Here is a 115,343-nt window from a genome sequence, read left to right on the forward strand (position 1 = left end):
CGTTCTCATCGGTGATGATGATGCCCGCCGGCACGTCCCGGACCAGCGCGTCCGTGATGGCCTCCTTGCGGGAGGAGGCCTGCAGCTCCGCGGCCAGAAGGCGGGCCCGCTCAATGCTGGTGCGGATGGTGTACTCACCATCGTAGATGAGGATGCACGGCAGCCCCAGCCGCTCGGCCACCTCCACCGTCAGGGACGCTCCAATGACGCAATCACAACTGGTGTGCTCCAGCAGGTAGGTCAGCTCCGGCTCGCTCTCAAAATAAATGGGCTCAATGGGGATGCCGGCCAGCTCCTGTAAAGCCTCAAAATTCATCTGGCGGCTCTTGCGGTAGATGGTCACACCCACCCGCCTGGCCCCCATATCCCGGGCGCGGCAGAGGCAGTACACATAGTCCGACATATCAATGTGCAGCTCCACAAGGTGCTCGGAAAAGCGCTGCTTGAATTCTTCGGCATTGGCGGAGCCTGCCACGAACACTTGGCAGCCCTCGCTGTCCGCCTCGTTGACCACCTGCTCCAGTGTTTCGATGGCGCACTCTTTCATGACCACGGTGGTGTCCTGATAATTCAGCTTATCAATGACCTGCTGCGCCATCTCCCGTAATTTTCGATAACCAAGAAAGCAGATTTTGTAACTGTTGCCCAAAATGTTTCCTCCCTTGATGTTGCGAAAAAGCATCTTTTTTCTCTCTTTTTGTTCCACGCGTCCTAAATATACACGAAATTGGAACAGAATGGAACACTTTTCGGCCATTTTGTCAAACAATTGACCATATCACGGTTCATGAATAAAATAAAACATCGGCAGTTCACTCTACAACTGTATTTTCGGTTTTGGTTAATTCTTGCAGGAGGTGTACAGGAAATGGAAGGTTTGCTGGATGGTATCGTTGTTTTGGATCTGGGCCGCGTGCTCGCGTGCCCTTATGCAGCAACGATGATGGCCGATATGGGTGCTACGGTGATCAAGATTGAGAACCCCAAGGGCGGCGACGATACTCGTAAGATGGGCCCCTTTGTCAACGGCAACAGTGTTTACTACGCAAACTTCAACCGCGGCAAGGTCGGCGTGACCCTGAACCTGAAAGAGCCGGAAGGCAAAGAGATCTTTAAAGAGATGGTCAAAAAGGCCGATGTCGTGCTGGAGAACTACCGCCCCGGTACGATGGAGAAACTGGGCCTGGGCTATGATGTGCTGAAAGAGGTCAACCCCGGCATCATCTACGGCTCGATCTCCGGTTTCGGCCACACGGGCCCGCTGAGCAAGCGCGCCGGTTATGACATCGTTGGTCAGGCCATGGGCGGCCTGATGAGCACCACCGGCTGGCCCGATGGCCCCGCCACCCGCACCGGCACCCCGATGGGCGACGTGCTGGGCGCGCTGAACATGACCGTTGGTGTGCTGGCTGCTCTGGTCAACAAGCAGCGGACCGGCAAGGGCGAGAAAGTGGATGTGGCTCTGGTGGATTCCGTGGCAGCCGCCATGGAGAACATTACCATGATCTATCAGTCCACGGGCCGCATTCCCCAGCGCATCGGCAACCGTTACGAATCCACTTACCCGTATGACACGTTCCCCGCAAAGGACGGCGACGTGGTCATCGCAGCCGGCAACAACAAGCTCTACGCCATCCTGTGCGATGTGATGGGCAAGCCTGAGCTGAAGACCGACCCCCGCTTTGCAGAGGTCAAGGACCGCGTTGCAAACCATGTGGCCATGCGCGAGATCATCGTGCCCTGGACCAAGCAGCACACCATTGATGAAGTGGACAAGCTGCTGAACGACGCCGGCTGCCCGTCCTGCCCTGTGAACACCCTCGACCGTCTGGTCGTGGATCCGCAGATCGCGGGGGCTCGCGGTATGTTCCCCACCATCGATCAGCCGGGCATCGGCGAGCTGCAGATCACTGCCATCCCGGCACATACCACCCGCACCAGCACCGCTCCCCGCAAAGCTGCCCCGCTGCTGGGCGAGAACAATGCCGATGTGTATGGCAAGCTGCTGGGCCTGGACGAGGCCAAGCTGGCTGACCTGAAAGCTAAGGGCGTTATCTGACACGATACAGAGAAAGAAAGCTGGATGATTATGAGTAAGCAAATCGAAGTCATCGAAGTTGGTCCCCGCGATGGTTTCCAGAGCGTGAAGTGCACGCCTCCCATCCCCACGGAGATCAAGCTGGACGTCATCGACCGTCTGGTCGCCGCCGGTGTGAAGCACATCGAATATACTTCGTTCGTCAGCCCTAAGGCCATCCCGCAGCTGGCAGACGCCAAGGCTGTGACCGAGGTGGTACTGAAGAAGTACCCCGATCTGGACCTGTTTGCTCTGGTGCCCAACCTGCGCGGCGCGCAGAACGCCTATGAGCTGGGCCTGCGCAAGGTTTGCTACGTTGTCTCGCTGAGCACCAGCCACAACAAGGCCAACATCAACCGCACCCACGAGCAGTCGCTGGAAGCTTACAAGGAGATCCGCGCCGCTTACCCCGATATGAACATCGTGGTAGACCTGGCCACCACCTTTGGCTGCCCCTTTGAGGGCAAGTACAACGACCCGCAGGCCGTTGTCACGTTCCTGAAAGATTATGTGGATGCCGGTATGACCACCTGCTGCCTGTGCGACACCGTTGGTCTGGCAGACCCCGAACAGGTCAAGGCCGTGATCGGTGCCCTGAAAGCCGCTTACCCGGCCCTGACGCTGCAGGTTCACTTCCACGATACCCGCGGACTGGGCATGGTGAACACCATGGCAGCCATTGAGAGCGGCGTGGATGAAGTGCAGTCCGCTCTGGGCGGCCTGGGCGGATGCCCGTTTGCACCCGGCGCTTCCGGCAACCTGTCCACCGAGGATATGGTCTGGATGCTCAACGAGTCCGGCTATGAGACCGGCGTAAACTTCTCCAAGATCCTGGAGGCTGCCAAGTATCAGGTGGGCGTCGTGCCCGGCAACTACAGCGGCCACCACATCCACATTGAGAAAGAGACGCCTTGCAAAGCCTAAACTACGGATCCATGCGGGAGATGTGTTCTATGCATCGGCACATGTTCTGCTTTAAGCGAAGAGATGCAATCACACGGAAAGGTATGGTTATTATGAAAAAGATCAATCGTCGCAATTTCCTGAAAGTTATGGGTCTGGCTTCCGCTTCTCTGACCCTTGCTGCCTGTGGCGGCTCTTCCAGCACCGCAACGAGCACTGCCGCAAGCACTGCTACCAGCACCGCGGCAAGCGCTGCAGCCGGTGATGCCGCTGCCGCCGCTTCCGATCCCGCTGTTTCGTTCAGCGTCACCAACACCCACTCCGGTGAGGGCGTTCAGGACAAGAGCATGGACAAGCTGATCGAGCTGGCCGACAAGTACTCCGGCGGCTCCATCAAGGGCACCAAGATCGCCGGTGGTTCTCTGGGCGGCGAGCGTGAGGAGACCGAGATGCTGCAGCTGGGCACTCTGGAGTGCGCATTCGTTGCTGATATGGGCGTTGACTCTGCCATCGGTGGTCTGGGCTGGGCCTGGCTGCCGTTCATGCTGACCGACTACGATCAGGTCGATGAGTACTACATCAACGGCTGGATCAACGACGAGCTGACCAAGCAGTATGCCGACAACGGCCTGATTCGCGTGGCACCCACTGAGAACTGCTTCCGTGAGTGCGGCAACGTCAAGCGCCCCATCAACTCCATGGCTGATATGACCGGCCTGAAGATCCGCGTGCCTGAGACTCAGGCCTGCCAGGACTTCTACACTGCTCTGGGTGCAATTCCTGCTGCTATCGCAACTTCCGAGACTCTGGCTGCTCTGGAGCAGGGCACCGTGGATGGCGTCGATAACTCCATCTACAACATGAAGTCCATGGGTGTTCTGGAGAAGATCAAGTACATCACCATGCTGAACTACATGTACTCCGGCGCTTCCATCACCTGCTCTGAGGAGTTCTGGAACAGCATGACCGCAAACCAGCAGGCCGCTTTCAAGCAGGCTGCTGACGAGGCCGGCGCTTTCTTCCGTGAGAACATGCGTGCCGACGAGCAGACCATCCTGGATCAGGGCAGCTTCGAGGTTGAGGAGATCGATCCTTCTTCCGACTTCTACAAGCAGATGAAAGAGAAAGCTGTCGAGCTGTGGGCTGGCTACGCAAGCGAGTATCCTTCCGACATCATGGACCGCATCAATCAGGACTTCTCCGTCTGATCGCTGCTGAAACCGTAACATTTCCAGAAATCCATTCTTTCCAGGTTGCCCGCAGAGCAGCGAAGACATTTCCTGCCTCCGTTGTCCCTCCGGGCAACCGGATTTTATGGAAAACAATTGGCTATAAACTGATAAATTGAGGTTTGTATATGAAAAAAGAAAGGAATTCGGTCATTGCCAGCCGCAAAATCGAACATGGAGTCGTCAAAGTAGAAGACGGTCTTCTGGCTGCGTTCATGCTGGTTCTGACTTTCTCGATCATTTTCCAGGTCGTCTGCCGCTATGTTCTGAAAGTCAGTTCTCCCTGGTGTGAGGAGCTGGCGCGTTACCTGTTCATTGCCATGACCTACATCGGCTCTGGCCGCGCGTTCATCAACAATGGCCACATCGGCATCGACCTGATGGACACCATCGTGGATAAGAGATCCAAAGATCCTGAGAAGTTCATGAAGATCTTCAACCGCTTCTCCGAGATCATCACCCTGGCCTTCATCGTCCTGTTCGGCGTCTTCTACTTCCAGTATCTGATGAAGATGGCTCAGCGCCCGCAGGAGTCCGCAAGTATGCACATCAACATGCTGATCCCTATGAGCACCATTCTGATCGGCGTGGTCCTGATGGTTTATCACTCTGTCTGCCGCCTGTTCTACAGCTATGAAACACCCGCGGCGGCAGCTGAAGAATAAGGAGGAGGTACTGTTATGAATCCTATCGCGTTGTTAGGCATCTTCCTGCTGTTCTTCATTGGTCTGGCGATGTTCTGCAAAGTTCCTGTCGCTTACTCCATCGGTTCCGCTACGCTGGCTGTCGTCGTGGCCGCCGGCATGAAGTCCTCCACCATCTGCACCGTCGCGTTCTCCGGTCTGGACAGCTTCCCGCTGCTGGCCGTGCCTCTGTTCATCTTCGCCGGTGCCATCATGCAGCACAGCGGCATTGCCCATGCTCTGGTTGACCTGATCCAGTCCATCGTGGGCCGTCTGCGCGGCTCTCTGGGCGCTGTCACCATCCTGACCTCCGCTGCATTCGGCATCCTGACTGGTTCCTGCATGGCTACCATCAGCTGCATCGGCGGTATCATGATCCCCGAGATGAAGAAGAAAGGTTACTCGGACGCTTACTGCTCCGCACTGGCCGCCGCTTCCAGCTTCCTGGGCATCCTGATCCCCCCGTCTGTCCCCGGCATCATGTATGGCCTGTGCGCAGGCGTCAGCATCTCCGCTGTCTGGCTGAGCACCGTTGGCCCGGCTATCTGCTGCATCATCCTTTTCATGCTCATCAACTACTTCCGTCAGGGCCGCCGTGAGGAGAAAGAGACCACCCCGTTCGTTCTCTCCACCTACGCTGGCAATATCGGTAAGACCTTTATCCGCGCGATCCCCGCACTGATCATGCCCGTCATCATCTTCGGCGGCATCTACGGTGGTATCTTTACCGCTACCGAGGCTGGTGCGGCCGCCGTGCTGTACGGCATCATCTTCTACTTTGTCAAGCGCGTGATGAACAAGAACAACGTGGATGAGACGTTCATGAATATGACTGTCCACGCTGCTGTCAGCACCGCTACCATCTGCATCCTGATCGGCTTCTCCAACTGCTCCGGCCGTGTCATTTCCATGATCGGCATTGCTGAGGCCATCAAGGCTTTCGTCACCACCCACATCTCCAGCACGTTCGGCTTCCTGATCTTCGCCAACATCCTGTTCCTGATCTGCGGCATGCTGATCGACATCAACGCCGCAATCCTGCTGATCGTGCCCCTGCTGCTGCCCACCGCTGTTGCAATGGGCGTTGATACCATCCACTTCGGTGCCATCATCCTGGTCAACCTGAGCGTTGGTTTCATCACTCCTCCTTTCTGCAGCTCCGTGTTCATGGCTCAGAAGCTTTCCGGTGCCCGCTACGTGGATATCATCAAGGAAGTCATGCCGTTCGTTATTGCAAGTCTGATCGTCGTGATCCTGACCACTTACTGCCCGGCTCTGTCTACCTTTATCCCCAACATGGTTGCCGGCGCGGCAGCCTGATCCGCTCATAATTACCTCCTTTTTCGTTACGAGCAGCCTGTCCCGGAGGGCGCAAACTCCTGGGACAGGCTGTTCCATTTTCAAAGGGATCCAGTTCCCGCAGTTTCAGCCACTTTCACACAACTTCTGTTGTGGACCCATACCCTTTCCCATCTCCTCCTTTTTGTGCAGGCCGGTGCCCATTCTCCCGCAAAGCCCACCACTTTGCACCGCCGGCCTGAACGCCCAATCTCGGAAAAGCTCCTCGTCTGATTTTTAGCGATGGATCAGGCGGGGAGCTTTTCGTGTTTTTGCTATTTTGGGGCAGGGCAAACAGAACAGGCCCATCGGATGCCGGATCCATACGGACGTTGGCATCCGCGGCGACGGCGAAGCCGGCATGGCCTACGGCGTTGGTGGTTCCGGCGCGTTTGGCATGAAAAATGGCCCGGTGTCCGCTACCAACGAAACCACCGAGCCAAACCCCACAGGGTCAAGCCCATTATACAGGACCTGATCCCGCAAAGTAAAGCGAGGGCAGTATGAAGAAGTACAATCTCTCCAAGATCATGCACAAGGCATGCACGAATCACCTAATCGGACATGGATAATTTCTTGACTTGCGATCGAAATGAAGTCCGCTAAAAAACAACCTCCTTTCTGACACTGTGATCGTCGGAAGGGAGGTTGCCTTTTAAGGAGAATGGTATAATGAAGAAAAAAGAAGAAAGAAAATAGCAAGTAGATTTTAGTGGCAGATTATCCCATCAGTGCAGTCCATGCGCTTGAGATCAGGAAAATCAGGATAAGCGCAGGCAGCAGGTTCAGAACCTTCAGATCTTTTTTGATACCGGCCAGGCTGAGACCGGCACAAAGGGTAATGATACCGCCCGTTGCGGAAAAGTCTGCAATGATATCTGGCGTAATAAAGGATTGCACTGCACCGGATCCCAAAAACAGCGCGCCGTAGATGATGGCCTGCGGAATGCAGAGCATCGGAACGATTTTGCCAAGGATAGAGCCGAAGATGCAGGCCGTGACAAAATCCAGAATGGATTTCGTGATGAGGATGCTTCCATCACCGGTCAGACCCTCATTCAATGCACCGTACCAGCCTGTGCCGCCGCAGCAGAACAGGATCACAACTGCACTGACCTGAGCAAGAAACCGCTCATCTGCGGCTGCGCCGTTCATCAGCTTATGCACTACTCCAGTCACAAGCTTTCGGATGCGGTCATCCAGCATCACCAGCTCGCCCAGAATACTGCCGATCACCAATGTCAGAACAACAGCCGAAAGGTTCTTTACTTTCAAGATCAGAACGATGCCCATTGCAATGGCTGCGATTCCAAGGGTATTGTTCAGAGCCTTTTTCAGAGAATCCGGCAGACGAGTTCCAAGTACAACACCCAGAACTGCGCCAAGACAGGTAATCAAAACATCCGTTGTAATTCCTATGGGCATAGTTACTGTAATGTGCCTCCTTTTTTATGTATCAGAGCGGATAGATCGTCATGACCCAGAGGATATTTGCAGCGGACAGCAGAATTGCAGGCAGGATAGACTGCTTCATGTTGCTCTTCATATCATAGCCGCCGATGCCCATAACCATAGGAACGGTAGGCGTTGCCATCGGGGTCATGAAAGCGGTGCAGCAGGCAGAGGCGACCAGCAGCAGCGGGCCGGTGCAGTCTGCGCCCATGCTCTTGCAGGCCAGAATCGCGATGGGAGCAAAAATCGCCATAACGGTACGGTTCTGCATGATCTGGGTCAGGAAGAAGGGGATCAGATAGAACAGTGCGCCGATGAGGTAGGGATTGCCAAGGCTGGATGCCGTACTTGCGATAGCGTTGCCGATCAGGTCACCTGCACCGGTGTTTGCCAGCGCAGAGCCCATGCACAGACCGCCAGCGACCATCAGGGTCAGGTCGATCGGCATGGAAGCGCAAGCTTCCTTAGAAGACAGAACACCGGTGGCAACGGTTGCAACGGCACCGATAAAGGAAATTTCCCAAGCAGCCAGATTCGGACCGCCGATCGCAGCCAGCACATTGTTCAGCGGAGTATTGAAGATCAGGCAGAGAGAAACGAGGCAGAAAATTGCGATCGCAGAGATCTCCTGCGGCTGTTTCAGCGGCTCGTGATGTGCAACGCGCTTGGAAAGTTCAGAGCTGTCCTTGCTTGCAACGATGGGCTTCTCAGGGGCAAAACGGAAACCAACAAAAGTGGTGTAAAGAATCAGGACCAGCAGGCTCATGCCACGGCCTTTGAACAGATCCATTGCCTCCATGGTGTACTGCTCGTAACCATTCGCTGCAATGTAGCCGTTCAGCTCAGCCAGCATTGCCAGAGAGCCGCCGACCGGGATAATTGCACAGGCTGCGATACTGACAAGGCCGACGCTGAAGATGGTCTTGCTGATGCTGATGTTCATTTCTTCACAGGTTGCGGTAACGATCGGAGCCACAATGCAGAACGCTGCAACTGCGCTGCCGGTAAAGGTAGCCGCCATAACAGTCGCCAGTGTAAAGCCCAGCATGACCATGACCATGCTGCCCTTGGAGATTTTTTTGACGGTGCTTGCCACCAGATGGATGGCCTTCGTGCGCTTGAAACCTTCTGAGATGACAAACATACTGGTGATCATCACGAGGTTTGCGTTGCCGATATTGCCCAGAATATCTTTCGGGCCAATGCAGCCGGTCAGCAGGAAGAGAACGATGCCGATACAACCCACCGTACCGACGGAGAGCTTATTCCAGATATAACCTGCAATCACAACAGCACTGATTGCAAAGCAAATGATCATTTGAGTCGTCATTTGTGATTCCTCCACTCGAATGTCTTAAACGTCTGATTCATTGACGGGACGGCCACGGTAATACAGCGTACCGTCTTCGCTGCGATGAAACTGGCTGAGGAACTGGTCATAGCTGATCCAGCTCTCTTCCGGGTAATTTGCGTGGACCATGTTGTCCACACGTCCAATCACGACCATCGGCACGCCCTGTTTGTCCGGGAAAGCATACCATGTGATCGGCTCTGTTTTCCAAGTCTCCACATTGGCCGGGTCCAGATGATACGTTTCCAGCTTCTCCATCAGAGTTGCACGCAGCTCATCCGAGAGGCAGAAGGGCAGCACCGGGTCTTCCCCATGACCAGCGGTGAGGAAGTCCTGATCGCCGTAGATCATCATTGTAGGAACGTGCTGCTCGCAGGCAGGCCACTCACGATACATCTTGCTGGGGCAGCGCAGTGCAGACCACGGAGCAACCGCAGCGAAAATGTCGCCAGCGGTATAAGCCAGCAGGTCGCTCATCATGCCGCCGCTGGATTGACCCATTGCATAGACACGGCTCTTATCCACCGAATGACGGCTCTCTACATCTGCCACCAGTTCCCGGATAAACTTCACATCGTCCACCGGAGTATCCTGATAAATGCCGCACCACAGGAGGACATTGCGCAGACCGTTCGGCTTCTGCTGATAGACGCCAGCTTCGGGAACGACCGCAATAAAGTGACGTTCCTCTGCAACGGTGGAAACACAGCTCAGATCAAAGAACGTCTCTGCTGTGCCTCCGCGACCGTGGAACACAACGACCAGCGGCCATTTCTGATCCGGAGTGCAGCTCTTCGGCACATACTCGTACCAAGTGCGTGTCATGCCGTCCACTTCCATGGTCTTCTTTTCCGCGCCACAAGCGATCGGCTCTTTGAAATAGCGCAGCTGCTTCTTGCCGGGGCCTCTGTGGCGGCGTGCAAGGCCGATATAGCTCCATGCCGCTTCCATCTGTTCTTTCGTAAAAGGATCTTCACGAACGGCCAGACGAACCTGTGCGATCTGCTCCTCATTGACTTCGCTCAGAACGCGCACCGGAGTCGGCATCCAGATCTCATCTGCGCCTTCTCCGGACAGCGGTGCACCGACAACATGGTTCTGCTCTTTCCAGAAGTCAACAGCAGCGGTGTTGTCTGCGTTTTTTGCGGTCATGCTCATCCAGACGGGGAGCTGTGCAGCCATACCCATGACTTTCAGCTCTACTTCACCCTGATCGGACTCGCCGCGCAGAGCGGTATGTTCTGTGTTCAGATCGCCGTTCAGGTCGCCGAACGTCATCAGTCCGCTCCACTCGCTTGCCATCCGGCGTGCAGCCTGATGTGCGGCAAAGCTGCCATCACCGATGCCGCAGAGATAGATGTTATCCTGCATCGTAATATAGAAATCGCGTGCCTGAATCGCAACGTAAATGGCGTTCAGATAATCGGCATCACTGCCGTCCGCGTTCCATGCAGTCTCCGACGTTGCCAGATGCAGGAACAGCTTTTTGTCCTCTGCGAAAGCTTTCAGACCGGAAGCTTCCAGATACTCTTCCGGCTTCTCACCGGAAGGGATCGCAGCGACCAGACAGGGCTGGCAGTAATCCAGACCCTCCGGAATATAGGTCAAAAATTTGCGAGGCTGTCCGCCGACCTTTGCAGTCTCCTGAAAGAGACCGGAAATCAGCGTGCGCTTGGGATTGGAAAAGTCGATAGGAAGGTCTCCCATCTTTTCCGGGAATCGTTTGATATCCATTTGTGATCCTCCCGCAGTTGACACAATTACACGAAGCGGCAGACATGATCGACTGCAATATCCGAGAAGCCGAATGCTTCCGCCTTGGTCATCTTACCGTTGCAGATATCCTGAATGTTGTTCAGCATCTCTGCGCCCATCTCCTGATAGGTCTTTTCGCCGCGCACGATGGGGCTGAGGTCCACGTCCATGTTGTCCTCCATGTGCTGATAAGTACGAGCATTTGCCGTGACCTTCAGGACGGGGACGATGGCGTTGCCGGTGCAGGTGCCGCGGCCCGTGGTGAAGATGACTGCGTTGCAGCCTGCAGCGACCATCGAGGTGACAGAGGAAATATCATAGCCGGCGGTGTCCATAACGACTGCGCCGCGCTTCGTGGGAGGAACAGCCTGTTCCAGAACCTCGACGATGGGACGGGTGCCGCCCTTGCGGATGCAGCCAAGGCTCTTCTCGTCCAGAGTGGACAGGCCGCCTGCCTTGTTGCCGGGGGTGGGCTGACCGGCGCGGCAGTCCTGACCAGCGGATTTCAGATGGGCTTCGTAGTCCTTGCAGACCTGAATGATCTGGTTGTGGATGGCCGGGGCAGCCGCACGCTTTGCCAGCAGATGCTCGCCGCCGATCCATTCGATGGACTCGCTCATCATGGTAGTTGCGCCCAGATCGACCAGCAGATCGCTCAGTTCGCCGACTGCCGGGTTGCTGGCAATGCCGGAAGTGGCGTCCGAACCGCCGCACTCGATGCCCAGCATCAGCTCGGAGATGTCGCACAGCTCTTTCGGCTGCATGGCAGCTTCCGCTGCCATCTTGCTGGCGGCGCGAACCGCTTTCTCAATGGTCTTGAGGGTACCGCCCTCTTCCTGAATGCCAAAGGAAACGACCGGCTTGCTGGTCATGGCCTGGATCTTCTCACGCAGCTTTGCGTGGGGAACGGTCTCACAGCCCAGACCGATGATAACGACGCCGTAAACGTTCGGGTTGCAGGCAAAGCCCGTCAGGACTTTCTGCGACATTGCGGTGTTGGCAGCAACATCGGAGCAGCCGGTGTTGAACACGATGTTGACCGCACCGCGCACCTGACTTGCCACGATCCGGCAGCTCTCACTGCCGCAGGCGCAGGTGGGAAGGATCAGGACATGGTTTCGGATACCTGCACGGCCTTCTTTGCGTTTATAACCCCAGAATTGCATCTCCGATTCCTCCTTATTCCTGTACCATTTCGCTGTCGTAGTCACGTGGCACGCTGACCAGATTGTTGTGGGAGACCCAGTGGCCCTTTGCAGCGTCCTCGGTCATCACACCAAGGCTCTCGCCGTACTTGATGACCTCGTCGCCCTTCTTCAGATCGACCAATGCGACCTTGTGGCAATAAGGGATGTTCTCCTCTGCTTTCACGGTGCAGAACTCCTGCCCCTTGCGGTAGACAACATCCTGTCCGGCGGCAACTTCTGTCACGCAAGTCACAACATTGTCTTTTTCGTCCATGAGCAATGCGTTGATTTCCATGTTCATTCTCCTTTCGACATGGTTACTCTCTTTGTGACTTTACAATACCACCAATGTGCAGTATAATCAATTTTATAGATTTTATAAAGCTATAAGTATTTTTTATGATACAGTAGGGTGAACGTTATGAAGCAGGAGATGCAGTATATCTACCAAGTCTATCAATCCGGGAGCTTTTCCAAAGCAGCGCAGGCTCTCTATTTAACGCAGCCCGCTCTGAGCATCGCCATCCAGAAAGTCGAAGCGGAGATTGGGATGCCGCTGTTCATTCGGGATAAAAAGCCGTTGGAATTGACCGATGCCGGAAAAGTCTACATCGAAAAGGTCAAGCAGATCATGCACCTTGAATCGGAGCTGTCCAAAGAGCTGAGTGATCTTTCCAGCCTGAACATCGGCAGTCTCGTTTTGGGCGGAACCCATTATCTGAACTCCTATATCCTGCCGCCTGTGCTGACGACTTTTCAAAAACAATATCCGGGCGTCCATCTGGAGTTGGTGGAAGCCAGTTCCAACGAGCTTATCGAAATGCTGCGCGAAAATAAAATCGACCTGACCTTTAACTGCATCCCAAACCCGAAGGACAATTTCCGGCGAACACCCATTTTCAAGGACAATGTTCTAGTCGCCGTCCCGACCTCTTATCCCATCAACAACACTCTGAAAAATTACGCATTGACCGCAAGAGACATTATGTTCCGCCGCAATCTCATGCCGGATTGTCCGGCGATTCCCTCGCTTGCTCCCTTTGCGGATGTGCCGTTTATCCTATTGACCAAGGGCAACAACCTGTACAGCCGCTCTGTTGCGTTGTTTGAGGATGCCAAGATCGACCCCATCGTCCGGCTTCAGGTGTCACAGCTTGTGACGGCGTATCATCTGGTCTGTTCCGGCCTTGGTGCGGCGTTCATCAGCGATTGGATGGTACTCTACGACCACGACGATATGCGCTACTATAAAATAGCTCATCCGCTGGCCGTTCGTCAATTTGATGTAGTATCTTCCAGTCGGAATTATCTTTCCAAACCGCAGAAGGCGTTTATTGAATCAATCAGCAGCTATTATCATCCATATCTCTAATCAATTCCAGTGCTACCTATCAGTTGATGATCTCCGGCGGCGACATCAAGGCGGTGCAGGGGACCACAGGACACGCCAGTGCGGATATGCTGGTGAACACCTACGCCCATATCCAGCAGTCCTCCCGTGTGGAGCTGGGCAAGAAGTTTGAAAGCGGCTTCTATGCCAAGCCCGACACCCCCAGCCCGCAGGCTGTACCCGCCGCAGGCGAACCCGCCATCTCCATGACGGCTCTTTTGGAATTGCTCAAGGATGCCGACCCGGAAATGAAGGCAAAGCTTCGCCTGGCACTGCTCACCTGATGCAAAAAAGGGCACTGATTGCAATGCAATACAGCGCCCTACATCATCGGACATGGATAACACCGACCGTGCAGAAACCGTGCAGCCATGGCTTACAAAACCAAAAAGCCATGAAATCTTTCGATTTACAGCTTCCACAGTAGACATTCCTACGCGTTGGAACCCGCGGGCTAAGCAACAGCAACGGGTTGCGTTAGCTGATTTTTCCGCAGCCCCTTGGCAGGGCTTTGAAAAATCAGAACGCGGCCCCAACAACTCCTCCCTGTTTCAGCCGCAGGCTGCGGTCGTCGTTGTTGCACTGGGCTGATTGCTTGCGGTGCTATGCGCCGCCGCCCTGTTCGAGCCCCTTCCATCGCGCAAACAAAAAAGAAAAACCAGTACACAATGTGTACTGGTTTTTCTTGGTGCAGTAAAGCAATCCAAATCCGAACCATTTTCTTTTGATGCGGCTTGAGCCGCTTCCTCAAACGTGATGGTCTGTGTACCTTCTTTATAGTTAAAGGTTATCAAAACCTTATCATCGTACAGATAAATCGAATTGATGAACGTATCCACCAACGCCTGCCGCTGGTCTTTCAGGCTCATGTCCAGCTTACGGAACCTCATCAACCAGAAACGGATAAATTCCTCTTTGATCTTGGGCTTTGCCAGCTTTTCTTCTGCAATGCGGGCTTCAAGCTCACGCTTGGTTTCTTCGAGCTGCTCCAGCCGTTCCTTGGTGGAACTGGTGAGGATTCCGGCCTGAATCGCGTTGAGCATATTCTGGATACCTGATTCCGCATCCCTGAGCTGCTTCTCATAGAGGGGAAGGTTGGTGTTCTCCCGGTCTTGCAGTTCCATGACTTTGGCGATGATGGATTCCATGGCGGCATCGTCCCGGACAAGCTGCATGGTCTGGTTGACCACCAGATCTTCCAGCCACTGTTTGCGGACGGTTTTCTTCTTGCAGCCCTTCTTCTTTTTGGCAGTGGCACATTTATAGTAGCGGTGGACTTCTCCCGTCCGGCTCGTACCGCTTTCGCCAAACATCAGCGCACCGCAGCAGCCACAGTGCAGCTTGGTTGTCAGCAGGTAATCGTCCTCTGCCTTTCTCCGGGCAGGGGCTTTCTTGTTTTTGGCAATCTTTTCCTGCACATCATCGAACAGTTCCAGCGGCACGATGGGCGGAATCGCATCCGGCACGACCACATCCCGGAATTTCAGTTCTCCGATATAACGCCGGTTTTTGAGCATGTGCTCCACGCTGTTGTAAGTAAATTCGCCTCCGACCGGGTTCTTGATGCCGTTTTCATTCAACCAGTCCCGAATCTCTTTCATCGTAAGGCCATCCCGATACTTCGTGAACGATTCCAGCACGAAAGGGGAGGCAAGCGGGTCGATGTGAAATTTCCGCTCGGAATCCAGCGTATATCCAAACGTTCCACGACCACCGTTGCAGCGGCCTTTCAGGATGTTCTCTGTCTGTCCACGGACAACCTTTTCGGCAAGGTCGGCAGAGTAGTATTCTGCATAGCCCTCCAGAACCGATTCCAGAATGATACCCTCTGGCCCCTCGGAGATGATCTCCGTAGCTGACATGAGCTTGACACCGTTCTTCTTCAGCTGGGTTTTATACCGGGCACTATCGTAGCGATTCCGGGCAAAACGGTCAAGTTTCCAGACCAGTACAATATCAAACAGCTTCTTGTCGCTGTCCTTGATCATCTGCTGAAACTGCGGGCGGTTGTCCGTCTTAGCAGAGATGGCACGGTCAATGTAGTGCTTGACGATAGTGATGCCATTTTTCTCGGCATACGCCGTACATTCACGAATCTGACCCTCAATGGATTCTTCGCGCTGGTTATCACTGGAATAGCGGGCGTAAATCACGGCGGTCATGGCGGACACCTCTCATTCTACATCATTGAACGGTGGAGCGTTCTTTCAAAGCATTGTTTCGTATAATGTATATACCATTTTTTCATAGAGAAATCAAGACATTTAGAATTTTTTCCTTTCCGTCTTACAACAATTAAAAAGTTCGCCGGACATCTTAAAATATATCCGGCGAACTTCTTTAAGTGATTCTGAAGCTGTTAACAAGCAAATTCTTGAAAAAATCAGTACAGCTCTGTAGTGATCTGATTGCCAGAAATCGAGGCTCTCACGCCTCCACTTTTCGTCCAAAGCGTAACAACCGGATTGTCAAAATATGTGAATTTTGCATATCCCTCAACAACAGCAGGAAGAACAGGCGATTCCATCTGCCTAACAACGTTAATCTTGGCATCTTCATACGATGTCATAATTCCAGTTATCGCAAGCCCCCATGTCCGCTTAATTTTTGTGTAAAGGCCAGCTTTTTCCAATTCAATCCAATATTCCATTGTTGCCAACCCATTTGTTCCTGTAATCTTCCACACTCCAGATAGTGCTCGACCCGTATTGATGGGTTCGGCAGTGATCTTTGCAATCGAACCATCTGGCAATCTCACAGTTTTTTCGTGCTTGACGCGATTGTCAAGATCAAAGGACATCGAAACAGTGGGCTGTTCTGCTACTGCCTCTTGTGCGGCCGAAGCACAAACAGCCGAAAGTGAAAATACCAATACCATTACCATGCAAAGCGAAATCAACCTTTTTCTCAACGTCATTTTAAGTCATCTCCTTTTATTTTAATATAGAATTTGACAGCATAGCGGATAAGGTATTTTGCAAGTGCAAGAAAAGCGATTATCACGACTGCTGTTGTTAATATAATCATTAAGATTTCCGGTACGCTAAATTTCATAAATGCACCTCAACTAATGATCAACTTGTTTTCAAAGAAATTGTCTGCATCGGAATCGCCCCCACCTCAATTTTCATTTTTAGAAGTTTGAAATAAGCCAATTGCATTTTTTCAAAGTACAATAGCTCCAATAGTATAATACTTTTTGAAACAAATTATTTTCGATTAAGTAATTCTGGAACATCCGGCTGATATGCTGTAAAACAACAGGTGCTATTCACACTTAAGACTGCGAGTGCCATTGCAAAAGCACATGTAATTTTACTCAAGGAAAAAAGTAGTTTTTTGTGATTTCGTTTCATATTATCCTCCACATTACATAGAATACGTTACATCGACTTCATTGTTTGTTCCACGAGGAGTTCCCTTCAGCCAGCAAGTATGAGAAGCAATACCATTATAAGCGTTACTGGTAAAGGTGAGTTTTGCCGAACTGGAGTTATACGTCAAACTTGCATCACTATATGTGGAACCCAAAGTTGTAATCGAATAGTCCCATGCATTTGTGACTTTGTTATTCGTCACTGTCATATAAAAATATGCATGAATCACCACTCCCTTATACGAAACCTTCCAAGAATTCGACGATTTCGCTACACGAGAAATTGAATTGTCCACTGACTCGATAGTAATAGTTGCTGGATCACCATTACTGTCAACTACCGCAATTGCGAGCTTCTCGTTTGCCTTCAGTTGATCGAGATTGCTAAAAGTAACAACATTGTTCTTAACGGTAGCTTTCGGTGAATTCGATTCAGCGAAGGCAGACTGAACGCCAAACGACATTACAACCGCAATAAAAAGCAGACTCGCCGTAAGTTTTTTGATGAATTTTCTTGTACTCATGATCACATTTTCCTTTCCTTATTTTGATTTGATTGCTTTTACGACTAAATAAATGACCAGTATGCCGATGCAGAGAGAAATAATTGTCAATGCCTCTGCCGTTGCATTAAGGCAAGCACCAATAAAATAAACCAATACCAAAAATGCAACAAAAGCGATAAGAAGCAGCACCCATTTGTTTTTTTTCATGTTATCACCTCCCTATCTACAAAAGTTGGCATTAAATTTTTGTTGAACCAAAGGAATTGTTGAGAATACAATCAATACCCATTTGGAGAGATAGTAGCAAACTACATGACGTGTATACGGAAGCACATTAAAAATGGCAAGCAGGAAATCTATTGACGAAAGAACAGATGCGACCATCTTGTAACTTGACCGCTTCTTTTCACTTAAAGGCTTATTCTTTGCTTCGATAGGTGAGAGAAAGATAGAGATGCCCAAAAGAGCTACTGTTGTCAGGATACGGAAAAGGTGATTTGCTGCGATTGCCTTACTTAGCAAAATGCAGATAAGTGCCAGTCCGGAGAATGCCAAATAGCATCTGGTGTGCGATGTTGCATGGTATCCGCCAATGTAGATTCGCTGTGGGATAAACCCAATCAAAAATGAAAGTGCGTACCGCACATCACCACACACAACAGCGATTAAAACAACAAGCAGAACGCTCACAACAGATGATATGAGCAACTCGTACCCATAGACATACGCATCCGCCTTTGCTTCATCTATCACTTTTTGCTCGCAGAAAAGACGGACTGATTTTTGAGACAGCGTGCGTTCCCACATTGCAGTTGCGCCACCTTATCTTCTGATTTTTGCTTCACTGTATCATAAATTTCAGCAAAATCAAGAGGTTTGGCAAAACTGGTCGTTCTGGTGACAAAAGTGGTAGGTCAGGCTACTTGTAAGGAGCCTTTGCACAGTCTATAATAGTAGCAGGACATTATTTTGTGGAGGTTGTCGAAATGCTGAAGTACCACGTTGCAGTCTGCGATGATGAGAAGTCAGACCTTGATGGCATTGTTCAAAGCGTCCAGCAGTACGATGTGCAAGGCTGCTTTGACATTGAGACTTACATGGATGGGAATGAACTTCTGAGCGAATTGCAAATGCAGAAAAAATCCTTCGATTTGCTGCTGCTCGATATCGAGATGCCATCCAACGGTTTTCAGTTGGCGCAGTCTTTGATCCAAATGGAGAAGCATCCTTTGGTGGTATTTGTCACGAAGCGGCATGAGTACGCTGTGCAGGGATATGGCGTTGCATTCCGCTACCTTGTCAAACCTTTGGATCAGACACTGTTCGCTGCGGCAATGGATGCCGTCCTTCAGGAACTGAACTCCAAACATTTTACGATCGAATACGATGGTATTACCATGTCCTTGGAAACATCGGACATTTACTTTCTGGAAAGCCACGGACATAAAGTTCTGATTCACTGCAAGGAGCAAGACCTTACATTGCGAATGAGCATTCCTGAAGCCTTGGAGCAGCTTCCAAAACGGTGCTTTGTGTCACCACACAAAAGTTATCTCGTCAACATGGAACACATTGTTTACGCTACGGGAACCGCTGTTTTTCTTTCCAGCGGACATCAGCTGCCGATCAGCAGGAGGAAGCGTCAGGAGTTCAATCAGAACTTCAACGCTTATTTGGGAAGATGATGCTTTATTATTTCGTTGAGTTTGCAGGGAGCTTTGCCAACATTGCCCTGTTGCTGCTTTTTATCGGTCGGCTGTTTTCCAAAAAGGAACCCGTCTCAAGGTGGTTCTATGCGTCATATGTTGCACTCTTGATCGCTGGGCAGTGCGCTTTGAGTTTATTCCCGGATTGGGTAACGCAGCGCACGATTTATCTTTTAGTTGGCGGATTTCTCCTTGCATTGCTGTTCTATGAGGTGCGACCGTGGCAGGCGGTTTTCGCAAGCGGAGCCTTCTTTACACTGGCTGCTTTGGTGGAAGTGCTTGCAATGCTCCTGATTGGTCTGCGTATCCCGGATACCGACATTCTGATGCAGGCTGGGGCAGCACGGTTGGTCTATATTGTTTTTTCAAACCTGATTCAAATTCCACTCGTAGTTCTGATTTCACATTTTTTCAGCCGAAAGGGAAATGCTCTGCGCATCCTATGGCTGTTGCCGATCATTGCGATTCAAATCGCAAGTATCGCGGTCTGTTATGTGGCACAGTATCATGCTGCGGATGATTATTTCCCTGATTATATGGTCGGCCTTATGGCTGTACTTCTCCTTATAAACATCCTGATCGTGTTCTATGTGGAAGCTCTCCGGGAAAATGAGCTAGAAAAATTCAAAGTCAAGTTCAATGAGCAGCAGTACAACCTTCAAATGGAATACTACCAGCAGCTCAAAGAACGTCAGGAAGAAGTCCGTTCTCTACAGCATGATGTGAAGAAATACATTCTGGCGATGCAGGCAGTTGCAGAACACGGTGATACCGAAGAACTTCACAAGATCGCACAGGCCGCCACGAATGTTTTCGAGCGTTCCACAAATATTTCTGCTGTCGGAAATCCTGTTGTTGATGCTCTTTTGAATTATTACTTACGAATTGTGGAAAGGAATAACATCAAAGTCAAACTGGATGTGACGATTCCTGAAGTTCTGACGATCTCATCGTTGTCTTTGAGCATCATCATCGGAAACACATTTGACAATGCCATTGAAGCCTGCTGCGACTTGCCAGCAGAACAGCGAATCATTCATCTACAGCTGCGCAAGCAGTATCGCAGTCTCTTTTACCGGCTTGAGAATCCATACAGCGATACCGTTCGCAGCATCCGCATCGGAGAGTATCACGGTTACGGACTAAAGAACATAAATCGTATCGTTCAAGAGAACCATGGCGACTTCTACACAAAGAAGAAGGACGGTGTGTTTACCGTCCAAGTCCGCCTGAACTGCGAAAATTAAAACATTCTTCTAAAACGCAGCCTTGCTTTCGCTTGTACTTTGTGTGTTTCGTTCATCTGATGTATTCATTATCCTGAAGTGTTGACACGCATTCGTACTTATGTTATCATTCCCAACAAATCCACAGAGATTTCTGTAAAGAAACGATTCTGTGCGGTTTTATTTCCTGCGAAGATTTACCGCCCCGCAACACACCCGATCATTTTGCCGTCTGTTTCACCCGACAAAATCCTTCGCCTGTACTGCGTGGGCGGTATTTTTCTTTTCCGGGGAAGATTGCACCTTGAAAATTTCATGAGCCGACCGAACGTGATACCGGCTCTCTAGTCAACGCCGCTGCAAAACAGGGGCAGGAACTTCGTTCGGGGCAAACGGCGATTCACATATATGAGCAGTGGAACTCTCTACTTATTTTTGCGTCTTAACAATTCGGAAACAACTTTCGGAAATACGTTTTGAGCGCAGCAGTGGAGAGCAAGAACCGTCCCGTGGCCACAAATTTTCAATTCTTGAAAATGTTGTGCTCCATCGGGACTTCACTTCTTCAATGCACCTGCATTTCCGAAGTGATCTTGTTGGGGCGTGCCTGCCCCAAACCCTGCTCATGGTTCGCACCTGACGGTGCGAACAGCAACGGCGTGTCGTGCTTACATAACTTCACCGAGGAGTTATCGAACAGACAGGAGGTACAATGACCAAAACGAATGTTCAACCGATTCCTAGCAATTCCCAGCACCACGACACGCCGAACAACAAAACGCACGTCATCAAGTTCCGAGTAACGGAAACTGAAAAGATGGAACTCGAACAAACCGCAAAACTCCTTCATCTCTCCCTGTCCACCCTCATCCGCCGTGCGCTGCACAGTGCGAAGATCGAGCGCACTGTTGTCGTTGCCGGCGGCGGAGAAGAAACCCTGACCGCTGTTTCCACCCTGCTTGCCCAGTGCAGCAGGGTGGGCGGCAACCTGAACCAACTCGCACGACACTTTAACTCTGGCGGAGCAGACACCGAACAGCTCCGGGCGAAACTTCTTGACGAACTTGCAGACCTGACTGCATTCCGGCTCCACGCCGAGAAAGTTCTGGGTGAACTGTATGGCAACGCTCAAGCATATCGCCTCTAAAAATTCGGACTACACCGCCATCGAAGCGTACCTCGTTTACCAGCACGATGAATTTTCCGGCAAGAAGATTCTGGACGAACAGGGCAGACCCAAGCTGCGGGAATCGTACATTCTGGATACCCTTGAATGCGGCGAAGCCTCGTTTGCAACGGCCTGTCTGCTGGCAAATCGGAAGTACGACAAGAACAACAACCCGGATGATATCAAGAGCCACCAGTATATCATCAGCTTCGACCCACGGGATGCAGTCGAAAATGGACTGACGATGGAAAAGGCACAGGCCCTCGGCCTGAACTTCTGTAAAGAGAACTTTCCCGGCCATCCTGCTATCGTCTGCACCCACCCGGACGGACACAACCATTCGGGAAATATCCATGTCCACATCGTGATCGGTAGCGTCCGGACACAAGAAGTGGAGCGCAAGCCCTATATGCAGAAGCCCCGTGACTGGCGTGAGGGCATGAAGCATTCCAGCACAGCCCAGACCATGCGGCACTTGCGTGTCGCGGTCATGGAAATGTGTCAGGATGCCAAGCTGTACCAGATCGACCTGCTCAGCTCGAAAAAGCGTGTGAGTGAGCGCGAGTACTGGATGAAACGGCGCGGTCAGATGAAACTCGACCGTGAAAACGCAGCCCTGCTTGCCGCCGGACAGCAGCCCACACAAACGGAGTTTGAAACCGCAAAGGAGACTTTGCGGAAACAGATCTCGGATGTGCTGGACAATGCAGTGAGCTTTGAAGATTTCTCGGACAGGCTCTTGCAGCGGTACGGCATCACGGTCAAGGAAAGCCGTGGGCGGCTCAGCTACCTGCCAGCCGGAAGAAAGAAGTTTATCCGGGCACACAGCCTCGGTGACAAGTTTGAGAAAGAACTCGTGCTTGCCACCTTGAAAGAAAATGCCAAGAGCCAGCCCATTATCCTCCACAGCAATCTTGAGGAAGAACCCGACCGAATCAAGAAGCTGGTGGACATTCAGGCGAAGCTGAAGCAGGGCAAGGGCATCGGCTATGAGCGTTGGGCGAAGAAGCACAACCTCAAAGCCATGGCACAGACCTTGATTCTTTTAGAAGAAAAGGGCTTGACCGATGAGGACGCACTCAACCAGAGAATCGCAGAGCTTGACACCAAGTTCCATGAATCGCTGGCCGTAGTGAAAGACCTCGAAACCCGCATGGCAGACAATCAGAAGCTGCGCAGCCACGCTGCTGACTACAAGCAGTACCGACCGCTTGCACAGAAGCTGAAAACTGTCAAACACCCAGCAGTCTTTGAAGAACAGCATCGTGCAGAGCTGACAGCATACCGGGCGGCAGCAGCCTATCTCAAGGCAAACAACATCACCAGCCTGTCCAGTCCGAACAAGCTGGAAGCGGAATACTGCGCTCTTGCTTCTGAAAAGGCCCAGTTCTATGAGCAGTACAGGGAAGCCAAGTCTGAACTGCTCAAGCTGAAAGATGCAAAACAGAATGTTGCCCTGTTCTTCCGGGAGGAAAAGCAGACGCAACATCATGAGAGAGAAGGAGTGTGCGTATGATCAATCTGAAAATCGACCCGGAGTTCCAGAATCAGATCCCACCGCTGACGGACGATGAGTACAAGCAGCTTGAAGAAAATATCCTCAAGGAAGGCAAGCTTCTCTCTCCTTTGATCGTTTGGAACAACACCCTTGTTGACGGACACAACCGTTATGCCATCCTCCAGAAGCACCCGGAGATTTGCTTTTCCACCATGCCGCTCCGATTTGAAAGCAGAGAAGAAGTCCTCGCATGGATCTGCAAGAATCAGTTGGGGCGGCGTAACCTCACCCCGGAGCAGAAGCTGTTCCTCATCGGGAAGCAATATGAAGCGGAAAAATCCTCTCATGGCGAAGCCCGCAAAGAATCGCATGATGAAAATGGCCGATTTCACCGGAGTTCTCAAACTGATAACTCCGGTGAAGCCATGAAAACCTGCGAACGAATCGCAGAGGAAAATGGTGTAAGCAAGGCAACTGTACTTCGCGCATCGAAGTACATGAAAGGTGTTGAAATTGCTGAATCCCTGATTCCCGGTATGCGGGAGAAGATTCTGAACAAACAGGTAAAAGTCAGCAAGTCTGATATGCACCGCCTTGCACGAGCCAACTATGATGCCCGCGCACAGACCTTGCAGGAAATCCTGCACCCGGAACTGAAAGTTGAACCGAAACCGGATGCCGATGGCATCATCCGGGAACCGGGAAAGGCACCTGTAATGCCGTTTCAGAAAATCGAATCGGTCTATGACAGCGATGCTTACCCGGAAGAAGTGCGGCATGATTATGTCGCACTGGAACACGTTACAACACGTTTCCGCACAGAGTTTGACTATCTTCTGAGAACTATGCCAGACACAGCACAGCGAGAAGTCATTCTCGAAATCATCCACAAGCACAAGGAGTACCTTGCTTCTCTGGAATCTGCGCTCGCAGAGGATGAGCAGACAGCATAACAACAGGCACATTGTATGCTGTCAACAGAAGTCCAAAGGAGTGTGCGTTTGAACAAAAAGAAAAAGTCCACAAATATTTCCCCTTACCCCGATGAAGCCATCGAACGTCTGGCACGGGCATTTTACCCGGCGATCCTTGCCTGCTGGAACAGCGAGGAAGGTCAACGGGAGTTTGCCGCATGGCAGGCGGAGCAGGCTCATATTGCAACCAAAGAAAAACAGGAAGTTCCCACTGGGGAACTCCCTGCCTTACTTATCGTGTGTGGATTTTTGCAGGGTGCGTCCGGCAGGGCGCACCCTGTTTTTGCGTTCAATCCTCTAATCCGTGACTACCTGTTACATTCCTCAGATACTCGTCCGGCTCACCGTTCAAGATCAGTTCGGCATACGCCAGCGGGTCATTGTAGATGAGATAGTCCAATTCAGTCCGCTGTGCCATGGTAACATCCAGTGCATCTTCGACACCGGTGCAGTTGATGGAAATTTTGCGCCCATCCCGGAGCAGCAGCTCCACACAGCCGGTGCCCATGTTAAACTGACAGGCTCTTGCATCGTACTTCATAATCTTGCGTCCCTTCTGCCTTACGGCACTCTTACTGTTGTGACCTTCGTGATACGGTCTTTCTTCTGATAAGGTTTTGGACACACAGCCGTAAGGGAAGAGCCATTGTTCTCGTTTCCGAAGAAAACAAAAAATCCGAGCCCTTCTCCTATCGAGAAAAGGTTCGGATTTTCATGGTTTGGTGCGATGGAAGGGACTCGAACCCCCGGCCTACTGATTCGTAGGAACCGAATGGCACATTTTGTCCATTTCATCATTTGACGCTAAAACGTCATTCTAATCGAATCACCGTTATTTTGCCGTTGTTATTCTGTTGCATCCTTTGCATTGCTTGCACGCCTTTGCACCTGTTATCCATCCTTGCGATGTGCAGAAAATGTGCAAAAGTGTGCAGAGTCAAAATCAGCCCGGCAAAACAGGCTGTTTCGCACAGCCCCAAAAGCTGGATTTCAACGGTATTTATTGTGCAAAATCTTCCAGTTTTATCCAAACAACAATCTTACATGACACACCGGTTCTATGGCAGGGTTTAGGACATCCGAACAGACACCGTTTGATATAGAAATGAGGTTCGCCATGAATAAACTGCTTTCCTGCCGCTACAACATGGACACCAACCGGGTGGAAGCCCGGTTTAAGGATGGCACTACCCTTGCCATCGACTGCATCGCCGTCGAGGATGAGTACGGCAACACCCCGGCACAGCGGGCGGAGCTGGACTGGCTGCTGTATAATAAGCCATTGGAGTATGCCCAGATGGTGCTGAGAGGGGAGATGAAGCAGTATCTCTCCCTTGGCTGTGACCACGGCAGACTGGAAGATTAAGCCCTTATAAAGAACACGATGCCCACCGACCTATGGTTTTCGCCATAAGCTGGTGGGCATCTGTTGTTCCGGTTTATAATTCACTGATGGTTGCAGTAATGGGCTGCATGAGGATTCGCCTGACCGGGTTATATACTGCCAGCACCACAGCCGCCAGCACGACTACGACAATCACGGCAAGACAGCCCCACGGCACCTGCCACGCTGCACCGAAATAATGGGTGATGAGCAGGATATACAGCTTCCGATTCAGCACAAGACCCAGCGCAATGCCCACCACAAGACCGGACACCGCATAGGTGCCAGCTTCGGCAGAGATCATGCGTTTCAGCTGTGCATCATCCATCCCGATGGCACGCAGGATGCCATACTGCTTCATTCGTGCCGACACGCTCATGGAAATGCTGTTGATGATGTTCAGAATGGTGATTCCTGCAATCACGATGAGAAACGCATAGACCACCAGATGGAACGCCCAGTAGGTGCTTTGTATCATCCGATTTCCTTCGATTCGGTTGGAAAAAACAACCTGCTTGTTTAACGTGTCGCTCAGCAGGGTGTGTATTTGTGCAATGGCTGCGTCTGCTGTGGTATCTTTTAGTTGAATATCGATTACCGCATAGCGGTTTTGCCCGGTCAGCTGATGGAAGGTTTCTTCGGTGCAGATAACAATCGGGGAATCGGTACTACTGAACGGGCTGTCGTTCAATACACCCACGACTGTGAGCTTTGCATCCTCCAGCTGAATGGTATCACCCACGGTCAGGGAGTTGCTTTTGTCGAATACCGTCAGCACAGGGTATGTGCCATCCTCCGGCTCCTGCGGAAGGGTTCCGCCAATCAGGTCTTTTTTCGCCCAGCCAAACTGTATAGTATCGTATGAAATCAGGTCGATGGACCCCTGTTTTCCCTGATATTCCGCCGGGAGCGGGCAAAACATCCGCCCGAATGCGTGTTTGACTTCCGGCAGAGCTTCCAACTGCTCCACCAGCACCGGGTCAAGGACATTTTGCCCGGATGTTTCAGCCACCGATAAGTCCGGTGCGTAGGACTGCAACGGATTCAGCGCAAATCCAACCCATCGAAGCAAAACCGAAAAGCTCAAAAACAGGAGAATGCTTAACGCAAAGGAGCCTGTCATCAGAAGCAAGTTCTTTTTGGACGAGGTTGCATGGCTCACGCCCAAAGAAAGCTCTGCACGACTTCCAAACAACCGAGCATGACACGGAGAAGCCGCTGCATTTTCCACCGCATTCCCAGTTGCTGCTGTGATCGGAGAAGCTTTTGCCGCCCGCCGTGCCGGAGAAGATGCCGCGAACCAAACTGTGATAAGTCCCAGCGCGGAACCACAGATAATACCGACCGGGCTGACGCCAAGTACTGGTAAAGAGCTGAACTCCTCGCCGATAAATCCACGCAGAAAGGAACACAATCCCCATGTGGAAACGATTCCCAGCACACATCCTGCTGGAACAGCAGTTTTACACCAGAAAAGAGCTTCCAGCCGGACAAGCATCCGAACCTGATTTTTTCCTGCCCCAAGACAACGCAGCATTCCATAATAGCTGGTACGCTGCGCTACATTGCTGTTGATGCTGCCTGTGATCATAAAAATTCCGGCAAGGACGACCATGCCAGCCAACACAGCCGCTACCGCATATAAGCCTACAATATAATCGTTGTTGCTGCTTGCGTTCAACGCCATCAGGTAAGTATTTTCGGAGATTTTTTCTTCTGAAATTCCGTACTTGTTTTCGATGTTCACAATGGACTGCCGCAAATTGGTACGTGGCTTGAACTGGATGAAATACTGTGTTTCAAAGGATTCTTCTACCTGTGCGGCAATCTGAGAAAATGTACTGCGGTTCATCACCAGCACAACAGCATCATACTGGTTCGCATCGGAGGTATCCTCATTGAAACCTGCGACAGTAAGTGAAATGGTCTGTCCATCCGGGAGCGTCAGCGGAATCGCTGTACCGACCGTAACATCCAGCCAATCCCGGATGTTTGCTGTCACGAGCACTTCGCCATCCGCCGGGGCAGTGCTGCACTGCATTCCCGGAAAGATTTGAAGGATTGCATCATCTGCTCCTACCAGTGCGGCACGTTTATCTCCGGCAAAGTAGTTTTCCGTAAGGGAAGCGTTGATGTCGCTATACGCCGAAAATGCAGCAACATCCTCCTGTGCGGCAAGCTCTGCGGCTGTTTCAGGGGAGATGTCCTTTACCATGATATGCCAGTTTCCGTTTTTGTTCAGCTGGTTTGAGGTTTCCATCCGAATCGCCATATCTGCCATACTGAACACCGCCGTGACCAGAAACACCGCAAGGACGATGCACAAAATCGTCATGCGGTTCTGCCGTCTGCGTACCTTGGCAGAAAGCGGGATCAGGCTCAGATAGCTTTTCATTTCTGTGTTGCTCATTCCCGGCACCTCCCAAAATCGGTCAGGCAGCCGTCCGATACCTGCAACACCCGGTCTGCCGTCTGCGCAATGCTGCGGTTGTGGGTGATCATCAGGATGGTCTGCTCGTATTTCCGGGATGTTTCTTTTAGCAGGGCAATGACCTCGCTGGTGTTCTGGGTGTCCAGATTGCCGGTCGGCTCATCCGCCAAAATCAGTGAAGGGCGGGTCATCAGGGCACGGCCAATGGCTACCCGTTGCTGCTGCCCACCGGAAAGCTGGCTTGGCAGATGCTTTCGACGGTCTTTCAGATTCAGCACGGTCAGCAGTTCTTCCAGATATGCCCTGTCCGGCTTTTGGTAGTCCAGCAGCACCGGGAACAGGATGTTCTGTTCTACGGTCAGTTCCGGGATGAGGTTGAATGCCTGAAAGATAAAACCGATATTGCGGCGGCGGAAGATCGTCAGCTCCCGGTCTTTCATGGCAAAAACATCCTTGCCATCAATCAGCACCTTACCGGAAGTCGGCGTATCCAGTCCGCCAATCAGGTTGAGCAGGGTGCTTTTGCCGGAGCCGGATTCGCCAACGACCGCCACATATTCGCCTTTCGGCACTGAAAAGCTAACATCTTTCAGCGCATGGACAGCAGTTTCTCCGCTGCCGTAGGTCTTGCAGAGATGGTTGACTTCTAATAGTTCCATAGTGTATCCCTCACTTTGCAGATTCCTTCGATTCAGACGGATTATTTCTGTCTGTGCAGAAAAGGATAACACGTCAACCTTACTGCAAGCCTACACTCAGCCTACAATTTTGTAGGAATCGGAAAATTCAGAGTAAAGGTCGTGCCCTTTCCCAGCTCGCTGTCTACTTCAATGGTGCCGTGATGGGCTTCCACAACGGCTTTTGCCAGCGGAAGACCCAGCCCGATGCCCTGTGTATCCTGTGAAAAGCGGCTGCGATAAAACCGTTTGAAGATATGGTACAAATCTTCCGGGTGGATGCCACTGCCGTTGTCGCGCACTTTGATCTGAACCATGGACGGCAGTGCATTCCACTCTACCTGAATCGTATCTCCGCTCTTTGTGTGGTCAAGGGCATTCTTTACAAGATTGTCCACAGCTTCCTGCATCCAGTCACGGTCGCACCAAAGTGTAACCGCCTCTGAGCCAGACAGAACGAGCTTTTTCTGTTCCTGCTCTGCACGATAGTTATACTGCCGCGCGATGTCCTGCACCATTTCAGCAACATTTTCGTTTTTCTTCTCCAAGACGACCGAACCGGCATCCAGCCGGGTGATTTTGAGCAGATTCTGCACCAGCGTTTCGATGCGGTCCAACTCCTGTTCGGACAGGTCTGCAAACTCTTTGACCTCCGACGGCGAAACAACTTCGTCCTGAAGCAGACCGTTGTAGATATTCAACGCCGCCAGCGGTGTTTTGAGCTGGTGCGAAATATCTGCAATGGTATTTTTCAAAAAACGCTTCTCCCGCTGCTCGTTGTCTGCGTGTGCGCTCAGAACTGCCGCCAATGCATTAACGGAGTGAAACAGACGGTAAAGTTCTCCCTCCCGGTCGCAGTCCAGTCGTGCATCCGGGTTACCATCCAGACAGCTTTGGATTTGCTGGACTGCCTGTTCCAGAAGCGCGCTCTGCCTTTGGAAATAGCGAAAAAGCACGCCCCAGAGACAGCCGCCCAGCAGCAGAAAAACCAACAGTAACCCGAAAGAAAATACATGCGTTGTATGCCATACGATGCCCTGCGTGAGAGCCAATGCCACCGCCCAGACCGACAGCACTGTCCGGAACAAAATCCGGATTTCCCGGTTTGCGAATACTTTCATACGGCACCTTTACCCATTCCATTTATAGCCCATGCCGCGGACAGTCAGCAGCATCTGCGGTTTGCCGGGGTCGTCCTCAATCTTCATCCGCAGCCGCCGGATGTACACTGTTAAGGCACTGCTGTCAATGTAATCCCCATCGCAGTCCCACAGTGCATCCAGAATTTGTTCCTTGGATAGCACGGCATTCGGATGCTGCATAAAGAAGCAGAGCAGCTTGTACTCTGCGCCGGTCAGTTCCAGCAATACTCCGTTTTTGTATGCCTGCCCCTGCAACAGCCGGACGGTGATGCTGCCCGATTCCAGTACGGGTTCTCCTGCGCTGGACGCATTTGCACGGCGAAGCAGTGCATTGACCCGTGACAACAGGACACCCAGCTTGAACGGCTTGGTCAGGTAATCATCCCCGCCCAGTTCCAGCCCCATGATGATATTCATTTCCTCATCCGAAGCAGTCAGGAACAGAATCGGCACGTTGGATGTGCGCCGCACCTTCTGGCAGAAATCGAAGCCAGAGCCATCCGGCAGGGAAACATCCAGCACCAGCAGGTCATATTTTCTGTCTGACCACAGCACCTCGGCTTCTGCCAGCGTCCGGGCTGTATCCAGTGCAAAACCCTGTTTCTTGAATGCAAAGGTCAGCCCACTGATCAGGCTCAGATCATCTTCCAAAAGGAACAGTTTTCTCATGATTCCCTCTCTTTTCTGCATTTTGTGTGTCCTACAGGTTCAAAAGCATTATAAGTTTTTTCTGCGAACATTACAATGTGCGAAACGGAAATTGTTTCTTGCCGTGTGTTAAATATAAGTCCTACTATCACCGCTTTACTGCAATAAAATTTGCAAAACCATCTTGACGCGCTCCGCAATCCATGATACCCTTTATCGCAAATCCCACCAATTTTGTAGAAAAGTACAGAACGGCGAGGATTTATTCCCCATGAAGATTTTTACCGCCCCGCAACACACCCGATCTATTTTGCCGCCGTTTCACCCGACAAAATCATCGCTGCGCTGCGTGGGCGGTATTTTTCTTTTTCACAAATAAAATCTTATGTAGTTGTTCAATCTTCCAAAATTTATTTTTGGTTGTTGACCGCACAACCGCAAAGTGTTATTCTTGTGCTTGAAAGAAGCAGGTTGTAGTGTCCACACTGCGTCCGGCTTTCTTCATACTGTACCTTGAATCTTACATAAGCCGTCTGAACGAGATACTGCGCCATGACCTCACACTTTCTGTGGGCGAGCCGGACAACGCCGCTGCAAAACAGGGGCAGGAACTGCGTTCGGTGTGAACGGTGACCATGAGCAGAGGCTTTGCCTTTTCACACGTTTTGCTCTGCAAAATTTTCAACGTGCATTGCGGTTCGACTTCTGAAATTTTCAGTGTTGCACGGAAAGGGCGAAAGCAAGTATCGACCTGTGGCCACAAATTTTCAATGCTTGAAAAATTGCTGTCCACTCAGTCATCCTTGTTGGGGAGTGCCTTCCCCAAACCCTGCTCCAGCTTCGCACCGTTGGTGCGAATGCGGCGTGTCGCATTACATAGCCCTCTCCATCCCGGAGCGGGCATTTATCATTTTCACAGGAGGTCGAATATGGCTGAAATGAAAAGTCCGAACGCACACGCACGAGAGAACCGCAATGACACGCCGCGAAAACGAAAGACACACATCATCAAAGTCAGGGTGACCGCAGAAGAAAAACTGCGGATCGCATACGCCTGCAAAGAACTCCACCTCACCCAGTCCGAACTCGTCCGCCGTGTCCTGTACGGCGTGAACGTCAAGCACACCGTTGTGGTAGCGCAGGGCGGCGAGGATGCACTGGCGGCGCTTGCCGCCTTGTCTGCCCAGTGCAGCAAGGTGGGCAGCAACCTCAACCAGCTTGCACGGCACTTCAACTCCGGCGGCAAAGACACCGAGCAGCTCCGGGCGCAAATTCTGGAGGAACTGTCCGCACTCACGAACTTTCGGCTGAAAGCCGAAGAAACGGTTGGTGAACTGTATGGCAACCATCAAGCATTTAAGCTCGAAGAACTCTAACTATGCCGCCGCCGAAAGCTATCTCACCTTTCAGCACAACGAGTACACCGGTCTGCCCATTCTGGACGAGAAGGGCAGACCCAAGCTGCGGGATTCGTACCTGCTCGACACCCTTGAGTGCGGCGAATCTTCGTTTGCTATGGCCTGCCTGATTGCCAACCGCAAGTACGGCAAGAATGGCAGGCGGGAGGACGTGAAGACCCACCATTATATTATCAGCTTCGACCCGAAGGACGCAGTAGAGAACGGCCTGACCATGGAACGGGCGCAAGCCCTCGGCTTGCAGTTCTGCAAGGACAACTTCCCCGGTCATCCCGCCATCGTCTGCACCCACCCGGACGGTCACAACAGTGCAGGGAACATCCACGTCCACATCGTCATCGGCAGCTTGCGTGTCCGCACCGTGGAACGGCAGCCTTTCATGGACAAGCCGTGCGACTGGGAAGCGGGCAAGAAGCACCGCTGCACTTCTGCCATGCTCCGGCACCTTCGTGTCGCTGTCATGGAGATGTGCGAGCAAGCCGACCTGAACCAGATCAATCTGCTGGAAGCCCAAGGCGACCATGTTTCGGAGCGCGAGTATTGGGCGCAGCGGCGCGGACAACGCCGTCTAGACCATGCCAACGCCAAACTTGCCGCCGAAGGGCAGCAGCCCACCCAGACCGTCTACCAGACCGAGCTGGACAAGCTGCGAAAGCAGATCTACGCTGTGCTGAACAAGACCACCACCTTCGAGGAATTTTCTGCATTGCTCATGCAGGAACACGGCATCGCCGTGAAGGAGAGCCGAGGCCGGTTGAGTTACTGCCCACCCGGTCGGACAAAGTTCATCACCGCCAAGAAACTGAGCAAGAAGCTGGAAAAGGAGCAGGTGCTGACCGCCCTCTCCCAGAACATCCAGCTTGCAACCGCCATCCAGCCCAGCAGCGAGAAGAAGCCGGATAAGATCAGGAAACTGGTTGACATTCAGGCGAACGTTGCTGCGGGCAAGGGCATCGGCTATGAGCGTTGGGCGAAAAAGTTCAACCTTAAACGCTGGTCGCAGACCTTGTGTCTCCTGCAGGAGAAGAAGCTGCTCAGCGAAGATGCCCTGCACCAGCGCATTGCCGAACTGCAAACCCAGCACGACGATGCACTGGCGGTGGTCAAAGACATGGATGCCCGCATGGTCTCCCTCAAGGAGCTGCGCGGGCATCTTGTGGTCTATCGGCAGTACAAGCCTCTTGCACAGAAGCTCCAGACTGTGCGGAACCCCGCCAAGTTCAAGGAGCAGCATCGTGCAGAGTTTGCTGTGTACGAGGCCGCTTGCGCCTATTTCAAGGCCAACGGGCTTCGGACGCTGCCGGACCTTAAAAAGCTGGATGCCGAATATCAGACCCTTTCCTCGGAGAAAAACGGGTTCTATACCCGCTACAAGAAAGCGCAGATCGAACTGCGTGAACTCCGCACCGCACAACAGAACGTGGAAGCCTTCTTCCGCAAGGAAGAGCGCAACCACGCCGTACCGCAGCAGGAGGTCAAATGAACAACACTCTGACGGATCGATGTGTGAATAAACCCAACCTCACCCACGCCCCTCACCGGGCTTCGTCCTTTCGCCTGCACCCCACCCATTGGGACGGAGGGTAGCACCTCTGTCTTTTCGGACGTAAAAAACGCCATCTCGACCCGGCAGGCAGCGGAGCTGTACGGCTTCGCCGTAAACCGGAACGGCATGATGTGCTGTCCCTTCCACGGGGATAAACACCCCAGCATGAAAGTGGACAGCCGTTTCCACTGTTTCGCCTGTCAGGCAGATGGCGATGTGATCGATTTTGTCGGCAGACTTTTTCAACTTTCTCCCTATAAGGCTGTGGAAAAGTTGAAGGAGGACTTCGGCATGGCACTTGCCGACGGCAAGGTGCGGCTTGCTCCCCGCAGACCGCCCACCGTCCGGCAGCAGCTGCTGGACTATTACCGCTGTCTGCAGCGTTGGCGGGTCCGATATGCACCGCAGTCACCCACAGAAGAACTTCACCCCTGCTTTCTTGAAGCGATAAAGAACCTTGACATCGTTGAATATTATCTGGACTGTTCGGTGCTCCCAGACCCGCAGACCGAAAACGAGCTACGGAAGTATTGGGAGGGATTGCATGAGCGACTGGAAAAAGAGGAACGAAGATTGGCGTGATGAGGACGAACTGGAAGAAGAGGAAGAATGCGAATGCCCTTGGGTAGACAGTAAGGGCAAAGTGCGTGAAACCGCTTACTGCCAGTACCTTTTAGAGAAGCACCCCATGATGTGCCTGAAACAGAAGCTGTTCGACCAGAACGGCGAGGTAGACGAGGACGCACTGCTCTACGAAGTCCACAGCGACCTCCGTGACTTTGTGCCCGACAACCTTGCCAAGAAGGAAAAGCAGGTTCTGGACGCACTCCGTATCGAAACCTATACCCCTGAATGGAAACCCCAGCTTGACCGCATCCATCTCCAGAACGGAACCTACTTTCTGGACGAGCGGGGATTTGTGCCGGAAAAGGAACTCTGCCTGAACCGGCTCCCCGTGGAATACCAGCCCGATGCCCCTGCACCGACCAAGTGGCTGGAATTTCTGGACGGTCTGCTGATCCCGGAGGACATTCTGACCTTGCAGGAATACCTTGGCTATCTCCTGATCCCGTCTACCAAGGCGCAGAAGATGCTGGTCATGACCGGCAAGGGCGGCGAGGGAAAATCCCGCATCGGCTTGCTGCTGAAGAAGCTGTTCGGGGAAGCCTCTCACTCCGAATCCATCCTCCGCATCGAAACGAACCGCTTTGCCAGTGCAAATCTGGAGTACAAGCTGGTCATGGTCGATGACGACCTGAACATGGTGGCTTTGCCCGAAACACGGAATATCAAGTCCATCGTCACCGCTGAAGACCGTTTGTGCATCGAGCGGAAAAACAAGCAGGCTGTCCAAGGCCTGCTGTACGTTCGTTTCATCTGCTTCGGCAATGGCAACCTTGTGGCTGCTCACGATGACAGCGACGGCTTCTGGCGCAGACAGATCCTCATCACGGTGAAAGACCGTGACCCTGCCCGGGTGGATAACCCGTTCCTTATCGAAGAGCTGTCCGAGGAGCGTCCCGGCATCCTGCTGTGGATGCTGGAAGGGTTGCACCGTCTGCTGGCGAACCGCTATCAGTTTACCATCAGCGAGCGCTCCATCCAGAACCTCGAAGCAGCCATGGCGGACAGCGACAACCTGACCCAGTTCATGCAGGCAACGGCGTATGTCCGCTTCAAGCCCGACACCGAGGAACGCTCCACCTATCTCTACCGCGCCTACACCAAGTGGTGCGAGGATAATCTGGAATCGCCTGTTCCGCAAAAGAAGTTCAGCCAGTTCCTGCTGAAAAATGCAGGGAAGTATGGCCTGACCTTCTCCAAGCACATCGAGGGAAAGTACCGCGGCTTCCGGGGCGTATGCGTCCACCCCGCCTTTGCTGCGGCATAAAACACGCGAAAAGTGAGATTCTCGCGCCCTACGCGCCCCAAATCAGTAGTTTTTACTTGTTATCGCTGTTTTCTCCGGGCGCGTATCTACCCTTTCCGGGCGGATGTGGGGCGGCAACACGCCCTTCGGGGCGGGAGAGAAGGCAAGATGCGCCCCAAAAGGGCGCATACAATTCAGCCATGCGCCCTGTAAAATCAGCACAGGAAGGTACTTTTGTGCGGTTTGGGGCGCGTGGGGCGCGTAAATTCAAGTTCTCGCACTTTTTTGGGCTGCTGCTTCGGGTCAGGAGTGGCAGGCCCTTACATATTTACCGGCCCACAGGGTGCAGCTCAACCGGAGCTGCGCCGGGTCTGGAGAAGTGCAAAGGAGACATGCCTATGACGAATGTCCGCAAAAATTCCGCCAAACTGACCCGTGAGGACTTGAAAATCGCGCCCGAATCCCCTACAATGAAATTGTCCGAAACCCCTGCCGTAGAACCTTCTGACCAGACCAGCAAAACTGTCCGACACGCCCCGCTCGTTTACCGGGTGGAGGAGATCGCCCAACTGTTGGCGATCTCCAACCGTGCTGCGTACAATCTGTGCAACACCACGAAAGATTTCAAGGTGATTCGCCTCGGTACCAGCATCCGGGTAAGCAAGCAGAGCTTTGACGATTGGTTTGCTGCGGTCTGAGGGAGGGAATATCTATGGCATCTATTATGAAACGTGGCAACACGTATTCTGTCCGATACAACTACAAAGACCACAATGGCAAGCCCTGCAAGGGCTGGGAGACCTTCAAGACCAAGGCCGAAGCGCAGGAGCGCAAGATCACGGTCGAAAAGGAACTGCTGGATGGTACATTCCTCGTGCCGGATGCAATGACGGTGGAGGAGATGCTCTACAAGTGGATTCCCATTCAGTCCAGCAAACACAAGTGGTCTCCCAAGACCTACACCCAATCTGTGGCGATGGTGCAGAACCTCATCGTGCCGTATATCGGAAAGCGGAAGGTGCAAGACCTCCGCACCTACGACATTGAGCAGTTCTACGCCACCCTGAGCCAGACCCCCTGCGGCCAGTACGTTCACGGCGAGAAGCAGGAGCTGACGGAAAATCAGAAGAAGCGGCTGTTATCCAGCACGTCCATTCACGAAGTCCACACGCTCTTGAAAACCGCCTTTTCGTATGCCGTTGACTGGGATCTGATTCACAAATCGCCTACTCCCCGTGAAGCCCCCAAGATTAACACCGAAGAACGCACCATCTGGGATGAGCGCACCATGCTGGCGGCGTTGCAGACCATTGAGAACCCCGCCCTCCATCTGGCGGTGCATCTGAGCATGATTCTCTCCCTGCGAGAGGGTGAGATCCTCGGCTTACAGCCGGGAGACCTCGCCTTCGATGCCGCCGATGGTCGTGGAGCTATCACGGTGAACAAGGCAATGCAGCGTGCCAACAAAGAAGCCTTGTCCAAGATCGACCCCAGCCAGATCTACCACACCTTCCCGGACAGACGGGAGGGGAGCAAGTCCTCGCTGATTCTGAAAAAGACCAAAACCAAGAAGTCCAACCGTGTCCTGTATATGACGAAACCGCTGAAAGAGGAACTTCTGGCATGGCTCGACAAGATGAAGCAGGACGAACAGAACGCCCCGGAGAAGTACAGCAACTGCGGTCAGCTGTTCCGCTTACCAGACGGCTTACCCATTGCCCCGGACGTTCTGACCAAGTGGTATCGGCAGTGGCGAGCAGAGCACCCGGAGTTTGAGAAGATCGTGTTTCATGGTCTGCGACACTCCAGTGCCACCTATCAGCTGTTGCAGTCTGGCGGTGACTTCAAATCGGTGCAGGGCAACACAGGTCATGCAACTGCTACCGTCCTGATGGACACCTACGCTCACACGCAGGACAGGCCCCGGTTGGAGCTGGCAAAGAAGATCGAAGCCGACTTCTACCGGCAGGACACAGCAGGAGCAGGGCCGCAGGCGTCCCCGGAAAGCAAAATGCCGGCGGCAACAAAAATCACAGGCAAAATGATCCTTGAAGCCATCCGGCAGATGGACGCAGAAGAACGCCGCGAGCTGACGCGGGTGCTCTTCGCATAAAAATTTCTTTTTTGTGCAGCGAAATGCACGCTGTGCGAGCAATGCAAAGATAACATGGCTTTTTTGTAAAGTGTGCAGAAAGTGTGCAAGTGTGTGCGACCTCTGCCAGAAAAACAAAAAAGCCATGAAATCTTTCGATTTCACGGCATTTTCTGGTGCGATGGAAGGGACTCGAACCCCCGGCCTACTGATTCGTAGTCAGTCACTCTATCCAGCTGAGCTACCAACGCATACGTTCCGTCCGGAACAAGATGTATTTTATCACTCGTAAAGGGTTTTGTCAACAATTTTTTGAAATATTTTTGATTTTTTAGAAAAAAAGCGTCTTTTCGTCATTTCGATTTCAGGTATACCGGTACACCGCCTTGATCACGGCTCCCCGGCGAGGCGCCGGGCGATTTTCACGCCCGTAGAGCCAGCAGGAGCAGGACTACCGGCAAAATGACGTTTGCAGCACTTTTTCTTCTTTTTATTATACCGCTTTTGCCCTACTTGTGCTATAATAACTTTACTAATGTTTGAAAACGCTCCTTTTGGGGCAGCACGGAGGGTAGAACCTATGAAACTGGTAAGCGTGGAAACTCCCGAAAAGAGTGTCTGCAAAATGACGTTCAGCGCTTCTGCTGAGGAACTGGAGGCCGCATCCAACGCCGTGTACGAGCGCACCCGCGCCTCTTACACCATCAAGGGCTTTGCAAAGGGTGAGGCGGACCGCGCTCAGATCGAGGCGGACCGCGGAGAGCACACGTTCTGGTATGATGCCATCAATGACCTGATGGACAAGGATGTGCCGGCTCTGTATGACGCCGCCATGAAAGAGCACGGCTTCCGCGCCGTGGACGAGCCCACCTATGATCTGGTCAGCGTGAAGAAAGACGAGGGCTTTGTGGCCACCGCCACCACCGCCCTGCAGCCCGAGCTGAAGCTGGCCCAGACCTCCGGCTTCAAGGTCGAGTGCGTCACCCCGGCTGTCACGGACAAAGAGATCGACAATGTGCTGGAGCACCGCCGTCAGGCCTCTGCCGAGCTGGTGCCCCACAAGGGCCCGGCCGTCAAGGGCAATATCGTCCACATTGACTATGAGGGCCAGATGGACGGCCAGCCGTTCAAGGGCGGCTCCGCCAAGAACCAGACCCTGCAGCTGGGCAGCAGCCGGATGATCCCCGGATTTGAGGAGGGCATCCTGGGCCACAAGGGCGGCGAGGAGTTCGACATCTTTGTCACGTTCCCCACCCGCTACCATGTGAAAGACCTGGCCGGCAAGCCCGCCGTCTTCAAGATCAAGCTGATCGACGTCTGTGTCCGCCAGCTGCCCGCACTGAACAGTGATTTTGCCAAGAAAGCGGGCAAGGTGGACACCATGGAAGAGTTCCGTGAGCAGATCCGCCAGCAGATCCACGATGGCAAGCACGCCAGCGCCCTGAACCGCGCCAAGGATCAGGTCCTGACCCAGCTGGCCAACGCCGCGGAGGGCGAGATCCCCAGCGTCCTGGTGGAGAGCACCTACCAGCGCGAGATGGAGAACATTCAGCAGCAGCTCCAGATGCAGCGCGTCAGCCTGGACCACTACCTGTCCCAGGTGCACCAGACCCGCGAGACCTTTACCGCAAACGTCCACAAGGCTGCGGAGAACAACACCCGCGCCCGGATGGCTCTGCTGCAGGTGGCACAGCAGGAGAACCTCGTCCCCACCGATGAGGAGATGACCGCCAAGATGCAGGAGCGTGCCGACAAGCTCAAGAAGCCTCTGGAAGAGATCATGGCCAAGTCCAACGTGGAGAGCATTCGCCGCAACGAGGCTATCCGCCGCGCTGCTGACTGGGTGATCGAGCACTCCACCATCGAGGAGAAATAAGCAGTTTTCCAAGCCCGTGCCCTGCACGGGCTTTTTTGTTGTATTTCTTGACTTTTTCTTTGTTTTGCGTTATTTTTATAGTAGAATCTGTAATAAAATTTGGGCACGCCTGTCCAAGTCTCAGATTGGAGGTTTTGAACCATGAAAAAGCTATTCTGCACACTGTTGTCTGCGGCGGCAGCGGTGGCTCTGCTCTGTGGTTTTACCCCCTCTCCGCAGGAAAACAGCGCGGGAGCGGGGCTCATTACCAAAACCTATGAAACGGCAGAGGCCATCAGCAGCCTATCCGTCAGCGACAAATACGCCGATGTGACGGTAAAAGCCGATGATGTGGACCATGTGGTGGTGGAGTACAGCTACAACAGCTCCTACAACGATGCCTTTGGCACGGGCGGAGAGCTGTACAGCTTTACCATTGCGGGCCCGAGCCTGAACATTCAGGGCCTCAAGGGCGACGCTTCCATGAGCGTGAACAACAGCAAGTGCATCTGCACCATGACCGTCAAGCTGCCCCGCAGGGCGTTTGCAGGCCTCACGGTGGATACCAGCAACGGCAATATCACCATCCAGGATATGACGTCTCAGTCCAATACCCTGACCACCACCAACGGCAACGTTTCCATTACCGGCGGCAGTCTGGATAACCTGAACGCCACGGCCAACAACGGCAAAGTGGAGGTAAACAACCTGCTCACCCAGACCTTTGCCGCTTCCACCCGGAACGGCCGCATCAGCCTGGCCAACACCTCGGCTTTGAGCATTACCGCACAGGCCCAGAACGGTGACGTCAAGCTGGACCACACCGCGTCGCCCTATTTCTACTGCACCGCCACCAACGCCAGCGTGGTGGGCACTGTGACGGGCCGCGGCGCGGAGTATGGCCTGAACCTGACCGCAGGCAGTGGTCGCGTGACCCTTACCGACGCCAACGACGATAGCTTCGCCATCCGCAGCAGCGCCCCTGTCCAGCAGAATCTTGGCGCTGCCCAGAGCTTTACGGCCAATGCCAGCAACGGCAACGTGAACCTGGAATTTGTGCAGTGAGGCACCTTTAAAACGACAAACACTCCTCTGTAAAGCCAACAGGAGCCTGTGCCGGGAAGCGATTCCCACGCACAGGCTCCTGTTGGTTTTTGTGATTTTACTTTGTCAGCAGGTTGAAGCCCATGACCACGATGCCCAGCACCACCAGCACGATACCGGTCGCGCGGTTGAGGGTCTTGGCGTCCGCCTTATTGGCAAAGACCGCCGCAATACGGGCCCAGAGCAGGGTAAAGAGGACGCAGAGGGCAAACACGGGCCAGTCCGGGGCCCCGCCGATGGCAAAGTGGGAGACAGCACCCGTCAGGGCCGTGAACGTCATGATGAAGACGCTGGTGCCCACGGCGGTCTTGAGCTCATAGCCCAGCACGCTGGTGAGGATGAGGAGCATCATCATGCCGCCGCCGGCCCCCACAAAGCCGCAGATCAGGCCGATGATGACACCGCAGACGATGGACTGGATCGCACGCTTTTTCGCGGAGATCCCCTGCATAGCCTCTTTGGTGGTCATGACCGGCTTGACAATGAACTTGATTCCCAGCAGGAACGTCATAAACACCGAGAAGCCGCCCATCGTCCGAGAGGGGACAAGGCTTGCCAGCCAGCTGCCCACCACCGTGAATCCCAGCACGCTGGCCATCATGATGAGGCCGTTTTTCACGTCCAGATTCTGATTCTTGTGGTAGGTGTAAGCGGACACCGCACTGGCCAGAACGTCCGACGAAAGGGCGATGCCCACGGCCATGTAGGGGTCCATGCCCAGAAACGTGATGAGCATGGGGCTGATGACCGCCGCCGCACTCATCCCGGCAAAGCCGGTGCCAAGGCCGGCACCCATGCCGGCAAAAAATGTAACCAGAAGAACATATAAAATATGCATCTTAATCTTCCCCCTCAATGATGGCATCCAGATTTTTGCTCATGGTCTCCAGCGTGGCAAAAAACGCCGCCCGCTGGGCTTGGTCCGTGTGGTCCAGCAGCCGCTCCAGAAAACGGTTCTGCACCTCCCGGCCCCGCTCTACCACGGAGCGGGCCTTTTCCGTCCCGATGAGCAGGGTCTTGCGGCGGTCACCTGCCACGGCCTCCCGCCGGAGGTAGCCCTCCTGCACGAGGCGGTCCACATTGACCGAGACAAGGTTCGCTTTTAGCTTTCGCACCTCCACGATGTCGCTGGCCGTCTTGTATTCGGGGTTATTGACGAGGAACAGCAGGATATCCAGCGCCGTCTGCGGCAGCTTGAGCTCTTGACACAGGGGCTTGCAGGCGGCGTTGTAGCCCACCACAAACTTCTGTGAGAATTCCAGGCTGGGGTTCATGCAGCTTCACTTCTTTCAATTTTAGATTGTTCAAATTTGAAGTGATTATAGCACAGGCCGTTTTCTCTGTCAAGGATGAAAAAAGCTCTGCCGGAACCCGACAGAGCCTTTTTCCTATTTTGCCGTTAAATCGCCAGCAGGATCAGCCGCATTACCAGCGCGCAAAGCCACGCGGTGACGCACTGGTTTACCACCATGATGGCCGCCCACTTACCGCCAAGCTCACGCTTGACAGAGGCCACTGCAGCAATGCAGGGGGTATACAGCAGACAGAAGACCAGCAGCGGGGCCGCCTGGGCCGGGGTAAGGGCAGCTGCAAAGGCTGCCGAGGAGCCGAACAGGATGGTCAGGGTGGAAACAACGCTCTCCTTTGCCATAAAGCCGGTGATGAGGGCCGTGGAGACACGCCAGTCGCCAAAGCCCAGCGGTGCGAACAGCGGTGCGATCCCGCCCGCCAGCAGGGCCAGAATGCTGGTCTGCGGGTCAGATGTCAGGCGGAGCCGGAGGTCAAAGTTCTGCAGGAACCAAATGACGATGGTGGCGATAAAGATGACCGTAAACGCCCGCTCGAGGAAATCCCGGGCCTTTTCCCAGAGCAGCTGGGCCACATTTTTCAGGCCCGGCAGGCGATAGTTGGGCAGCTCCATCACAAAGGGCACGGCCTCGCCCTTGAAGATCGTTCCCTTGAGGAGAATGGCCATTCCTACGCCCACGAGGATGCCCAGGAAATACAATCCCACCATGACCAACGCGGCCTGACGCGGGAAAAATGCCGCTGCAAACAAGCTGTAAATGGGCAGCTTGGCCGAGCAGCTCATAAACGGAGTGAGCAGGATAGTCATTTTTCGGTCACGCTCCGAGGGGAGGGTGCGGCTGGCCATCACGCCGGGCACGGTACAGCCAAAGCCGATGAGCATAGGCACGATGCTGCGGCCCGAAAGACCGATGCGGCGGAGCAGTTTGTCCATGACGAACGCCACACGGGCCATGTAGCCGGTATCTTCCAGCAGGGAGAGGAAGAAGAACAGGGTCACAATGATGGGCAGAAAGCTCAGCACGCTGCCCACGCCTGTAAAGATGCCGTCGATGACCAGTGAGTGCACCGCCGGGTTGACTTCCCATGCCGTAAGGGCGTTATCCGTCAAGGTGGTCAGCCGGTCAATTCCCGCTGCCAGCAGGTCCTGCAGGCCGGAACCGATGACGCCGAACGTCAGATAGAACACCAGCGCCATGATGCCCACAAAGGCCGGGATGGCCGTATATTTGCCGGTGAGGATCCGGTCAATGCGATTGCTGCGGAGCTGCTCCTTGCTCTGATGGGGCTTGACAACGGTCTGAGCCACCAGCTGGTGGATAAAGTGGAACCGCATATCCGCAATGGCAGCGGCCCGGTCCAGCCCGCGCTCCTGCTCCATCTGGAGGATGATGTGCTCGATCATTTCTTTTTCGTTCTGATCCAGCTGCAGGGCTTCCTCAATGCGGTGGTCGCCCTCCACCAGCTTCGTGGCGGCAAAACGCACCGGGATGCCAGCTGTCTTGGCGTGGTCCTCAATGAGATGGATGATGCCATGGATGCAGCGGTGGACCGCACCGCCGTGGTCGTCCTCGCCACAGAAATCCAGCCGGCCTGGGCGTTCCTGATACTTTGCCACATGGATGGCATGGTCTACCAGCTCATCCACACCCTCGTTCTTGGCCGCGGAGATGGGCACCACCGGGATGCCCAGCATGGCCTCCATCTGGTTGATGCGGATGGTACCGCCATTTCCGCGCACCTCATCCATCATATTCAGCGCCAGCACCATGGGGGTATCCAGCTCCATGAGCTGCATCGTTAAGTACAGATTCCGTTCAATGTTGGTGGCATCCACGATGTTGATGATGCCGGTGGGTTTCTCATTGATGAGGAACTGCCGGGTGACGATTTCCTCGCTGGAATAGGGCGACATGGAGTAAATGCCGGGCAGATCGGTCACTTCGGTCTCCGGGTGGCCCTTAATCGCACCGCTCTTGCGGTCCACAGTCACGCCCGGGAAATTGCCTACATGCTGGTTGGAGCCGGTAAGCTGGTTGAACAGAGTGGTCTTTCCGCAGTTCTGGTTGCCCGCCAGTGCAAAGGTGAGGGTCGTGCCGTCCGGCAGCGGATTCTCTCCCTTTTTGGTGTGGTAGCGGCCGCCCTCGCCCAGGCCGGGGTGCTCTACCACTTTCTGTTCCGGGCAGGCAGCGGGCACCACCCGGACGGTTTTTGCCGGGGAAACGTTGATCTGGGCCGCGTCATCCAACCGGAGGGTCAGGGCGTAGCCGTGGATCTGCAGCTCCATCGGGTCCCCCATGGGTGCAAACTTGACAAGGGTGACCTTTTCCCCAGGGATCAGGCCCATATCCAGAAAATGCTGGCGGAGGGCGCCCTGTCCGCCAACCGTCTCAATGACAGCGCTTTCGCCGATGTTCAGTTCTTTCAGTGTCATGGTTGTCCGCCTTTCTTCGACCATTTGTTAGTCTGTATTAACAATGGTACTATAGGCTAACTTTTATCCTTTGTCAAGGGATGCCAACGACAAATTTCGTCGCGGACCGCATTTCATAAAATGTTCTATCGTGAAATGACCTCCGCGATGCAAAAACACCCCTGTCTGCCGCGGCAGACGGGGGTGTTTTCAACATTATGGACAATCGCAGTGGAAAATCCTTTTATTTTGCAGTGTGGTAGCCGTCGGGGTTCTTCTTCTGCCAGTTCCAGCTGTCGGCGCACATCTCCTCGATGCCGTACTCAGCCACCCAGCCCAGCTCACGCTTGGCCTTGGAGGGGTCGGCGTAGCACTCGGCGATATCGCCGGGGCGGCGGGCCTCGATGACGTAGGGGAGCTTCTTGCCGCAGGCTTTCTCAAAGGCATGGATGACATCCAGCACGCTGTAGCCCTTGCCGGTGCCCAGGTTGCAGATGAAGAGGCCGCAATTGGTCTCCAGCTTGCGGATGGCGCAGACATGGCCGCGGGCCAGATCCACCACGTGGATGTAATCGCGGACGCCGGTGCCGTCCGGGGTGGGGTAATCGTTGCCGAAGACGTGCACTTTTTCCAGCTTGCCCACAGCGACTTTTGCAATGTAGGGCATCAGATTGTTGGGGATCCCGTTGGGGTCCTCACCAATGAGGCCGGACTTGTGGGCACCGATGGGGTTGAAGTAGCGGAGCAGGGCCACGTTCAGGGTGGGGTCCGCCTTGCAGACATCGGTCAGGATGCGCTCGGTCATGGCCTTGGTGGTGCCGTAGGGGTTGGTGGTGGCACCCACGGGGAAGTCCTCGGTGATGGGCACACTGGCGGGGTCGCCGTAAACGGTGGCCGAGGAGCTGAAGACAAAGTTCTTGCAGCCGTGGCGGCGCATCACATCCAGGATGACCAGGGTGCAGTTGAGGTTGTTATAGTAGTATTCAATGGGCTTGGAGACACTCTCGCCCACAGCCTTGTAGGCTGCAAACTGGATGACCGCGGTGATGTCCGGGCACTCGGTGAAGATCTTCTCCACATCCTCATGCTTGGTCATATCGGCCTGATAGAAGCGGAAGTCCTTGCCCGTGATCTGCTTGACCCGCTCCAGCACCACCGGAGAAGCGTTATAGTAGTTATCGGCCACCACCACATCGTAGCCAGCGTTCAACAGTTCAATGCAGGTGTGGCTGCCAATGTAGCCAGCGCCGCCGGAAACCAGAATTGCCATTGCAAAAACCTCTCTCTCGTCACCATTGTTGCATTCTTTGTAAGGGCCTTGCCCCTGCTGCCTAAAGAATACCGCTTTTTGCACACGGAATCAAGTACCGCCCATTTTATGCAGCTGGATTCTTGTTGCATCTTTTTCTGCACGATGATGAAACCACAAATTTTTTTACACCCTGCCCATGGAGGGAAGACGCTTTTTGTGCAAATGAGAGAAAGATCCCCCGAAACACAAAAATGACCGCCCGACCGGGCGGCCATTTCATTCTCTCTTTTCAAAGGCGTCCGCACTGGCGTCCGGTAAAGAAACGCAGCGTGGTGTTGGCGCGGAAGACCTTGCCCGCGCGGAGGATGGTGGTGGGAAACTCCGGGTGCGAGGGACTGCAGGGGAAGTGCTGGGTCTCCAGCGCAAAGCCGCTGTATTTCTGCAGCGGCACGCCGCCCTTGCCCGGGGTGGGGCAATCCTGCAAAAAATTGCCCGTGTAAAGCTGGATGCCCGGCTGGGTGGTGTACATCTTCATGCTGATGCCGCTTTTCTCGCTGGTAGCCCAGGCGCACAGGCTCTGGCTGGAACCGCGGTCCCGGTCAATGACAAAGCAGTGGTCAAAGCCGCCGCCCACCATGGTGGTCTGGGAAAAGCCCGTGTCGATGTCCCGGCCCAGCGGTTTGCCGGAAGTAAAATCCATCGGCGTGCCCGCCACGGGCAGGATGCGCCCGGTGGGGCAGGTCTCGTTGTTGCCCTCCAGATACCGGGACGCGTAGAGCTTGAGCTTCTGGTTCAGCACATCGCCCTCACCATCCAGATTAAAATAGGTATGGTTGGTGAGGTTCAGCACGGTGTCCGCGTCGGAGGACACCCGGTAGTCCATCCGCAGGGCATTGTCCTCCGTGAGGATATACCGCACCGAAATTTTCAGATTGCCGGGGAACCCGTCTTCTCCATCCGGGCTCTCCGCCTCCAGTAACAGGGTATCGCCAAAGGATTTCACCTCGTAGATCTTGCGCGGGAATGTGCCATGCAGATGGTTTTTGCCATTGTTGGCTTCCAGATGGTAGGCCCTGCCGCCTACACTGAACACCGCGTTCTCGATCCGGTTGGCGTACCGCCCCACAAACGCGCCGCAGCAGGTGCTGCTTTGGGAGTTGAAGTCGTTTTCGTAGTCGGCCAGGGTGTCATGCCCTATGACCACGTCCACCGGGCCCTTTTTTGTGGGGACAAGGATATTTTTGATCACACAGCCATAGTTCAGCACATGCACTTCCAGTCCGCCGGGGTTGGAGATGATGTACTCGTTGACCTTTTCGCCGCTTTTTGTCACGCCAAAAGGCTTGGAACGAAACTGTGCCATTGCGCTCGCCTCCTCATCATTTGGTTCACACCCAGCAGGCGCACTCCTGAGTGTATCTTTCATAATTATGATTATATCATAGTTTCATACGCTTGTGGGCAGAACTTTTTAGAATTAACAGCCAATATTTTGGGAGATTTTTTGGTGGTTTTGCAAAAAGAAAATCCTCATGGAGCGCTCCATGAGGATTTTTTTGTTTGCAGGGGAATTTATGCTTGCGCGTTGGCCTGCGCCAGGAACTCGGCCGCGTCGTCCGGGATGTCGTCCAGGTCTTCCTCGCTGCCGATATCCACGTTGAGCGGCGGCTTCTTGAAGAGGATGTCGTACATCAGCGGGACGATGTACAGGGTCATCAGGGTGGCGTAGCTCAGGCCGCAGATGATGACGACGCACATACCGCGCATCAGCTGTCCGGCCATATCGTTGCTCAGGGCCGTCTGGAGCATGGCCAGCACCGTGGTCAGGGTGGTCATGAGGATGGGGCGCATACGGGTCTTGCCGGTGGCGATGAGGGCCGCGCGGCGCTCCATGCCGCCCAGACGGAGCTGGTTGGTGTAGTCCACAAAGACGATGCCGTTGTTGACGACGGTACCCATCAGGACGATGAAGCCCATCAGAGAGATCATGGTCAACTGCTGGCCCGTGAGCAGCATTCCCAGCAGGCCGCCGGTAAAGGCCAGCGGGATGGTAAACAGCACGATGAACGGGGACAGCAAGCTCTGGAACTGTGCCACCATGACCAGATAGACGAACGGCAGGGCCAGTGCCAGCCACTGCACCATCTCATTGGTCATCTTGTTGACGTTGCCGGACTCGCCGCCCACGTCAAAGGAGCAGCCCTCCGGCATCTCATCGGTCAGGGTGTAGGCGTCCAGCGCCTTCTTGACCTGACGGGCCTGCACGGTGGTATTGTAGCCGGGCAGAGTGTCCGCCGTGACGGTGACGAACTGGGTCTGGTTCTCGCTGGTCAGGGAGTCGGGGGCCGTGCCCACGGTCCAGGTGGCAATATCGCTGAGCTGACAGGTGCCCGTGGTGGTGGTGCCATCCGCAGACATGGTGGTGGTCTCAAAGGAAATGCCCATCATGTTTTCCTTGGTGACGGGGTCCAGGTTATCGGTGATCTGGACCGTCATGGAAGTGCCGTCCACCACAACGGGGGTCTTGGCGGTGGTGGTGGTGGTCAGGTCCGCCGCGATCTGCTGATACACCTGCGCGACGGTCAGGCCATAAGCACGGACCTTATCACGGTCGATCTGCAGCTCAATGGTGGCGTCGCCGTTGCCCAGGCCGGTGGTGGCGTTGGTAAAGCCCTCGGTGTTGTTGACCATCTCCACGACCTTGTCGGCCAGCTGGGTGATGGTGGCCGTGTCGGGGCCGTAGACCTTGACGCTGAGGCCGTTGGCCATCATGCTGGTGAGCTCCTGCATTCCGCTGATCTCCACGGTGCCGGTGCAGTTTTCCACGCTGCCCAGGGCGTCTTCCAGCGCCTGACGGGCGGTTTCGATCTGGGTGGAGGAGAGGCTCTCATCCAGTTTGACATTGATCTTATAGCTGCCGTAGCTGTTGGCCGCGTTCAGCAGGTCGGTAATGGCCTTGGGAAGGCCCAGCTGGCCAACGTCGATGCCGGCCACGCTGGTATCGGTGGTGATGCCCACCTCTTCCACATGGTCCACCGCCATCAGGGCTTCCACCACCTGCCCGGCCACATCGTAAGAATCCTCTTTGCTCATATCCGCCGTGGTCGAGATCTCCACAATGGCCTCGTTGCTGGTGATCTCCGGCAGCAGGGTGATGCCCATGGAGAAGACCCGCCAGCCGCAGAAAGCCAGCAGAACGATGGCAGCCCCCAGCGGGATGGCGCGGTGCTGGAAGCACCACTCCAGGCTCTTGCCGTACTTGTCCTGCACTTTCTCAAACCAGGCCAGCTTCTTGGGCGCGGCCTTTTTCAGCACGGTGGAGGACGCCGCCGGGACAACGGTAATGGCCACGATGAGGGAGGCCATGAGGCAGTAGCCGATGCAGAGAGACATGGGCTGCATCAGGTTGCGCACCGTCTCGGAGGTGAAGATGACGGGTACGAAGACGCAGACTGAGGTGAGGGTAGAGGCCACAATGGACATGCCCACCTGCTTTGCGCCCTGCACGGCCGCGCGGGGTGCAGGGACGCCACGGCCCCGCAGACGGTAGATGTTCTCAATGACGACGACCGAGTTATCCACCAGCATACCAATGCCGAGGGAGAGGCCCGCCAGTGTCATGACGTTGAGGTCCAGCCCGGTGAAGTACATCAGCACGATGGCGAACAGAACGGACAGCGGGATGCTGATGCCGACCACGAGGGTGGGCTTGATATCTTTCAGGAAGATGGCCAGCACGATGATGGCCAGGGCGGCACCCACGATCATGCTGGTGAGGATGCTCTTGACAATAACGGTAATGTAGTTGCCCTGGTTGGACAGAACGACCACTTTCAAGCCGTCGTACTGGGCTTTCAGCTCCTCGAACGCTTCCAGACAGTTATCCGAAACCGTGCTGGCGCTGGCCGTGGAGCTCTTGAAAATTTTGAGCACGGCGGCCCGCTCGCCATTCAGACGGGTATAGCTGGCCTCGGCGTTATCAATGACTTCCACATCCGCCACATCGGAGAGGCGGACGTCGCCAAAGCCATCCACATGGAGCAGCAGCGCGCCCTCGATATCGGCCACGCTGTCGTACTCCTCGCCAACTTTCAGCAGCCAGGATTTTCCGCTGGAGTCCTTGACGTAGCCGGCGGGCATGGAGAAGTTCTGGGCGTAGATGAGGGTGGCCAGCGTGTCGATATCCAGCTGCTTGGCCACATCGGCGCTGGCGAGGGCTTTCTCCTTGGCCGCCTCATACTGGGCGTTGGCCTCGTCGTACTGGGTCTGGTAATTGTTCAGCATCTCGCGGGCTTCGGTAAACTTCATGTACGCGGAGAGCTGCTGGCTGGAATAGCTGCCCAGCGCCTGGGAGAACGTGTTCATCAGCTCGGGCACATTGTCCATGGCCTTGATGGTATCTTCCAGCGTTTTATAGATGGTGCTCATGCTCTGCTGCACTTCCAGGTCGCCCGCCAGATCTCCGGCGGTGCTGCCGTCGGCACCCGTTTCCAGGTTCAGGCGGTTCTGCAGCTGCTGCAGGGCAACGGTGAGCTTATCGGTGATATCGCGCAGCTCGCCGATGATGGAAATGAGGGAGTCAATGTCCCGCATTCCCGTCTCGTTGAACTGGTCCACCACATGCTGCAGGCCATCGCGCACCTCGATCAAAGCCTGCTGGATCTCCGGCTCGTTGACCACGGCGATCAGCTGGTTCACACTGTCCAGCAGGGCCTGCGCCTTATCCCGGACGGTGGTCACGGCGGCACCCACCTCGGTGCCCATCTGGGCCATCACGGTATCGGAGACCATGTCACCGTAGTTTTTCAGCTGTTTTTCGTACTCCTTGCGGCCGGCTTCGATCTGGGCCTGGGCGGCTTCCAGCTGCTCATGGGCCGCCGCCAGCTGGACGTCGATGGTCTCCAGCAGCTTCTCGTTGATGACGTCGATCTTGGACTGGCTCAGCTGCACCTGCACCATCTTCTCGATGAGGCCGTTGGCCGAGATGCTGGACACGCCGCCCCTGCGCTCCACATAGGGCACCAGCGTGCCGCTGACGAAATCGGAGAGGTCGTAGACATCACTGCCCTCGCGGCTGATGGCAACCGTCATAAAGGCATTCATGTTCATGCTGTATTCAATGATGGAAGGGGTCAGGCAGCTGCTTGGCAGGCTGGAAACCGTCTGGTCCACCTTGTTGGACACCTTGACCATGGTGCTGTTCATATCGGTGCCCTCGGAGAACTTCATCAGCAGCAGGCTGTAGTTTTCCGCCGAGGTGGCGGTGATGGTGTCCACACCCGCCACGGTACCCAGGGCGTTTTCCATCACGTCGGAGACTTCACTCTCCACACGCTCCGGGCTGGCACCGGGGTAAACCGTGACCACCATCAGGTACGGCGTGCTGATGTCCGGCAGCAGGTTGGTCTGCATGTGGCTGAGGGCCACGAACCCCAGCAGCAGGACCATGACAACCCCAACCAGCACCGTAAACGGTTTTTTGACACTGAATTTTTCCATTTCTTCCTACCGTTTCTCTTAGGCCCCCCAAGCAGCGGGGCTTAAATTTCCTTTAGTATCCTTATTATACACGAGGGGGAGGGGGTTGCAATAGTCCCTTGGTGAATCTTTTATAAAACTTAAGATACTTTTCCGCAACCGGGGAATTCTCCGCTCGATTCCTCAATTTTTTGACCTGTTTCCAGAATTTTCATGTCGAAATCAGGTTGTATACGAACGAGCCGGGCCGATCATTGCACCCGCCGCCAAATTTTTGGGGACCCGAACACGGTGCCCGGACGCGGCGATTTTATTTTTTTCGTGGAAATGTGGTTTTGATTATGGTATACTAACATCAGAATGGAATATCAGGCTCATTTGGAACCCGACTCAGATACAACGAGAACAACAACCACCCCAAAGAGGAATGCTATGAAAAAAGTCATCTCTGTCCGTTTTAAGGACAACGGCAAAAGCTATTATTTTGACCCCGCCGATGCTGACATCAAGGCCGGGGATTACGTCATTGTGGAAACTGCCCGCGGCATTGAGTGCGGCGAGGTGGTGCAGGGCGTGCGGGAGATCGCCGACACGGCAGTGCCCAAGGCCCTCAAGCCCATTACCCGGATGGCCGACAGCGTGGATGTGCGCCGGATGCGCCAGAACCGTGAGGACGAGAAACGGGCCTACCGCACCTGCCAGGAGTGCATTGCACGCCACGGCCTGGAAATGAAGCTGGTGGAGGCCGAGTACACCCTCGATCGCTCCAAGATCATGTTCTACTTCACGGCGGACGGCCGTGTGGACTTCCGGGAGCTGGTCAAGGACCTGGCCGGCATCTTCCACACCCGCATTGAGCTGCGCCAGATCGGCGTGCGCGACGAGAGCAAGATGATCGGCGGCCTGGGCATCTGCGGCCAGCCGTTCTGCTGCTCCCGCTTTTTAAAGGACTTCCAGCCTGTTTCGATCAAGATGGCAAAGGAGCAGGGTCTGTCCCTGAACCCCACCAAGATCAGCGGTGCCTGCGGCCGTCTGATGTGCTGTCTGGCCTACGAGGAGAGCGCCTACGAGTACCTGAACAGCATCATGCCCATGGTGGGCAGCACCGTCCGCACCCCGGACGGCCTGGGCACCGTGCTGGAAGTCAACCCCGTTTCCGGCTACCTGCGGGTGCGCTGCGGCACCGAGGCCCTCACCCCGCGCTACTACAAGGTGGGCGTGTGCGAGTACATCAGCGGCGGCAAGCGCGCCCCCCGCCGCCCGGACCCGGACGACGATTATTCCGGCGTGCGCAACCCCGCCCCGGTGGTAGCTTCCGCCGACGCCGATGGCAGCACGGGTTGCGGAAACTGCCCCAAAAAGGGGAGATAATTCCCAGAAAAATAGTGGGAATTCACCAAGGTTAGTCTGTTAAAACTAACCATATTTCGTGATTTTCGCCAAAAAATCTCTTCAATTTCCTCCAGAAGTTAGCCTGTGCTTTTGTGCAACCCAACAAAAAAACGGGTTTTGCATTTTGCGCAGTACGGTTAGTCTTGCCTTTTTGATTTTGCTTTGCTAGAATCGTGTCAAGGATAAGATTTCCGAGGGAGCCCGCCACCCGCCGTGCAAGGGCAGGTTTCTTCATAAATGACCGCACGGGAGATAAGGAGAGTACGATTATGGCACACAAGGTTTCTGACGCATGTGTTGGCTGCGGCGCTTGCGAGGGCGCTTGCCCGGTTGGTGCAGTCACCATCGAGGGTGGTGTTGCAGTTGTGAACGCAGACGCTTGCATCGATTGCGGCGCTTGCGAGGGTGCTTGCCCCACTGGTGCTATCACTGCTGAATAATTGCAGCGATTCCTGTAAACAGACACAAAAAGCGGCGGACCTGTCCAAACGGGTCTGCCGCTTTTCTGTTTCCGCGCAATTTTCCCGGCCTGCACAATTTTGTCGGATTTTCGGCCCCGATATTTTGGCAAAGGATTTTGAGCCTGTATATGGAACATTCAACTGAGATTTTGTATAATAAAACAGAAGTCTATTGTTCGTCCGTCCACCGCTTTGGCTCGGACGCCTTATTGTTGGCCCGGTTCTGCCCGCCCAAACGCGGCCAGAAAGCAGCCGACCTGTGTTCGGGCTGCGGCATTGTCAGCCTGGAGTGGCACGACAGCGGCCACCGGGGCCCCTGCACGGCCCTGGAGCTGCAGCCGGAAGCCAGCGCCCTGCTGGCGGAAGCCGTGGCCGCGCAGGGCCCGGAGCTTGCCCACATCACCCCCGTCCGCGCGGACCTGCGCGCCTACCGGGAGGGGGAGGGCAGTTTTGACCTCTGCGCCTGCAACCCGCCCTATTTTACGGCGGGCTTCCAGAGCAGCAACGCGGCCCGGGCCACCGCCCGCCACGAGACCGACTGCACGCTGGAAGATGTCTGCGCCTGCGGGTTCCGCCTGCTGAAAGACGGCGGGCGGCTGGCGCTCTGCCACCGGCCCGAGCGGCTGGCCGAGGTACTGGCCGTGCTGCGGGCCCACCGGCTGGAGCCCAAGCGGCTGGCGTTTGTGAAAAACAGAGCCGAAAGCGCCCCCTGGCTGTTTCTGGTGGAGGCGCAGAAGAACCGGAAAACGGGCTTGAAGATCGAGCCGGACATTCTCATTGCAGCCGGTGCTGCAATGTACGGAAAACACTGAGGAGGGCTGTTATGGCCGGAACATTATACATCGTGGCAACTCCCATCGGCAACCTGGAGGACATGCCGCCCCGGGTGGCGGCAACGTTCGGCGCGGCGGATTTCATTGCCGCCGAGGACACCCGCGTGACCATGAAACTGCTCAACTTCCTGGGCCTGAAAAAACCCATGGTCAGCTACTATGAGCACGCCCTCCAGAAAGGCGAGGGCATCCTCCGCCGCATCGAGGCGGGGGAGAACTGCGCCCTCTGCTCGGACGCCGGAATGCCCTGCGTCTCCGACCCGGGCGAGGTCATCGTGCGGGACGCGCTGGCCCGGGGCATCAAAGTAGTGCCCGTGCCCGCCGCCTCGGCCTGCGTCACGGCACTGGCCGTCTCGGGGCAGGACACCTCCCGCTGGGTGTTTGAGGGCTTTCTGCCCGTGAACCGGAAGCAGAAAAAGGAGCGTCTGGCCGAGCTGCTGGGCGAGAAGCGGACCGTCATCTTTTACGAGGCACCCCACAAACTGCGCACCACGCTGGATGACCTGACCGCCGCCTTTGGCGAGGACCGGAGCATCACCCTCTGCCGGGAGCTGACCAAGCTCCATGAAGAGATCTGGAAGACCACCCTGGGCGAGGCCGTGGCCCACTACGCCGCCAACGAGCCCCGGGGCGAGTATGTGCTGGTGATGGCCGGCGCCCCCGCCGCGGAGCCCACCGAGCTGACGCTGGACGAAGCCGCCCAGCGGGCGCTGGAACTGACCCGGCAGGGCTTTGGCCCCTCGGCAGCCGCCAAAGCCGCGGCCCAGGGCACGCCCTACTCCAAGAGCGAGATCTATAAACAACTGCTGGTGTTGCAGCAGAATTAAAAACCTCTCCGTCATTGCTGACGCAATGCCGCCTCCCCTGGCAGGGGAGGCCTTGGCAGTCGATGGAAGCTTTCTCTATTTGCCATGTCAGGAAAGACTCCCCCGGCCGGGGGAGGTGGCACGAAAGTGCCGAAAGGGGAGTGGCTGTCGAGCGAATGTGAGACTGAGAGGTTTAAGATGTATTAAAATATTGAGGAGGCCCCTTTCGTGACAAAACTTTTGATCCTGAGCGACAGCCATGGCGGCAGCGACGCCATCGCGCGCATCCTGAAAGCAGAACGGGAAAACATCGACGCCCTGATCTTTCTGGGCGACGGCCTGCGCGATTTAGAACTTGCACTGACCAAATACCCCCGCCTGCGGACCTATGCCGTGGCCGGAAACTGTGATTTTGGTGCGCTGGAGCCCTACGACGGGCTGGCCGCTTTCGATCAGGTCATCGTTTTCTATACGCACGGGCACATGTACGGCGTAAAATACGATCTGGACACGCTGGCGGACGCCGCCGCCGCCCGCGGGGCACAGGTGGCGCTGTTTGGCCACACTCACATCCCGCTGGCCGAGACCCGGGGCAGGGTGTTCCTGTTCAACCCGGGCTCCTGCGGCCGCTGCTACACCGGGGCCGACACCTACGGCATCCTGACACTGGCCGACGGCAAGGTCGTGGGCCATGAGCACAAAGAGGTACCCAAAGCATGAGCATCAATGAGGTGCGCTATCTGCCCGAATGCGGCAGCACCAACGCCTATGTAAAAGAGCATTTTGAAGAGTTTGGCCCCGTGGGGGCCGTGTACACCACCAACCAGACCGCCGGGCGGGGCCGCCTGGGCCGCACCTGGGTCAACGCCGAGGGCAAGGCCCTGTACTACACCGTGGCCATCCGGGAACCGCTGGCCCAGCCTGCCACCCTGCCGCTGCTGGCCAGCCTGGCCGTGCGGCGGCAGCTGTCCCTGCGCTACGGCGTGGAGTGCCAGATCAAATGGCCCAACGACCTGCTGCTCAACGGCAAAAAGATTGTGGGCATCCTCTGCGAGGGCGTCAGCTACGGCTACCAGCAGCAGGGCCGGGGCATCCTGTGCGGCATTGGCATCAACCTGGCCCAGCCCCAGAGCTATTTTGACGCCGCCGACCTGCCCCACGGCACCTCGCTGGCGCTGCAGGGGGCAAATGTCAATCTGACCACCGACCCCGAGTGGCTGGCCGAGGCCCTGACGGATTTCGGCTTTGACCGCCCCATGTACGTCTTCGCGCGGGATGGCTTCGCACCGTTCCGGGAGGAGTACAAAAAGGCCTGTGTCAACATCGGCCGCCGGGTGACCTTTGACCTGCCCGGCGGCGGCGAGGGCAGCGGCGAGGCCGTGGATATCGACGAAGAGGGCCGCCTTGTTGTCCGCACCGACTCCGGCGAGGAGCATGTCTTCACCGGCGAAGTCTCGGTGCATGGCATTTATGGCGCGGTATAAACCTGTATAAAACCCAAAATCCCCCTCCGGCGCTTGCGGTACACCGGAGGGGGATTTTGTTTGGGGTATTGCTTTGGTGTGAGGAGGAATCATGTGCAAGGGAGCGGTTGCGGCCCCGCGCCCTTGTGAGGATAGTATACCCGATTTCCGCACAAAAGTCATTACTTTCTTGTGAAAAATGTGTTAATTACCGAACGAAAATTTTTCGCTTTGTTTTCACACAAAAGTTTCTACCACAAGAAACCCCGCAGATGGATGCTGTTCCACCTGCGGGGTTGAGAGTTATTTTCTTTTACTGAGCATTGGCCATCCGAATAATCACATCGTAGGTATCTTCCACTTTCTTAACAGCGATCCCAACATGTGTGCGCCCGCTCGGTCATTTTGACGAGAACGGACGCGGTTTTTCAGGTTCGTGCTTTTTGCGCCTCGGCGTGCGCCTTGCCCTCTTCCACGTAGCTTGCGGCGTTGGCGCGGTTGTGCTCCAGCTGCTCCGGGGTGATCTTCTTGATGACCCGGGCGGGGATGCCCACAGCCACGGAATCGTCCGGGATGACCATGCCCTCCGGCACCAGCGCCCCGGCCCCGATGATGCACCGCTTGCCCACCACGCTGTGGTTGAGCAGGGTGGCATGCATCCCGATGAGGCTGTCATCGCCCACGGTGCAGCCGTGCACCAGCGCGCAGTGGCCCACGGTGACGTTCCTGCCCAGCAGCACTTTCCCGCCCGCGTCGCAGTGGAGGACGGCATTGTCCTGGATGTTGGTGTTCTCGCCAATCGTCAGGGTACCGCTGTCGCCCCGGAGCACCGCCCCGTACCAGACCGTCGTGCCCGGCTTGAGGAGCACGTTGCCCTGCACGGTGGCGTTGTCCGCCACAAAGGCCGCCCCCTCGTCCCGGGGGCTTTTTCCACCAAAGGATAGGATCATTGTGAAAAACCACCTTTCTCTTTTTCTTCATTTATGGTATTCTTTTATCAGTTACAGTTCAAGAGGAAGCTGAAAACTTCCGGAGGAGTTTTTTCCCATGCACAAGCATTCCCTTTTTTGCCGGGCGGCGGCGCTGGTGCTCACCCTTGCCCTGACCGCGGCGCTGGCCCTGCCCGGCTTTGCCGCCGCCTACGCCATGCCCATCCAGACAGCCTATGACGCGGAGGCAGTCTATCTGTTTGACGCCAGCACGGGGGAGGCCCTTGTAGAGCAGAACCCGGATCAGGTGCGGCCCATTGCCAGCCTGACCAAGATGATGACCGCCCTGCTGGTACTGGAAAGCGGGGCCGACCTGAACGAGAGCATCCCCATCCCGGACAGCCTGACACCGGAGTTCCAAGCCATCCGGGCCAACCGGGGCCACACCATCGGCCTGCAGGCCGGGGAGAGCGTCCGCCGCCTCGACATGCTCTACGCCATGCTGGTGCCCAGCGCCAACGACGCGGCCAGCGTGCTGGCCAGCGACGCCGCCGGGGGAGACCTGGCCGCCTTTGCCGCCCGGATGAACGCCCGGGCCAGCCAGCTGGGCTGTACCAACACCCACTTTACCTGCCCCCACGGCCTGTACGACAACAACAACTACTCTACCGCCCGGGATCTGGCAAAGATCGCGCTGGCCTGCCACGCCAACGGTACTTACATGCAGGTAGCCAACACGGTGAGCTACACCCTGCCGGCCACCAATCTCCACCCGGCCCGGAACATCTCATCCACCAACCGGCTGCTCAAGCCGGGCAGTGCGTACTACCGCGGCTACGCGCAGGGGATGAAAACCGGCTTCACCACCCAGGCGGGCCGCTGCTTTGTCACCTTTGCCAGCCAGAACGGCCGGACTTACGGCCTTGTCATCTTAGGCTCCAACAGCCAGAATATCTTCCGGGAAGCCGCCGAGCTGTTCGACTGGGCATTCTCAAACCCCGACCTGCAGCCCAAGGCGGCGGCCCCCGAAACCAAAAAGCACTCGCTCTTCTCGTTCTGGCAGAACCTGCTGGGATGATCTGATTCTTTGGGAGGATATGCTCATGCAAACCACATCACTGTTCCGCCGGGCCGCCGCGCTGGCCCTGACCCTTGTGCTGGCCGTCTCGGCCTCACTGGCGGGCTTTGCCACCTACGACATGCCCATCCAGACCGTGAGCGATACCGAGTCGGTCTACCTGTTCAATCTGGACACGGGCAAGCCCATCCTGGACCAGAACGCCGGGCAGTCCCGCTACATTGCCAGCCTGACCAAAATGATGACGGCCCTGCTCTTTTTGGAGAGCGGCAAGGACCTGAACGAGGAGATCACCATTCCCACCAGCCTGACGCAGGAGTTCAAGGACATCCAGAACGCCAACGGCAGCACCATGAACCTCCGCATCGGGGAGACGGTGCGCCGCATGGACCTGCTGTACGGCCTGCTGGTGGCCAGCGCCAACGACGCGGCCAGCGTCATCGCCAGCGATGTCTCCGGCGGCAACCTGCCCGCCTTTGTCTCCATGATGAACCAGAAAGCCCAGGAGCTGGGCTGCACCGGCACCAGCTTTACCTGCGTGCACGGCCTGTATGATTACGGCAATGTCTCCACGGCGGAAGACCTGGCCAAGATCGCCTCCGCCTGCTACGCCAACGAGACTTACATGCAGGTGGCCAACACCCAGAGCTACACTCTGCCCGCCACCAACCTGCATCAGAACGAGCGGGCCATCACCTCCACCAACCTCATGCTCAACCCGGAGTACGCCTATTACCGCGATTACATCCGTGGCATGAAGACCGGCTTCACCACGCTGGCGGGCCGCTGCTTTGTCACCTTTGCGGAGAAAGACGGCCACACCTACGGCCTCGTCGTCCTGGGCTCTGACCTCGATAACATCTACCGCGAGTGCGCGGAAATCCTCGATTGGGCTTTTGCCAGCTTCTCAGACCGCCAGCTGACCGACACCCAGACGGTGCTGACCACGGTGCCCCTGACCAAGTGCCGCAGTGAGGAAGCCGTGGAGCTCTACGCCGCCGAGCCTGTCAGCGGCTACGGCCACGCGGACGATCCGATCACTTATTCGTTCGAGGTGCCGGAAAACGTCTCCGCCACCGTGAAAGACAACGCCGTCATCGGCAGTGCCACCGTCTATCTGGACGGCTACGAGATCGGCACCGTGGACCTCGTGACCCATCAGGAATATATCTCGGACTTTCGCACCGACCTCAAAACCACGCTGGAGCTTCTGGCGGCCCTCATCCTCATCTTAGCCGTCCTCAGCTTCGCCACCATGGTCATGGGTGGAGGCTCGCTGAACCTCAGCCGCCGCCGCAAGACCCGCAGAAGATAATTTCTTTGATACAGCAAAAGCTGCCGCAGAAAAACGCGGCAGCTTTTTTGATTTTTCAGAGCGTCCGGAACTTTGCGGCCAGCACCGACAGCGTGATCTTGGGGTTCACCTGCGTGGACAGATGCCAGATGGCCGTATCCGCCAATCCAAGGGCCTTACGGGCCGTTTCGCCCTGCACCGGGGAATGTTTGCTGCCCTGCACGCCGGCGGCCGCGGCGGCCCGGAAATCGGCCAGCAGGGCGGTGGCACCAGCCTTGTCTTTTTCGTATCCCGCCAGCAGCACGGCGGCGGCATAGCTGTCCCGGGCCTGTGCGGCCTTTGCCAGGGTCAGCGCCTGCTCCACCAGGGCCCGGCGGTCTTCGTCCCGGGCCGCCGCAAGCACCGTGCCAATGTGGCCGTCAAACAGCTCGCTGTAGAGGGCGGCGTCCTTTTTCTCCACGCCCCGCGCGGTGCAGTAGCGGGCACAGGCCTCCGGGGAGACCGGGGCCACCGCAAAGCTGATGCAGCGGCTCCGGATGGTGGGCAGCACGCCTGCCAGCGAATCTGCCGTCATGATAAAAAGCACGCCCTCGGGCGGCTCCTCCATCACCTTGAGCAGGGCGTTGGCCGATTCCTCATTCATCCGCTCCACATGGTAGAGCAGGACGGCACGGCCCTCCGCCGAGAGGCTGGTGTTGAAGATCTCGGTCCGCATGGCCTTGACCTGGCTGACGAGATACCGCCCGCCGGAGCCCATGCCCGTAATGGAAATGGCCTCCCGGACGATGCCTGTCTCCACCCGGCCGCTGTCACGGTCGCCGGGCTTGCCCACGGCGCGGCAGCACTCGCCCCGCAGCAGGGCCTCGGCAGGCGCTCCGCCTGCGGGGTAGAGGTAATCGGCCGCCACGCAGCGGGCCGCAAAGCCCGCGCCCAGCCCCTCTTCGCCCACCAGCAGGAGGCTGTGGGTCATCCGGCGGCTGTCCAGCATCATGCGGACGCTCTTTTTCAGCTCCGCGTTGCCCTCGATCCGGTCGATCATCATCGTCTGTTTTTCCTCTTCCACTGCTCCCGGCGGATCCATGCCCGGACACTGCGGGCAGCCTGCGGGCCAAAGAACGCCGCAAAGCCCACCATGCAGAGCAGATAATTCAGCTTGCCCAGCGGGGCAGCCGTCAGGAAGCTGAACACCCAGAGCGCCGCCGCGAACAGGCCAAAATACTTCACCCGCACCGGGATGACGAAAAAGAGCAGCACCTGCACCTCCGGGTAGAGCATGGCAAAGGCCAGCAGGAGAGAGAGGGAGAGACAGTAGGTGTCTGCCCAACCCGTGCACAGGCAGGCCAGCACCGCCCCCAGCATCCCCAGCAGGAGATAGAGGTTAAAGCGGAAATCGCCCCACTCTTTTTCCAGTGCCGTGCCGATGAACCAGGTGAAGTAGATGCCCAAAACCACGCTCAGCGGCCCGCCGCCCGAGAACGGCACAAACATAAACGTGATGACCCGCCAGATCTGGCCCGCCAGCAGAGCGCCACGGTCCAGATTGAGGTAGAACGAAATATACTGGTTGACAAACAGCTCCACTGCATAGACCAGGATCTGACCGCCGATCAGAATGGAGATCAGGTTGGGGATGCAATAGCGGCCAAATTTCCGCTCCAGCTTGGTGATCCAGTTCATAGGCAAACGCCTCCGTGTTTTAAATTTTGCGGCCCGTTTTCTGAGAGCCTTTCTGCACACCATTGTATCATGTTTGCCCACGCCATTCAAGAAAATCCCTGCGAGAGTTTGCGGCAGAGAACGGCCCTGCCGCCCGTTTCTTTCCCGCGTTTTATCCCCACTGGAATCATCTTTTAACTTTTTCCACCGGGTTTTCCACTGGATTTGTGAAAAAGAAGCGGGGTTTCCCACAGTGTTTTCCACTTTTTCCACCGAGTTTTCCACCGTTTTGGAAGCGTTCCGTTATACCTGTTGTATTCTTCCAGGCGGATGCTGGAAGCTTTTGGGGAGAAATGGAGGGATTTTTTCTTTTTTCCAAAAGAAAGTCGAGGGCAAAAATTTATTTTTCGAGGCTTTCCGCACCGGGGTGTTTTCAGCCTCTCCAATCTGGAATTTTTGAGGCGGCAGTTTTCCACAGGGAAGAAAAGCAAAAACGTCCTGTTGAAAAGAGAGGGAAAACTCCGGTTTTACCAAAAAAAAGAAGCTTCGATGAACCCCACCGAAGCTTCTTTTTGAGAATCACATCATATTCCTGAACACCAGCTGTGCGATCTGGAAATACAGGATCAAACTGCACGCATCCACGATGGTGGTGATGAACGGCGTTGCCATAATGGCCGGGTCAGCACCCAGCTTCTTGGCGGCCAGCGGCAGCATACCGCCCACCAGCTTTGCCAGGATGACGCTGAAGAACAGCGACACGCTGACCACAACGGCATAGCCAAGGACATTCTCGTACTGCCCGGCGTACAGGAACGTGTACATCAGGTAGATGCGCAGGCCGTTCACGATGCCCAGCACGGCGCCCACAATGGCGGAAACACGCATCTCCTTGCCCAGCACACGGAGAAAATCGCTGGGCTCCACTTCGCCCAGCGCCAGTCCGCGGACCATCAGGGTGCTGATCTGGTTGCCGCAGTTGCCGGCGGTGTCCATCAGCATGGGCATGAACGAGACCAACAGGGGCAGACTGACGAATGCTTCCTCATAATGGGTGGTGACCATGCCGGTAAAGGTTGCCGAAAGCATCAAAATCAGCAGCCAGGGGATACGCTGCTTGGCGTGGGTCCAGACGCTGGTACCAAAATAAGTCGTGGCATCGTCGTCCGGCAGAATAGCCGCCATCTTCTGCATATCCTCGGTGGACTCGTCGGTCAGGACATCGATTGCATCGTCGATGGTGATGATACCCACGAACATCCCCTCGTTGTCCACAACGGGCATGGCGGTAAAGTCGTAGCGCTGCATCTCACGGGCCACATACTCCTGGTCATCCGTGACTTTCACCGTGACCACGTTGTCGTCCATGATCTCGGTCACCGGGGTTTTGGGTTCTGCCAGCAGCAGGCTGCGGGCAGACACAACGCCCAGCAGACGGTTCCGCTCGACGACATAGCAGGTGTAAACGGTCTCGGCGCTCTCGCCCTGGGTGCGGATGGCTCCAAAGGCGTCGTTCACGGTCATATCCTTGCGCAGGCGGACATATTCCGGCGTCATCAGGCTGCCGGCGGAGCTCTCGGGGTAGTTCAGCAGCTTGTTCAGGCTCTCACGGGTCTGCTTGGAGGATTTCTCCAGCACCCGCTTGACCACGCCGGCCGGCATATCTTCCAGCAGGTCCGCGGCATCGTCCAGGCTCATCTCTTCAATGGCGCTGACCAGTTCCACATCCGAGAAGGCGTTGACCAGATCGTCACGGGCCTCATCGGACATATAGGCGAACGCCTCGGTCGCCACCTCTTTTTTCAGCAGGCGGAACACCACCAGACGGTTGTTCTCATCCAGCTCTTCCAGCAGTTCTGCCAGGTCGGCGGGCTGCTCTTCCTCCGTCACTTCGCGCAGCTTGACGTACTGCTTTTTCACCAGCAGCTTGAGCAGGCGGCTCTTGGTCAGCATCTCGGGGTCAGCCTTGACCTCCTCGTCGTTGGCCTCCTCTTTTTCCGCCTCCCGGATGTCCTGCTTGAGGTCTTCGGTGGCCTCTTCGTTCAGGTCTTCGGCCAGCTTCTGGCGCACCTCCGCGGGGATATCCGCGGGCAGCTCCTGCACCGGGAGGGATGCTTCCCCCTCCGGAACCGCTTTTTTCTTTTCTTCCATGTTTGCTCCTCCTCTCGTGTTCCAAGGCTGGGGAGGATGCAGCAAACCGCATCACAAAAGCGCCGCTCTGGTGCACTGCCGCGCGTAAAAACACGGATCATGCGCACAAAGCCGCGCCCTTTTGCTCCGGAAGCTTCCGCTTACACGGGGTTCCGGCCCAAAAAGGCGAACGCAGCTGTTTTTGTTCTCCGATCTGCCGCATCGTTCCATCGTCTTCGACTATGATCCGGGTCCATTGTTCTGCGTTCACCTCCTGGGGCTGCTAAAAAACTTAACTTACAGATTTATTATAGCGCCGTAAAAAAGCAGGGTCAACCCTAAAAGCGCCGAATTATAAAACGGAAATCCTGTACCAAAAAGCAAAACGCCCTTTCCAGCGCTTGCGGTACACTGGAAAAGGCGTTCTGTTTTTGGATATTGCCTTGGTGAGGAGGAATCATGTACAAGGAATCGGTTGCGGCCCCGGTTCCTTATGACAGCAGTATAGCAGGTTTCACATTTGATTTCATGAAGAAGCTATGAAAAAACTGTAAAAAGCGTCTTGCACACTATTTTTCACATTTTTATCGCATTTTCGCACAAAAATACGCCCCATTCACTGTTGCCAGTGGATGGGGCGCTAAAAACGCAATTGTTTTTACTGCGGCAAGATGCCTGTTTTCACAGGTCTTATGCAGCAGGCGGAACAAGGTATCTGCAAGCAGACCTTATGCTCCTGACACACGCGGGGTGTGCTTTCAAGGACCCTCGCGGGCGCTTTGGTATTTCAGACATCCTGCCCTGCACCCTGTTCGCGTACAGCGTGCAGGCGGATGGTTTGAAATCAGATGCTTTGCGACGAACAAAGCGTGCTCGAGTTTGTACTCAAAATCAAAAGCCGTTTATGCTCAGAGGTTCACAGTTTCGCACTGCTGCGTTGCGCAGTAACCGCCAGTACGGAGCCGCCGCCTTTCGGACTGAGGGGCCGCTGCAAAAGCTTTGAGCAGGCAGTCCGGCAGAAAGATTACTTGTACAGATCGACCAGGCGAGTCAGGTGCTCGTAACGGTCGTTTGCAACCTGCTGGTTGCGCTCGAACAGGGTCTTTGCACGATCGGGGAATGCACGAGTCAGGCGGCTGTAACGGGTCTCGTTTGCCAGCAGTGCCTGATACTTCTCGTTGTCCACAGCCTTGGAGGTCAGAGTGAACGGGTTCTTGCCCTGAGCCTTGTTGGCCGGGTTGAAGGTGAACAGGTTCCAGTAACCAGCCTCAACTGCCTTCTTCATCTCGTTCTGGCAGTTGGTCATGCCGCCCTTAACACCGTGCAGCTCGCAGGGAGCGTAGCCGATGATCAGAGAGGGGCCGGGATATGCCTCAGCCTCTGCGATAGCCTTGACAGCCTGGTTCATGTTAGCGCCCAGAGCGATCTGAGCAACATAGATGTAACCATAGGTCATTGCGATCTCAGACAGGCTCTTCTTGCTGATTTCCTTACCAGCAGCAGCGAACTGGCAGACCTCACCAATGTTGGAAGCCTTGGATGCCTGTCCACCGGTGTTGGAGTACATCTCAGTATCGAAGACCATGACGTTGACATCCTCGCCGGAAGCCAGGACGTGGTCCAGACCGCCGAAGCCGATGTCGTATGCCCAGCCGTCACCACCGAAGATCCAGACGGACTTCTTGGCGATGAACTCCTTGCTCTTCAGGATCTCAGCGGACTCGGCGCAGCCAGCGGCAGCAGCCTTCTCCAGCTCAGCGATCAGAGCCTTAGCGGGGGCATCGTTCGCCTTGGTGTTGTTCTTGGTTGCCATGAACTCGTCAAAGGCAGCCTTCAGCTCAGCAGAAGCCTTGTCAGAACCAGCGACCTCAGCGATGCGCTTGATCAGGTTCTCACGGACGGTCTTCTGGCCGAGGTACAGGCCCAGGCCGTGCTCAGCGTTATCCTCGAACAGGGAGTTGCACCATGCAGGACCATGGCCGCTGTCCTTGTTGACGGTGTACGGAGAGATGGAAGCGGTACCGCCCCAGATAGAGGAGCAGCCGGTAGCGTTGGAGATGTACATCTTCTCACCAAACAGCTGGGTGATCAGACGTGCATAAGAAGTCTCGGCACAGCCTGCGCAGGAGCCAGAGAACTCCAGCAGCGGCTGGTTGAACTGAGAACCAATGACGGTATCGTCAGCAAACTTGCTGGGCTTCTTGGAGATGTTGGCGACGCAGTAGTCGAAGACTGCCTGCTGGTCTGCCTGGCTCTCCTGAGGAACCATAGCGATAGCCTTGGTGGGGCAGACGGTGACACACTCGCCGCAGCCCATGCAGTCCAGAGGAGACACAGCCATCACAAACTTGTACTCGTTAGCGGGCTTGTTGTCGCGGCTCTTGGTCTGAGCAGGAGCCGCTGCCAGCTCGTCAGCGGTCAGCTGGAACGGACGGATGGTTGCGTGAGAGCACACGAATGCGCACTGGTTGCAGCCAACGCACTTGGAAGCATCCCACTCGGGGACATTGACAGCGGTGCCGCGCTTCTCATATGCAGAAGCACCCTGCTCCCACTCGCCGTTTGCATTTGCGACGAAAGAGGAGACAGGCAGGCTGTCGCCATCCATACGAGCGATGGGCTCCATGACGTCGCGGATCTGCTTGACCAGATCTGCACGGCCACTCAGAGCCTTGGGAGCGGGATCGGCCTCGGGGTTGGACCAGGAAGCGGGGACGTCAACCTTGTGGATTGCGTCAACACCAGCATCGATCGCCTTCCAGTTCATCTCAACGACGTCCTGGCCCTTCTTGCCGTAGCTCTTCTGAGCTGCCTGCTTCATGAAGTTGACAGCGTCCTCGATGGGCATAACGTCAGCCAGCTTGAAGAAAGCGGACTGCAGGATGGTATTGGTGCGCTTGCCCATACCGATCTCGATTGCCTTATCGATTGCGTTGATGGTGTACAGCTGAATGTTGTTGTCAGCAATGTACTTCTTGGCCTCAGCGTTCAGGTGCTGGCCCAGCTCCTCATCGTTCCACTGGCAGTTGATCATGAACACGCCGCCGGGCTTGACATCCTGGACCATCTTCATGCCCATGTGGATGTAAGCGGGGTTGTGGCAGGCCACGAAGTCAGCCTGGTTGATGTAGTAGGGGCTGCGGATGGGCTTGTCGCCGAAACGCAGGTGGCTGATGGTCACGCCGCCAGTCTTCTTGGAGTCATACTGGAAGTATGCCTGAACATACTTATCCGTGTGGTCGCCAATGATCTTGACGGAGTTCTTGTTCGCACCGACAGTACCGTCGCCGCCCAGACCCCAGAACTTGCACTCCTTGGTGCCAGCAGCTGCGGTGATGGGAGCGGGCTTGACTTCCGGCAGAGACAGGAACGTGACATCATCGGTGATGCCGAGGGTGAAGCGCTCCTTGGGAGCATCCTTCTCCAGCTCTTTGAACAGAGCGAAGATGGAGGACGGGGGAGTGTCCTTGCTGCCCAGACCGTAACGGCCGCCGGTCAGGATGACATCATTCTTGCCAGCCTCACGCAGGGTAGCTGCGACATCCAGGTACAGGGGCTCGCCCAGAGAGCCGGGCTCCTTGGTGCGGTCCAGAACTGCGACCTTCTTAGCGGTAGCAGGCAGGACCTTCAGCAGAGCGGAGGACACCCAGGGACGATACAGGCGGACCTTGATGATACCGACCTTCTCGCCCTTAGCGTTCAGGTAGTCGATGACCTCGTCTGCGACATCGCAGACGGAGCCCATGGCCACGATCACGCGGTCAGCATCGGGTGCGCCGTAGTAGTTGAACAGGTCGTAGTTGGTGCCCAGCTTCTCGTTGATCTTGCCCATGTACTTCTCGACCACTGCGGGCAGAGCGTTGTACACGGAGTTGCAAGCTTCACGATGCTGGAAGAACACGTCGCCGTTCTCGTGAGAGCCGCGCATCTTGGGGTGCTCGGGGTTCAGAGCCTTGGCACGGAACTCCTCAACAGCCTTCATGTTGCACATTTCTTTCAGATCGGCGTAGTCCCACTTCTCGATCTTCTGGTACTCATGAGAAGTACGGAAGCCATCGAAGAAGTTCAGGAACGGAACCTTGCCCTCGATTGCTGCCAGGTGGGCAACAGGGGACAGGTCCATGACTTCCTGGACGCTGCTCTCGACCAGCATTGCGAAGCCGGTCTGGCGGCATGCCATAACGTCGCTGTGATCACCGAAGATGTTCAGGGACTGGGTAGCAACGGTACGTGCAGAAACATCAAACACGCAGGGCAGCTGCTCCGCAGCGATCTTGTACATGTTGGGGATCATCAGCAGCAGGCCCTGAGATGCGGTGAAGGTGGTGGTAACAGCACCTGCACCCAGAGAGCCGTGCACAGCGCCTGCAGCGCCGGCCTCGGACTCCATCTCGACGACCTTGACCTGGTTGCCGAAAATGTTCTTCTGGCCAGCTGCGGACCACTGGTCCACGGAGTCAGCCATCGGAGAAGACGGGGTAATGGGGTAGATAGCAGCCACGTCCGTGTAGGCATATGCTACATGGGCAGCAGCGGTATTGCCATCCATGGTTTGCTTTGCTCTAGGCATTTTTCTTCCTCCATTGTTCAGAATTTGGTACCTTTTGCGCGGGGCAATTGCGCCCCGGCGGGGCCGGAGAACCCCAGAAAGGCACTATTGCTCATATATTATATTAGCAAATTCCGTCCCAGAAGTAAATGCAAACCAGCTGGCAAAACACAACAAAAATTCAAGATTTTTTTTGGTTGTTTTTGATGGATGTGTCCTTTGTGGAATCCAGCAGACTGACATGCTAACGTTTTATTAAGATAACCCCGTGGTTTCTGAACAAATTCTTAATTTTGGAATTGACAAGCCCGTGGCAGTTGCCGTAAACTGGACACAGACTACCATGGAAACGGAGAGGAAAAAGCAATGGATTCTGCGGTACATTATGAGAAAACACTTTCCAGTGAAGTGATTTTTGAGGGCCGGGTCATCACCCTGACCAACGATGTGGCCCTGCTGGAAAACGGCGAGACCGCCGGCCGGGAGGTGGTGCACCACCACGGCGGTGCCTGCATCCTGCCCTACTTTGAGGATGGCACCATCTGCATGGTGCGGCAGTTCCGCTACGCCATGCAGCAGGAGCTGTGGGAGCTGCCCGCCGGCAAGCTGGAAAAAGGGGAGGACCCGTTCCTCGCCGCCCAGCGGGAGCTGGAAGAAGAGTGCGGCCTGACCGCCGACCACTACACCTCTCTGGGCCAGTTTTACCCCACCGTGGGCTATGACACGGAGATCATTTATATGTGGGTGGCAACAGGCCTCCACAAAACGCAGATGCACCTGGACGATGACGAATTCCTGACGCCGGACCGCGTCCCGCTGCAAAAGGCTTACGAAATGGTCATGAGCGGGGAGATCAAGGACGGCAAGACCATTGCAGGCGTGCTCAAGCTCAAGGCCCTGCTGGATGAGGGCAAGCTGTGAGTTTTATCATCTATGAAGACGATGCCCTTGTAGTGCTGGACAAGCCCGCCGGGTGCTCCAGCGAAGAGGGCGTGCCTCAGCGGCTCCGGGAGCAATGGGGGAAGCCGGACGCTTACGTCGGCGTCATCCACCGTCTGGACACCGGCGTCTCGGGCCTGATGGTCTATGCAAAGACCCCGCAGGCGGCAGCGGCCCTGAGCCGTCAGGTAACGCGGAGCCAGGAGGCCTATGCCGTGCAGGATGGCCGGGCCGAGGGGACACCCGCCGCTCCCCGTTTTATCAAACAGTACCGGGCTGTGATTGCAGGCGGCCCGGACGAAGCGCTCCCCGCTGAGGGTACGTTGCGGGATCACCTGTTCAAGGACAGCCGGAAAGGCCGGGTCTTCCCGGTCAGCCGCCCCCGCAAGGGTGTGAAAGAAGCTGTACTGGAGTATCGCATTGCGGCCACGGCAGAAGATGGAGCGTTCAGTCTGGCGGACATCACCCTCCACACCGGGCGGACCCATCAGATCCGGGTGCAGTTTGCCTCCCGGAAGCATCCGCTCTGGGGCGATGGCAAGTACGGCAGCCGCGCCAAGGGGGCCATCGCCCTGCAGAGCGCCCGGCTGCAGTTCTTCCACCCGGTGAGCGGAGAGAAGATGGAATTCGCGTTGGCCATGCCAGCAGGGGAACCGTGGGATTTGTTCAGAGCGCTGTCCCGGTAACACCTCTCAGTCTGCTTCGCAGCCAGCTCCCCTTGAAAGGGGAGCCCTTGGCATATCGGGTAATTTTTTCTTATCGCCTGCGGCTCCAAAGCAGCCGGGCCCTGCTGTTTTGATTAGAGGGATCATTACTATGGAACAATACAAAACTGATGCTGAAATTTACGAGGTGCTGGAGCGGGAGATCATTGACCTGACCATCCGGCCGGGCAGCTCCCTGAGCGAGAACCCGCTCTGCGCCCGCTTTGGGGCCCCCCGCACCCTCATCCGGGTGGTGCTGCAAAAATTGCAGGAAAAGGGGCTGGTGAAGATCGTGCCGTACAAGGGCACTACCGTTACCCGGCTCAACCGGGAGATCGTGGATGAGCTCATCTATGAGCGCACCGCCGTGGAGGCCCGGGTGCTGCGGGATTTCGCGCCCCACTGCACGCCGGAACAGCGGGCTCTCATCCGCCGCCGGGCCGACGCCTACGCGGCCCTGGCCCAGGCCGAAACGCCGGACTATAACCGTCTGTACGAGGCAGACCGCCTGCTCCATGAGACCTGGTTTGCCGCCATGGGCAAAATGTACCTCTTTCGCACGCTGCAGAACGCTCACGCCGATTACAGCCGCTTCCGGATGCTGGACACCATCACCAGCGGCGGGCTGGCGGAGGTCATCGCGGACCACCAGAACCTGATCGACGCCATTGAGCGGTGCGACCTGGCCGCCTTTGAGCCGCTGGTGGAGCGCCATCTCTACGGCGGCATCCGCCGCCTGGGCTCCCGGCTCACGGAAGAATACGCCGATTATTTTGAGCCGGAAAAATAATGCAGAAATTGTTCCACGGGGAACATCATCAAAAGGAGTCCTGTGCGTTCAACCGCACAGGACTCCTTTTGTATCTGTATTTAGCCGAACACGCCCGAAATAAAAATCTCCAACCCAATGCCGATGAGGATAACACCACCCAGGATGGAGGCTTTGCCGGAGAGTTCGGTGCCAAACTTTTTGCCAAGGCTCAAACCTGCCTCACAGAGGAAGAACGTGACCGCTGCCACGATGAGGGAACAGACCAGTGCCATCAGCCAGCCGTACTCCGAGATGGTGAAGCCGACGGAAAGAGCGTCGATACTGGTGGCCACGCCCTGCATAAAGAGAGCACCGGCGCTCAGCTCGGCGGTTTCCTCGGCTTCCTCGCCCTTGATGCCCTCCAGAAGCATCTTGCCGCCGATATAGCCCAGCAGGGCCAGCGCGATCCAGGGGATAAACTTTTCAAAGGCCGAGAATAACTCCACGATGGTGTGGACGCAGAGCCAGCCCGCCATAGGCATAACAGCCTGAAAAACGCCAAAGGTCCCTGCAATGATGGCACCCCGGCGGCGGGACATGTAGGGGTCATGCAGGCCGTTGGCCAGCGAGACCGAGAATGCATCCATGGCAAGGCCTACGCCCAACAGGGCGCTGTTGAGGAAAAAGACGAAACTCCACTCCATAAAAATTGCCTCCTGAAATTGACCGGAAATCAGTGGTTTTTCTGCGGTTGCTCTCTCCGTCATTGCCGCGCAGTGACAGCTCCCCCAGAGGGGTGAGCGTTGCGAGGAACTTTGGATCGAAAACAAAAACCCGGAATTGGCGCGCAACGTCCAATTCCGGGTCATTTTTTTACAAACTGACTCCATGTGCCGGGCGTTGGTACGCGCGCCAAAACACATGAGTCTCGCAAATGAAAGCAAGCCAGACCGCGACCAAGCGGCCATTGTGTTGACTTGCTGCACTCCTGCAAAGTGCCTGCTACTCCCCCATGGGTATTTGTGATTGTTCGCTCATTTTATCACATTCCCCATGCGAAGTCTAGGCTAACTTCTGCATTCCTCTCTTGGGCTCCCCTGCCAGGACAGACTCCCTCCGGCCGGAGGGAGATGTCGCGCCAGCGACAGAGGGAGGATCGCTGGACGCGCCAGAGCGCGGCCTGAGAGGTTTTATTTTATCGCAATTTTCATAAATAGTGCCTATCAAAACGGCATATTTGCGATATGCAGTTTGCGGATGTTGCTTGTGCGTTAAAAACGCAAACTGCTATAAATCATTCTTCGGCGTTATTTTCTGCTTCCGGCACTTCGGCGGCGGAGGCCTCATCGGCGGCCTCCATGGCGGCCAGCTGCTCCGCGGTGGGCTCATCGCCCTCCTCAGCCTCGATGGTCTCGGTCTGGGCCTCGTCGTCGTGGTCGGTACGGGCCAGCACCATGACCTTGTCGTTCTCGCCCAGACGCATGACCCGGACACCGGAGCCATAGCGGCTCTGGACGGGGATCTCGTTGGCGTGCAGGCGGATGATGATGCCCTCCTGGCTGCTCAGCAGCACGTCGTCCACATCGTCCACGATCTTGACGGCGGCGACTTTGTCCTTGGAGACATCGTAGTTGCGGATGCCCTTGCCGCCGCGCGCGGTAATACGGTAGGTATCGATCTCGGAGCGGCGGCCCTTGCCGTTCTCGGTCACGGTGAGCACCGTGCCGCCTTCGCGGCAGATGCAGACGCCGATGACTTCATCGCCCTCGGCCAGCTTGATGGCCCGGACGCCATGGCCTCCGCGGCCCATGGGGCGGGCGTCCTCTTCATTGAAGCGGATGGCCTGGCCGTTGCGGGTGGCAACGATCAGCATATCGTGGCCGGAGGTCAGGCGGGTCCATGCCAGAGAGTCGCCCTCGTTCAGCGCGATGCCGATGAGGCCGCTCTTGCGGATGTTGGCGTACTGCTCCAGCGGGGTGCGCTTGATGAGGCCCTGCTTGGTGACCATGGTGACGAAACCGCCCTCCTGGTCTGCATCTGTATGCTGGCAGAGCATGTTGGTAACCTTTTCGCCCTCGGCCAGCTGCAGCAGGTTGACAATGTTGGTGCCCTTGCTGGTACGGCTGCCCTCGGCGATGGTATAGCCTTTCTGGCGGAAGAGGCGGCCCTTATCGGTGACAAAGAGGACATAATCGTGGGTGGAGCCGACAAACATCTCCTGCACGATATCTTCTTCCTTGCGGGTCATGCCGGAAATGCCGCGGCCGCCGCGCTTCTGGGCCTGATAGGTGGCCTTGAGCTGGCGCTTGATATAGCCTGCCTCGGTGAGGGTGTAGACACACTGCTCCTCGGCGATGAGGTCTTCGATGTCCACCTCGCCGCTGACGGTCTCGATCTCGGTGCGGCGCTCGTCGCCAAACCGCTTCTTCATCTCCAGCAGCTCGTTCTTGACGATCTCCAGCACCCGGGCGTCGTTGGCCAGGATATCTTCCCAATCCTCGATCTTTGCCTGCAGGGCACCCAGCTCTTCCTCGATCTTTAAAATTTCGAGGCCGGCCAGACGGCCCAGCTGCAGTTTGACGATCGCGTCTGCCTGCGGGTCATCAAAGCCGAACTGCTCCATGATGGCAGCCTTTGCCTCCGACATGCCGCCCTTGCAGGCGCGGATGGTGGCGATCAGCTCATCCACGATGTCGGTAGCCTTTTTCAGGCCCTCCAGGATATGGGCGCGCTCCTTGGCCTTTTTCAGGTCATACTGGGTACGGCGGCGGACGATCTCGTCCTGGAACTCGACGTACTTCTGGATCATCTGCTTCAGGGTCAGGACCTTGGGCACCTTGTGGTCAATGGCCAGCATGATGACACCCACGGTATCCTGCAGCTGGGTATACTGGTACAGCTGGTTCAGCACCACCTGGGGGTTGGCGTCCTTGCGGACGTCAATGACGATCCGCATTCCCTTGCGGTTGGTCTCATCGTTCAGGTCACTGATGCCCTCAATGCGCTTGTCTTTTACGAGGTCCGCAATGTTCTCAATGAGGCGCGCCTTGTTGACCATATAGGGGATCTCGGTGACGATGATCTGGGCGCGGCCGTTCTTCTTTTCCTCAATGGTGGCGCGGCCGCGCAGGGTGATCTTGCCGCGGCCGGTGGCGTAGGCGGCACGGATGCCGCTGCGGCCCATGATAATGCCGGCAGTGGGGAAGTCCGGGCCCTTGATATACTCCATCAGGCCGGGCAGGTCGATGTCCGGGTTGTCGATATAGGCCACACAGCCGTCAATGACCTCGCCCAGGTTGTGGGGCGGGATGTTGGTGGCCATACCAACCGCAATGCCCTGGCTGCCGTTGACCAGCAGGTTGGGGAAGCGGCTGGGCAGGACGCTGGGCTCTTTCTTGGTCTCATCAAAGTTGGGGTCCCAGTCGATGGTGTCCTTGTCGATATCGGTCAGCATCTCCACGGCCATCCGGCTCATGCGGGCCTCGGTGTAACGGTAAGCAGCCGGGGGGTCGCCATCGACCGAACCAAAATTACCCTGGCCATCCACCAGCGGGTAGCGCAGGGAGAAATCCTGTGCCAGACGGACCATTGCGTCGTAGACCGACGCGTCGCCGTGGGGGTGGTAGGAGCCCAGCACGGCACCAACGGTGTCGGCGGACTTGCGGTAGGGGTGGCCGGGATCATTTCCACGCTCATGCATGGTGTAAAGGATGCGGCGGTGGACCGGCTTCAGGCCGTCCCGCACGTCCGGCAGGGCACGGGCCACGATGACCGACATGGAGTAATCCAGAAAGGCTGTCTCGATCTCTTTCTTGACATCCCGAATGATCATCTTGGTACCGCTGCCCGGTATCATCACATAATCTTCTTCCATTTGTTCCTCCGTGGATTTCTACAGGTTAAACGTCCAGTTTTGCGTACTGGGCGTTGGTCTCAATGAAGCGGCGGCGGGGCTCGACCTGATCTCCCATCAGGATGGTGAATGCCTCGTCGGCCTTTTCCGCGTCCTCAATGGTGATGCGGACGATGACGCGGTTCTCGGGGTTCATGGTGGTCTCCCACAGCTGCTCGGGGTTCATCTCACCAAGGCCTTTGTAGCGGTTGATCTTGGCACCCGGCATTTCCTGGGAAAGGACAGCCATTTCGGCGTCATTGTAGGCGTACTTGATGGTGTTGCCTTTCTGCACCTTGAACAGGGGCGGCTGGGCAACATACACATGGCCCTGCTCAATGAGGGGGCGCATATAGCGGAAGAAGAACGTCAGCATCAGGGTGCAGATGTGAGAACCATCGACATCGGCATCGGCCATAATGAAGACTTTGTCATAGCGCAGCTTGGTGATATCAAATTCCTCGCCAATGCCGCAGCCCAGGGCCAGCACAACAGGCATCAGCTTATCGTTGCCGTAAATGCGGTCGGCACGGGCTTTTTCCACGTTGAGCATCTTGCCCCACAGGGGGAGGATCGCCTGGATGGCCGAGTCACGGCCCATCTTGGCGGAGCCGCCTGCGGAATCACCCTCGACGATGAAGATCTCGGTGCGGGAGGGGTCTTTCTCACGGCAGTCGGCCAGCTTGCCGGGCATCCGGCTGGTCTCCAGCGCGCTCTTGCGGCGGACCAGCTCACGGGCCTTTTTGGCAGCGGCGCGGGCACGGGCCGCCTGGGTGGCCTTTTCAAAAATAGCCTTGGCCACACCGGGGTTCTCCTCAAAGAACTCCATCAGCTTGGTATAGACCATGTTGGAGACAAGGGTGCGGATCTCGGTATTGCCCAGCTTTGCCTTGGTCTGGCCCTCAAACTCGGCCTCCTGCAGCTTGACGGAGATGACGCAGATGAGGCCCTCGCGGACATCGGAGCCGGAGAGGTTTTCATCCTTGTCTTTCAGCAGGCCGTGGCTGCGGCCGTAATCGTTGAACACGCGGGTCAGGCTGGTGCGGAAGCCCTCTTCGTGGGTGCCGCCGTCCGGGGTGTTGACGTTGTTGGCAAAGCTCAAAACCAGCTCATTGTAACTGGAGTTGTACTGCAGGGCGATCTCAGCCATGCCGCGATCGGTCTGGCCTTTGAGATAGATGACATTGGGGTGGAGCACTTCGAGGTTGCGTTTCTCGTTGAGGTAGGTAACAAAGCTCTTGATGCCGCCCTCATAGCACATGACCTCGGTGCGGTAGCAGGGCTCGCCCTCCTGGCCATCCTCCAGCACGGGGGTGTAGAGCTCCCGCTCATCGGTCAGGGTGATCTTGACACCCGCATTCAGGAAACTCTCTTCCCGCAGGCGCTTTTCCAGCGTCTCAAAGTTGTAAACGGTGGTGTCCTTGAACATCTCCGGGTCCGGCTTGAACGTGACGCGGGTGCCGGTGACACCAGGGTCCACGGTGCCAACGGTCTTGAGGGGGCCGTCCGGGTCGCCGCGGCGGAACGTCTGCTCGTACTCGTGGCCGTCGCGGCGGACATTGACGGTCAGCCACTCGGAGCAGGCGTTGACGACGGAAGCGCCGACGCCGTGCAGGCCGCCGGCCACCTTGTAGCCGGAATTCTCGCCGCCGAACTTGCCGCCGGCGTGGAGGATGGTGTAAACAACGGTGACAGCTGGCAGGCCGGTATCCGCCTGGATATCCACGGGGATGCCGCGGCCGTTATCCGTGACCTGAATGATGTTGTCCTTGAGGATCTTGACCTCAATGTGGTTGCAGTAACCGGCCAGCGCCTCGTCGATGGCGTTGTCCACGATCTCATAGACCAGATGGTGCAGGCCGCGCTCGCCGGTCGAGCCGATATACATGCCCGGGCGCTTGCGCACCGCTTCCAGGCCTTTCAGGACCTGGATCTCACTGGCGTTATACTCGTGGTCCGTGGCGGTTTCCACGTTGGTGCTGGTGATAATTTCCTCTGCCATTTCCTTTCTCCCTTTTGTTTCAGATTTTTCAAACCAAACTGAAAACGCAGGAGCATCCGCTCCGCGTGTTGATAACTATTTGTATAATCATTTTTTGGCCCGGATGGCTTCCACACCCTCGGGCAGGGGCCGTTCCGCACGCCGTTTCAGCGCGGCGGGGGACAGCTCCGAAAGATAGACCGTGTCCACCGGGGCATCGGCCAGCACATAGCTCTGGGGCAGCTCATCCGAGAGGCTGACCACCGCCCCATGCTTCTGGGCGTAATTGAGGAACTCCCGCCCCCGGGGAGAGATGGTGGTCGTCTCCAGATTGAAGATGCCGATGACGTCCCGGTCGTTCAGGACATAATCCCGCCCCAGATGAAGATACATACAAGCCTCTTTTCTGATGCGCCCTCTCAGACGCTGACGCAGGAGCCAGGTCTTATGCCTTGCTCAGGACACCGCCGTTCATCCGGTAGACCTCGCCGTCCGTTTTGAGGAACGCGGTGTCGTCGCAGCTGGTAACGAACGTCTGCTTTTCCCGCATCCGGGTCAGCAGATACTGCTTGCGGCCATCGTCCAGCTCACTGAGCACATCGTCCAGAAGCAGCACCGGGTGTTCCCCGGTAATGGACGCAGCCGCTGCCGCCTCCGCCATTTTCAGACTCAGGACGACGCTCCGCTGCTGTCCCTGGCTGGCAAACACTCTGGCGGGCTGGCCATCCAGCAGCAACTCCAGATCTTCCCGGTGGGGGCCGCAAAGGCTCTGCCCGGCCCGGAGCTCTTCGGCCTGGCGGGCTTTGAGCAGGGCCGCCAGGCCGCCCGGCTCAAACTGAGCCGCATACCGCAGGGTGAGCCGTTCGGCTCCCCGGGAAAGCTCCTCATAATTGGCGCAGGCCAGCGGAGCCAGCTTTGCAAGGTACGCCCGCCGCCGCTGCTGGATGGCCTCGCCCTGGAGGGCAAGCTCCTTGTTCAGCACTTCCAGCAGGGCTGCTTTTTCCGCATAGGGGCGCTCCGGCGCAGTCGAAGAGCGGCGCAGCAGCGCGTTTTTCTGCTGCAAGACCCGGACATAGCGGCGGTAGATGGTCAGGTAGCCGGGGTAAAGCTGGCAGAGGGCAGCGTCCAGAAATTTTCGCCGCCCCTCCGGCGCGCCCTTGACCAGGCTCAGATGCCCGGGGTCAAAGACGACAGCCGGAAAACTGCCTGCCAGGCTTGCGGCCCGCTTGGGCGGTGCCCCGTTTACCGAGGCTGTCCGGCCCGGGCGTGGGGAATCCGGTGTGCCGATGGTCAGGCGGACACGGGTCGGGTCATCCGGCTCCTGTTCGTCTTTTTGTGCACGCTGGGTGGACGCTTCCAGTACCGCGAACGGTTCGCCCCGGCGTACCAGCTCGGCATCCTTGCCGCCCCGGAAGCTCTTGCCGCCGGTGAGCAGCCAGATGGCCTCCAGCAGGTTCGTCTTGCCCTGGCCGTTGTTGCCGCAGAGGACGGTCAGCTCCCGGCCGGGGGTAAGGCTGGCGGAAGCGATGTTCCGGTAATTCTGGACTTCAAGTGAGAGCAGACGCATTTACTGCCCCTGCCCGACTTCGATACTCTGGCCATCCAGCTCCACCACATCGCCCGCGCGGCATTTTTTGCCCCGCATGGTGCAGACTTCGCCGTTGACTTTGACGGCCCCGCCCTGCACCAGCTCTTTGGCCTCGCCGCCCGTCTCGCACAGGCCGGCGTATTTCAGCAGGGCGTCCAGCTTGATAAATTCCGTATGGATGAGAATTTTCTGCATAATATTGCCTCTTAATCGTTCTTGAAGCGGACGGGCAGGACCAGGTACAGGAAGTCATTGCCCTCAGCAGGCAGGACCTTGACCGGGCTCAGGGGGCCGCTGATCTCCATTTTGACCTGCTCGGTCCGGGCGTTGCGGAGCGCGTCCAGCAGGTAACGGTTATTGAAGCCGATCTCCACCTCTTCGCCCTCGCACTCGGCGCGGAACTCATCGACGACGCGGCCCAGGTTGGTCTGGCAGCGGACGACGACTTTACCATTTGTAAAACTGATGCGGAGGGGATTTTTTAAACGCTCTGTAATAATCAGAGAGGCGCGCTCGATGGTCTCGATGAACTCTTTTGTGTCCAAAGTCACCCGTGTCCGGCTGCCGGAGGGGATGACATTGTGGTAGTTGAGGAACTCGCCCTCGATCAGGCGGCTCATGATGGTGTAACCGGCAGCCATGAAGACGACATAGCGGCGGTTGGCGCAGATGTGCACCAGCTCCTCGTCGTCGTTGGGCAGCAGGTGGGCCACTTCGGTCATGGTTTTGCTGGGCACGATGATCCGGATGTCCTTGACGGCAGTGACCGGCCGCTCGACGATGGCCAGGCGGTAGCCGTCCAAAGCCACGACGGTCAGTTTGTCGGGCTCGATCTCAAACAGCTCGCCGGTATGGGCCGGTTTTTTCTCGTCCTGGCTGACGGCATACAGGGTGCGGTCGATCATGTCCCGCAGCACGCCGGTGGGGATGGTCAGAGTCTCCTCGGCGCCGGTATTGGGAAGCTCGGGGAAGTCGGTCGCGGCCATGGACTGGATCTCAAACTGGGCAACACCACTCTGGATCGTGGTTTTTCCGTTGTCCGCTGACTGAATAGTGATCTGGCCGGCAGGCATCCGGCTGATCATGCTGCTGAGCAGCTTTGCGTTCAGCACGATCTCACCGGGCTCTTTGACGTTCGCTTCAATGGTGGTCACGATGCCCATTTCGAGGTCGTAGCCGGTCAGAGTCAGCTGGAACCCCTCGGCTTTGAGTAAAATGCCCTCCAGTACGGGAATGGTAGAGCGCAGGGTGACTGCTTTGGAAACGCCGTCAATGGCCGCGCTCAGGAGGGTCTTGTCGCAGATGATGTTCAACTTGGTTTCTCTCCTTTTTTCGGATGGTATCGGAGAAAGCTGCCCCAAAAGCGGTGGACATTTTCTCTCGATCTATATTGAACTTGTTGTAGTAACCGTAGTAGGGAGTGGGGAACTTGTGGAAAACTCCGGAATGTCTTGGCGGGATGCCGGGGTTTCGGTTTCCACGGGTTTGTGAATCGGGTGTGAAAGAAATGTTGAAATGGGGAAGCCGCGGGTTCTTTCCACTTCCCATGTGGAATCTGAGCGTTGAATGTTGAAAACTCCGTGGAAAGAGTGGAAAGATTCGGCCCAAAACCACTATATCTTGTTCTGTTTTGCACCAATTGTGCGTAAAACTCCCCATATTTTGGGTTTTATCCCCCTTAAAAGTCGGACTTTTCAGCCCGCGCGGGTGTCAGGCCTTGACGTTTTTGATGATGTCGCTGACCGTCTCCCGCAGGTGCTGGTCGTTCTTCATGTCCCGCTCCATGGTCTTGAGGGAGTAGACGATGGTGGAATGATCGCGGCCCGAGAACTCCCGGCCGATCTCCTCCATGCTCATTCCGGTGACTTCGCGCAGGATGTAGATGGCCACGCGGCGGGCGGAGGCCACGTTGGCGTTCCGCTTGGTGCCCCGGATATCGGCAGGGGAGACGTTGAACGTGCGGGAAACCTCGCCCACGATCTTCTCGATGGTGACGGGCACGGGCTGGGTCTCGTTGAGGATGTCCTTGATGGCGTTCTGTGCCACGCTGATGACGGGCTGGATGCCCTCCAGCATGTAATAGGCGTTGAGCTTTTTGACAGCGCCCTCCAGCTGGCGGATGTTGTTTTTCAGGTGGTTGGCGATGAACTCGGCCACGTCCTCGGGCAGATCCAGGTGGAGCAGCTCGGCCTTGCGCTTGACGATGGCCACGCGGGTCTCAAAATCCGGCGGCTGGACATCGGCGGTCAGGCCCCACTCAAAGCGGGTGCGCAGACGCTCTTCCAGGCTCTTGATCTCCTTGGCCGGGCGATCAGAGGCGATGACGATCTGCTTGTGGGCATCGTGCAGGGAATTGAACGTGTGGAAGAACTCTTCCTGGGTGGACTCCTTGCCGGCGATGAACTGGATATCGTCCACCAGCAGCAGGTCGGCCACGCGGTATTTCATCCGGAAGTCCTCGGTGCTGCCGGCGCGGATGGCGGCGATCAGCTCGTTGGTGAACTGCTCGCAGGTGACGTACATGATGACAAAATCGGGGTGGGTGCGCTTGATCTCGGTCTGGATGGCCGTCAGCAGATGGGTCTTGCCCAGGCCGGAGCCGCCGTAGATGAACAGCGGGTTATAGGCCCCGGAGGGGTTGGCGGCAACCGCCTGCGCCGCAGCAAACGCAAACTGGTTGGAGGGGCCTTTGATGAAGTTTTCAAACGTGAACTCATAGTTGCCCTGGGGGGAGGCGGGGTTGGCCTCGTACTGCTGGGCAAGCACCACCTCGTGGGGCGGGGTGCTGGGCACCACCAGCGTGATGTCCACATCAAAGCCCAGCACGGTCTTAAAGGCTTCCTTGAGCAGGCCAAGGTAGCGGTCCGTGACGATCTTGCAGATAAAATCGTTCCGCACCGAAAGGGTGATGTGGCTCGAGTCCTCAAAGCTGATGGGCTCGAGGCCGTCGATATAGAGATTATAAGTCGGCTCGGCCATCTGCGTTTTGCAATAGGCCTGGGCGGCTTCTAAAACGTCCTTGAAAGAATCCATAAAACATCCACTCCATTGAAGTTTTCAACAATGCTGCTGATACCAGGTTAGTATACCACAAAAATCTCCCTGCGTCTATATTACTATAAGGTAATTTATAATACATAAGAAAAGACGCATCTGCGCCTTTGTGCGGCCCTTGTGGGAGTACACGAAAAAGAGCACAAGATGTTGTGGATGAAAAGTTTTCCACGGGAAACGGGTGAAAAAGTTGAAAGATTTTTCACAGCCGTTTTTCAAAAAAGTTTGCAGGAAAGAGAAAAAAATGCTTGACAGAATGGGATAGTGTGCGATATACTGTTGAATTGCAAGCCTGTCCCCATTTGGGACTCACAGAATGACCCCAATCAGGGGACGAGTTTTTACGGAGGATACAAAACCATGAAGAGAACTTTTCAGCCCAAGAAGCGTCAGCGCAAGGAAGTTCATGGCTTTCTGACCCGCATGAGCACCAAGAACGGCCGCAAGGTCATCAATGCTCGTCGTGCAAAGGGCCGCAAGAGCCTGACTGTCTGATCTGAGCCCGCGTGGCAATGGGTCAGCGCAGAACTGAACATGCGCAAAAGACCGCTGATATTGAATTGGCGGTCTTCTTTTTTATCCAATTGTGCGTTTTAACTAAAAAGTTTCGCAAGAATTGTACCAGAAAAACGCCCGGACAGACTTTCCTTGCGGGCGTTTTTTTGCTATACTGACAAATGAGCTTTGCCTTTGTGCAGGGCTTGTTTGATTCTCGAAGAGGGAGGCGCCAACAAATGCGCTATCGTCCCATCCGCCGCAACGCGGAGTTTGGCCGCGTGTATGCCCGCGGCAAGTCTTATGTCAACCCGGCGCTGGTGCTCTACGTCCTCAAAACACGGGGCAAAAAGACCCGCGTGGGCCTGACGGCCACCAAAAAGATCGGCCACGCCGTCCAGCGCAACCGCGCCCGCCGCGTGATGAAAGCCGCCATTGACGAGCATCTGGATTACAACATCGGCGGCTATGACCTCATCTTTGTGGCCCGGGGCATGACCCCCCGCCTCAAGAGCTGGCAGCTCTCCAGCGTGGTGGCCAAACTGTTTGCCCAGGCCGGCCTGCCGGATAAGGCAAAGCAGCCGGGTGCCAAGCCCCCTGCCACGGTCCCCCCGGCCCGCAGGCCGGAAAGCGAGTGAACCCGCTCTTGGCATGGTCCCGCCGTGCCCTGTGCGTGCCCATCCGCTGGTATCAGAAGTGGATCAGCCCGGGACTGGGGCGCAACTGCCGTTTTACCCCCTCCTGCAGCCAGTATGCCATCGAGGCCATCCAGACCCACGGCTGCATCAAGGGGCTGCTGCTGGCCGCTGCCCGCATTGCCCGGTGCAACCCGCTGGGCCGCTGGGGCTACGACCCCGTGCCGGAGCCCGGCCGCTGGCGCAACCCGGCCCGGAAGCTTTCTCCGGCCAGACTGTTTTCCACAAGACACGGAAAATAAGTGGAAAACAAACCTCTCCGTCACGCCTGCGGCGTGCCACCCGTTCCCCTTTCGGCACTTACGTGCCACCTCCCCCGGCCGGGGGAGACTTTCCGAACAGGGGAGGGGGAGCCGAAAGGCGATTCAAATTTGCTTCTTGTGACGCGCTGCGCTGTGGACAGGCGTCCTTCGATAAAAATAACCGCTCCGCGCCACAGACGGGGCAGAATGGACGAAGCTATGAACCCTTTATACATCCTCGGCGTGCCACTCGGTTATGTGATGGAGTGGATCTACAAGCTGATCCCCAACTACGGCTGGGACATCATCCTCTTCACCCTGCTCATCAACATCGTGAAGACCCCCCTCCAGCTCAACCAGCAGAAAAACACCGTCCGGATGTCGGCATTCCAGCCGATGATCGCGGACATCCAGAAAAAGTACAAGGATAAGCCCGAAAAGCAGAATGAAGAGATCATGAAGCTGCAGCAGGACTTCGGCTACAACCCCATGTCCGGCTGTGCTCCCATGCTCATCAACTTCCTGGTCATGTTCGGCGTTATTGAGGTCGTGTACCGCCCGCTGCAGCGCATCTTCCACATCGGTACCGCTGCCATGAACGCGGCTGGTGATGCCTTGACGGCCCTGGGCATCGGCTTTACCACTGTTACCCGCGACACCAACATCATCGCGCAGGTCATGGCGGGCGAGTCCACCGTGACCAGCGCCTTTACCGCCGACCAGGTCAGCACCATCACCGAGTTTGGCCAGCACATGGATTTCTTTGGCATCGACCTGACCCGTGTGCCTCAGTATAACCTCTCGGCCGATAACCTGCCCCTGCTGATCCTCCCCATCCTGGCCATCGTTACCATGTTCATTTCCACCCACATCAGCATGAAAGCCTCCGGCCAGCAGATGCAGGGCAGCATGAAAGCGACCATGTATATGATGCCCCTGATGTACCTGTTCTTCTGCTTTACCGTGCCCTGCGCGTTCTCTCTGTACTACGTCATTTCCAACGTCATCATGACCGTGCAGACCCAGGTCATGCGCAAGATCTACGACCCCGAAAAGGTCAAGGAAGAGGTCATGGCTGAGATCGCCGCCCACCGCAAGGAGCAGAAGCGCGGTGTGAAGAGCACTACCCTCAAGGTCAAGGACGAAAAGACCGGTGAGATCGTGGAAAAGAATGTCTCCGCCAGTGAGATGAACAAGCGCCGCCTGGAGTATGCCCGCCAGCTGGACGAGGAAAAGTACAAGGACGAGCGCACGGTCCCGCTGAGCGAGCTGGAAAACAAAAAGGAGGACTGACCGTATTATGATCCGTACTCAGGAAGCAACCGGCAAGACGGTTGACGAAGCCCGCGCCAACGCCTGCGCCAAGCTGGGCGTGCAGGCCGACGATATCAACGTGAGCTATGAAGTGCTGGAAATGCCCCAGAAGACGGGCTTTCTGGGCCTGAAGCTGACCCCCGCCAAGGTCCGCGTGACCGTGGAGGAGGCAGACCCCGTTCCCGCGGCACCCGTGGTGGAAGAAAAGGCTGCTCCGGCTCCTGTGGCCGAGGAGCCCAAGGCAGAGGAGAAGACCCCTGTGGAGGAAGCTCCCGCCGCCCCTGCAGCAGAAGAAGCTCCCGCCGCGCAGCCTGTGGAAGAGGCGGCGGCAGAGGCTGCCCCTGCTGAGGGCGAAGAGGTGGAAGTGCCCATCAATATCGAGGAGAACAACAAGGTCAAGGCCGCTGTGGACTATCTGCGTGAGGTCATCGCGCGGATGGGCGTGGAGAACGTGACATTCAGCGCCGTGCAGAAAGGCGAGGCTACCATCATCCGTCTGGATGGCGAGAAGCTGGGTGCTCTGATCGGCCGCCGCGGCGAGACCATGGAGAGCCTGTCCTATCTGGCAAGCCTGGTGGCAAACCGCCTGGAGGGCGATTACATCAAGCTGGGCCTGGATGTGGCCGGCTACCGTGATAAGCGCGAGAGCGACCTGACCGCTCTGGCGCAGCGCATTGGTGCCAAGGTCCGCAAGACCGGCCGCAGCTTTGCCATGGAGCCCATGAACCCCTATGAGCGCCGCATTATCCACTCTGCCATCGGCAAGATGGAGGGTGTCCGCAGCGAGAGCAAGGGCGAGGGCCGTGACCGCCGTGTGGTCATCTACTCCACCGCTCCCGACGCACAGACCGAGAACACCTACGGCGAGCGCCGCGGCCGTGGCGGCCGTCCCAATGGCCGTCGTCCGGGCGGCAATCGCGGCGGCTACCGTGGTGGTGACCGCAATGAGCGCGGCGGCCGTTCCGGCGGTTATCGCGGAGGCCGCAGCGGCAACCGTGGTCCCCGCGGCTCCAGCGTGCCGGAGCGCACCTATGCACCCCGTGACGCGGAGAGTGCCGCCCCTGTGGCACCCAAGCGCACCGAGCGCGTGGATGATTTTGCTGATCTGAGCTTCGGCAAGATCGAGCTGTAATTTGGATCTTGAGAGCCCCTTTCCCGGCCGGGAAAGGGGCTCTTTTGGATGCTTGGGAAACTTGTCTAAATTTGCGGGAGATTTTTCTCCAGGTTGTCCATTGTAAAGAGTCAGACTAAAGCTTTATACTAGGAGCACGGAGCGCTTTGGAAATTTGAACCCCAAAGCAGAAAAGAGAGGATATTATGCAAGAGAATAAGATTTCCCGCCGCAATTTCCTACGCGTGGCCGGTGCATCGGCTACGGCTGCTGCCGTGAGCGGTCTGGCCCCCTCGGCTGCTGCCTGTGACATCAAAAACCTGTGGAGCATGGACCTGCAGATCCTTGCTACCAGCGATACCCACGGCAAGTTTGACCCCTGGGATTACGCCGCCAACAAGGAAGATGCTTCCGGCAGCGTGGCCCAGCAGGCCACTGCGATCCGGGAAGCCCGCACCAAGACCACGCTGGTGGTGGACGCGGGCGATACCATCCAGGCAAACTCGGCAGAACTGTTCCTCAATGACGAGATCCACCCGATGATCGCGGCCCAGAACGCCATCGGCTACGATGTCTATGTCACCGGCAACCATGAGTACAACTATGGCATGGCCACGCTGGAAAAAGTGCTCTCCCAGCAGAAAGCCAAGGTGCTGACGGGCAACGTCTACAGCCCGGAGGGCAAGCCTCTGGCCGACGGCTATACCATCATCCACAAGGGCGGCGTCAAGATCGGCGTCATCGGCATGGTCACCCCCAACATCACCCGCTGGGACGCCAAGAACCTTGAGGGCTGGACCGTCACCAACCCTGTGGACGAGAGCCGGAAGATCATCGACCAGATCAAGGGCCAGGTGGATGTCATCGTTGGCGTTATGCACATGGACGTGGAGAACGAGTATGGTGTTTATGGCTCCGGTGTTACCGACCTGGCCAATGCCTGCCCGGAGTTCGATGTTATCGTGGCAGCCCACGGCCACAAGAGCATCCCCAACAAGATGATCAACAACGTGCTGGTGGTGGAGAACAAGAACGCGGGCGCTACCGTGTCTGAGATCCACCTCTACCTGCAGCGCGGCCTGGACGGCAAGTGGAAAGTGAAGAACCGCACCTCCGAGAACCTGCTGATCAAGGATTACGCGCCGGACCCCGAGCTTACCGCTCTGCTGGCCGAGTACGACGCCCGCGCCAAGGAAGACGCCGTGACGCCCATCGGTGAGCTGCGCGGCGGCGACCTGGCCCCGGCCAATGAGATCGACTGCCTGCCGCAGGCCATGATCCAGGATACCGCTCTGCTGGACTTCATCAACGAAGTGCAGATGTACTATACCGGTGCACAGGTCTCTGCAACGGCTCTGACCTCCATGACTTCCCAGATGAAAGAGGGCACCATCCGCAAGTGCGATATGGCCAGCATCTACACCTACCAGAACACCCTGTACAAGCTGCAGATGAACGGCTTGCAGCTGCGCAAGTTCATGGAGTGGTCGGCTGCGTTCTTCAAGACCTGGGAGCCGCAGGATGTCACCATCGCCTTTGATTCCTCCGTCCGCTACTACCTGTACGATGCCTTTGCAGGCGTCAAGTATGATCTGGACATCTCCAAGGAGCCGGGCAACCGCATCCGGAACCTGACCTGGATGAACGGCAAGGCCGTGCAGGATACCGATAGCTTTGTGGTGGCCGTGAACAACTACCGCGCTACCACCCAGCTGCTGGCCTATGCGGATATCTTCGCCGAGGGCGATGAGCTGCCCAAGCTGCTGGAGATCGACGTCCGTGGCGATGTGGGCGGTGTCCGCGAGCTGCTGGGCGAGTACATCCGCACCGTCAAGGGCGGCGCCATCGAGCCCCATGTGGACAATAACTGGAAGATCGTGGGCAACAACTGGAAAGCTGCCGACCACGAAAAGGCTGTCCGCTTGCTGCGTGAGGGCAAGCTGGCACTCAATGAGAACGCCGACAGCCGCACCCTGCCCGGCAAGGCCATCACCACGGCAGACATTGCCGCGTTCTGATGCCTGGTTCCCCGGCAATTGACCCCTTAAAATAAGCGAAAGGACGTGCAGCTATGATGGCTGCACGTCTTTTTTTGTGCAAAGATGGATAAAAATCTTAGCTGATATTCGCCATAATGTGGAAATTTTGGTGGTGGTGGGGTAAACTTGCGTAAAATCATATCTTTTTGAAACGAAATATTGTATAATAAAGTTAAATATGGATAAGTCCGATGCAAAACAGCAGGCTTGGCTGGAGAGGAGACCCCGATGCTGGAAAAACTGAAAAAGCTTCTGTTGTATGCCGGGGCAGAGCCAGAAGATTTTGCACGCTGTCAGCTGGATGTGCAGATCGCCAACCGACGTCGGCTGACCGCGTTTCTGGGCACGGCTTGTGCCTTTTTTGTGGCGCTGACCCTTGGTTCCTGCATGGTGCCGCTGCTGTATGACCATATCCCGGTTTTTGCAGCGGCCCTCATTGTCAGCCTGGGACTGCTGGCCGTGGAGCAGATGTTCCCGCAAAAGCTGGGTCTGTTTTTAAACTGGGAGATCTACGCCTTTGGAGCCATGATCTATGGTCTGGGCATTTACCTGGGCACGGTGCAGACCCCGGACCAGCGCGCTGCCGCCTTTTTTGCGTTTCTGCTCTATGTGCCGATGTTGTTTATGATGCGGCCCATCCTGCACATTGCCAATGTGCTGCTGTTCGACGGCATTTTTCTGGTCTGCGTCACCCGCTTCAAGGACTGGCGGGTCATCCCCATGGATGTCTGCAACGCGTTGGTGTTCGGGGCCATCTCCTGCATTGTGTCCACCTTTGTCATGAGCATGATGTACGGCAACTTTATCACCAGCAGCAAGCTGACTACCGTGGCGGAAAGCGACCTCAACACCCGGCTGCACAACCGCAATGCCTACGAGAACCGCCTGCGGGATTACCCGCTCCGGTGCAGCAACAGCCTCACCTGTATTTACATCGACGTCAACGGCCTCCATGAGCTGAACAACACCTACGGCCACGAGGAGGGAGACAAGATGCTCCGCACCGTGGCCTGCATCCTGCGGGAGATCTTTGGGGAAGAGGACAGCTACCGCATTGGCGGAGATGAGTTTGTGGCCTTTGCGCTGGACAGCACCAGCACGGAGCTGAACGAAAACATGGAGCAGTTTGTCCGGCAGGTGGAGGAGGCAGGCTATTCCGTGGCCGTGGGCACTGCCTCCCATAGCGCGGGCGGCATTGACATTGACGCTCTCGTCAAAAAGGCGGAGCAGCGGATGTATCTGGACAAAAGCAGACATTACGAACAGCTGCGGCGCAGCACCGAAGAATGAGCACAGCGCAGGGAAAACTCCCACAGGCGCTGTGCTTTTTTGCGCCCTTATATTTCTTTTTCCGGTGGTTCGTGGTACAATATACTGTAATTGAAATTTTGGAGCGGGAGGGAACCTCATGCAGAATACGACCATTGCCGCCATTGCCACGGCACCGGGGGCGGGCGGCATCGCGGTGGTGCGGCTGTCCGGGCCGGAAAGCTATGCCGTGGCCGCGCGGGTGTTCCACCCGGCCAACCCGAACAAGAACGTGGAGGAGGCCAAAGGCTACACTGCCCTGTTTGGCTCCTTTGTGGAGGGGGACGACGCCTTTGACGAGGGCGTGGCCCTGTTTTTCCGGGAACCCCACAGCTACACCGGGGAGGACGTGGTGGAGCTTTCCTGCCACGGCGGCAGTGCGGTGGCCCGGCGGCTGGTGGAAGCCTGCATCGCGGCAGGGGCTGCCCCGGCAGCTCCCGGCGAGTATACCCGCCGCGCGTTCCTCAACGGCAAAATGAACCTGACCCAGGCGGAAGCCGTCATGGACATGATTTCGGCAGACGGCAAACAGGGAGCGGCGCTGGCCAACGCGTCCCTCTCCGGCGCGCTGGCGAAAAAGATCGACGCCGAAAAAGAGGCCCTGACCGGCCTGCAGGCCCATCTGGCTGCCTGGGTGGATTTCCCGGAAGAGGATGTCCCCGAGCTGGACGACGCCCACCTGCACACGGTGCTGGGGCAGGTACAGCAGGAGCTGGACGGCCTGATAAAAAACTATGACGCCGGGGCCGTGCTCCGGGAGGGCGTGGACTGTGCCATTGTGGGGCGGCCCAATGCGGGCAAATCCACGCTGCTCAACCTGCTGGCCGGGTTTGACCGGGCCATTGTCACCCCGGTGGCGGGCACGACCCGCGACGTGGTGGAGCAGGCCGTGCAGCTGGGGGATATCCGGCTCAACCTGTTTGACACCGCAGGCCTGCGCCAGACCGATGACGCCATTGAGGCCGAGGGCATCCGCCGCAGCTGGAAGAAGCTGGACGAGGCCGGGCTGATCCTGGCCGTCTTTGATGGCTCGGAACCTCTGACCCGGGAAGACCTGGCCCTGGCCCAGCGCTGTGCGGGCCGCCCGGCCATTGCCCTCGTCAACAAGGAGGACAAGCCGACTCAGTTTGACGCGGAAATCATCGCGGGCGATTTTGCCATGGTGATTCCGGTCTGCTGCCAGGAAGAGGGGAGCCGGAAAGTCATCGCGGCGGCAGTGGCCCGTCTGCTGGACACCAACCAGATCGACCCGCACGCCGCTAGCCTTTCCGGCCAGCGGCAGTTGGCCGCCGCCACCCGTGCCCGGGACGCCGTGGCCGGGGCGCTGGACGCCGTGGAGGGAGGTTTCGGGCTGGATGCCGTTTCCGTCTGTGTGGACGACGCGCTGGATGCCCTCTGTGAGCTGACCGGTGAAAATGCATCGGAAGCGGTCATCAACGAAGTATTTGAACGTTTTTGTGTGGGAAAGTAGAACCTCTCAGCCGTTTTCAGCGGCAGCTCCCCTGACAGGGGAGCCTTTGGCAAAGAGGGGAAGTTTATTGGTTTTAAGGGAAAGTTTCAAATGAACCATTTAGGAGATTATGACGTCATCGTCATTGGTGCGGGCCATGCCGGCATTGAGGCAGCCCACGCCGCCGCCACGCTGGGGGCAAAGACGGCAGTCTTTACCATGAGTCTGGATGCCATCGGCAATATGCCCTGCAACCCCAGCATCGGTGGAACTGCAAAAGGTACGTTGGTGCGTGAATTGGACGCTCTTGGCGGTGTGATGGGCCTGGCGGCGGATGCTACTTATCTGCAGAGCCGGATGCTGAACAAGGGCAAGGGCCCTGCCGTCCACGCCCTGCGTGTCCAGACCGACCGCAAGCGATACCACGAATATATGAAGCACGCGCTGGAGCTGACGCCCGGCCTTGCCATCCATCAGGCGGAAGTCGTTTCCATCGAGGTGGAGCAGGGGAGAGTCAAGGGCGTGGTGACCCAGCTCAACGGGGAATATGGGGCCAAGTGTGTTGTCATTGCCACGGGCACCAACCTGGGCGGCAAAATTTTTGTCGGGGATGCGTGGTATGCGTCCGGCCCGGACGGAATGCATGCGGCCAACGCGCTGACCGAGAGCCTGAAAGCGGCGGGCCTGCCCTTGCGGCGGTTCAAGACCGGCACCCCGGCCCGTGTCCACCGGCGGAGCATTGATTTCTCCCAGCTGGAGTGCCAGCCCGGCGATCCGGACAGCGAGCTGCAGCCGTTCAGTTTCCTGACAGACACGCCCATGCACAACAAAGTGGAGTGCTGGATCGCCTACACCAATCCCACCACCCACAAGATCATTCTGGATAACATCCAGCGCAGCCCCCTTTATGGCGGTATGATCGAGGGCGTCGGCCCCCGGTACTGCCCCTCCATTGAGGATAAGGTGGTGCGGTTTGCGGGCAAGGAGCGCCACCCCATCTTTGTGGAGCCCTGCGGGGAGAACACCGAGGAAATGTATTTGCAGGGCGCTTCCAGCAGCCTGCCGGAAGATGTGCAGAACGCGTTTTACCGCAGCATCAAGGGCTTTGAGCACATTGAGATCATGCGCCCGGCCTACGCCATCGAGTACGACTGTGTAGACCCCACCAGCCTGGAAGCCACACTGGAAAGCAAGCATGTCCGGGGCCTGTACGGTGCCGGGCAGTTCAACGGCACCTCCGGCTACGAGGAAGCAGCCGCGCAGGGTTTGCTGGCAGGACTGAACGCCGCCCGTAACGCCCTGGGGAAGGAACAGCTCATCCTGCCCCGGCACACCAGCTACCTCGGCACGCTGGTGGATGATCTGGTCACCAAGGGCGTCATGGACCCCTACCGGATGATGACCAGCCGGAGCGAGTACCGCCTGACCCTGCGGCAGGACAACGCCGACCAGCGCCTGACCCCCATCGGCCGGGAATACGGCCTGGTGCAGGATGACCGCTGGGCAAAGTACCAGCACACCCAGAACATTCTGGAAGCCGAGCGCCGCCGCCTGCATGAGACGCACCTCCGCACGGCAGAGCTCCGGGCCGCTATGGAGGAAGCCGGGCTTGCCCCGGCCGCCGAGGGCGGCATTGCCGAAGAGCTGCTCCGCCGCCCGGAAATTTCGTACCCGCTGGTGGCAAAGCTCATCGGCTGGGGAGAGGGGATCACCCCCATGCTGGCCGAGCGGCTGGAAACGGAGATCAAATACGCGGGTTATATCGCACGGCAGGACCGGATGATCCGGGACGTGGCGCGGCACGAGAAGACGCTCATCCCGGAGGATTTCTGCTACGAGAACCTGACGGGCCTGACGCTGGAAGCCCGCGAAAAGCTTTCCCGCATCCGCCCCAAGAATCTGGGGCAGGCGGGGCGCATCCCGGGCGTGTCGCCCTCGGATGTGGCACAACTGAGCATTGCACTGGCGGCGCGCCCTCTCAGTCGCTGACGCGCCAGTTCCACCAGAGGGGAAACCAAGACTTACTGAAAGGAGGGAGGAACCATGGAACAACTGGTACTGTATGAGGGCCGCCCCACGGACTGCACCGGACGGTTGGAAAAAGAAGTCCGCACCTATGATTTTCTGGACAAGCTGGGCATCCATTACTGGCGCACCGACCATGCATGGATGAAAGCCGATACCATGGAGGATTGCCATGTCATTGATGCCTGCCTGAACGCGGCGGTCTGCAAAAACTTATTCCTCTGCAACCGCCAGAAGACGAACTTCTATCTGCTGATGATGCCGGGAAACAAGCCGTTCAAGACGAAAGAGCTCTCTCATCAGCTGGGCATCGCGCGGCTGAGCTTTGCGTCCCCGGAGGATATGGAGCAGTATCTGGACTGCACGCCGGGCTCTTCCTCCATCATGGGCCTGATGAACGACCCGGAGAACCATGTGCAGCTGCTGCTGGACAAGGATGTGAAAGCAGGGGAGTTCATCGGGTGCCACCCCTGCATCAATACGTCCTCGCTGAAACTGTACACGAAAGATATTTTTGAAAAGTTTCTGCCTGCGGTACATCACGAGCCGATTTTTGTGGAATTGACGGGAGAATAAAGTTATGATCGACAAAGCGAGACTGGAACAGAAATGTTCCATGTGGAACATCGCCCTGACGGGCACCCAGCTGGACCAGCTGGACGCCTTTGCGCGAATCCTGGTGGACTACAACCAGAAAGTCAACCTGACTGCCATCACCGACCCGGAGGGCATTGAGGATAAGCATTTCCTTGACAGCCTGCTCTTTGCCTCCCAGCCGGAAGTGGCAGGGAAGATGGTGGATGTGGGTGCCGGTGCCGGTTTCCCCGGCATTGTGACAAAAATCTACAAGCCGGAGCTGGAGCTTACCCTGATGGAGCCCACGGGCAAGCGGGTGGAGTTTTTGAAGTATGCCTGCGCCCAGCTGGGCCTCACGGGCGTGGAGTTTGCCAAGGAGCGCGCTGAGGAAGCCGCCCGCAAGGTGTGGCGGGAGCAGTTTGATCTGGCCTCTGCCCGTGCCGTGGCAGCCCTGCCGATGCTGGCGGAGTACTGTCTGCCGCTGGTAAAAGTGGGCGGCAGCTTTTTGGCCATGAAAGGCGCTTCCGGAGAGGAAGAGCTGGCGGCCGCCCGGGGAGCCATCAAAAAGCTGGGCGGCGAGTACAAAGAGACCCGCACCCTGCACCTGCCGGGGGGCGATACCCGCACGCTCATCCTCTGCAAAAAGATTTCGCAAACTCCGACAGCCTACCCCAGAAACGGCGGAAAGATCGCAAAAAGTCCGCTGAAATAACGCAGAACTGAACAAAATATGCAACGCCCTGCCGAACGAAACTTCTGGCAGGGCGTTGCTTTTTCTGTTACACTGAGTGCAGAACGCCTGTGTTTTCCACGTTTTCCCGGGAAAGGGTGGAAAACAAACCTGCAATCACTGCGAAAGGGGAAGAATTATGTTTGAACGGAAAAAATCAGCGGGAAAAATCCACGCACTGCCCATCGACGCCATCCGGCCCTCGCCATTTCAGGCCCGCACCAGCTTTGATGAGCAGGAGCTGGCCGGGCTTGCCCAGAGCATCCGGGAAAACGGCCTGCTCCAGCCCATCTCGGTGCGGAAAACAGCCGATGGCAGCTATGAGCTGGTGGCGGGGGAGCGGCGGCTCCGTGCCTGCAAGCTGGCAAAGATGCAGACCATCCCGGCCATCCTCTGCAATTACAGCGACGAGCGGACTGCTGCCCTTGGCCTTTTGGAAAATCTGCAGCGGGAAAACCTGAACCCCTTTGAGCAGGCGCAGGGCCTGCGGGACGTGATGGTGCTGTGGGACTGCACCCAGGCCGAAGCGGCCAAGCGGCTGGGTATGGCACAGCCCACCCTCGCCAACAAGCTGCGGCTGCTGCAATTGACGGCCGACCAGCGGCAATTTGTGCTGGACAATGGCCTGACGGAACGCCACGCCCGGGCGGTGCTCCGCCTGCCCGAGAACCGCCGGAGTGAGGCGCTTATCATGATCGCCAAGCGGAAAATGAACGCCCGCGCCACCGACCTTTACATTGACCAGCTCCTCAACGAGACACCGGGGAAGCACCGTGTCTCCATGGTGAAAGACGTGAGGATCTTCGTCAACACCATCGACCACGCCATCCGTTTGATGACAGATAACGGGGTTCCGGCTACCTCTCACCGGGAAGAACGGGATGGATATATTGAGTATACGGTGCGCATTCCGACTGCGGCAGCACAGAAATAAGGAGAATTTACACGTTTTTTCTGCTTTTTTCAGCCGAAAGCGGTTCAAAAAGCGGCGCTGATGTGCTATACTAAGCTGTATAGGGGGCCTGCTGCGGGGAAAACGGCGGGTTCCGGCCTCGTAATGTTCCATGTGGAACAAATCTTTTTCCCGGGAGGAATCAAAAGCGCGTGGCAAAAATCGTTGCAGTTGCAAACCAGAAAGGCGGCGTCGGCAAGACAACGACGGCCGTCAACCTTTCGTCCTGCGTGGCAGCACTGGGAAAAAAAGTGCTGATCGTCGATCTGGACCCACAGGGCAATACCACCACGGGCTACGGCATCCCCAAACGGAGTGTCGAGCTGGGTACTTATGAAATGCTCATCGGGGAGGCGGAGCCCAAAGACGTCATCCGCAAAACCGAGTTCCGCACCGATGTCATCGGTTCCAACACCCGTCTGGCGGGCGCTGGCCTGGAAATGATCGACCTGCCCGGCCGAGAGAGCCGCCTGCGCAAGGCGCTGGCGAAAGTGCAGCAGGATTACGACTTTATCTTCATTGACTGCCCGCCCAGCCTCGACCTGCTCACGCTCAACGGCCTGTGTGCCTGCGACAGCGTGCTGATCCCCATCCAGTGCGAGTATTATGCGCTGGAGGGCCTGTCGGAGCTCATCAGCACCCTGAAAACCATCCGCAAAAAGTATAACCCGTATCTGGATATCGAGGGCGTGGTCTTCACCATGTTCTCGGAGCGGCTCAACCTGACCATGCAGGTGGTGGACCAGGTCAAAAAATACTTTGGCCACAAAGTTTACAAGACCACCATCCCGCGCACCGTCCGTATCTCGGAGGCGCCAAGCTATGGCCAGCCCATCAATTTCTATGAGCCAAAGGGCAGGGGCAGTGAGGCTTATATGGATCTCGCCATTGAGTTCGTCAAGAACAACCGCCCGCATGACGCGGCACCCAAGCGCCGCCGCAAGGCGGCCGAGGAGCAGGAGCCGCCCAAAAACGCGCTGGAAGAAGTATAAACACAGGGGGAAGAGAGATTCATGGCAAAAGGAAGAGGAGGCCTTGGCCGGGGGTTGGAAAGTCTGTTTGAGGACGCCGCCCCCAGTTTTGAGGCTGACACCCGGATCGAAACGCTGCCCCTGCGGGAGATCGAGCCCGACCCGGACCAGCCGCGCAAGACCTTTGATCATGACACACTGGGAGAGCTTGCCGCCAGCATCGCGGAGCACGGGCTGCTGCAGCCCATTGCGGTGCGTCCCCACGGGGTGGGGCGGTATCTCATCGTGGCCGGTGAGCGCCGCTGGCGGGCCAGCCGGATGGCGGGCCTGACCGAGGTGCCGGTCATCGTGAAAGACGTTACCGACGAGCAGGCAATGGAGTTGGCGCTGGTGGAAAACCTCCAGCGCGAGGACCTGGACCCGGTGGAAGAAGCGGCAGGCATCCGTGAGCTGATGACCCGCTGCAACCTGACCCAGGAGCAGGCGGCCCAGAAGCTGGGCAAGAGCCGGAGCGCTCTGGCCAACAGCCTGCGGCTGCTGAACCTGCCGGAAAATGTGCTGGAGCTGCTGAAAAGCGGTTTTATCAACATCGGCCACGCAAAAGTCATCCTGAGTCTGCCCACGCCGGAGCTGCAAGAGCAGGCCGCGCAGATCATCGCGGACAACCAGCTCAATGTCCGGCAGGCGGAAGCGCTCTGCAAAAAGCTGGCCAAACAGCCCACGCGGAAGCTGACGCCGCCCATGCCTCAAAGCACCCTCCCGGTGGAGGTGGAAGAGAGCCTGAAGCAGGCCCTCGGCAACGAGGTGCGTGTGGCCTACCACGATGGAAAAGGCAAGCTGACCGTCCATTTTTACTCGGATGAGCAGCTCAAGGCCTTTGCCAACCTGCTGGGCCAGTACCAGACGTAACATGCGATCCAAGGCGGGCACCCGCCTTTGAACGGCACAGGGGAGGGCAGAACCTCTCCGGTGCGAACCGAAATAGAGTAAGGAGAGTAAATCATGCTTGATATCAAATTTGTCCGTGACAACCCGGACGCGGTCAAGGAAAACATCAAGAAGAAATTCCAGGACGCAAAGCTGCCGCTCGTGGATGAAGTCATCGAGAAAGATGCCAAGTACCGCGAGTGCCTGAAAGAGGTCGAGTCTCTCAAGGCCGCCCGCAACAAGCTCAGCAAAGCCAACGGCCCGCTGTTTGGCCAGCTGAAGAAGTGCACCGACGAGGCCAAGAAAGCCGAGCTGCAGGCCCAGATCGACGCCAACAACGCCGCCGTCAAGGCTGATGCCGACAAGATGGCCGAGCTGGAGGCTGAGGAGGGCAAGCTTGCCGCCCGCATCCAGGAGATCATGTACACCATCCCCCAGATGATCGACCCCAGCGTGCCCATCGGTCCCGATGACAGCTATAACGTCGAGGCACAGCGCTTCGGCGAGCCTGTCGTGCCCGATTTCCCCATCCCGTATCACACCGAGATCATGGAGAGCTTTGACGGCATTGATATGGATGCTGCAGGCCGCGTGGCTGGCAATGGCTTCTATTATCTGCTGGGCAACATCGCCCGCCTGCACGAGGCTGTGCTGGCTTACGCCCGCGATTTTATGATCAACAAAGGCTTCACCTACGTCATCCCCCCGTTCATGATGCACGGCAACGTGGTGCAGGGCGTGATGTCGTTCCCCGAGATGGACGCCATGATGTACAAGATCGAGGGTGAGGATCTGTACCTGATCGGTACCAGCGAGCACACTATGATCGGCCGTTTCATCGACCAGACCCTCGACGAGAGCAAGATGCCCCTGACCCTGACTTCCTACAGCCCCTGCTTCCGCAAGGAAAAGGGTGCCCACGGCATTGAGGAGCGCGGCATCTACCGCATCCACCAGTTCGAGAAGCAGGAGATGATCGTCGTCTGCCGCCCCGAGGAGAGCGCCGACTGGTACGAGAAGCTGTGGCAGATGTCTGTGGAGCTGTTCCGCAGCATGGAGATCCCGGTGCGTCAGCTCAACTGCTGCTCCGGCGACCTGGCCGACCTGAAAGTCAAGAGCTGCGACATCGAGGCATGGAGCCCCCGCCAGCAGAAGTATTTTGAGGTCTGCTCCTGCTCCAACCTGGGGGATGCACAGGCACGCCGCCTGCACATCCGCATCAAGGGCGAGGACGGCAAGAGCTATCTGGCCCACACCCTGAACAACACCTGCGTGGCACCTCCGCGTATGCTGATCGCATTCCTGGAGAACCACCTGCAGGCCGACGGCAGCGTTACCATCCCCAAGGTCCTGCAGCCCTACATGGGCGGCCTGGAGGTCATGGTGCCGACCAATAAGAAATAATTTTCCACAGAGTTTTCTCTGATGGTTGAAAACACCCCCGCTTGTGTGCAGCGATGCATCGGCGGGGGTGTTTTCGTGTGGAACGAAAAAAGTGAATTTTTTTGAAAAAAGATGTTGACAAAATGGGTCTGGTTGGATATAATAATAAAGCACTGTTCAAGTGCACGAAATAAATATGGCGGTATAGCTCAGTTGGCTAGAGCATTCGGTTCATACCCGAAGTGTCACCGGTTCAAATCCAGTTACCGCTACCATGTTACAGAGTTTCGCTAAGATAAGGGGGACGGTTGTCCGCAGTAGTGGATGACGAAAGTCGGAGGTTTTAGCGAAGCTCTGTATTTCTAAGGCCCGTTGGTCAAGCGGTTAAGACACGGCCCTTTCACGGCTGTAACATGGGTTCGATTCCCGTACGGGTCATAAAAAAACTCCCAATCTCAGGATTGGGAGTTTTTTTTATGCAACCCGTCCGAGGAATCGAACAGCACGGCCGTCCGCAGACGGCAACAGACAGCCCGGTGGGCTGTCTGTTCGTGCGCGGGTCCGAGAGAATCAGGAATGTCTCCGGGGCGAGACTATTTTTATCTTATTGTGTTTTATTTGCCTTATGGATGTGATCCAGAATATCCTCCGGTTTTGCAGCCAGCGCGTCGGCTCCTACGGCGGTGAGCTCTGCTTCGCCCCGGAAACCCCAGAGCACGCCCATGGCGGGCAGGTGGGCGTTGTGGCCGGTGAGAATGTCCACATCGCTGTCTCCAATGAAAAGTGTCGTCTTGGGGTCTGCTCCGATGTCCTGCATCAGGGCATAGACGCCAGCCGGGTCGGGTTTGGTGGGCACGCCTTTGCGGCTGCCCCGGATGACCGTGAACTTGCCCTTGCCAAAGTAGTGCTCCACGATCTTTCCACAAAACTCGTCGGCCTTGTTGGAAAAGACGGCCGTCTGGATGCCCTCGGCCTGCAAAGCGTCCAACAGCTCTGCCATGCCGGGGTACGGGGCGGTCTTGTCCTCTTTATGGGCATCATACCGGGCGCTGAACGCTGCCAGCGTGGCCGCCAGCTGCTCCGGCGTGCGGGCGCTCTCCGGGGAGAAACGTTCTACCAGTTTGGGGATGCCATTGCCCACAAAGTGCTTGTAAGTTTCTACGGAAAAGGTCGGCCAGCCGTTCTGGGCACAGACCCAGTTGGCCGCGTCGGCCAGGTCGTCGATCGTGTTGAGCAGGGTGCCGTCCAGATCAAATAAAATCGTTTTTATCATAGGGATTCCTTCTTTTTGAAATTCTTGGTTCTTCCGTCGCAAAGACTCCCTCCGGCCGGAGGGAGAGGGATAAGCTGGCGCAAAGCGCCTGAGAGGGGATATTTCAGTGTGATTCCTGTTCCAGGAAACGCACTACGGCGTTTGCCTCCGCCAGCGGGATGCTCCGCACCTTGAGCCGCACCTGCCCGGGGAAGATCAGGGTCAAGTTGGTGCGCCGGACATTGGCCGCCCAGGGAGATTGGAACCCCATCAGGCAGAGGTCCGGGTGGAAGACGCAGATGCAGTGCAGGTAGACACCCTCCTGCCGCCGCAGGGTCACTTTGCCCTCCCGCAGCCAGATGCCCTCCCGGGTGTAGCCCATCACGGCCCCGCAGAGCAGCACAAAGAAGAAAACGGTGGGGATGAGCAGCGTCACGGTCATGGCGGGCAGGACGGTGACAGACACCAGCGAGAGCAGGGCGCAGAGCGCAAAGGGGATGCCGACCGGTGCAAAAAAGATGAAGCTGCGCTGGGTGGTGTCGGCCCGGACATCCGGTGGCATCTGGAATTCCGGCAGCAGCTCCCGGAACAGTGCCTCGCCGCCGGAGCGGTAGACGAAGAGCGGAAGCTCCGGCGTGCAGCAGCCCGCCGTGACAAATACCGGCCAGCGCTTGAGCACCCGGGCCGCCGGGGAGACCCGGACGTCGGCATAGCTGATCTGGGCCGATCGCACCCGGCACTCAAAGCGGTCGATCCAGCCGCCCCGGCTCCCGATCTGCGTTGCCGTGTGCCAGACCTCGTAGTGCACGGCCTGGGCAAAGCTGCGTGCCAAACTGGCCCCGAACAGTGCCGTTGCCAGCGTCAGCAGCCAGGCCGCGCCCGCCGGCAGCCACCGGGCTGCAAAAGCCGCCAGATGCCCAAGATGGGCAAACGCCAGCGTCTCGGCATCCAGCGGGAGCTGCCGCGTCTGCCGGATGGCCAGCGCCACCAGCGCCAGCGTGGAAATGCCGTTGGCTCCCAGCAGTACCAATGCGGCCCGCTCACTCCCGGCGGGGGTGTGGAGGGTAGGCGTTTCAATGGGGAGCAGGCGGTCCGCCAGCTCCCGGGCGTCGGCCCGGCGCAGGCAGAGGGGGATCACATGCTTCCGCGGCTGCCCGGTGGGGTAGAGGGTGATCTTTGTCGCCCCGCCCAGCCGGAACAGCGCGGGCCGCTCCAGCGTCAGGGCTGCCAGCGCTTCCCCCCGGATGGTCGTGTCCAGTTTGAACAGCAGCTTCCAGCGCAGGTGCAGGACTCCGGCCTCGTCCAACTGCCAGCTGCTGAAGCGCAGGATGACCCAGCTCACCCCGCAGAGCAGGGCAAACAGGATGGCGTCCTGCCGCAGAGCCGTCCAGAATGCGGGCCAGTTCCGCTCAAACAGCACGTTGACGAGGGGGATGAGGTAGACCGCCAGCGTTTTGCGCAGAAAGCGCAGGGCTGCAAACGGGTGGAAGTGCTTTTCTTCTGTTGGAAAGCTGGGCCGCGGGTTGGGCGTTGTCATAGCAGCTCCTCCGCCAGTGCGTGGGCCAGCGCCCCGGCCTGCGCGGCGGGGACAGCGGGCAGGAACATCCGGGAGCCGGGGGCCGAGATGATGAGCACCGAGGCCCCGGCCAGCCGCAGCAGCGGGGTGCGCAGCTGCTGGACGCCCGTGACGGCCCGGCGGGGGAACACCTGCCGCACCGGCAGCACGATGCCGGAATACACCGTCAGGGTGCGGGCCCCCAGCACCGCTGCAAAGCTGCAGGCCCGGCACCGCGCCAGAAACACCAGCACGGCCCAGAGTGCGGCAAACACAAGGCCGGGCAGAATGCCCTGCCAGAACACGAACGGCGCGGCCAGCAGGCCGGGCACCGCCGCCCAGACACAGAGCACCGCCCGGCCTTTGGGCGGGATGATGACGGCCGTGCGCCGCAGCTCCCGCTCTGTCACTTGTCGGTCAGGCCCCAGGCCTCGGTCAGGAGGTGGAGGGAGTCATCCTGCGTCAGGCAGAGGATGCGGTCCCAGGGCAGCAGCACCGTGTTGCCGTGGGGGATGATGAACTCCGTGTCGCGGGTGATGCTGACCAGAATGGTGTCGCCCGGGATGGGAATTTCCATCACCTGCTTGCCCGCAAACTGGAAATCCGCCGGCAGCAGGATCTCATTCAGGCTGGCGGTGCCGCCGCCCAGGCTCAGCAGCTGGCGGATGTTGTCCGTCTCGATCTCCCGCTCCAGAATGTGGCTCAGGTTGTCGGTGCCGCAGACCACGGTGTCCACGCCCAGAGTGTGGAGCAGGCCCCGGTTTTTGGGGTTGGAGGCCCGGGCCACGGTGCGGTTCACGCCAAACTCCTGCTTGGCGATCTGGCAGGCCACGAGGTTGTCCTCGTCGGAGCCGGTCACGGCCACAAAGGCGTCGCAGCTGGCCACGTCGGCGGTGCGCAGGGTGTCGGTGCTGATGGAGTTCCCGCAGATGACCGAGATGTCCAGCGTATCGGCCAGCATCCGGCACTGAGCCTCCACCGGCTCAATGATGACCACCTTGTGGCGGTTGGCCAGCAGATTCTGGGCCAGATACCGCCCCACCCGGCCGCCGCCTGCAATACAAACTTTCATATCAATACCTCTTATTACAGAATGTAGTAAAACCCCTCAGCCGCCTGCGGCGACAGCTCTCCTGACAGGAGAGGTGGCATCGAGCGAAGCGATGATGACGGAGAGGTTACTTGGACAGCGCCCGGAACACTGCCTGCTCGGTGAGGATGGTGGGGCAGATGGTCTCAAGGCCGTAGTATTTGTGGTACAGGATCTGCAAATGAGGGTCAGACACCCGGCAGATGACTTTCTCCCGCCGGAAGATGTTTTTGGCGATCTGTGCCGCCATCAGGTTGACGGAGTCGTCCTCGCTGACGGCTGCCACGGCGTCGCAGTTCTCAATCCCGCCCTGCTTGAGGACGTCCGGGTCGGTGGGGTCGCCCACAAGGGCCGCCCCGCCAAAGGAATAATCGTCGAAGCCGTCCAGCCGCTTGAGCTGCTCGGAGTCCCTTTCCACCAGTGAGATGTCGTGGCCAATGCGCTCCAGGTCGCGCACCAGCGCGGCGCCTACCTGGTCGCAGCCGATCACCAGAATGTTCATGGAAGTCACCTCATGTTATCAACTTTATCAACTGTTTAAAATTAAAACTCGCAAAAAAGCCGTTTATGGTTTCGATGGGATCTGAAACCAGTATACCACATTTATACCGGGAGATAAATACAGCACGACCGGGAAAAATTTCGCATTCCGCGTGCGCTGGGGCATAGAGTATGGTATACTGATAGCTGCAAAATCCAAAAAGCGACAATAAGCGCGGTGTGCGTTTCAGGAGGAAACCATGTTTTTAGAGATATTGAAAGCCATTTTAATGGGCGTCGTGGAGGGCATTACCGAGTGGCTGCCCATCTCGTCCACGGGCCATATGATCCTTGTGGAGCAGATCATCCAGTTCAACGCCAGCGAAGAGTTCCTGTCCATGTTCCGGGTGGTCATCCAGCTGGGTGCCATCATGGCCGTGGTGGTGCTGTTCTGGCATAAACTGTGGCCCTTTGGCCTCCAGCATGGCCGGGTGGTCTCCAAGCCCCAGGTCTGGCAGCTGTGGTTCAAGGTGGTGGCTGCCACCCTGCCCGTGCTGGTCATCAGTCCGCTGGACGACTGGATGGAGGCCCGCTTCTACAATTACATCACCGTGGCCGCCATGCTGATCTTGTACGGCGTGCTCTTTATTCTGGTGGAAAACCGCCGCACCACGCCCCATGTCACCCGTCTGGAGCAGATCACCTACCGGGAAGCCTTTCTCGTGGGCGTGTGGCAGATGCTGGCCATCATCCCCGGCACCTCCCGCTCCGGTGCCACCATCGTGGGCGGCCTGCTGCTGGGCCTCTCCCGTGCCTGCGTGGCCGAGTTCACGTTCTTCCTCGCCATCCCGGTCATGGCCGGTGCCTCCCTGCTCAAGGTGGTCAAATTCGTCCTCTCCGGCGCTGCCATGACCGGCACCGAAGTGGCCGTTCTCGTGGTGGGCTGTGTGGTTGCTTTTGTGGTCAGCCTGGCTGCCATCCGCTTCCTGATGGATTACGTCAAACGCCACAACTTCAAGTTCTTCGGCCTCTACCGCATCGTGCTGGGTGCCATCGTCCTGGCTGTGGCCGCCATTACGGCCATCGCATAAAACAAGATCAAAAATGCATCTCAGGGCCGCCCGTTGGGCGGCCCTTTTGTGTTGCCCGCAAGGTGTGTATTTGTCATGTTGCACCATATAAAATGAAGATTTTTGCAGAAACCGACAAAATTATTGGATTCCCTTGACAGAGTGGCCGGGGGGGGGGGTAAGATGGGCGTACAAACAATGACATTTGGGGTTTTTGTTTTGGAATTGAATCAAAAAACAGGAGGAATTCGATCATGAGATTATCGAAAAGAATTGCCGCAGTTGCTCTGGCTGCGGTCATGGCTGTTTCTATGTTGACTGCCTGCGGCGGTGGCGGCGGCGGCAGCAATGGTGGCTCCAGCTCTTCTGGCAGCAACAATGGCAGCTCTTCCAGCAGCTCTTCGAGCAGCAGCTCCAGCTCTGGCAGCAGCTCCGGTTCGTCCAGCAGCTCCAGCTCTAGCAGCAGCTCTAGCTCTTCTGGCACAACTACGGATGAGGGAACGACCACTTTAAGCAAGAGCCGTACGGGTATTATCGTTAATAACGTGCTGAAAAATCGTCAGGTTTGCATTGTTCTCGTAAATGATGAGTATGACGAAGATAATAAAACCTATCCTCAGCAGACACTGGCACTGAGAGGAAAGAGTATTTATCAGAAAACAGCAAATGAGAGCGGTGACACTGTTTTTTCGGAATTGATCAATGACGGAGAAACAAATAAGGGTTATTATGTCTCGTACCCGGAGAGCGCAGAGTATCAGGGTGTGAAAGAGTTGTACACTAAAAATGGGTGCAATACGGATAAAATGACGGTTCCGTATTATGCGGAATTTCCCTATGATCCTGATAAGGAAGGTGCTTCGCTCAACAACTTTGACCAGAACCAGAAAGTAGAACTTGGAACCTATACCTATAAGAAAAACGGGGCTGTCTATCATTCTGAAACTGTGACGGATAAATATGGTCACAAGAGTATTTACTGCTATGATAATAGTGGCAGTTTGAAACTGCTTGTCGAGCGCACCGTTGATGAAAAAACCGGAAAGGTTGATGAGAGCATTGCCATTGTAAAGTCTATTACTTATAGTGTAAATCCGTCGCTGTTTAAGCGCAACCCGAATGCTAAAAAGCTGGACGAGCTGATTGTGCCTCCTACCAACTAAAAAGAGTTCTAATGAACGCCCCGCAGGCTCACCCCTGCGGGGCATTTTCATGCAAAAAAATCACCCTGAACCCAACTTTACCTTTATTGCGCCTCTATTCCCAGTGTGTTATAATCAAAACCAAGAGAGAACCCTGCGGCGGGGAGTGCGCCGCAACTGCAAAACAGAGGAGAAAACAATGGAAGCATCGACTGTTTACTATACCGACTTCCGGTGTCCGGTGGGCACCAGTCTGACGGAAAAGCTGCGTCGGCTGTGCCTGGCGGCTGGCATCAAGAACATCGACATGGACGGCAAGTTCGTGGCCATCAAGATGCACTTTGGAGAGCTGGGCAACCTGGCGTTCCTGCGCCCCAACTACGCCAAAGTGGTGGCTGACCTGTGCAAGGAGCAGGGCGGCCTCCCGTTCCTGACCGACTGCAACACCCTCTACCCGGGCAGCCGCAAAAACGCGCTGGAGCACCTGACCTGCGCCCAGACCAACGGCTTCTGGCCCATGACCACGGGCTGCCAGATCCTGATCGGCGACGGCCTGCGCGGCACCGATGAGGTCGAAGTGCCGGTGCCCAACGGTGAGTACTGCAAGACGGCCAAGATCGGCCGCGCCATCATGGACGCCGATATCTTCATCAGCCTGACCCACTTCAAGGGCCACGAGTCCACCGGTTTTGGCGGTACCCTCAAGAACATCGGCATGGGCTGCGGCTCCCGCGCGGGCAAGATGGTGCAGCACGCTGCCGGACACCCGGAGGTGCAGGAGGGGTTGTGCCGTGGCTGCCACCGCTGCGCAAAGGAGTGCGGCTCCGACGCCATTACGTACAACGAGCAGAACAAGGCAGTCATTGACCAGGACAAGTGCAAGGGCTGCGGCCGCTGCATCGGTGCCTGCAACTATGACGCCATCTATTCCCAGTGCGACAGCGCCAATGAAATGCTGGACCGCAAGATGGCCGAGTACGCCGCCGCCGTCTGCGCGGGCCGTCCCTGCTTCCACATCAGCCTGGTGCAGGATATCAGCCCCAACTGCGACTGCCACGGTGAGAACGACGCGCCTATCCTGCCGGATATCGGCATGTTTGCCTCCTTTGACCCGGTGGCATTGGATCAGGCCTGCGTGGACGCCTGCCTGGCAGCCCAGCCCCTGCCCAACAGCCAGCTGGGCCAGAACCTGGCCAAGTCCGACTGGAAGTGCTACCACGACAACTTCAAGGATTCCAACCCGAACATCGAGTGGAAAGCCACTCTGGAGCAGGCGGAGAAGATCGGCATGGGCAGCCGGAAGTATACGCTGAAAAAAGTCTGAAACGGCAAAACGGCAAAAAAAGAGGCATCGTGCACTGCACGATGCCTCTTTTGCGTGTTGCTCAAAATTCGCCCGTTGCCTCAGGGGTCAGGCGGTCAATGACGTCCTGCAAAGCGTCCCAGTTCTTTTCGGAGCAGCCGGGCAGGTCGGCGGGGTCCAGGCCGGCATCCTCGATGCGGCCGGAAAGGCTGTCCTTATCGGTCAGCAGGGCGTTGGCGTCGTCCTTGATGAGGGGCCAGGCCTCGGCAAAGCTCTCCTGGTCCATGGAGTCCAGCGCGTCGTACCATTGGCTGAACGCGTCTTCAATGGCGTCGGTGGTGCGGCTGGTCAGGTTGGTCTGCTCGGCCCACTGGAGCAGGGAAGCCGCCGCCAGCACGGATTTCAGGGAACAGCCGGAAACGCCGGGGCCCCAGCCCAGGCAGGGCTCAAAGGCATCGGACGTGCCCGTGATGCTGAACAGCGAGTTCTCATCAAAATTCGGGCGCAGGCCGGAGGTGTTGGCCTCGTTGGTGGTGCTGGGGATGTTCTCGCTGGACGCGCTGGCCGAGCTGTTGGCCGGGGCGGAAGCGGAGCCAGTGCTGCCGCTGGCGGCGGTGTCGCAGCCAGCCAGCAGGCAGAGGGCCAGTGCCGCGCAGAGCAGCAGCGAAACGAACCGTTTTTGGATCATGGCGGATTCCTCCTTTTATCAATGCCCGGCGCGCCGCCGGGGGAGCATTTTGGGTCTTACTTCTAGTATACTGTTCTCCCCGGCGGTTGTCAATCGGCGCTCGTGGGACGAATTTCAACTGCGATTGACCTTTAAAGCAGAAGCAGTTATAATAGGCACCGAACGTGAATCCAACAAAAATCCAACGGATATAAAACCAAGGAGCATCGTATGAACCACGAATTTTCCATCGACGGCCTGTTTGACTTCCTGAACGCCGGCGTCAGCGCGTTCCACTCCACCACGGCGGCGGCAGCCATCCTCGAAGAGAACGGCTACCAGAACTGCCCTGAGAGTGCTGCCTGGCAGCTGGCTCCCGGAGGCAAATATTATACCACCCGCAACGGCTCTGCCATCATGGCATGGCGGATGCCCAAGGGCCCGCTGACCGGCTGGCACGCGGCGGCCAGCCACAGCGATTCGCCCACCTGGCGGGTCAAGAAACTGGACTGCGCCGAGGATAAAGTGTTTGCCAAGGCGGAGACCGAGGGTTACGGCGGCATGATCATGCCCTCCTGGCTGGACCGCCCCCTGAGCGTGGCCGGCCGCGTGCTGGTGGAGACGGAAAGCGGCATTGAGAGCCGTCTGGTCCACCCGGACCGCGCCGTGGCCTGCATCCCCAACCTCTGCATCCACTTCAACCGTGACCTGAACAACGGCATGAAGTATAACCCCCAGGTCGATCTGCAGCCCATCTTCGGCGCGGCAGGCGGCAGCCTGCGGGCTGTGCTGGCGCGGGAAGCCGGTGTCAAGCCCGAAGAGATCGTGGACGCCGACATCGTCCTCTGCACCCGGGAGAAGGCCGAGCGTCTGGGCCTGAACGGCGAGTATTTCATGTCTGGCCGCATCGACGACCTGGAGTGCGCCTACACCACCCTGTGGGGCTTTTTGCAGGGCCGCGGCGAGGAAGAGGGCCGCGGCGATGTCTGGGTCATGTTTGATAACGAGGAAGTCGGTTCCTCCAGCCGTCAGGGGGCCTGCGGCACCCTGTTTGCAGACGTGCTCTCCCGCGTGGAGGAGAGCCTGGGCGTGACGAAAGAGCAGAGCATCCGCGCCCGCACCAACACCCTGCTGCTGAGTGCCGATAACGGCCACGCCACCCACCCCAACCACCCCGAGAAGAGCGACCCCGCCAACCCCATCGTCATGGGCGGCGGCGTCCTGCTCAAGACCAACGCCAGCCAGAAATACACCACCAGCGGCTTTACCGGGGCCGCGTTCAGCGCCATCTGCAAAAAGGCGGGCGTCCCCGTCCAGACCTGTGCCAACCGCGCCGATGTGCCGGGCGGCTCCACGCTGGGCAACCTGCTGGGCCATCAGATCTTGATGCCCATGGTGGACATCGGCCTGGGCCAGCTGGCCATGCACTCCGCCATGGAGACCGCCAGCTGCGCCGATGCCGAGTACATGGCAAAGGCCGTGGCCGCCTACTATAACACCCCCATCTTCCAGCCGAAAGACGGGGAGTGGAAGCTGGGCCTGTGAGCGGCACGGTCGGGCGGTTTGCCCCCAGCCCCAGCGGGCGGCTCCACTTGGGCAACCTGGCCTGCAGCCTGCTGGCCTGGCTGAGTGCGAAGCATCAGGGCGGAAAGATCGTCCTCCGCATTGAGGATCTGGACGCCGAGCGCTGCCCCCGCAAATATGCCGACCAGCTGGAAGAAGACCTGAGCTGGCTGGGCCTTGTCTGGGACGAGGGCGGCAGCCACGGCGGGCCCCACGGCCCCTATTACCAGAGCGAGTGCGCCCCCGTCTATGAGGAGGCCTACGCGAAGCTGGCTGCGCAGGGGCTGGTGTACCCGTGCTTCTGCTCCCGCTCCCAGCTCCATGCCGCCAGCGCACCCCATACCTCGGACGGCAACGTCATCTATCCCGGCACCTGCCGGGACCTGACGCCGGAGGAGATCGCCGAGAAGCGGAAGCACAAAGCCCCGGCTTACCGGGTCAGGGTGCCGGACGAGAATGTCCGCTTTGTGGATGGCTGCATGGGCCCCCACACCGAGAACCTCCTGCGGGACTGCGGGGATTTCTACCTCCGCCGCGCCGACGGCGTGTTTGCTTACCAGCTGGCCGTGGTGGTGGACGACGCCCGGATGGGCGTTACCGAGGTGGTGCGGGGAGCCGACCTGCTCTCCTCCACGGCCCGGCAGCTCTATCTGTACCGTCTGCTGGGGCTCAAAGCGCCCCGCTTTGCCCACTGCCCGCTGCTGCTGGCCCCGGATGGCCGCCGCCTCTCCAAGCGGGATGGCGACCAGAGCCTGGAAAACCTCCGTGCCAAGTACACGGCGGAGGAGATCGTGGGCAGGCTGGCCTATGTGTATGGCCTGCAGCCCGAACCTGCTCCCCGCACACCGGAGAGCCTGATTACAGATTTCAGCTGGGAGAATGTGCCCAAAGAAGATATCTGCCTGCCGGAAAATTTATTCTAACAAAAAACGCCTGTTCCCTTGCGGGAGCGGGCGTTTTTGGATCGATAAGGCATTTAAGAAAAATTACAGGCGCTCCGGCACGCGGCTGGTGTCGTTGTCCCAGAGGGTCATGGCCGAGTCGAGGACAAGGGCCAGCAGAATGCCCATCATCACGTCAATGCAGCTGTGCTGCTTGAGCAGCACGGTGGCCAGCACGATGGACACGCAGAGCACGGCCGCCGCCGGGCGCATCCAGCGGCGCTGCGGGGCGTCGAAGATGCGGCTGCGGTAGTAGGCCAGCATCAGCGTCACCGAGTTGAAGACATGGATGGAGGGGCAGACGCTGGTGGGCGTATCTGTCGCGTAGAGCAGCCGCACGGCCTGCGCGAAAATATCATTGCCATACACCCGGTAGGGCCGCAGGTAGAGCCCCGTGGGCAGGACGATATAGCAGGCCAGTGCAAAGGTCATGCCCGCAAACAAAGGCAGGCAGAGCCGCCAGAAGTCTGCACGGGGCGCTTTCCAGAGCAGATAGAACAAAGTGAACGGGATCCAGACGAACCACGCCAGATACGGCACGATGGCGTATTTGCAGAACGGGATGAAATCGTCCAGCCGACAGTGGACCCAGATGTCCGGCACCGTGATGTGGACTTCCAGCCAGTGGAAGACGGTGAGATAAAAGACCATGTAAAACGCCATGAACCAGACGGGATGGCGGGAAAACCAATTACGCATCAAAACACACTTCCTTTGTGCGGGATGGTTGAAATATCTTTCAACGGCAAAAAATTATACGCCCCAATTATGAAAAATACAAGACGAAAACTGGACAACACTCCTAAAATAGTGCTCCAGATTTTGTGCAAGGCTGACGAAAAAGCCCCTCTGTCTTCTCATACGAGACAGAGGGGCAAAATCTTGCATCGAAAAATGTGAAACTTTAAATCACGTGCTGTTCCAGCCACTTGCCCCGCACAAAGCGGACCATAAAGCAGACGGAGCGGAACACCCAGTCCAGGAACATGCCCATCCAGATGCTGAGCAGCTGGCCGTGGAAGCAGAGCACCATCAGGTAGCAGAAACCCACCCGGAACACCCACATGGACACGATGCTGACCGACATGGTAAACGAGGCGTCGCCTGCCGCACGGAGAATGTTGGGCAGGGTAAAGCTGGAGGGCCAGAAGAAGATCGAGAAGATGTTGAACCACTGCATCACCTGCAGGGCCATGGCCTGTGCTTCCGGCGAGAGATGGAAGAGGGCCAGCGCCAGCTTGTCCGCAAAGAAGAACGCGGACAGGTTCATGATCCAGGCACCCGCATAAGCCAGCAGCAGCAGGCGGCGGGCGTACCAGACAGCCTGCTCTTTCTCGCCTGCGCCCAGGCACTGGCCCACCACGGTGAGCACGGCAAGGCCCACGGCGCTGGCCGGGATGTTGAGGAACGTGGAGGTGGTGTTGGCCACGGCGTTGGCGGCAATGGCGGCGGTACCCAGGGTGCTGGTCAGGCTGGCCACCGACAGCTTGCCGATCTGGAACATGCCGTTCTCAATGCCGGCCGGGATGCCCACCCGCAGGATGCGCTGGATGAGCCTGCCGTTGGGCCGGAGAGCGGCAAGACCCTCTATGCGGAGCATACAGCCGGGCTTTTGCAGCAGGAAAAGCACCGCGATGCAGGCAATGGCGCGGGAGATCAGGCTGGCGAGGGCCGCGCCCAGCACGCCCATCCCGAAGCCAAAGATGAGGATGGCGTTGCCGCCGATGTTGACAACGTTCATCACCAGGCTGGACATCATGCTCACCTTGCTGTTGCCCTGCGCCCGGAACAGCGCCGCACCGGCGTTGTACAGGCCAATGAACGGGTAGCTCAGGGCTGAGAGCAGGAAATAGGTCTCGGCGTAGCGCATGACGTCGGCGTCGATGGAGCCGAAGATGCCCCGCAGGATGGCGTGCCGCCCCACCATCACCACGGCGGCCACGGCCAGGCTGAACACCGAGAGGATGAACAGGATCTGCGCGGCGGAGGCCCGGGCGTTTTTCTCTTCCCGGTGGCCGATGTACTGGCTGGCGACCACCGCGCCGCCGGTGGCCAGCGCACTCATGATCTGGATCATCAGGGTGTTGAACGTGTCAACGAGGCTCACGCCCGAGACAGCCGCCTCGCCGACGGAGGAGACCATCAGGGTGTCGGCCAGGCCAATGGTCACACTGAGTGCCTGCTCTGCGATGAGGGGCAGCAGCAGGGCCGTCAGCTGCCGGCGGGTAAACAGCGGTTGGGAATGGAATTTTGTGGACGTCATGGTTCCTCCTATGCCGTGAATGATGCGTTGTCCTAATCATACAACGCCCTCTTTCAAAAAACAATAGATGTATACAAGTTTCTCGCAAAATTTTAAGGAAAACTCCCGCTCCATGCGGTTTACCCCCGCCCGCACTTGTGTTAAAATGGGATGCAGAGGGAGCGCCTGTCGGCTCCCCGGCAGCCGCTGTGCAGGAGCGGCCGCGCAAAGCAAGCACACACGAAGCGAAGAAGATTGAAACAACCCACAAGGGGGAAAGAACAACCATGCCAAAAGCAGCCCACAAAGTCGTGGTCATCGGGCATCGCAACCCGGACACCGACTCCATCTGCTCTGCCATTGCCTATGCGGAGCTCAAGAATAAAACCAGCTCTCTGGTCTGCGAGCCGCGCCGCGCGGGCCGCATGAACCAGGAGACGGAATTCGTGCTCAAAAAGTTCGGGGTCACACCGCCCCGGATGTGTACCGATGTCAACCCCAAGATCCGGGACGTGGATTTCCGTGAGATGCCCGGCATCAACGGCAGCACCAGCCTGCGCAAGGCCTGGGAGATCATGCGCGACAAGCAGATCGACACCCTGCCCATCACGGACGCCGACAACGAGCTGCTGGGCCTCATCACGGTCAAGGATATCGCCACCGCCAACATGGACGTGTTCGATACCGAGGTGCTGGCCAAGAGCCGCACGAGCTATAAGAATATTCTGGAGACGCTGGGCGGCACCATGGTGGTGGGCGACGAAAACGCCGTCTGCACCACGGGACATATCAAGATCGGCACCGCCACCCCGGAAATGCTGGAAAGCGCCGTGGAAAAAGGCGACATCGTGATCCTGACCAACCGCTACGAGAGCCAGCTCTGCGCCATTGAGAAAGAGGCCTCGCTCCTCATCATCTGCAACGGGGCCAAGGTGGGCCGTACCATCCAGCGCATCGCCGAGGAAACGGGCGTGGCCATCATGTCCGTTGCCTGCGACAGCTACGCCGCCGGTAAGCTGATGAGCCAGTGCGCGCCCATCTCCTATTACATGACAAGAGACGATATCGTCAAATTCACCCTCGTCACCCCGGTGTCGGACGTCACCCGCGTTATGACCAAGGTGCGCCACCGGTATTTCCCGGTGCTGGATGAGGACGGCAAATACTGCGGCATGGTCAGCCGCCGCAACATCATTGCCCTGCGCAAGCGCCGCATTATTCTGGTGGACCACAACGAGGCCACTCAGGCCGTGGAGGGTTTTGACCAGGCCGAAATTCTGGAGATCATCGACCATCACCGCATCGGCAGCCTGGAAACGGACGGCCCGGTTTACTTCCGCAACCAGCCGGTGGGCTGCACCGCCACCATCATCACCCAGATGTACGATGAAAACGGCGTGGAGATCGAACCCAAGATCGCGGGCCTGCTGCTGGCAGCCATCCTCTCGGACACGCTGGTGTTCCGCAGCCCCACCTGCACCCCCATTGATGTGGCCGCCGCCAAGCGGCTGGCCAAGATCGCGGGTGTGGACATCGACGAGTTTGCCCTTGAGATGTTTGAGGCAGGCGAGAATCTGGCCGGCAAGACCGCGGAGGAAGTCTTCCTGCAGGATTTCAAGGTGTTCATGTGCGGCGATGTCCGCTTTGGCGTGGCACAGGGCAGCTACATGACCCGCAAGAACCTCCAGGCGGCCCAGAAACTGCTCCAGCCCTACCTCGAAGAGGCCCGCAACAAGCAGAATGTGGAAGACCTCTACATGCTGCTGACCGACGTGCCCAAGGAGGAGAGCGTGGTCATCTGCGCGGGCCGCCATGCCGACGAGATGCTCCGCAGCGGCTTTGAAATCGAGCCCGCCGCCGACGACAGCTGGACCCTGCCCGGCGTGGTCAGCCGCAAAAAGCAGTTCATCCCCGCCTTGATGACGGCATATCAGGAGCTGTAAAACCTCTCCGTCCATGCTTCGCATGGCCAGCTCCCGATGAGGGGAGCCCTTGGCAGGCCGGGCAGGCTTGTGCGTATTGGAAAACTGCCGGGCCCTGCGGTGAGACGCGGCAGCAGCAGGAGGTTGACAATGTTTGAATTTTTGAAAGACAAAAAAGGGGAGCCGCCCGCTCTGCCCGAGGGCACGGTGCGGCGGCGCTATTCCATCGAGGGCCAGGTGCAGGGCGTGGGCTTCCGTTACCGGGCCCGGTATGCGGCCCAGAGCCTGGAGCTGACCGGCTGGGTGGAAAACGAGGACGACGGCTCCGTCACGCTGGAAGTCCAGGGCGACCCCGTCAAATTTCGGAAACTGTTTGCCCTCATCCAGCGCAGCGATTATATCCAGATCACCGCCATCCGCCAGAAAGACATTGCCCCCGACCCCTGGGAGCGCGGCTTCTCGGTGCGCGGCTATTAAACACAAAACTTAAAGCCCCCGGAACACCGTGTTCCGGGGGCTTTTCAGTTTAGCCTGCAAAGTTTTTGTGGAGGGAGAGCCGCCCGGAGGGGAGCGTTCCGGGAAAGCTGAGGAGCAGCCAGAGTGCCGTTGGCCGCCAGACCGGATGCCTGCGACGCAGGTCCAGCGGACAGAGAAGCGGTTCCTGGCTGGCGGGAAAACAGGGCCGGTGCACAGAGAGCTTCTTTCTTCTGGTTTCTGAACATAGCATAGCATACAATCGTGGTAGAATTGTGTAATTTGCGGAAATTCTTGGGGCGATTTTTCCCAAAAAAGAATGTCAAAATGCAGCAATTTTATTGACACTTTGCGCGGTGTGTGCTAAAATCAACTTAATTTTGAGGGGTTTGCCCGCGCGTACTCGTTTACGCACCGGCACAGGCCCCGGAAGATTGCCAGAGCCGCGGCGCGTTGCAAAGCACCGCTCTGGAAATAGGGGAGCGCCTCGCGGGCCAGCAGAGCAGCAACAGCTGTTTGGTTGGCCCGTGCTTTTTTATTTCGAAGGCCTACGCCAAGGCTTATGGTGTAAAGGCGAAAGAAGCACAGCTGGTCAAGGGTGTCGGCGTCTCCGCCAAAAAGCTGGAGGATGGCACCTACTGCTTTGTGCTTACCCTTGATATGCTCTTCTGACCCTTTTACAGAATGGAACCGCACCCCGCCCCGAGGAGCACCCCGCTCCCCGGGGCTTTTTGTCGTTATGGCAAAAGCGTGGCAAATGTGGTACAATAAAAACTGGATTTTATCGAAAGAAAGGAAGCTTCTGATGCAGCTGTTTGAACTGGTCAGCCCCAAGCTTTTCCGCCCGCTGGCGGGGCCCAACCGGGCTTATTATGCGGAGCTGCTGCTTTTGCTGTGGGAGGAGTGCCGCCACACGGCGGATTACAGCCTCTCCCGGGCGGAAGCCGTCTCCCGGGCGGAGGATTACTTTGCTGCCGTGGCAAAGCCGCTGGCGCTGGATGCCGATGGGGCGGGGGATGAGGACGAGCAGCCCACCCGGGACCCGCATCTGCTGGCGCTGGGCTTTCTGCTCCGCCTCCGCCGCACCGGCTGGCTGGAAGAGCAGCCCGGCAGCTATGAGGAAGAGCCCACCCTCGCCTTTGTGCCCGAGGTGACGCCGCTGCTGGAGGCGCTGGAAGAGATCCTGAACCCCCGCGTCGTCACCTACACGGGCAAGCTTTACAAAGCCTGGCAGCTGCTGCGGGGCATCGGGGAAGAAAAGAGCCCCTACGAGAATGTCCTGCACGAGGTGGCGTCCGACCTGGAAGCGCTGAACAGATCCCTGCGGGCCCTCAACGCGTCCATCGGGCATTACATCGACCGTCTTACCCGCAACCGCACCCCGCAGGAAGTGCTGGAGCTGTTTGACCAGTATGAGGAAAAGGTGGTGGCGGCGGCGTACCACCGCTTCAAGACCAGTGATAACCTCTTCAATTACCGCGCCTACCTCGAAGAAGGGCTGGACGAGTGCGAGAACAAGTACCTGCCCCAGCTGGCGCTGGATTATGCCCGGGTGGAGCGCTGCGCCCCCGGCGAGGCCGCGCCCCGGGTGCGGGCCCTCATCCAGAAGCAGCGGGACGCGCTGGAAGAGATGAGCGGCCTTATCCGCCAGATCGACGACAGCCACATCCGCTACCGCAAGCGGGCGGTGCAGCGGGCGCAGTTCCTGCTCCTGAGCGACCGCTCGGCCCAGGGCAGCGTCACGGCGCTGCTCCGCCGCTATGCCGAGGAGATCAAGACGCCGGACCAGCTCTTTGAGCCCGATGACGGCCCGGTGGCAAAGCGGCTCCACCTCTACCCGGTGCAGGTGTTTGGCGCAAAGCCCCTCTACCCGCCGGCGGCTCCCCGCGGCGAGGCCCCGCTGGCCCCGGTGCGGCAGGCCGCGCTGGACCCGGAACAGCTCAAAAAGGAGCAGAAGCTCCTGCTGGATTACGCTCGGATGGCCGTGACCGAAGAAAACGTGGAGCTGCTGGCCCGGCAGGCGCTGGCCGCCCGGCCGCGGGTCACGGCGTCCACGCTGGCCGCCGAGTACCCGGACGATTTTGCCCGGGTCATCGGCCTGCACACCTATTCCCAATCGCCCCGGCGGGACTATGACATCGCCCTCACGGGCGAGTGGGTGGAGCGGGGCGGCTTCCGCTTTGAAGAATTTGTATTGACACCCCGCAGGGAGGACGGAAACGATGGCCGAACCGAATAAAATGTTGGAAGAAACCGCAAACTATCTCCTCAACCACTGCTTTTTGCTGGGCGGGGTGGAAGACCAGCGGGCAAAATATCTCTATGTGCAGGATCATCTCCCGGAGGTGCGGGCCGTGTTCGCGCCGCTGGGCTATGCGGTGCTGCTTTACCCGGCCCCGCTGCAGGCGGCGGCCCTTGTCAACGAGCATGAGGGCAGCCAGGCCCGGCTGCTGAAATACGAGAGCATCCTGCTGCTGGTGCTGCGGCTGCTTTATCTGCAAAAGCGGGAGAGCCTTTCCGCCAGTGCCGATCAGGTGCTGGTGACGGTGGAAGAGGTGCAGGCGGAGCTGCAGAAAATGAATCTGCCCCGCCGCCTCGACCAGCCCACGCTGGAGCGGCTGCTGCGTACCCTGCGCCGCTACAATCTGGCCCGGCCGGTGGGCCGCCTGAGCGGGCTGGACAGCCGCGTTGAGGTGTTCCCCACGGTATTGCTGGCCCTGCCGGACGCCGACCTGGCCGATGCCGCCGCCGAGAGCAGCCGCACCCGGAGCGAGCTGGCTTTGTACGAACGCCCTGACGGGGACGGCGCTGCGGAGGTGGAAGAATGATCGAATTAAAACGCCTGAGACTCATCAACTGGCACAACTTTGAAAACGTCACCTTTGATTGTGCCCGCCTGACCTATATGATCGGCGTCAACGCCGTGGGCAAGACCACGATTTTGGACGCCATCCGCTACTGCCTGACCACCAACCGTAATTTCAATGCCCTGGGCAATAAAAAGAGCGGCCGCACCCTGCAGGGCTCCGTCCACGCCAAGCAGCGCGGTGAGAATGCTTACCGCCGCCCGGGCCGCACCGTGGCCTACATCGGCGCGGAATTCTGGGACACCGCCAAGCGGGTGCCCTTTGTCATTGCCGTCCGGGTGGAGTCGGAGGGCCCCATGCAGGAGCTGCACCCCGGCGACCAGACCTGGTACATCTCGGAAGACGGCTGCACGCTGGAGCAGCTGCCGTTTATCGACCCGCGCACCGGGGCTCCCAGCGCCAAAGAAGACTTCAAGCCCGCCACGGGGCGGCTTTCTTATACCCGCAGCCCCAGCGAGGCCCGGGACCGCATCTGCCGGGCGCTGGGCATTGGCCGCGCGTCCAGCCCGCTGGGCAAAAAGTTCAATGAAGTGTTCCAGATGGGCACCAGCATGGACGAGATCCCCAACTTCCGGGAATTCCTGTATCAGTACATCCTGCCCCAGCCGGAATTAGACCTG

General features: G+C 57.3%; 103 protein-coding genes and 3 tRNA genes (2 of these 106 only partly in view). 61 read left to right on the plus strand and 45 right to left on the minus strand.

Annotated elements, in window-relative coordinates:
- Nucleotides 1-649: the 5' portion of a sigma 54-interacting transcriptional regulator gene (locus C4N22_RS07255; protein ID WP_181567183.1), read on the minus strand. The gene continues 1,247 nt to the left of window position 1, outside the view; the window shows 649 of its 1,896 coding nt (coding positions 1-649); the start codon lies at nt 647-649; the stop codon falls past the left edge of the window.
- Nucleotides 650-868: 219 nt separating this feature from the next.
- Here C4N22_RS07255 and C4N22_RS07260 point away from each other — a divergent pair, with 219 nt between their 5' ends.
- The 5 genes from C4N22_RS07260 to C4N22_RS07280 all read left to right on the plus strand — a co-directional run bounded on the left by C4N22_RS07260 (nt 869) and on the right by C4N22_RS07280 (nt 6,212).
- Nucleotides 869-2,059 carry a CaiB/BaiF CoA transferase family protein gene (locus tag C4N22_RS07260; protein ID WP_112148487.1) on the plus strand — a complete coding sequence of 397 codons (1,191 nt, stop codon included), beginning with the start codon at nt 869-871 and terminating at the stop codon, nt 2,057-2,059.
- Between the two features lie 30 nt (nt 2,060-2,089).
- Nucleotides 2,090-3,001, plus strand: coding sequence for a hydroxymethylglutaryl-CoA lyase (locus tag C4N22_RS07265; RefSeq protein ID WP_112148569.1), 912 nt, complete (start codon nt 2,090-2,092; stop codon nt 2,999-3,001).
- A gap of 92 nt (nt 3,002-3,093) precedes the next feature.
- Complete coding sequence (gene dctP, locus C4N22_RS07270; RefSeq protein WP_181567184.1) at nt 3,094-4,188, plus strand: TRAP transporter substrate-binding protein DctP; 1,095 nt, start codon at nt 3,094-3,096, stop codon at nt 4,186-4,188.
- A 149-nt stretch (nt 4,189-4,337) separates the two neighbouring features.
- The gene (locus C4N22_RS07275; protein ID WP_112148489.1) at nt 4,338-4,874 is read left to right on the plus strand and encodes a TRAP transporter small permease; all 537 of its coding nucleotides are present in this window, start codon (nt 4,338-4,340) and stop codon (nt 4,872-4,874) included.
- A 15-nt stretch (nt 4,875-4,889) separates the two neighbouring features.
- Nucleotides 4,890-6,212 carry a TRAP transporter large permease gene (locus C4N22_RS07280; RefSeq protein ID WP_112148490.1) on the plus strand — a complete coding sequence of 441 codons (1,323 nt, stop codon included), beginning with the start codon at nt 4,890-4,892 and terminating at the stop codon, nt 6,210-6,212.
- Between the two features lie 738 nt (nt 6,213-6,950).
- Here the strand turns inward: C4N22_RS07280 and C4N22_RS07290 are convergent.
- From C4N22_RS07290 to C4N22_RS07310, 5 genes are read right to left on the minus strand one after another with little or no spacing between them, the layout of a single operon-like run.
- Entirely contained in the window at nt 6,951-7,655 is a 705-nt protein-coding gene (locus C4N22_RS07290; protein ID WP_112148492.1) for a DUF554 domain-containing protein, read from the minus strand.
- A gap of 31 nt (nt 7,656-7,686) precedes the next feature.
- A complete protein-coding gene (locus C4N22_RS07295; RefSeq protein WP_112148493.1) occupies nt 7,687-9,012 on the minus strand; it encodes an SLC13 family permease in 1,326 nt (441 codons plus the stop codon).
- A 24-nt stretch (nt 9,013-9,036) separates the two neighbouring features.
- Nucleotides 9,037-10,767, minus strand: coding sequence for an alpha/beta hydrolase family esterase (locus C4N22_RS07300; RefSeq protein WP_112148494.1), 1,731 nt, complete (start codon nt 10,765-10,767; stop codon nt 9,037-9,039).
- Nucleotides 10,768-10,793: 26 nt separating this feature from the next.
- Entirely contained in the window at nt 10,794-11,954 is a 1,161-nt protein-coding gene (locus C4N22_RS07305) for a UxaA family hydrolase (RefSeq protein ID WP_112148495.1), read from the minus strand.
- 13 nt (nt 11,955-11,967) lie between these two features.
- Entirely contained in the window at nt 11,968-12,270 is a 303-nt protein-coding gene (locus C4N22_RS07310; RefSeq protein WP_022256559.1) for a UxaA family hydrolase, read from the minus strand.
- A 126-nt stretch (nt 12,271-12,396) separates the two neighbouring features.
- Between C4N22_RS07310 and C4N22_RS07315 the strand changes: the two genes are divergently transcribed.
- Together C4N22_RS07315 and C4N22_RS07320 are read left to right on the plus strand one after the other, a co-directional pair.
- Nucleotides 12,397-13,347 (plus strand): LysR family transcriptional regulator, encoded by a 951-nt coding sequence (locus tag C4N22_RS07315; protein WP_112148496.1) that lies wholly within the window; start codon nt 12,397-12,399, stop codon nt 13,345-13,347.
- Nucleotides 13,348-13,370: 23 nt separating this feature from the next.
- Nucleotides 13,371-13,649: a hypothetical protein gene (locus C4N22_RS07320; RefSeq protein WP_242980980.1), complete on the plus strand. Its 279-nt coding sequence runs from the start codon at nt 13,371-13,373 to the stop codon at nt 13,647-13,649.
- A 267-nt stretch (nt 13,650-13,916) separates the two neighbouring features.
- Here the strand turns inward: C4N22_RS07320 and C4N22_RS07325 are convergent, their stop codons facing one another.
- The 6 genes from C4N22_RS07325 to C4N22_RS07345 form a co-directional block, all read right to left on the minus strand.
- Nucleotides 13,917-15,527 (minus strand): recombinase family protein, encoded by a 1,611-nt coding sequence (locus C4N22_RS07325; RefSeq protein WP_112148497.1) that lies wholly within the window; start codon nt 15,525-15,527, stop codon nt 13,917-13,919.
- A gap of 221 nt (nt 15,528-15,748) precedes the next feature.
- Nucleotides 15,749-16,282, minus strand: a complete 534-nt coding sequence (locus tag C4N22_RS07330) for a DUF5626 family protein (RefSeq protein WP_112148498.1) — start codon at nt 16,280-16,282, stop codon at nt 15,749-15,751.
- Nucleotides 16,283-16,574: 292 nt separating this feature from the next.
- A complete protein-coding gene (locus tag C4N22_RS13255) occupies nt 16,575-16,721 on the minus strand; it encodes a cyclic lactone autoinducer peptide (RefSeq protein ID WP_112148499.1) in 147 nt (48 codons plus the stop codon).
- A gap of 13 nt (nt 16,722-16,734) precedes the next feature.
- On the minus strand, nt 16,735-17,265 hold the full coding sequence (locus tag C4N22_RS07340; protein WP_005934533.1) for a DUF5626 family protein: 531 nt from the start codon (nt 17,263-17,265) through the stop codon (nt 16,735-16,737).
- Nucleotides 17,266-17,283: 18 nt separating this feature from the next.
- Nucleotides 17,284-17,454, minus strand: coding sequence for a hypothetical protein (locus tag C4N22_RS12885; protein WP_005924488.1), 171 nt, complete (start codon nt 17,452-17,454; stop codon nt 17,284-17,286).
- 12 nt (nt 17,455-17,466) lie between these two features.
- Nucleotides 17,467-18,054, minus strand: coding sequence for an accessory gene regulator B family protein (locus C4N22_RS07345; protein ID WP_005924490.1), 588 nt, complete (start codon nt 18,052-18,054; stop codon nt 17,467-17,469).
- Between the two features lie 179 nt (nt 18,055-18,233).
- Between C4N22_RS07345 and C4N22_RS07350 the strand changes: the two genes are divergently transcribed.
- The 5 genes from C4N22_RS07350 to C4N22_RS07375 all read left to right on the plus strand — a co-directional run bounded on the left by C4N22_RS07350 (nt 18,234) and on the right by C4N22_RS07375 (nt 23,798).
- Nucleotides 18,234-18,932, plus strand: coding sequence for a LytR/AlgR family response regulator transcription factor (locus C4N22_RS07350; protein WP_112148500.1), 699 nt, complete (start codon nt 18,234-18,236; stop codon nt 18,930-18,932).
- Entirely contained in the window at nt 18,929-20,200 is a 1,272-nt protein-coding gene (locus tag C4N22_RS07355; RefSeq protein ID WP_112148501.1) for a GHKL domain-containing protein, read from the plus strand. Before C4N22_RS07350 ends, C4N22_RS07355 begins: the two co-directional genes overlap by 4 nt.
- A 691-nt stretch (nt 20,201-20,891) precedes the next feature.
- A complete protein-coding gene (locus tag C4N22_RS07365; RefSeq protein WP_112148502.1) occupies nt 20,892-21,326 on the plus strand; it encodes a plasmid mobilization protein in 435 nt (144 codons plus the stop codon).
- The gene (locus C4N22_RS07370; RefSeq protein WP_112148503.1) at nt 21,298-22,863 is read left to right on the plus strand and encodes a relaxase/mobilization nuclease domain-containing protein; all 1,566 of its coding nucleotides are present in this window, start codon (nt 21,298-21,300) and stop codon (nt 22,861-22,863) included. Before C4N22_RS07365 ends, C4N22_RS07370 begins: the two co-directional genes overlap by 29 nt.
- Entirely contained in the window at nt 22,860-23,798 is a 939-nt protein-coding gene (locus C4N22_RS07375) for a hypothetical protein (protein WP_097774053.1), read from the plus strand. The genes C4N22_RS07370 and C4N22_RS07375 overlap by 4 nt, the downstream gene beginning before the upstream one ends.
- A 310-nt stretch (nt 23,799-24,108) precedes the next feature.
- Here C4N22_RS07375 and C4N22_RS07385 read toward each other — a convergent pair whose 3' ends face one another.
- Nucleotides 24,109-24,360, minus strand: a complete 252-nt coding sequence (locus C4N22_RS07385) for a DUF6061 family protein (RefSeq protein ID WP_112148504.1) — start codon at nt 24,358-24,360, stop codon at nt 24,109-24,111.
- A 576-nt stretch (nt 24,361-24,936) separates the two neighbouring features.
- Between C4N22_RS07385 and C4N22_RS07395 the strand changes: the two genes are divergently transcribed.
- Nucleotides 24,937-25,185 carry a DUF6061 family protein gene (locus tag C4N22_RS07395; RefSeq protein ID WP_112148505.1) on the plus strand — a complete coding sequence of 83 codons (249 nt, stop codon included), beginning with the start codon at nt 24,937-24,939 and terminating at the stop codon, nt 25,183-25,185.
- A 73-nt stretch (nt 25,186-25,258) separates the two neighbouring features.
- Here C4N22_RS07395 and C4N22_RS07400 read toward each other — a convergent pair whose 3' ends face one another.
- From C4N22_RS07400 to C4N22_RS07415, 4 genes are all read right to left on the minus strand, one after another.
- Entirely contained in the window at nt 25,259-27,613 is a 2,355-nt protein-coding gene (locus C4N22_RS07400; RefSeq protein ID WP_112148506.1) for an ABC transporter permease, read from the minus strand.
- Nucleotides 27,610-28,293, minus strand: a complete 684-nt coding sequence (locus C4N22_RS07405) for an ABC transporter ATP-binding protein (RefSeq protein ID WP_005942816.1) — start codon at nt 28,291-28,293, stop codon at nt 27,610-27,612. Before C4N22_RS07405 ends, C4N22_RS07400 begins: the two co-directional genes overlap by 4 nt.
- A gap of 101 nt (nt 28,294-28,394) precedes the next feature.
- Nucleotides 28,395-29,432: a sensor histidine kinase gene (locus C4N22_RS07410; protein WP_112148507.1), complete on the minus strand. Its 1,038-nt coding sequence runs from the start codon at nt 29,430-29,432 to the stop codon at nt 28,395-28,397.
- 9 nt (nt 29,433-29,441) lie between these two features.
- Nucleotides 29,442-30,122 carry a response regulator transcription factor gene (locus C4N22_RS07415; protein WP_112146629.1) on the minus strand — a complete coding sequence of 227 codons (681 nt, stop codon included), beginning with the start codon at nt 30,120-30,122 and terminating at the stop codon, nt 29,442-29,444.
- 908 nt (nt 30,123-31,030) lie between these two features.
- Between C4N22_RS07415 and C4N22_RS07420 the strand changes: the two genes are divergently transcribed.
- The 6 genes from C4N22_RS07420 to C4N22_RS07445 all read left to right on the plus strand — a co-directional run bounded on the left by C4N22_RS07420 (nt 31,031) and on the right by C4N22_RS07445 (nt 37,048).
- Nucleotides 31,031-31,477 carry a plasmid mobilization protein gene (locus C4N22_RS07420; protein ID WP_015537176.1) on the plus strand — a complete coding sequence of 149 codons (447 nt, stop codon included), beginning with the start codon at nt 31,031-31,033 and terminating at the stop codon, nt 31,475-31,477.
- On the plus strand, nt 31,440-33,002 hold the full coding sequence (locus C4N22_RS07425) for a relaxase/mobilization nuclease domain-containing protein (protein ID WP_112148508.1): 1,563 nt from the start codon (nt 31,440-31,442) through the stop codon (nt 33,000-33,002). Before C4N22_RS07420 ends, C4N22_RS07425 begins: the two co-directional genes overlap by 38 nt.
- Before the next feature lie 192 nt (nt 33,003-33,194).
- Complete coding sequence (locus tag C4N22_RS07430) at nt 33,195-33,647, plus strand: CHC2 zinc finger domain-containing protein (RefSeq protein ID WP_255535727.1); 453 nt, start codon at nt 33,195-33,197, stop codon at nt 33,645-33,647.
- Complete coding sequence (locus C4N22_RS07435; protein WP_112148509.1) at nt 33,610-34,956, plus strand: DNA primase family protein; 1,347 nt, start codon at nt 33,610-33,612, stop codon at nt 34,954-34,956. The genes C4N22_RS07430 and C4N22_RS07435 overlap by 38 nt, the downstream gene beginning before the upstream one ends.
- A 371-nt stretch (nt 34,957-35,327) precedes the next feature.
- Nucleotides 35,328-35,633, plus strand: a complete 306-nt coding sequence (locus C4N22_RS07440; protein WP_006735272.1) for a helix-turn-helix domain-containing protein — start codon at nt 35,328-35,330, stop codon at nt 35,631-35,633.
- A gap of 14 nt (nt 35,634-35,647) precedes the next feature.
- Nucleotides 35,648-37,048 carry a site-specific integrase gene (locus C4N22_RS07445; RefSeq protein WP_097773062.1) on the plus strand — a complete coding sequence of 467 codons (1,401 nt, stop codon included), beginning with the start codon at nt 35,648-35,650 and terminating at the stop codon, nt 37,046-37,048.
- Nucleotides 37,049-37,201: 153 nt separating this feature from the next.
- Here the strand turns inward: C4N22_RS07445 and C4N22_RS07450 are convergent.
- A tRNA-Arg gene (locus tag C4N22_RS07450) sits at nt 37,202-37,278 on the minus strand.
- A 329-nt stretch (nt 37,279-37,607) separates the two neighbouring features.
- On the opposite strand from C4N22_RS07450, the gene tig reads away from it, so the two are divergent.
- Both tig and C4N22_RS07460 read left to right on the plus strand, forming a co-directional pair.
- Nucleotides 37,608-38,903, plus strand: coding sequence for a trigger factor (gene tig, locus C4N22_RS07455; protein WP_022257500.1), 1,296 nt, complete (start codon nt 37,608-37,610; stop codon nt 38,901-38,903).
- Between the two features lie 141 nt (nt 38,904-39,044).
- Nucleotides 39,045-39,947 (plus strand): DUF4097 family beta strand repeat-containing protein, encoded by a 903-nt coding sequence (locus C4N22_RS07460; RefSeq protein WP_112148510.1) that lies wholly within the window; start codon nt 39,045-39,047, stop codon nt 39,945-39,947.
- Nucleotides 39,948-40,044: 97 nt separating this feature from the next.
- Here C4N22_RS07460 and C4N22_RS07465 read toward each other — a convergent pair whose 3' ends face one another.
- The 6 genes from C4N22_RS07465 to C4N22_RS07490 all read right to left on the minus strand — a co-directional run bounded on the left by C4N22_RS07465 (nt 40,045) and on the right by C4N22_RS07490 (nt 50,458).
- Entirely contained in the window at nt 40,045-40,824 is a 780-nt protein-coding gene (locus tag C4N22_RS07465) for a sulfite exporter TauE/SafE family protein (RefSeq protein ID WP_112148511.1), read from the minus strand.
- Between the two features lies 1 nt (nt 40,825).
- The gene (locus tag C4N22_RS07470) at nt 40,826-41,260 is read right to left on the minus strand and encodes a MarR family winged helix-turn-helix transcriptional regulator (protein WP_112148512.1); all 435 of its coding nucleotides are present in this window, start codon (nt 41,258-41,260) and stop codon (nt 40,826-40,828) included.
- Between the two features lie 125 nt (nt 41,261-41,385).
- Nucleotides 41,386-43,728: a ferrous iron transport protein B gene (feoB, locus tag C4N22_RS07475; RefSeq protein ID WP_112148513.1), complete on the minus strand. Its 2,343-nt coding sequence runs from the start codon at nt 43,726-43,728 to the stop codon at nt 41,386-41,388.
- 223 nt (nt 43,729-43,951) lie between these two features.
- Nucleotides 43,952-44,977, minus strand: a complete 1,026-nt coding sequence (galE, locus tag C4N22_RS07480) for a UDP-glucose 4-epimerase GalE (protein ID WP_022257505.1) — start codon at nt 44,975-44,977, stop codon at nt 43,952-43,954.
- Nucleotides 44,978-45,248: 271 nt separating this feature from the next.
- A complete protein-coding gene (locus C4N22_RS07485; protein ID WP_112148514.1) occupies nt 45,249-46,322 on the minus strand; it encodes an aldose epimerase family protein in 1,074 nt (357 codons plus the stop codon).
- Between the two features lie 209 nt (nt 46,323-46,531).
- A complete protein-coding gene (locus tag C4N22_RS07490; protein ID WP_112148515.1) occupies nt 46,532-50,458 on the minus strand; it encodes an efflux RND transporter permease subunit in 3,927 nt (1,308 codons plus the stop codon).
- Between the two features lie 411 nt (nt 50,459-50,869).
- Here C4N22_RS07490 and C4N22_RS07495 point away from each other — a divergent pair, with 411 nt between their 5' ends.
- From C4N22_RS07495 to C4N22_RS07520, 6 genes are all read left to right on the plus strand, one after another.
- Complete coding sequence (locus C4N22_RS07495; RefSeq protein WP_022257508.1) at nt 50,870-51,808, plus strand: PSP1 domain-containing protein; 939 nt, start codon at nt 50,870-50,872, stop codon at nt 51,806-51,808.
- A 194-nt stretch (nt 51,809-52,002) separates the two neighbouring features.
- Nucleotides 52,003-52,269 carry a DUF362 domain-containing protein gene (locus C4N22_RS13260; protein ID WP_278320614.1) on the plus strand — a complete coding sequence of 89 codons (267 nt, stop codon included), beginning with the start codon at nt 52,003-52,005 and terminating at the stop codon, nt 52,267-52,269.
- 149 nt (nt 52,270-52,418) lie between these two features.
- Nucleotides 52,419-53,102 (plus strand): tRNA1(Val) (adenine(37)-N6)-methyltransferase, encoded by a 684-nt coding sequence (locus C4N22_RS07505; RefSeq protein ID WP_022257510.1) that lies wholly within the window; start codon nt 52,419-52,421, stop codon nt 53,100-53,102.
- Between the two features lie 11 nt (nt 53,103-53,113).
- Complete coding sequence (rsmI, locus tag C4N22_RS07510) at nt 53,114-53,950, plus strand: 16S rRNA (cytidine(1402)-2'-O)-methyltransferase (RefSeq protein ID WP_022257511.1); 837 nt, start codon at nt 53,114-53,116, stop codon at nt 53,948-53,950.
- Nucleotides 53,951-54,157: 207 nt separating this feature from the next.
- Complete coding sequence (locus C4N22_RS07515) at nt 54,158-54,649, plus strand: YfcE family phosphodiesterase (RefSeq protein ID WP_112116175.1); 492 nt, start codon at nt 54,158-54,160, stop codon at nt 54,647-54,649.
- Nucleotides 54,646-55,413: a biotin--[acetyl-CoA-carboxylase] ligase gene (locus C4N22_RS07520; protein ID WP_112148516.1), complete on the plus strand. Its 768-nt coding sequence runs from the start codon at nt 54,646-54,648 to the stop codon at nt 55,411-55,413. Before C4N22_RS07515 ends, C4N22_RS07520 begins: the two co-directional genes overlap by 4 nt.
- Before the next feature lie 407 nt (nt 55,414-55,820).
- Here the strand turns inward: C4N22_RS07520 and C4N22_RS07525 are convergent, their stop codons facing one another.
- Nucleotides 55,821-56,342, minus strand: coding sequence for a gamma carbonic anhydrase family protein (locus tag C4N22_RS07525; RefSeq protein WP_112148517.1), 522 nt, complete (start codon nt 56,340-56,342; stop codon nt 55,821-55,823).
- 97 nt (nt 56,343-56,439) lie between these two features.
- On the opposite strand from C4N22_RS07525, the gene C4N22_RS07530 reads away from it, so the two are divergent.
- Together C4N22_RS07530 and C4N22_RS07535 are read left to right on the plus strand one after the other, a co-directional pair.
- Complete coding sequence (locus C4N22_RS07530; protein ID WP_112148518.1) at nt 56,440-57,399, plus strand: D-alanyl-D-alanine carboxypeptidase family protein; 960 nt, start codon at nt 56,440-56,442, stop codon at nt 57,397-57,399.
- 25 nt (nt 57,400-57,424) lie between these two features.
- Nucleotides 57,425-58,714 carry a D-alanyl-D-alanine carboxypeptidase family protein gene (locus tag C4N22_RS07535; RefSeq protein WP_112148519.1) on the plus strand — a complete coding sequence of 430 codons (1,290 nt, stop codon included), beginning with the start codon at nt 57,425-57,427 and terminating at the stop codon, nt 58,712-58,714.
- 55 nt (nt 58,715-58,769) lie between these two features.
- Here the strand turns inward: C4N22_RS07535 and C4N22_RS07540 are convergent, their stop codons facing one another.
- Complete coding sequence (locus C4N22_RS07540) at nt 58,770-59,735, minus strand: hypothetical protein (RefSeq protein ID WP_022257518.1); 966 nt, start codon at nt 59,733-59,735, stop codon at nt 58,770-58,772.
- A complete protein-coding gene (locus C4N22_RS07545; protein ID WP_022257519.1) occupies nt 59,732-60,370 on the minus strand; it encodes a rhomboid family intramembrane serine protease in 639 nt (212 codons plus the stop codon). The genes C4N22_RS07540 and C4N22_RS07545 overlap by 4 nt, the downstream gene beginning before the upstream one ends.
- 309 nt (nt 60,371-60,679) lie before the next feature.
- On the opposite strand from C4N22_RS07545, the gene C4N22_RS07550 reads away from it, so the two are divergent.
- Entirely contained in the window at nt 60,680-60,925 is a 246-nt protein-coding gene (locus C4N22_RS07550; protein WP_112148520.1) for a hypothetical protein, read from the plus strand.
- Between the two features lie 3 nt (nt 60,926-60,928).
- Here the strand turns inward: C4N22_RS07550 and mgtE are convergent, their stop codons facing one another.
- The gene (gene mgtE, locus C4N22_RS07555; protein ID WP_112148521.1) at nt 60,929-62,500 is read right to left on the minus strand and encodes a magnesium transporter; all 1,572 of its coding nucleotides are present in this window, start codon (nt 62,498-62,500) and stop codon (nt 60,929-60,931) included.
- Between the two features lie 1,003 nt (nt 62,501-63,503).
- Nucleotides 63,504-67,049, minus strand: coding sequence for a pyruvate:ferredoxin (flavodoxin) oxidoreductase (nifJ, locus tag C4N22_RS07565; protein ID WP_112148523.1), 3,546 nt, complete (start codon nt 67,047-67,049; stop codon nt 63,504-63,506).
- Between the two features lie 345 nt (nt 67,050-67,394).
- Between nifJ and C4N22_RS07575 the strand changes: the two genes are divergently transcribed.
- From C4N22_RS07575 to C4N22_RS07585, 3 genes are all read left to right on the plus strand, one after another.
- Nucleotides 67,395-67,949: an NUDIX domain-containing protein gene (locus tag C4N22_RS07575; RefSeq protein ID WP_112148524.1), complete on the plus strand. Its 555-nt coding sequence runs from the start codon at nt 67,395-67,397 to the stop codon at nt 67,947-67,949.
- Nucleotides 67,946-68,653: an RluA family pseudouridine synthase gene (locus tag C4N22_RS07580; RefSeq protein WP_242980981.1), complete on the plus strand. Its 708-nt coding sequence runs from the start codon at nt 67,946-67,948 to the stop codon at nt 68,651-68,653. The genes C4N22_RS07575 and C4N22_RS07580 overlap by 4 nt, the downstream gene beginning before the upstream one ends.
- Nucleotides 68,654-68,783: 130 nt before the next feature.
- Entirely contained in the window at nt 68,784-69,461 is a 678-nt protein-coding gene (locus tag C4N22_RS07585) for a GntR family transcriptional regulator (protein WP_112116191.1), read from the plus strand.
- 80 nt (nt 69,462-69,541) lie between these two features.
- On the opposite strand, the gene C4N22_RS07590 is transcribed toward C4N22_RS07585, so the two are convergent.
- From C4N22_RS07590 to dnaA, 8 genes are all read right to left on the minus strand, one after another.
- Nucleotides 69,542-70,126 (minus strand): manganese efflux pump MntP, encoded by a 585-nt coding sequence (locus C4N22_RS07590; RefSeq protein ID WP_112148525.1) that lies wholly within the window; start codon nt 70,124-70,126, stop codon nt 69,542-69,544.
- A gap of 590 nt (nt 70,127-70,716) precedes the next feature.
- Nucleotides 70,717-73,296, minus strand: coding sequence for a DNA gyrase subunit A (gene gyrA, locus C4N22_RS07595; RefSeq protein ID WP_112148526.1), 2,580 nt, complete (start codon nt 73,294-73,296; stop codon nt 70,717-70,719).
- 25 nt (nt 73,297-73,321) lie between these two features.
- Nucleotides 73,322-75,316 carry a DNA topoisomerase (ATP-hydrolyzing) subunit B gene (gene gyrB, locus C4N22_RS07600; protein WP_112148527.1) on the minus strand — a complete coding sequence of 665 codons (1,995 nt, stop codon included), beginning with the start codon at nt 75,314-75,316 and terminating at the stop codon, nt 73,322-73,324.
- An 87-nt stretch (nt 75,317-75,403) separates the two neighbouring features.
- Nucleotides 75,404-75,688 carry an extracellular matrix regulator RemB gene (gene remB / locus C4N22_RS07605; RefSeq protein WP_022256956.1) on the minus strand — a complete coding sequence of 95 codons (285 nt, stop codon included), beginning with the start codon at nt 75,686-75,688 and terminating at the stop codon, nt 75,404-75,406.
- 52 nt (nt 75,689-75,740) lie between these two features.
- Nucleotides 75,741-76,862 carry a DNA replication/repair protein RecF gene (recF, locus tag C4N22_RS07610; protein WP_112148528.1) on the minus strand — a complete coding sequence of 374 codons (1,122 nt, stop codon included), beginning with the start codon at nt 76,860-76,862 and terminating at the stop codon, nt 75,741-75,743.
- The gene (locus C4N22_RS07615; RefSeq protein WP_022256954.1) at nt 76,863-77,078 is read right to left on the minus strand and encodes an RNA-binding S4 domain-containing protein; all 216 of its coding nucleotides are present in this window, start codon (nt 77,076-77,078) and stop codon (nt 76,863-76,865) included. It abuts the gene before it with no gap.
- 11 nt (nt 77,079-77,089) lie between these two features.
- Nucleotides 77,090-78,196, minus strand: a complete 1,107-nt coding sequence (gene dnaN, locus C4N22_RS07620; RefSeq protein WP_112148529.1) for a DNA polymerase III subunit beta — start codon at nt 78,194-78,196, stop codon at nt 77,090-77,092.
- A gap of 397 nt (nt 78,197-78,593) precedes the next feature.
- Nucleotides 78,594-79,916, minus strand: a complete 1,323-nt coding sequence (dnaA, locus tag C4N22_RS07625; RefSeq protein ID WP_005929139.1) for a chromosomal replication initiator protein DnaA — start codon at nt 79,914-79,916, stop codon at nt 78,594-78,596.
- Between the two features lie 381 nt (nt 79,917-80,297).
- On the opposite strand from dnaA, the gene rpmH reads away from it, so the two are divergent.
- The 17 genes from rpmH (at nt 80,298) to C4N22_RS07710 (ending at nt 96,593) form a co-directional block, all read left to right on the plus strand.
- On the plus strand, nt 80,298-80,432 hold the full coding sequence (gene rpmH / locus C4N22_RS07630; protein ID WP_005924258.1) for a 50S ribosomal protein L34: 135 nt from the start codon (nt 80,298-80,300) through the stop codon (nt 80,430-80,432).
- Nucleotides 80,433-80,671: 239 nt separating this feature from the next.
- The gene (gene rnpA / locus C4N22_RS07635) at nt 80,672-81,070 is read left to right on the plus strand and encodes a ribonuclease P protein component (RefSeq protein WP_022256951.1); all 399 of its coding nucleotides are present in this window, start codon (nt 80,672-80,674) and stop codon (nt 81,068-81,070) included.
- Complete coding sequence (yidD, locus tag C4N22_RS07640) at nt 81,067-81,369, plus strand: membrane protein insertion efficiency factor YidD (RefSeq protein ID WP_112148530.1); 303 nt, start codon at nt 81,067-81,069, stop codon at nt 81,367-81,369. The genes rnpA and yidD overlap by 4 nt, the downstream gene beginning before the upstream one ends.
- Nucleotides 81,370-81,588: 219 nt before the next feature.
- Nucleotides 81,589-82,662, plus strand: a complete 1,074-nt coding sequence (locus C4N22_RS07645) for a YidC/Oxa1 family membrane protein insertase (protein ID WP_242980982.1) — start codon at nt 81,589-81,591, stop codon at nt 82,660-82,662.
- A gap of 7 nt (nt 82,663-82,669) precedes the next feature.
- The gene (jag, locus tag C4N22_RS07650; RefSeq protein ID WP_112148532.1) at nt 82,670-83,815 is read left to right on the plus strand and encodes an RNA-binding cell elongation regulator Jag/EloR; all 1,146 of its coding nucleotides are present in this window, start codon (nt 82,670-82,672) and stop codon (nt 83,813-83,815) included.
- Between the two features lie 185 nt (nt 83,816-84,000).
- Nucleotides 84,001-85,812 (plus strand): 5'-nucleotidase C-terminal domain-containing protein, encoded by a 1,812-nt coding sequence (locus C4N22_RS07655; RefSeq protein ID WP_112148533.1) that lies wholly within the window; start codon nt 84,001-84,003, stop codon nt 85,810-85,812.
- Nucleotides 85,813-86,061: 249 nt separating this feature from the next.
- Entirely contained in the window at nt 86,062-87,123 is a 1,062-nt protein-coding gene (locus tag C4N22_RS07660) for a GGDEF domain-containing protein (RefSeq protein ID WP_112148534.1), read from the plus strand.
- A 118-nt stretch (nt 87,124-87,241) separates the two neighbouring features.
- Complete coding sequence (gene mnmE, locus C4N22_RS07665; RefSeq protein WP_112148535.1) at nt 87,242-88,612, plus strand: tRNA uridine-5-carboxymethylaminomethyl(34) synthesis GTPase MnmE; 1,371 nt, start codon at nt 87,242-87,244, stop codon at nt 88,610-88,612.
- A gap of 90 nt (nt 88,613-88,702) precedes the next feature.
- Nucleotides 88,703-90,580, plus strand: a complete 1,878-nt coding sequence (mnmG, locus tag C4N22_RS07670; RefSeq protein ID WP_112116216.1) for a tRNA uridine-5-carboxymethylaminomethyl(34) synthesis enzyme MnmG — start codon at nt 88,703-88,705, stop codon at nt 90,578-90,580.
- A gap of 54 nt (nt 90,581-90,634) precedes the next feature.
- Nucleotides 90,635-91,192 (plus strand): prolyl-tRNA synthetase associated domain-containing protein, encoded by a 558-nt coding sequence (locus C4N22_RS07675; protein ID WP_347476104.1) that lies wholly within the window; start codon nt 90,635-90,637, stop codon nt 91,190-91,192.
- A gap of 4 nt (nt 91,193-91,196) precedes the next feature.
- On the plus strand, nt 91,197-91,904 hold the full coding sequence (gene rsmG / locus C4N22_RS07680) for a 16S rRNA (guanine(527)-N(7))-methyltransferase RsmG (protein ID WP_112116218.1): 708 nt from the start codon (nt 91,197-91,199) through the stop codon (nt 91,902-91,904).
- 157 nt (nt 91,905-92,061) lie between these two features.
- Entirely contained in the window at nt 92,062-92,856 is a 795-nt protein-coding gene (locus C4N22_RS07685; RefSeq protein WP_022256028.1) for a ParB/RepB/Spo0J family partition protein, read from the plus strand.
- A 170-nt stretch (nt 92,857-93,026) separates the two neighbouring features.
- Entirely contained in the window at nt 93,027-93,866 is an 840-nt protein-coding gene (locus C4N22_RS07690) for a ParA family protein (protein WP_022256029.1), read from the plus strand.
- 21 nt (nt 93,867-93,887) lie between these two features.
- The gene (locus C4N22_RS07695) at nt 93,888-94,754 is read left to right on the plus strand and encodes a ParB/RepB/Spo0J family partition protein (protein ID WP_112148536.1); all 867 of its coding nucleotides are present in this window, start codon (nt 93,888-93,890) and stop codon (nt 94,752-94,754) included.
- 93 nt (nt 94,755-94,847) lie between these two features.
- Nucleotides 94,848-96,176 carry a serine--tRNA ligase gene (gene serS, locus C4N22_RS07700; protein WP_112148537.1) on the plus strand — a complete coding sequence of 443 codons (1,329 nt, stop codon included), beginning with the start codon at nt 94,848-94,850 and terminating at the stop codon, nt 96,174-96,176.
- A 177-nt stretch (nt 96,177-96,353) separates the two neighbouring features.
- Nucleotides 96,354-96,430: transfer RNA gene (locus tag C4N22_RS07705), tRNA-Met, on the plus strand.
- Between the two features lie 91 nt (nt 96,431-96,521).
- Nucleotides 96,522-96,593 (plus strand) — tRNA-Glu (locus C4N22_RS07710).
- Nucleotides 96,594-96,759: 166 nt separating this feature from the next.
- On the opposite strand, the gene C4N22_RS07715 is transcribed toward C4N22_RS07710, so the two are convergent.
- The 5 genes from C4N22_RS07715 to C4N22_RS07735 all read right to left on the minus strand — a co-directional run bounded on the left by C4N22_RS07715 (nt 96,760) and on the right by C4N22_RS07735 (nt 100,554).
- Nucleotides 96,760-97,428, minus strand: a complete 669-nt coding sequence (locus C4N22_RS07715; RefSeq protein ID WP_112148538.1) for an HAD family hydrolase — start codon at nt 97,426-97,428, stop codon at nt 96,760-96,762.
- Between the two features lie 103 nt (nt 97,429-97,531).
- Entirely contained in the window at nt 97,532-98,944 is a 1,413-nt protein-coding gene (locus C4N22_RS07720) for a PH domain-containing protein (protein WP_112148539.1), read from the minus strand.
- The gene (locus tag C4N22_RS07725) at nt 98,941-99,372 is read right to left on the minus strand and encodes a hypothetical protein (RefSeq protein ID WP_112148540.1); all 432 of its coding nucleotides are present in this window, start codon (nt 99,370-99,372) and stop codon (nt 98,941-98,943) included. Before C4N22_RS07725 ends, C4N22_RS07720 begins: the two co-directional genes overlap by 4 nt.
- Nucleotides 99,369-100,034: a potassium channel family protein gene (locus C4N22_RS07730; RefSeq protein ID WP_022257477.1), complete on the minus strand. Its 666-nt coding sequence runs from the start codon at nt 100,032-100,034 to the stop codon at nt 99,369-99,371. The genes C4N22_RS07725 and C4N22_RS07730 overlap by 4 nt, the downstream gene beginning before the upstream one ends.
- 106 nt (nt 100,035-100,140) lie before the next feature.
- Nucleotides 100,141-100,554, minus strand: a complete 414-nt coding sequence (locus tag C4N22_RS07735; RefSeq protein WP_022257478.1) for a potassium channel family protein — start codon at nt 100,552-100,554, stop codon at nt 100,141-100,143.
- Between the two features lie 238 nt (nt 100,555-100,792).
- On the opposite strand from C4N22_RS07735, the gene C4N22_RS07740 reads away from it, so the two are divergent.
- The 3 genes from C4N22_RS07740 (at nt 100,793) to C4N22_RS07750 (ending at nt 104,068) form a co-directional block, all read left to right on the plus strand.
- The gene (locus C4N22_RS07740) at nt 100,793-101,623 is read left to right on the plus strand and encodes an undecaprenyl-diphosphate phosphatase (RefSeq protein WP_112148541.1); all 831 of its coding nucleotides are present in this window, start codon (nt 100,793-100,795) and stop codon (nt 101,621-101,623) included.
- Nucleotides 101,624-101,856: 233 nt separating this feature from the next.
- A complete protein-coding gene (locus C4N22_RS12890) occupies nt 101,857-102,765 on the plus strand; it encodes a hypothetical protein (protein ID WP_181567016.1) in 909 nt (302 codons plus the stop codon).
- A gap of 178 nt (nt 102,766-102,943) precedes the next feature.
- The gene (locus C4N22_RS07750; protein ID WP_112116228.1) at nt 102,944-104,068 is read left to right on the plus strand and encodes a DUF362 domain-containing protein; all 1,125 of its coding nucleotides are present in this window, start codon (nt 102,944-102,946) and stop codon (nt 104,066-104,068) included.
- A 61-nt stretch (nt 104,069-104,129) separates the two neighbouring features.
- Here C4N22_RS07750 and C4N22_RS13085 read toward each other — a convergent pair whose 3' ends face one another.
- Nucleotides 104,130-104,735 carry a hypothetical protein gene (locus tag C4N22_RS13085; RefSeq protein ID WP_022257482.1) on the minus strand — a complete coding sequence of 202 codons (606 nt, stop codon included), beginning with the start codon at nt 104,733-104,735 and terminating at the stop codon, nt 104,130-104,132.
- Between the two features lie 210 nt (nt 104,736-104,945).
- Between C4N22_RS13085 and C4N22_RS07760 the strand changes: the two genes are divergently transcribed.
- Nucleotides 104,946-106,259, plus strand: a complete 1,314-nt coding sequence (locus C4N22_RS07760) for a M18 family aminopeptidase (RefSeq protein ID WP_112148542.1) — start codon at nt 104,946-104,948, stop codon at nt 106,257-106,259.
- Nucleotides 106,256-107,200 carry a tRNA glutamyl-Q(34) synthetase GluQRS gene (gene gluQRS, locus C4N22_RS07765; protein ID WP_112148543.1) on the plus strand — a complete coding sequence of 315 codons (945 nt, stop codon included), beginning with the start codon at nt 106,256-106,258 and terminating at the stop codon, nt 107,198-107,200. The genes C4N22_RS07760 and gluQRS overlap by 4 nt, the downstream gene beginning before the upstream one ends.
- 63 nt (nt 107,201-107,263) lie before the next feature.
- Here the strand turns inward: gluQRS and C4N22_RS07770 are convergent, their stop codons facing one another.
- Entirely contained in the window at nt 107,264-107,917 is a 654-nt protein-coding gene (locus C4N22_RS07770) for a phosphatase PAP2 family protein (protein WP_242980983.1), read from the minus strand.
- Between the two features lie 205 nt (nt 107,918-108,122).
- Complete coding sequence (locus C4N22_RS07775) at nt 108,123-109,481, minus strand: MATE family efflux transporter (protein WP_112148545.1); 1,359 nt, start codon at nt 109,479-109,481, stop codon at nt 108,123-108,125.
- A 266-nt stretch (nt 109,482-109,747) separates the two neighbouring features.
- Here C4N22_RS07775 and C4N22_RS07780 point away from each other — a divergent pair, with 266 nt between their 5' ends.
- The 6 genes from C4N22_RS07780 to C4N22_RS07805 all read left to right on the plus strand — a co-directional run.
- Nucleotides 109,748-111,403 (plus strand): putative manganese-dependent inorganic diphosphatase, encoded by a 1,656-nt coding sequence (locus tag C4N22_RS07780; RefSeq protein WP_112148546.1) that lies wholly within the window; start codon nt 109,748-109,750, stop codon nt 111,401-111,403.
- Between the two features lie 129 nt (nt 111,404-111,532).
- A complete protein-coding gene (locus C4N22_RS07785; protein WP_022257492.1) occupies nt 111,533-111,859 on the plus strand; it encodes an acylphosphatase in 327 nt (108 codons plus the stop codon).
- 513 nt (nt 111,860-112,372) lie between these two features.
- Nucleotides 112,373-112,528 (plus strand): hypothetical protein, encoded by a 156-nt coding sequence (locus C4N22_RS12895; RefSeq protein WP_181567186.1) that lies wholly within the window; start codon nt 112,373-112,375, stop codon nt 112,526-112,528.
- Between the two features lie 133 nt (nt 112,529-112,661).
- Nucleotides 112,662-114,095 carry a Wadjet anti-phage system protein JetA family protein gene (locus C4N22_RS07795; protein ID WP_112148548.1) on the plus strand — a complete coding sequence of 478 codons (1,434 nt, stop codon included), beginning with the start codon at nt 112,662-112,664 and terminating at the stop codon, nt 114,093-114,095.
- Nucleotides 114,079-114,684 carry a DUF4194 domain-containing protein gene (locus tag C4N22_RS07800; RefSeq protein ID WP_022257494.1) on the plus strand — a complete coding sequence of 202 codons (606 nt, stop codon included), beginning with the start codon at nt 114,079-114,081 and terminating at the stop codon, nt 114,682-114,684. Before C4N22_RS07795 ends, C4N22_RS07800 begins: the two co-directional genes overlap by 17 nt.
- Nucleotides 114,681-115,343: the 5' portion of an ATP-binding protein gene (locus C4N22_RS07805; protein WP_112148549.1), read on the plus strand. 2,691 nt of this gene lie beyond the right edge of the window; 663 of the gene's 3,354 nt are visible here — the first part of the coding sequence; it begins with the start codon at nt 114,681-114,683; its stop codon lies beyond the right edge, outside the window. The genes C4N22_RS07800 and C4N22_RS07805 overlap by 4 nt, the downstream gene beginning before the upstream one ends.

It is taken from the genome of Faecalibacterium prausnitzii (genome assembly GCF_003287495.1).
Lineage (GTDB): Bacteria > Bacillota > Clostridia > Oscillospirales > Ruminococcaceae > Faecalibacterium > Faecalibacterium prausnitzii_I.

Coding starts and splice junctions, on each gene's coding strand:
- C4N22_RS07260 (WP_112148487.1), top strand. CDS start 869: ATGGAAGGTTTGCTGGATGGTATCGTTGTTTTGGATCTGGGCCGCGTG.
- C4N22_RS07265 (WP_112148569.1), top strand. CDS start 2,090: ATGAGTAAGCAAATCGAAGTCATCGAAGTTGGTCCCCGCGATGGTTTC.
- dctP (WP_181567184.1), top strand. CDS start 3,094: ATGAAAAAGATCAATCGTCGCAATTTCCTGAAAGTTATGGGTCTGGCT.
- C4N22_RS07275 (WP_112148489.1), top strand. CDS start 4,338: ATGAAAAAAGAAAGGAATTCGGTCATTGCCAGCCGCAAAATCGAACAT.
- C4N22_RS07280 (WP_112148490.1), top strand. CDS start 4,890: ATGAATCCTATCGCGTTGTTAGGCATCTTCCTGCTGTTCTTCATTGGT.
- C4N22_RS07290 (WP_112148492.1), bottom strand. CDS start 7,655: ATGCCCATAGGAATTACAACGGATGTTTTGATTACCTGTCTTGGCGCA.
- C4N22_RS07295 (WP_112148493.1), bottom strand. CDS start 9,012: ATGACGACTCAAATGATCATTTGCTTTGCAATCAGTGCTGTTGTGATT.
- C4N22_RS07300 (WP_112148494.1), bottom strand. CDS start 10,767: ATGGATATCAAACGATTCCCGGAAAAGATGGGAGACCTTCCTATCGAC.
- C4N22_RS07305 (WP_112148495.1), bottom strand. CDS start 11,954: ATGCAATTCTGGGGTTATAAACGCAAAGAAGGCCGTGCAGGTATCCGA.
- C4N22_RS07310 (WP_022256559.1), bottom strand. CDS start 12,270: ATGGAAATCAACGCATTGCTCATGGACGAAAAAGACAATGTTGTGACT.
- C4N22_RS07315 (WP_112148496.1), top strand. CDS start 12,397: ATGAAGCAGGAGATGCAGTATATCTACCAAGTCTATCAATCCGGGAGC.
- C4N22_RS07325 (WP_112148497.1), bottom strand. CDS start 15,527: ATGACCGCCGTGATTTACGCCCGCTATTCCAGTGATAACCAGCGCGAA.
- C4N22_RS07330 (WP_112148498.1), bottom strand. CDS start 16,282: ATGACGTTGAGAAAAAGGTTGATTTCGCTTTGCATGGTAATGGTATTG.
- C4N22_RS13255 (WP_112148499.1), bottom strand. CDS start 16,721: ATGAAACGAAATCACAAAAAACTACTTTTTTCCTTGAGTAAAATTACA.
- C4N22_RS07340 (WP_005934533.1), bottom strand. CDS start 17,265: ATGAGTACAAGAAAATTCATCAAAAAACTTACGGCGAGTCTGCTTTTT.
- C4N22_RS12885 (WP_005924488.1), bottom strand. CDS start 17,454: ATGAAAAAAAACAAATGGGTGCTGCTTCTTATCGCTTTTGTTGCATTT.
- C4N22_RS07345 (WP_005924490.1), bottom strand. CDS start 18,054: ATGTGGGAACGCACGCTGTCTCAAAAATCAGTCCGTCTTTTCTGCGAG.
- C4N22_RS07350 (WP_112148500.1), top strand. CDS start 18,234: ATGCTGAAGTACCACGTTGCAGTCTGCGATGATGAGAAGTCAGACCTT.
- C4N22_RS07355 (WP_112148501.1), top strand. CDS start 18,929: ATGATGCTTTATTATTTCGTTGAGTTTGCAGGGAGCTTTGCCAACATT.
- C4N22_RS07365 (WP_112148502.1), top strand. CDS start 20,892: ATGACCAAAACGAATGTTCAACCGATTCCTAGCAATTCCCAGCACCAC.
- C4N22_RS07370 (WP_112148503.1), top strand. CDS start 21,298: ATGGCAACGCTCAAGCATATCGCCTCTAAAAATTCGGACTACACCGCC.
- C4N22_RS07375 (WP_097774053.1), top strand. CDS start 22,860: ATGATCAATCTGAAAATCGACCCGGAGTTCCAGAATCAGATCCCACCG.
- C4N22_RS07385 (WP_112148504.1), bottom strand. CDS start 24,360: ATGAAGTACGATGCAAGAGCCTGTCAGTTTAACATGGGCACCGGCTGT.
- C4N22_RS07395 (WP_112148505.1), top strand. CDS start 24,937: ATGAATAAACTGCTTTCCTGCCGCTACAACATGGACACCAACCGGGTG.
- C4N22_RS07400 (WP_112148506.1), bottom strand. CDS start 27,613: ATGAGCAACACAGAAATGAAAAGCTATCTGAGCCTGATCCCGCTTTCT.
- C4N22_RS07405 (WP_005942816.1), bottom strand. CDS start 28,293: ATGGAACTATTAGAAGTCAACCATCTCTGCAAGACCTACGGCAGCGGA.
- C4N22_RS07410 (WP_112148507.1), bottom strand. CDS start 29,432: ATGAAAGTATTCGCAAACCGGGAAATCCGGATTTTGTTCCGGACAGTG.
- C4N22_RS07415 (WP_112146629.1), bottom strand. CDS start 30,122: ATGAGAAAACTGTTCCTTTTGGAAGATGATCTGAGCCTGATCAGTGGG.
- C4N22_RS07420 (WP_015537176.1), top strand. CDS start 31,031: ATGGCTGAAATGAAAAGTCCGAACGCACACGCACGAGAGAACCGCAAT.
- C4N22_RS07425 (WP_112148508.1), top strand. CDS start 31,440: ATGGCAACCATCAAGCATTTAAGCTCGAAGAACTCTAACTATGCCGCC.
- C4N22_RS07430 (WP_255535727.1), top strand. CDS start 33,195: ATGTGCTGTCCCTTCCACGGGGATAAACACCCCAGCATGAAAGTGGAC.
- C4N22_RS07435 (WP_112148509.1), top strand. CDS start 33,610: ATGAGCGACTGGAAAAAGAGGAACGAAGATTGGCGTGATGAGGACGAA.
- C4N22_RS07440 (WP_006735272.1), top strand. CDS start 35,328: ATGCCTATGACGAATGTCCGCAAAAATTCCGCCAAACTGACCCGTGAG.
- C4N22_RS07445 (WP_097773062.1), top strand. CDS start 35,648: ATGGCATCTATTATGAAACGTGGCAACACGTATTCTGTCCGATACAAC.
- tig (WP_022257500.1), top strand. CDS start 37,608: ATGAAACTGGTAAGCGTGGAAACTCCCGAAAAGAGTGTCTGCAAAATG.
- C4N22_RS07460 (WP_112148510.1), top strand. CDS start 39,045: ATGAAAAAGCTATTCTGCACACTGTTGTCTGCGGCGGCAGCGGTGGCT.
- C4N22_RS07465 (WP_112148511.1), bottom strand. CDS start 40,824: ATGCATATTTTATATGTTCTTCTGGTTACATTTTTTGCCGGCATGGGT.
- C4N22_RS07470 (WP_112148512.1), bottom strand. CDS start 41,260: ATGAACCCCAGCCTGGAATTCTCACAGAAGTTTGTGGTGGGCTACAAC.
- feoB (WP_112148513.1), bottom strand. CDS start 43,728: ATGACACTGAAAGAACTGAACATCGGCGAAAGCGCTGTCATTGAGACG.
- galE (WP_022257505.1), bottom strand. CDS start 44,977: ATGGCAATTCTGGTTTCCGGCGGCGCTGGCTACATTGGCAGCCACACC.
- C4N22_RS07485 (WP_112148514.1), bottom strand. CDS start 46,322: ATGGCACAGTTTCGTTCCAAGCCTTTTGGCGTGACAAAAAGCGGCGAA.
- C4N22_RS07490 (WP_112148515.1), bottom strand. CDS start 50,458: ATGGAAAAATTCAGTGTCAAAAAACCGTTTACGGTGCTGGTTGGGGTT.
- C4N22_RS07495 (WP_022257508.1), top strand. CDS start 50,870: ATGAAAAAAGTCATCTCTGTCCGTTTTAAGGACAACGGCAAAAGCTAT.
- C4N22_RS07505 (WP_022257510.1), top strand. CDS start 52,419: ATGGAACATTCAACTGAGATTTTGTATAATAAAACAGAAGTCTATTGT.
- rsmI (WP_022257511.1), top strand. CDS start 53,114: ATGGCCGGAACATTATACATCGTGGCAACTCCCATCGGCAACCTGGAG.
- C4N22_RS07520 (WP_112148516.1), top strand. CDS start 54,646: ATGAGCATCAATGAGGTGCGCTATCTGCCCGAATGCGGCAGCACCAAC.
- C4N22_RS07525 (WP_112148517.1), bottom strand. CDS start 56,342: ATGATCCTATCCTTTGGTGGAAAAAGCCCCCGGGACGAGGGGGCGGCC.
- C4N22_RS07530 (WP_112148518.1), top strand. CDS start 56,440: ATGCACAAGCATTCCCTTTTTTGCCGGGCGGCGGCGCTGGTGCTCACC.
- C4N22_RS07535 (WP_112148519.1), top strand. CDS start 57,425: ATGCAAACCACATCACTGTTCCGCCGGGCCGCCGCGCTGGCCCTGACC.
- C4N22_RS07540 (WP_022257518.1), bottom strand. CDS start 59,735: ATGATGATCGACCGGATCGAGGGCAACGCGGAGCTGAAAAAGAGCGTC.
- C4N22_RS07545 (WP_022257519.1), bottom strand. CDS start 60,370: ATGAACTGGATCACCAAGCTGGAGCGGAAATTTGGCCGCTATTGCATC.
- C4N22_RS07550 (WP_112148520.1), top strand. CDS start 60,680: ATGCTGGAAGCTTTTGGGGAGAAATGGAGGGATTTTTTCTTTTTTCCA.
- mgtE (WP_112148521.1), bottom strand. CDS start 62,500: ATGGAAGAAAAGAAAAAAGCGGTTCCGGAGGGGGAAGCATCCCTCCCG.
- nifJ (WP_112148523.1), bottom strand. CDS start 67,049: ATGCCTAGAGCAAAGCAAACCATGGATGGCAATACCGCTGCTGCCCAT.
- C4N22_RS07575 (WP_112148524.1), top strand. CDS start 67,395: ATGGATTCTGCGGTACATTATGAGAAAACACTTTCCAGTGAAGTGATT.
- C4N22_RS07585 (WP_112116191.1), top strand. CDS start 68,784: ATGGAACAATACAAAACTGATGCTGAAATTTACGAGGTGCTGGAGCGG.
- C4N22_RS07590 (WP_112148525.1), bottom strand. CDS start 70,126: ATGGAGTGGAGTTTCGTCTTTTTCCTCAACAGCGCCCTGTTGGGCGTA.
- gyrA (WP_112148526.1), bottom strand. CDS start 73,296: ATGGAAGAAGATTATGTGATGATACCGGGCAGCGGTACCAAGATGATC.
- gyrB (WP_112148527.1), bottom strand. CDS start 75,316: ATGGCAGAGGAAATTATCACCAGCACCAACGTGGAAACCGCCACGGAC.
- remB (WP_022256956.1), bottom strand. CDS start 75,688: ATGTATCTTCATCTGGGGCGGGATTATGTCCTGAACGACCGGGACGTC.
- recF (WP_112148528.1), bottom strand. CDS start 76,862: ATGCGTCTGCTCTCACTTGAAGTCCAGAATTACCGGAACATCGCTTCC.
- C4N22_RS07615 (WP_022256954.1), bottom strand. CDS start 77,078: ATGCAGAAAATTCTCATCCATACGGAATTTATCAAGCTGGACGCCCTG.
- dnaA (WP_005929139.1), bottom strand. CDS start 79,916: ATGGATTCTTTCAAGGACGTTTTAGAAGCCGCCCAGGCCTATTGCAAA.
- rpmH (WP_005924258.1), top strand. CDS start 80,298: ATGAAGAGAACTTTTCAGCCCAAGAAGCGTCAGCGCAAGGAAGTTCAT.
- rnpA (WP_022256951.1), top strand. CDS start 80,672: ATGCGCTATCGTCCCATCCGCCGCAACGCGGAGTTTGGCCGCGTGTAT.
- C4N22_RS07645 (WP_242980982.1), top strand. CDS start 81,589: ATGAACCCTTTATACATCCTCGGCGTGCCACTCGGTTATGTGATGGAG.
- jag (WP_112148532.1), top strand. CDS start 82,670: ATGATCCGTACTCAGGAAGCAACCGGCAAGACGGTTGACGAAGCCCGC.
- C4N22_RS07655 (WP_112148533.1), top strand. CDS start 84,001: ATGCAAGAGAATAAGATTTCCCGCCGCAATTTCCTACGCGTGGCCGGT.
- C4N22_RS07660 (WP_112148534.1), top strand. CDS start 86,062: ATGCTGGAAAAACTGAAAAAGCTTCTGTTGTATGCCGGGGCAGAGCCA.
- mnmE (WP_112148535.1), top strand. CDS start 87,242: ATGCAGAATACGACCATTGCCGCCATTGCCACGGCACCGGGGGCGGGC.
- mnmG (WP_112116216.1), top strand. CDS start 88,703: ATGAACCATTTAGGAGATTATGACGTCATCGTCATTGGTGCGGGCCAT.
- C4N22_RS07675 (WP_347476104.1), top strand. CDS start 90,635: ATGGAACAACTGGTACTGTATGAGGGCCGCCCCACGGACTGCACCGGA.
- rsmG (WP_112116218.1), top strand. CDS start 91,197: ATGATCGACAAAGCGAGACTGGAACAGAAATGTTCCATGTGGAACATC.
- C4N22_RS07685 (WP_022256028.1), top strand. CDS start 92,062: ATGTTTGAACGGAAAAAATCAGCGGGAAAAATCCACGCACTGCCCATC.
- C4N22_RS07695 (WP_112148536.1), top strand. CDS start 93,888: ATGGCAAAAGGAAGAGGAGGCCTTGGCCGGGGGTTGGAAAGTCTGTTT.
- serS (WP_112148537.1), top strand. CDS start 94,848: ATGCTTGATATCAAATTTGTCCGTGACAACCCGGACGCGGTCAAGGAA.
- C4N22_RS07715 (WP_112148538.1), bottom strand. CDS start 97,428: ATGATAAAAACGATTTTATTTGATCTGGACGGCACCCTGCTCAACACG.
- C4N22_RS07720 (WP_112148539.1), bottom strand. CDS start 98,944: ATGACAACGCCCAACCCGCGGCCCAGCTTTCCAACAGAAGAAAAGCAC.
- C4N22_RS07730 (WP_022257477.1), bottom strand. CDS start 100,034: ATGAAAGTTTGTATTGCAGGCGGCGGCCGGGTGGGGCGGTATCTGGCC.
- C4N22_RS07735 (WP_022257478.1), bottom strand. CDS start 100,554: ATGAACATTCTGGTGATCGGCTGCGACCAGGTAGGCGCCGCGCTGGTG.
- C4N22_RS07740 (WP_112148541.1), top strand. CDS start 100,793: ATGTTTTTAGAGATATTGAAAGCCATTTTAATGGGCGTCGTGGAGGGC.
- C4N22_RS12890 (WP_181567016.1), top strand. CDS start 101,857: ATGAGATTATCGAAAAGAATTGCCGCAGTTGCTCTGGCTGCGGTCATG.
- C4N22_RS07750 (WP_112116228.1), top strand. CDS start 102,944: ATGGAAGCATCGACTGTTTACTATACCGACTTCCGGTGTCCGGTGGGC.
- C4N22_RS13085 (WP_022257482.1), bottom strand. CDS start 104,735: ATGATCCAAAAACGGTTCGTTTCGCTGCTGCTCTGCGCGGCACTGGCC.
- C4N22_RS07760 (WP_112148542.1), top strand. CDS start 104,946: ATGAACCACGAATTTTCCATCGACGGCCTGTTTGACTTCCTGAACGCC.
- C4N22_RS07770 (WP_242980983.1), bottom strand. CDS start 107,917: ATGCGTAATTGGTTTTCCCGCCATCCCGTCTGGTTCATGGCGTTTTAC.
- C4N22_RS07775 (WP_112148545.1), bottom strand. CDS start 109,481: ATGACGTCCACAAAATTCCATTCCCAACCGCTGTTTACCCGCCGGCAG.
- C4N22_RS07780 (WP_112148546.1), top strand. CDS start 109,748: ATGCCAAAAGCAGCCCACAAAGTCGTGGTCATCGGGCATCGCAACCCG.
- C4N22_RS07785 (WP_022257492.1), top strand. CDS start 111,533: ATGTTTGAATTTTTGAAAGACAAAAAAGGGGAGCCGCCCGCTCTGCCC.
- C4N22_RS07795 (WP_112148548.1), top strand. CDS start 112,662: ATGCAGCTGTTTGAACTGGTCAGCCCCAAGCTTTTCCGCCCGCTGGCG.
- C4N22_RS07800 (WP_022257494.1), top strand. CDS start 114,079: ATGGCCGAACCGAATAAAATGTTGGAAGAAACCGCAAACTATCTCCTC.